Genomic DNA, 102937 nt, shown 5'->3' with positions numbered 1-102937 from the left:
AAACGCAAAACCGATTTAGCCGCGAATTGCTAGGGTGAGGCGCTTCGCGCTTGCACAGCCGAGGGCGGCTGTGCCACACAAGTATCGCGGGGCTCAGTACCCCTCCGGCCCACTTTCCATCGCCAGATTTTCAAACCTTGTTGACCGCTTGATGAAGGCCAGCCGCACGGTCCCGGTTGGGCCGTTGCGTTGTTTGGCGACGATCAGTTCGGCTTTACCTTCGAGGTCGGGATCGTCAGGCTTGTAGACTTCTTCGCGGAAGATGAAAGCCACCACGTCAGCATCCTGCTCGATGGCGCCCGATTCGCGCAAGTCGCTCATCACCGGCCGCTTGTTGGGCCGCTGCTCCAGGCTGCGGTTGAGCTGCGACAACGCGATCAAGGGGCAGTTCAGCTCTTTGGCCAGGCCCTTGAGCGAACGGCTGATCTCCGAGATTTCGGTGGCGCGGTTCTCGCTGCCGCTGCCGCCCGACATGAGCTGGATGTAGTCGATGATGATCAGACCCAGCTGACCGCATTCGCGATGCAGGCGCCGCGCGCGGCTGCGCACCTCCATGGCGGTGAGCGCCGGCGTCTCGTCGATGAAGACCAGCGCATCCTGCATCTTGGACACCGCATGCGTTACGCGCGGCCAGTCTTCGTTGGTGAGCTTGCCCGTACGCATGCGGTGCTGATCGAGCATGCCGACCGAACCCAGCATGCGCATGGCCAGTTGCACGGCGCCCATTTCCATGGAGAACACGGCGACAGGCAGGCCCTGCTCGATCGCGACGTGCTCGCCGATGTTCATCGAGAACGATGTCTTGCCCATGGAGGGGCGGCCCGCCACGATGACCAAGTCGCCCGGCTGCAGCCCCGAGGTCATCTTGTCCAGATCGGAAAAGCCTGTGGGCACGCCGGTAACGTCGGAATCGCCCTCGCGATGGTAGAGCTCGTCGATGCGCTCGACGACTTGCGACAGCAGCGGCTGGATCTGCTGGAAACCCGCCAGGCCGCGCTGCCCCTCTTGCGAGATCTGCAGGACTTTGGCCTCGGCTTCGTCGAGCAGTTGCTTGGCTTCCTTGCCCTGCGGGTTGAGCGCGTTGGCCGATATCTCGTCGGCGATCGACACCAGGCGGCGCAGCGTAGCGCGCTCGCTGACGATCTCGGCGTAGCGGCGGATGTTGGCCGCCGAGGGCGTGTTGTGCGCCAGGGCGTTGATGTAGGCCAGGCCGCCGACTTCTTCGGCCTTGCCAGCGCTGGTCAGCGACTCGTGCACCGTGATCACGTCGGCCGGCCGCGAGAGCTCGATCAGGCGAGCGATGTGATGCCAGATCAGCCGATGATCGTGGCGGTAAAAATCTTCTTCGCGCAGCGTGTCGCTGACGCGCTCCCAGGCGGCATTGTCCAGCAGCAGGCCGCCCAGAACGGACTGCTCCGCCTCGATGGAGTGCGGCGGAACGCGCAGGTATTCGAGCTGGGGATCGGCTGGGGTATTCATGCGGCAATAGTACCTTGATGCGGCAAAAGCAAACCGGCCGGGCATTGCTACCCGGCCGGTTTGTGCATGTCTGGCTTGCACCGGGCTTGCGCCCGGCACGCGCAGTCTTTAGGCCATGTCGCCTTCGACCAGGACCGACACGTCGACCAACACGTCGGCGTGCAGGGCGACCTGGACCGGGTACTCGCCGACGGCCTTGAGCTGGCCGTTGGGCATGCGAACCTGGGCCTTGAGCACACCGGCGAAACCAGCCTTGACCAGGCCTTCGGCAACGTCGGCATTGGTGACCGAGCCAAACAGACGGCCGTCGACACCGGCCTTTTGCACGACCTTGAGCTGGTAGCCGGACAGGCGCTCGCCCAGAGTTTGGGCAGCGGACAGCTTCTCGGCCTGAGCCTTTTCCAATTCGGCGCGGCGGGCTTCGAATTCCTTCATGGCGGCGTCCGTCGCACGGCGGGCCATTTTCTGGGGAATCAGGAAATTGCGGGCATAACCGTCGCGCACGCGCACGACTTCGCCCAGATTGCCCAGGTTGACGACTTTTTCGAGCAGGATGACTTGCATGTTCAGTTCCCCCGATTAGTTGTGGTTATCGGTGTAGGGCAGCAGCGCCAGGAAACGGGCACGCTTGATGGCCGTATCGAGTTGACGCTGATAGATCGCCCGGGTGCCCGTCAGACGAGCGGGAATGATCTTGCCGTTTTCCTGGACGAAGTCGCGCAGGGTGTCCAGGTCTTTGTAGTCGATCTCTTCAACGCCGGCGGCGGTGAAGCGGCAGAACTTGCGACGCTTGAACAGCGGGTTCTGCTGAGTGAATTTACGCTTTTCTTTCTTCTTTCCAAAAGCCATGATGTGCCTCTTGAATTTGATCTGTCTGTGTTGAGTCGAGCTCGCGATTTTCGTCGGAACCGGGCGGCGATCAAGCCATTACCGGATCCATGCCGCCGCTGCCGCCTGTGCGCCCCGCTCGCTGCATGTGCAGCTTGAGCTTCGCCGAACCTTTGCGCGTGGGGGCCAGAAAGCCCTCTATGCATAGTTCGGCACCCAGCGGGGTGTCGGCCAACAGCATCGCCAAATCGCCCAGCGCCACCGCGTCCACCGTAAAAGCAAGCTTGCGGGCTTGCCCGGCCTCGATGACTTCCGATTCGTGTTCCAGCAGCATTTCGATCGCCGGGATTCCGGCGGGGGTGTATCGCAGGGGTTCGCGTTCGAGAACGCGCGCTACCAGCTCAACCTTGTTCATGCTGCGGACCGACTCGGGGACTATCCGGTTTGTCGGTGTTCGTTCGATATCGCTTCGCTATCCTGTTTACGCTTGTTCCGTAGCCTGAGCGACGGCTTCCGAAGCTGCCTTGCGGGCCTCTTCGCGCTCGACCGACTTCATCATGATCGAGGGCGCGGTGACGGCCTTCTTGGTCTTGATGACCAGGTGGCGCAGGACGGCGTCGTTGTAGCGGAACGAGTGCTCGAGCTCATCCAGCGTGGCTTGGCCGCACTCGATGTTCAGGCAGACGTAGTGGGCCTTGACCAGTTTCTGGATCGGGTAGGCCAGCTGACGGCGGCCCCAGTCTTCGAAGCGGTGAACCGAACCGCCTTGACCGGTAACCAGGGATTGATAGCGCTCGACCATGGCGGGCACTTGCTCGCTTTGGTCGGGGTGCACGATGAACACCACTTCGTAGTGGCGCAGGGTTTGCGTCATGAGGTGACTCCTATGGATGTCTTGCAGACCCGACCTCAAGCGAACCCGGTTTTACCCTGGTTCTAGGCCTGCAAGGGGCAGCCCGCCGCCCGAATCTGAACGACCGATTCGGATAGTCGAGCAAGAAAGCCTTCGATTGTTGCCTGATTTAGGTAAATTTGCAAGTCAAATCAGGTTCTTACGGCTTGAGGCGCAGAAATGCGGTCAGTAAACCCCGGCCATTTTGCGCATGGTGTGGTTATACGCCCGCAGCACGGCTGCCTGCTCGTCTATCGCCCGCTGCACGTCGTAACTGGCGCCGACGGGCCGCGTATGGGCCACCGGCACCCGGTCGATGATGCCCATGCGTGTGCGCGGCTGGCCCAGAAGCGCAGGCCAGAGGTGGTCCAGTCCGTAGCCCGACTCCGTATCCCGCATGGATCCGACGCAGATTTTCAGTGCGCGGCGGCTGAAAACGGGACACATGATCTCGACGAATGGCTCGTAGCGCACGTCGCTGTCGGGGCGCTGGATCGTGATCGCATGGTTGGGGTAGCTTCCCTTGACCCGCAGCACCGACGGCTGCGCCAGATCCATCCCGAATTTGCGGAACAGGTAGAACATGAGGTTGATCCCCTGCCCGCTGGCCAGAAGATCGTCGTCGGGTAGCCAGATGGCCTCGTAATCCCAGAGTGGGCTGCCTTCGTGCAAAAGGTCATAGAGCAGCCGGAATTTTCTGGTCTTGGGAAGATGAGCAAGGTATTCGCACGGCATGTCGGTGGTCGGCGCCTCGGCGCCGTACCAACCCAGGCACAGATCCCAATTGCGGGTTTCATTGGTGACGCTCTTGAGCCAGTCCGGGTGCAGCGACCCTGCACCCGCAGGCACGATCACCAGATTGGGGCGGCGCGTGCCCGGCGCAGGCTGCTTGATGAAAGCGGCACGGCGCGGCTGCTCGGCGGGCGTGGCATGAAGCGGATGCGGGGGATGCCCGGTTGCGCGCAGGAAGTAAAACGCGCGGACGCCGCCGATCGTGCCCTGACCCGCAAAGCTGATGATGCGACCGGTGTCGTCCCTGCGCACGAGCGTGAAAACGACCGCGGGAATGCCGCTGCCGTCCGCGGCCATCAGACAGAGCCGCCCGTTGACGATTTGCCACAGGTCGATTTCGGTGACACCCGGGTTGCCGAGCAGCCCATGCGGCGCCAGCACCATAAAAGGCGACAGCTGCCGCCCGTTGATGTCGAAGATCCGCCAGAAACTGCCTTCGAGCTGAGCGGCGGACAGGTCTGGGGCATCGGTGAAACTGGCCAGGATGGCATTGAGCTCCGCCTGATCGGCATTCGTGTTGGTATTTTCCATTCTCGCTATTTGCCTCCTCGTTGATTGCCGACGGCGCTTGTTTCAGATGAACTGCGCCACATAGGCGGGGATGTCGAAGGCGGCGTCGGCCGGGCCCAGCGGCTCACCGAAAGCCGGATCCATCCGCAGCCAGGCACGGGGGGCGCTGGCGCTGGCGGCAGGAAGGTCGCGCGTCAGACCACGAGTGGCTTGGAGCGGCAACATTTCCAGCAGGTCGTCGGACACGGCAGGATCGACGATGACCGGTTCGGCGCTGTATTCGGACGCCTCGCTCGCCGCTTGCGCCGCGCCGGCGAGCCCCGCGATCATGGCCAGCGTAAGGCCTGCCGTGGCTCGTGCATCGAGCGGCCCGTGAGCCGCCATGCGATGGTAGAGCACATAGGCCGCCGCCCAGTGCTTGCCCAGGATGAGCAGACGCAGCGCCACCGCCTGCCGGATCCGCATGAATTGCCTGATCGAGCCTGCCACCGCGTCGCGGTCGGCGACGGGAAACGCACCGCCCTGCTCCGCACGCCCGGCCAGCGACGCTATATATTCCAGCCCGCCCAGGTAGCTGTCCCATTGGAACATGCATTCGGTATTGCCCTGCTGCGCGCGCGGATCGTCGGACGCAGCCGTCACGCGCGCGAACGGGGCCGGCATGAAGAGGACGTCGCCCTTGTCGAGCGCTCGGGCCGTGTAGAGAAAGGCCCAGAAAATGAAGGGCGTGGCGCTGGATATCGACTGCTGCAGTACGTCGCGGCGAACGATCATGAACTCGGGGAAAACGTGCTTATCCAGGATGAAGCGCAGCAGGGCCGGATGATCGCCGCGCGCAATGCGCAAGGCGTCGTCCAGCGCGTAGAACGGCTTGATGTCTGCCCCGCCGGACCGCTCGTCAACCAGCATCCAAGGCGCCTGCAGCATGCCCAGCTGCGGATCGGCTTGCAGGATGCGCAGGTAATCGGCAACCTGTTCGGGGACCAGCATATCGTCGTCGCCCAGGAACAGCGCATAGCGTCCACGCGCGCGGCGCATGGCATAAGCGTAGTTGCTCATGAAGCCGGAATTCTTCAGGCGGCGGTAAGTGCGCAGCTCCGGCTCGCGCGCCAGGCCGGCCAGATAGGCAGCCGTACCGTCCGTTGAGCCGTCGTCCACCACCACCAACTCGAACGCCAGACCCAGACGCCGGAATTCCCGCAGATGAAAGCCGATATTGCGTTCGAGCAGCGCGGCCCGGTTGTAGGTGGGAATGCAGATCGAAAGCAATGGCTGGGTCATTTCATGACATCAAAATACAAAGGCGCACCCGAAGGTGCGCCTAATTTGCTTGTCGGCTTACCGGGTGTCAACCCTCGACGACGGCATAGGCCGAATGATTGTGAATCGATTCGAAATTCTCGGCCTCGACGCGAAAGCGCCTGACGGCCTGATGCGCCTGCATGCGCGCGGCCACATCGCGAACCAGGTCTTCGACGAACTTGGGGTTGTCGTAGGCGCGTTCGGTGACGAACTTTTCGTCGGGGCGCTTGAGCAGCCCCCAGAGCTCGCAGGAACCCTGGCTTTCGATTTCGCGGATGATCTCGTCCATGGAATCGAGGCCGTCGAGCACCGCCGAGACGGTGACGTGCGAGCGCTGGTTGTGGGCGCCGTACTCGGATATGGCCTTGGAACACGGACACAGGCTGGTGACGGGCACCTGGACCACGAGCTCGAATTCGACGCCGGCCGGGTTGGCGCGGGCGATCCATTGAACTTCGTAGTCCATCAGGCTTTGCACGCCGGAAATCGGAGCGGACTTGTTGATGAAGTACGGGAAAGCAGCCGTGATGTCGCCGCGCTCGGCATGCAGCAGAGGCAGCATTTCCTCGGCCATGTCGGCGAACAGTGCCGGCGTCATGGCGACAGAGCGGTACTTTTCCAGCAAGGCCACGAAGCGGGACATGTGAGTGCCCTTCTCTTCGGCGGGCAGCGCCACAGTGAGGGTCCAGGTAGCCACAGTGGGCTGGGCGGAACCGTCTCCCGCCTGTACCAGCATGGGGTGGCGCACGCCACGGATGCCCACGCGCTGGATAGGGATGTGCCGGGTGTCGGTCGCGCTTTGCACGTCCGGCATGACGATGGCGCGGTCGATGGGAATATTCATGTCGATAGCAAAGGACGGATGCTGAGGCTGGCCGCCCGGATCAATCTCGGAAAGGGCATATTATCCTTTAATCCGAGTAATTTGTTCGGGAAAACCCTCTTGCCCTGTGGGACGCATTGTTCCGTTGCAATCACAAAAGACCGGCAAAGCGAGCACGGACGGAAGCTTCGATGCCGACGGCGTCCAGACCCAATTCCGCCAGCAGCGCCGCCTGGTCGCCATGGTCGACGAAGAGGTCGGGAAGACCCAGTTGCAGGAGCGGCTTGGCGATGCCGGCCTCATTCAGCGTCTCGGCCACCGCGCTGCCGGCACCGCCCATCGTGGCGGCTTCTTCCAGCGTGACCAGGGCATCGTGACGGGCTGCCAGATCGAGAACGAGCTCGCGGTCGATGGGTTTGACAAAACGCATATCGGCCACCGTGGCGCCGAGATTTTCAGCGGCGATCAAGGCTGCCGGCACCAGCGTGCCGAAGCCCAGGATGGCGATGCGCGCACCTTCGCGGCGCACTATGCCGCGACCCAGCGGCACGCTTTCGAGCCCGGCGGCCACCGGCGTGCCCGCGCCCGCGCCACGCGGATAACGCACCGAGGCGGGCCCGGGGTGGCGATAGCACGTTGAGAGCAGCAGGCGCGCTTCGTTCTCGTCGGAGGGGGTGGCGACCACCATATTAGGAATGCAGCGCAGGAAGGCGATATCGTAGTTGCCGGCGTGCGTGGCGCCGTCTGCGCCCACCAGGCCCGCGCGGTCCAGCGCAAAGGTTACGTCCAGGTTCTGTAGGGCCACGTCGTGGATGAGCTGGTCGTAGCCGCGCTGCAGGAAGGTCGAGTAGATGGCAACTACCGGCTTCTGCCCTTCGCAGGCCAGGCCGGCAGCGAACGTGACGGCGTGCTGCTCGGCGATGCCCACGTCGAAATAGCGCTTGGGAAAGCGCTGCTCGAACTCGACCAGGCCGCTGCCTTCCCGCATGGCGGGCGTGATGCCGACCAAGCGCGCGTCGGCCTCGCCCATGTCGCACAGCCAATGGCCGAAGACCTGGGTGAACGTCTGTTTGGCCGGCGCCTTGGATTTTTGGATGCCCACGCTGGGATCGAATTTGCCGGGGCCGTGATAGAGCACGGGATCGGCTTCGGCCAGCTTGTAGCCCTGCCCTTTTTTTGTCACCACATGCAGGAACTGCAGTCCCTGCAGCTCTTTGAGGTTCTGCAAGGTGGGAACGAGCGCGTCCAGGTCGTGGCCGTCGATGGGCCCCACGTAATTGAAGCCGAATTCTTCGAACAGCGTGGCGGGCGTGACCATGCCCTTGGCATGCTCCTCGAAACGGCGCGCCAGTTCGAGCACCGGCGGCACGTGCGACAGAACGGCCTTGCCCACATTGCGCGCAGCCGCGTAGAACCGGCCCGACATAAGCCGCGCCAGGTAGCGGTTGAGCGCGCCCACCGGCGGCGAGATCGACATGTCGTTGTCGTTGAGGATGACCAGCAGGTTGACATCGGGCGTGACGCCGGCATTGTTCATGGCCTCGAAGACCATGCCGGCCGTCATGGCGCCGTCACCGATCACGGCGATGTGCTGGCGCTGCACGCCGGCATTGCGCGAGGCCACGGCCATGCCCAGGGCGGCCGAGATCGACGTCGAGGAATGCGCCGTGCCGAAGGCGTCGTACTCGGATTCGCTGCGCTTGGGAAAACCCGAGATGCCGCCCTGCTGGCGCAGGCCGGCCATGGCCGCGCGGCGGCCGGTGAGAATCTTGTGGGGATACGACTGATGGCCCACGTCCCACACGATGCGGTCGTGCGGCGTGTCGAACACATAGTGCAAGGCCAATGTGAGTTCGACGGTGCCCAGGTTGGATGACAGGTGGCCCCCCGTGCGCGATACCGACTCCAGCACAAATGCGCGCAGCTCGGCGGCCACGCGGCGCAGGTCGCGGCGATCCAGACGGCGCAGATCGGCGGGTTCGTTGATGCGATCCAGGAATTCGGTGCTCATGCTGCGCTCAGCGATCTCTGAAAACAATGAAATCGGCCAACTGCGCCAGACGCTCGGCTCCCTCGCCCAGCGGCACGATGGCCTCGTGTGCCGCCTCGCCCAATTGACGGGCGTAGGTGCGGGCCTCGTCGAGGCCCAGCAGCGACACGTAAGTAGGTTTATTGTCGGCGGCGTCCTTGCCCGGCGTCTTGCCCAGGCTGGCCGAGTCGGCGGTCACGTCGAGAATGTCGTCGACCACCTGGAAGGCCAGGCCGATGGCCCTCGCATAGGCGTCCAGCGCCTGGCGCGTGCCGGAGCTGGCGCCCGCCACGATACCGCCCAGCGTGACGCTGGCCGCGAGCATGGCGCCGGTCTTCATGCTGTGCATGGTCTGCAGCTCGTCGCGCGTGAGGCTGCGCCCGACGCTATCGAGGTCTATGGCCTGGCCGCCCGCCATGCCCAGGCTGCCTGCGGCGTGAGCCAGGATGGTGACGGCTTGCGCCGCCAGCGCCGGCGACGTGGGCATGCCGGCCAGCAACTCGAAGGCCAACGGCTGCATGGCGTCGCCCGCCAGCATGGCGGTGGCTTCGTCGAATTGCACGTGCACCGTGGGCCGGCCGCGGCGCAGCGTATCGTCGTCCATGCATGGCAGGTCGTCATGCACCAGCGAATAGGCGTGGATCAGTTCGACGGCGGCGGCAGCGCGGTCCAGCGACGCCTCGGTGGCCGGCGTGCCGGTGCACGAGGCCTGACCGGCTGCGTACACCAGCGCCGCGCGCACCCGTTTGCCGCCGCCCAGCACCGCATAGCGCATGGCTTCATGCAGGCGCTGCGGAGCCTGGCCGGCGGTGGGCAGCAGTGCTTCGAGCACGCGCTCGATGTGCGCGGCTCGGTCGCGCAGCCAGTCCGGAAACGACGAGCCGGCCTTGGATGCTATCAACACGGTCATTCCTTATTCGTCTGCCAGGGCCGACGGATCGAGCGGCCGCAGCAGGTCGCCCTCGAGCACTTTGACCTGCTGTTCGGCCTGGGCGAGCTTCTCCTGGCAGATGCGCGTGAGCTCGACGCCACGGCGATAGGCTGCGAGCGACTGCTCGAGCGGCATGGAGCCGCCTTCCATGGCGGCCACCAGGGCTTCGAGTTCGGCCAGGGCCGTTTCGAAATCCTGCGGCAGGGGGCCGGGCTGCGCGGCTGCGTCGGCATGCTTCGAGGCCAAGCGGGTCTCCAATCGAATGAGAGGCGGGGAAACCATGAATTGTAAGGGAAAGCGGGAAAGCCCCCACGCCGCGCGCATCGAGATCGCCGGCACAGAAGCGGGAGCCGCTTGTCCGATTAAATCGGCACAATTTCAAGATCTTGAGGTAAAATTGCGCCCCTTACCGCCAGCAGCGCGTGCGCCGTGTCCCGCTCTGGCTTTTTTGGTCTTTAGCGGAGCAAACTCTCATGACCGACATTGGTCGGATGGCACACGTAGTGCCGGCTCACAGCGCGCTCTCCGTCGACGCCTATTTCGACGAAGCGCTTTTCGCTCGCGAGCAAGAACGCATTTTCAAGCAGTCTTCCCTGTATGTCGGCCACGAAAAGCTCGTGCCCGAGATCGGCGACTGGCGTGCCCTCATTCAGGAAAACAACGGCCGGGCTCTGGTGCGCAATGCGCACGGCGCGGGCGGCGTGGAACTGATTTCCAATGTATGCCGCCACCGCCAGGCGATCATGCTGGGCGGCGCCGCGGGCAACGTGGCGGGCAACGTCAACACGCACGGCAGCCTTTCCGGCACGGGCGGCAATATCGTCTGCCCGCTGCACCGCTGGACGTACAACAAACGCGGCGAGCTCCTGGGCGCGCCGCAGTTCGACACCACGCCCTGCCTGAATCTGGAGCGCTTTCGCCTGCGAGACTGCCACGGGCTGCTGTTCGAGGGTCCGCGCGATCCGGCCGTCGACATGGCGCCGCTTTTCGCCCGGCCCGAGTTCGATTTCGGCGACTACGTGCTGGACCACGTGGAAGTGCACCAGTGCCACTACAACTGGAAGACGTTCATCGAGGTCTACCTCGAGGACTACCACGTCGGTCCGTTCCATCCGGGCCTGGGGCGCTTCGTCACGTGCGACGACCTGAGCTGGGAGTTCGGCGACTGGTTCAGCGCGCAGCGCGTGGGCGTGCACAAGGCGCTGGAGCAGCCCGGCTCCGAGGTCTATCGCATCTGGCACGACAAAGTGCTGGAGTTCCGCAACGGCCAGGCGCCGGATTTCGGCGCGGTATGGGTGACGTATTTTCCCACGCACATGATCGAGCTGTATCCGCACGTGCTGGTACTGTCGACGCTCTACCCCAAGAGCCCGCAGGAAACGGTCAATGTGGTGGAGTTTTATTACCCCGAAGAGATCGTCGCTTTCGAGCGCGAGTTCGTCAAGGCACAGCGCGCGGCCTATATGGAAACGGCGGTCGAAGACGACGAGATCGCCGAGCGCATGGACGCCGGGCGCAAGGCGTTGATGGAACGCGGCGTCAGCGAGTCGGGGCCCTATCAGTCGCCCATGGAAGACGGGATGCAGCACTTCCATGAGTGGTATCGGGGAATGATGGATACCCCCGGGGCTTGATTGCGTTCTCGAGCTGCGGCATTTTTTATGGTGCTGCGGTTTGAGTTCTTTGGACGCCGAGGCTGCCCTGCGCAATTCCGATGCTCGCCGCTTTCGCGGCTGCGGTTGGCCGCCCCGCGCTTCGGATTGCTCCGGGGTTCTCGGCTCGCTGCAGCCTAATGCGACGTTTTAACGGCCACCCATCGGATGGCCGTTTTGCTTTTAGCCTTTGGCGACGGGGCGCGCAGGATCGGCGCACCATTCGCTCCAGGAGCCTGGGTACAGGCGCGAGCCTGCCAGGCCGGCGATTTCCATGGCCAGCAGGTTGTGGCTGGCGGTGATGCCGGAGCCGCATTGATGCACGACTTCTTGCGGCGCACGGCCGCCGAGCACGGCTTCGAATTCGGCGCGCAACTGCGCGGGCGATTTGAAGCGGCCGTCTGCCTCGAGGTTTTGCGTGTTGGGACGATTGAGCGCGCCGGGGATATGGCCTGCCACCGGGTCCATGGGCTCGACTTCGCCGCGGTAGCGATTGGCGGCGCGGGCGTCGAGCACGACGAAGTCTTGCCTCTCGATATTGGCAAGTACAGCGGCCGCGTCGACGCTGCCCGCCAGCGACGCACGGGGCCTGGCCTTGGGCAGCGGTGCCAGGGACTGCGCCTGCCCGGCGCGAACGGCCTGGCCGGCGGCCGTCCAGGCGGGCCAGCCGCCGTCGAGGACGGCGACGTTTTCGTGGCCGATCCAGCGCAGCATCCACCACAAGTGGGCGGCGTATTGGCCGCCGCTGGCGTCGTAGGCCACGACCAGGGTGTCGGGCGTGACGCCGTGGGCGGCCATCAGGCCGGCCAGGTGCTCGGGTGCAGGCAGCGGATGCCGGCCGTTCGTGCCGGTGCGCGCGGCGGAGAGTTCGGTCTCGTGATCGAGAAAGCGCGCGCCGGGAATATGGCCTTCGCCGTAGGCGCGCCGGCCTGCTGCGTGATCCAGCAGATCGTGGCGCAGATCGAAGACCCGCAGCCGGCCGTGATCGACCTGGCCGGCGGCCAGGCGAGCGGCCAGATCAGAAACGAGGATCAGCGTGGTCGTCATGAATTGGTTCTCCCTTTATAGGCCGCGCCAGGCGCGGCATGTCTCGTGTAGTCGTCGTGGCAGCGTGATGCCAGATCGGGGCCCAGGGGTCGACTTAGGCCGGGGCGGCCCGACGCGCCGTGCTCCAGGCCGAGACCAGGCCGGCCAGGATGATCAGACCGCTGCCGGTCCAGGCGAGCGCGTCGGGCGCGTCGCCCCAGAACAGAACGCCCAGCGCCCTCGCGAAGATGATGGTGGAATATTGCAGGGCGGCGGTCAACAGCGGCGCGCCCTTGCCGAAGGCGCGGGTCTGCGCCAACTGCATCAGCAGACCGATCGTTCCCACAAGCAGCAGATTGACATAGGCTACCCAGTCGGGCCGCCCCCAGCCTTCGAGCGTGAGGCCGACGATGCTGCTCAGACATACCGCGATCGAAAAGAACAGCACCGTACGCCACTCCGGCTCGCCCATGCGGCCCAGTTCGCGCAGCTGCAGCATGGCCATGGCCGTCGCCATACCGGCCACCAGACCCAGCAAGGCAGCTTCCCATTGATCGGGCGTAATGCTGGGTCGCAGCACCACCATCACGCCCAGAAAGCCCAGGGCCACGGCGGCGATGCGCACCGGATCGCGCCGCGCGCCGCCCCAGCCGAGCATCCAGCAGGCGATGAAGAGCGGCGAGGTGTAGGTCAGGCTTGCGGACGTGGCCAGCGGGAGTTGCGAGACGCAGTAAAAGCCCAGCCACATCGAGCACAGACCGGCCACATTGCGCCATACATGAAGGCGCCAGTTCGGCGTGATGACGGGCTGACGCCTGACCCGCGCCCAGAACAGCAGCAAGAGAACCGACGGCAGGCCACGCAACACGATGATCGAGGCCAGGGACGCCCCGTGCTCGGAGGCCAGCTTCACGCACGCGCTCATGACCGCGGACAGGACGGAAGCCAGCAACATCCAGAGAGCCTGCATGGGAGCGACGGGTAGAAACGTATTGAAGAATTTGCAAACTATACCTTTTGATTAAAGTTCAGTTTTTAGTAAGAATGCAATGTCTCCAATGATCTGCGCTTAAATAGAACAGCGCACAGAGTCCAAGCCATGAAACGCATCTTTCTTTTTATCGTCACCAACCTCGCCGTGGTGCTGGTGCTGTCCATCACGTTGCGCATCCTGGGCGTCGACCGGTTTCTCACGGCACAAGGCCTGAATCTGCCCATGCTGCTGGCCTTCTCGGCCGTGGTCGGCTTCGCCGGCGCGCTGATTTCGCTCTTCATGAGCAAGCCCATGGCAAAATGGAGCACCGGCGCGCAGGTCATCGACCCCAATGCTCCGCGCAGCCAGGCCGAAGCCTGGCTGGTCGGCACCGTGCATCAGCTGGCCGACCGCGCCGGCATCGGCCGGCCCGAGGTCGCCATCTACGCAGGCGCACCCAACGCCTTCGCCACGGGCGCCTTCAAGAACGAAGCGCTGGTGGCCGTATCCACGGGCCTGCTCGAAAGCATGAACGAGGAGGAAGTCACCGCCGTGCTGGGTCACGAGATCGCGCACGTGGCCAACGGCGACATGGTCACGCTCGCCCTGATCCAGGGCGTGGTCAATACCTTCGTGGTGTTCCTGGCCCGCGTGGTGGGTTATGTGGTCGACCGCGCCGTGCTGCGCAACGATCGCGACGAAAACGGCGGCGGCACCGGCATCGGCTATTTCGTCACCGTCATGGTCTGCGAGATCGTGTTCGGCCTGGCGGCTTCGGTCATCGTGGCCTGGTTCTCGCGCCAGCGCGAATTCCGCGCCGACGCCGGCTCGGCGCAACTGCTCGGCTCGAGCCAACCCATGATTCGCGCCCTGTCGCGCCTGGGCGGACTGCAGGCGGGCGAACTGCCCAAATCTTTCGAGTCGTCCGGCATCGCCGGCTCGAATGGCCTGATCGCCCTCTTCGCTTCGCATCCGCCCATCGAGACGCGCATCGCCGCGCTTCAGAAGATGGTTGCCTGATGATAATCTTGCCCGATACCGCAGGATGCGCGCGCATGCCGGATGCGCCGCGCCTGCCCCCATGCCTTCATTACAAGAATCGGGCACATGAAACGGGCACACAAGATTGCGGCATTGGCCATCGTCGTCTCGGCAGCATTGGCGCTGTTGATCATCCAGGCCCTATGGCGGCCCTTCGTATTCCATCACGAACCTGAAAAACCCCAGGTCTACGACGTCCATATCGACATCAACCGGCCCGATGCGGTCATCGACAGCTCGGCCCTGTCGCGCCTGCCGCGGGACATCATCCGGGTGCCCCTGCTGCACACCCTGCTGACCGAAGACTTCGTCGACTACTACCAAACGCATCCCACGCGGCTATCGGCCGAGGGCGCCTTGCGCCGCTTCGCCTTCGAGCACGACTTGGACTGGCGCGACAGCATCGTCAAGCAAATATTCGACGAGCCCGCGCGCGTGCTGCTGTGGCGCTCGCCCGACGGGCGGCTCGGCCGCTGGATGATTTCGATGCGGCGCAACGGTATCGCCAAGCTGGCGCAGGCCATCGGCAACGTAGCCGCGTCGGACTCGCAGCTCTCGCGCATTGCCACGCTGCACGACGACACGCCCGTCTATGCCCTTCGGCTGGCCACCGGCCATACGCTCATCTATGCCGCCAAGGACGACCGGCTGGTCATCATGTCCGAGCCCGGCATGCTGCTGGACAACGCCAACGAGCCGATTCGCGAGCGCGTCAAGGCCGTGACGCGCATGCTGGACGACGGCGCCGACGATGCCCTGCGCAGCTACGGACTGGAGCATGTGCCGCTCGCGACCAACGGCCACCGGCTGGTGGTCTCGGTCAACTATCTTTCTTTCGGCTACCAGGCCTTCTTCATGGGCATCGATGCCTTGCGCTTCGATTTCGCGCCGTCGGCCAATGGCGGCGAGAGCACCTGGAGCACCTCCGCCCTGGTAGTGCCCGAGCATCTGCCGCAAGGCTGGAACAGCGCCGATCTATGGCATGCCCTGCCCGCCAATCCCGCGGCCTGCGCCAGCCTGCCGGTCGACTGGAACGGCGCCGCACCACTGCTGGATAGGCTGGGCGATGCGGGCAAAAAGGTCGCGCCTGTCTTGACCACGGCCCTGGCCGGCCCGGTCGCAGTCTGCTGGTATGCCAAGTCGTCGCTGGTATCGCCGGTGTTCGTGGCCCAGCTCTCGACCGATGCGCAGCACGACCCCAAGCAACAGGAAGCCATCCGGCATGCCTTGGGCGAAGTGCTCTTTCCCCAGATCATCGGCGCTTACGAAGCCAAGGCCGACAGCGACGAAAACTACAGCCGCCTGCCGGTGCAGGCCAGCATCGACGAGGCGGCCGGCGTCGCGTCCTGGATGCGGCCGGTGAGCGCCTTGTCGGGTACGGCCGTCAGTGCCGCCGCGCCTTTTGCCAAGCTGCTTTCCGCGCCGCGCTACTTTCCGGTCACGCTGGCGCTGACGCCGCGCTACGCGATCTTCTCTCCCGATGCGCAATTGGTGGACGACACCCTGGCCGTGCTCGACAAGCGCTATCCCGCGCTGGCCGACACCATCGCCCCGGTCCGGCTGGCGAGCACCATGGTCGTGATCGCGCCGTCGGCCGCGGCGGCCATGGCCGAGCGCGAGGTCACGCTGGCCCTGCCCGCCGACCAGGAACCCATCTTCCGCAACGCCGCGCGCGCTTATCTCTTTCCCAAACTGCATGCCGTGGCCCAGTACCCCACGATTTCGCTGAGCCGCCGCGACGCGCCCCTGCCGTCCAAAGCCGGATGGGTGAGCGTGGACTGGCATAACGAAAGCGGAAGGTGATCATGCGCCGGCGTTTTCTTTCGGCTTGCGCGGCGACCGGCCTGACGACAGGTCTGGCGGGCCTCACGGCGGCGGGGTTGGCAAGCTACGCCGGCCCGGCGCGCGCGCTGCAGGCGCCGCTGCCGACCAACGACGGGGAGCGTCTCTCACCCCGGCAATCCACCTTGTTTCGCGCCTGGTTCACGATCATCGTCGACCAGCAGATTCGGCGCGGGCCGACGCCGCGCTGGACGCAGCGCGACTGCGCGGGGCTGGTGCGATTCGCCGCCGACAACGCCTTGCGCCGGCACAGCGCCGACTGGCTCCGTGCCAACGGCCTGAACGGCCCGACCGACGCCGGCCGCCTGCCGCCGGAGATCGAGCTCGATGCGCGGCAGCGCTCGCTGGCCCAGCGCTGGATGCGCACCGACGGCACGCGCGGCCCCTACGCGTCGGCCATCTCCCTGATCCAGGACAACAGCCGCTTCGTCTCGCGTGACGTCAATCAGGCGCTGCCCGTGGACCTGCTGTTCTACGACCAGGGCGACGACCAACACCTGATGATCTGGCTCGACCGCTATATCGCCTATCACACCGGCACCACCACGCCGACCGACAACGGCCTGCGCGCCGTCTCGGTTGCCGAATTGATGCAATGGCAGGACTCCCGCTGGCGGCCGATCAACGGCAACCCCAATTTCATCGGTCTATTCCGTCTCGAATTCCTCGCGCCATGATGATGAAAACCCTAAAAGACGTCGCTGCACTGCGCGTCTTGCGCATCGCAGCCCTGCTGTTTTCCCTCTGCGCCGCGATCGCGCCCGCACACGGCCAGGACGCGGCCTCGGACAGCGGCGATCAGGATCAGGCGCCCAACCCGACGCTGTTCGAGCCCGACCCGAGCAGCTTCGACAGTACGGTCGTCACCGGCCAGCCCTTTTTTCTGCTGACCGACTCGAGCTTCGGCAGCAATCAGATGGCTCAAGTGCGTCTGGAAGCGCCCGGCGATTCGCGCGACATGCTGTCGGGCTACGGCGGCGCCGACATCGTGGTCTACAAGGTGCCGCACCCGCTGGCCTTTCTGAAGACGCAAAAAAACCTGCACCGCATCGACATCAAGCCCGTCTACCGCGGCGAAGGGCTGTCCAATACCTTCGCTTATCTGTGGAGCCGCTGGATGATGAGCGCGCGGCGGGCCTGGGAGCGCGTATTCTCGTATGAGACGCGCCGCCAGGTCACCAAGGCCAAGCCCGAATTCAAGATGCCCGAGGACGGATATCCGCCGCCGCGCTATGAGCAAACGTCGCGTTTCGCGCGCCTGCCGGGTTATCCCGTCGTCGCGCGCTTTCGCTATCCCATCTGGGATGCCAAGACCATCAAGCCGCCCAAGGGTGTCAAGCTCGAAGGCAGCACCAGCTTCATCGGCCCGCAGGACGGCAAGGTGATGATTCCGGTGGGCAAGCTGCCGCCCGGCCTGTATCTGGTCGAAGCCATCATCGGCGATCACAGTGCGCACACGCTCCTGTTCGTTTCCGACACCGTCGCGGTGATCAAGTCCGCGTCGAACAGCCTCCTGGCTTGGGCGGCGCGGCGCGACAACGGCAGGCCCGTGGCCGGCGCCGAGATCGACTGGACCGACGGCATGGGCGTGCTCCAGAGCGGCAAGACCGGCGCCGACGGCACGCTGGAGCTCACTCACGTCGCGCCCGAGCGCAGCTACGTGCTCGGCCGCGACCCCGAAGGCGGCGTCTTCATCTCGGAGAATTTCTACTACGACAGCGAGATCTACAACACCAAAATCTACGCCGCCACCGACCGGCCGCTTTATCGGCCCGGCGACACGGTGCACGTCAAATTCATCGGCCGCGCCTTCCAGAGCGCCACGCAGTCCACGCCCGCCGCGCCGGCCACGATCAAGCTCGACGTGCTGGATCCCAACGGCTCGCCCATTGCCTCGCAATCGGTGGCATTCACGTCCGCCAGCGGCGGCGACACCCGCTTCACGCTGCCCTCCGAAGCGACAGGCGGCGGCTATACCCTGCGCTTCGACTATCTGGGCGACACCTACGGCGCAGCGTTCCGCGTGGCCCGTTACGTCAAGCCGCATTTCGACGTGAACCTGATGATGGACAAGCCCGAGTACGCCACCGGCCAAGCGCTCAAGGGTCGGATCTCGCTGCGCTATCCGGACGGCAAGCCGGTGAAGAACGGCAAGGTCTCCATCACCCTGCGCGCGCAGAAGGTCACCATGGTCGAAGGCGAGCTGCGCTACGCGGGGCTGTTTCCCATCAAGCTCGACCAGCAGGAGCTGCGCACCGACGACCAAGGCGACGTCGCGCTCGACCTGCCCGCGGCCAAAGAGCCGAGCCGCTATGCATTGACCGTGTTCGCGCAGGACGGCGCTTCGTACCGCGTGCGCGTGACGCGCGAAATCCTCATCGCCCGCGGCGCGACGTCCTACCGCCTGGCCGCGGACAAGTCCTTTTCGGCGCCGGATGAAGACGTGCCTTTCACGCTCACGGCCAATATCAACGGCGCGAACGCGTCGGGCAATCCGCCGGCCACCTGGGAATGGATACGCCTGGAGTCGCAGACCAAGTCCAGCGGCAAGCTGCCCGCCGTGCAAAACGGCAAAACGGCCTTCGACGTGAAGTTCAGCGAGTCCGGTTCGTACATGCTGTCGGTCAAGGACAAAGCCGGCAATCTGCTGGCTGCGGCCAGCCACTGGGTGTCGGGCGCAGGCTTGAAGACCCTGCCCGGCAGCGTCGAGATCGAGCTCGACAAGCCGCGTTATCGCATCGGCGATACCGCCGAAGCCTTGATCACCTTTCCCTATCCGGTGGACGACGCGCTGCTCACGCTGGAACGCGACAAAGTCGAGGCGCGCTCGCTCCTGTCGCACGCCGCCGACTGGCTCTCTCTGCAGCGCATTGCTCCTACGCAGTGGAAAGCGCGCATCAAGGTGGACGAGAAGTTCGCGCCCAACATGACCTTCTCCGTGCTCTATGTGCACGACGGGGTCTATGCCTTCCAGAACGCCGGCATCGTGGTCGAGAAGCCTGCTATCGACATCGCCGTAAAGAGCGACAAGCCCGTCTATGCGCCGGGCGACACCGTCACGCTGGATTTGAGCGACACGTTCAAAGGCCGGCCCCTGCCCGCTCACTTGACCGTGAGCGTGGTGGACGAGATGGTGTACCTGCTGCAGCCCGAGATCGCGCCCGATCTTCCCGAGTTCTTCTATCACGTGCGCCGCAACAACGTGCGCACCACGGCCAGCCTGTCGTTCGTCAGCTACGACCTGGCGACTTCGGCCCTGCGCGGCGCGCCGGGCGGTCCGCAGCGCGGCCAGTACAACGAGCGCGGCGTGAAGGTGCTGGAGCGGCCGCGCCGCGACGACATCGACACGGCCGCCTGGCAGCCCGATCTGGTCACCGACGCCAACGGCCATGCGGTGATGAAATTCCGCATGCCCGACGCCCTGGCGCGGTGGCGCATCACCGTGCGCGCCGTGTCGGACGGCGGCGAGGTGGGACAGCGCACGGCCTACATCCGTTCGGACAAAGCCCTATACCTGAAGTGGTCGGCGCCGGTGGACTTTCGCAGCGGCGACCGACCTGCCGTCGACCTGATTGCCTTCAACCAGGGCAATACCGACGCCAAGGCGCAATGGATCGCCAAGGGTGCGGGCCTGAATGTCGACCAGGCCGTCACGCTCAGGCCGGGGGCCAACTATCTGCGCCTGCCTCGCTCCGCGCTGCAGGCCGGCACGGTCGACTCGGCGCTGTTCATCGGCGGCAAGGAAGTGGATCGCCTGCAGACGCCGATCCGGCTTGCGCCCACGACCTGGCCGCAGGCGCATCAGTTGCAGGTGCCGCTGAACGCGGCGTCGAATCCGCTGAGTTTTGCGCAGACCGATGCGTACGACGTGCGCCTGCGCTTCGTGGCCAGCGACGCCAGCCAGTTTGCGCGCGTGGCCGACGATCTGATCGCCTACCCCTACGGCTGCACAGAACAGACGTCCAGCCGCCTGATTCCGCTTGCGCTGGCGCACGATGCGCTGCTCAAAACCGATCCCGCCGCGTCGGCCTCGCCGGTGGTCGGCAGTCTCGACTCGCGGCTGCGCGACGAGCGGCAGCGGCTCGCGCTGCTGGCGGGCTTTAACGGGACCTTCGGCTGGTGGGGCGATGGCGGCGCCAAGGGCGACGCCTTCCTCACGGCTTATGCCTATTACGCCGACAAGCTCGCGGCCGACAGTCTGGGGGTCTCGCTGCCCGCCTCCAACTGGCAGCGCGCGCTGGACATCTATCGCGATGCGAGCGCGGGCGACCCCTTGCTGCAGCGGGTGCTGACCCTGTGGCTGCTGCAGCAGATGGGCCTGCCCGTGGCCACGCAGCTCACCGGCGTGGCCGAGCAACTTGCGCAGGCCGAACACCCGGCGGGGCCGCCGGCTTCCGGCAAGGCAAGCGAGGCAGCCATTGCCCAGCAGACCGATGCCTTCACCAGCGGCGACAGCCTGATCTTCTCCGCGCCCGATTCCGCACTGGGCCGCGATGCCGCGGTCGTGCTGGCCGCCTACACGGCCCGCACGACCAACGCGGTGCTGCCCACCGGCTTCAAGGACTTGGCCGCCCGCGCCGGCGCCGTATTGGTCGCCAGCAAATTGCCGCTGGCGCAGAGCCTGGCGCTGATGGCTGGCGGTCCCGCGGCGACGGGGCTCAACGCCGGCGAGATCCTGGCGCAGAGCGGCGCGGCGCAGGCCACCATCGACCGCTCGCTCACCCTGCTATGGCTGCGCAACGCGATGAAGCCGCAAGCCGCGGCGCCGCTGCCGCTGCCCACCTCGGCGGGCGGCACGTGGGCCATGACGCTGTCGCCCTCTGGCGCGCCCGACTGGCGCTGGCAGGGCAAAGCTGCACCGCAAACCATCGACCTTGGCAGCCCGCAGCCGAACGCCACGGCCTGGGTTTCGTATCGCAGCGCGATGCCCACGGCCAGCGCCCTGCCGGTCAAGATCGAGCGCGAGCTGTTCCGCCTGGATCCCATCGCACCCAAAACCGATGAAGACAAGCAGGCCACGCGCGGCACCTTCGCCGCGCATCGGGTGGCGCCGGGCGAGGCGCTGGACAGCAATGCGCTCTACGTCGACCAGGTAACGCTGACGCCACAGCGCGACACCGCGCTGCACTACGGGCTGCTCGACGTTCCGCTGCCCCCGGGCGGTTCGGTCGAAGCGACGAGCTGGGGCGTCGGCATCGCCGGCCTGCCCGGCGCGGACAAACCGGACCCGCAGCCCTTCCAACGCGCGGCGAGCTACGAAATGGGCGATCTGAGCTATCACCAGCCCGTGCCGCTGCTGGTCAAGCCCACGATTCTGCGCCAGCTCGTGCGATTCGCGCTGCCCGGCACTTTCCAGTTGCCCCCCGCGCGCTACTTCCGGATGTATCGGCCGCAGGACCAAGCCTACGAAGGCGGCCGCAGCGATCATCTGTCGACGCTGACGATCCAATAAGACGGGACAGGCGATGCGCAAATCATGGACCGCGCGGGAAATGCTGATCGCCTTGGCGATCGCTTGCGCCACGTCCGCAGCCGGCGCAACTCCCCCCACACGATATGCCTGGCTGCGCGACGGCAGCGCATATCTGTGGACGGTCGACGCGCCGCAGGCCGATGCGAGCACGGCTTTGCCGAGCACGCTGCAAACGCCTCTGGGCAGCGTCTGGAAGCTTTTCGTCTATGCCTATCTGGTCGACCGCCATATCGCCGCGCCCGACTACGACTGCGGCGGCGGCAACAAGGAAGAGGTCTACTGTTGCACCGCCGGCGGCAGCATCGACCGCGACCACGCCCTGATCCAGTCCTGCGGCCTGTTCTTCGATCCCGCGCGCTTGCGGCTCGATACGGCGGGCTGGCGCGAGTATTGGCGGGCGCGCAAGGCGCCGGCCTGGTTGGCCGATCTGCGCGGACTGCAACCCGAGCGACGCGTATCGGTCGCCAGCCTGCTTCAGGCCCTGGCCAGCATCCCCGCGCGCACGCGCGACGCGACCGCGGACACGCTGGTTTCGGTGATCACCAGCGGACACGGCCAGGGCGCGGTGACCTACTACGGCGGCCTGCTGCGCGTGAAGACCTGGACCATGCCGACCGCCGCAGGCGGCTACCAGGGCGGCGCGGCCGGTTGGCTTGCCGACGGCACGCCGGTGTGGCTGGGCGGCCCCGGCGGCAGCCGCAACGTGCTCATCAATGCCGCGCCGCGCCTGGCGCCGAGAATTGCGCGTGCGCGCGTTCCCGACGACGAGGCCTGCGTCGCGGTGAATTTCTTCGCGCGCTATGCGATACGCAAGGTGCTGGGGCCGGGAATAGGCGACGACGGAGAGGTCCTCTCGATGCGGCTGCGCGGAAACTACACGGTAGTCTTCGAAAACGGCAATCGCCTGGCGATAAACAGCCGTGGCGAAATGCGGATAACTCCCGACAAAGACGGCCGACCGCAGATCGTCGGGCGCTTCGGCCTGAACGACTATGTGGCGCGCGTCGTGCAGCGCGAGGGCGACACTGTTCAGCCCGAAGCGGCCCGTGCGCTGGCCGTCGTGGCCCGCAGCTATCTGGTGCAGCAGGCGGGCCGCGAACGCGGCTGCTACCTCATCGACGACAGCAGCCGCACGCAGCGCGTACTGCCCCGCAATCCTGGCGCCGCCGCGCGCGCCGCAGCCGATTTCACCGACAGCCTGGTTCTGGCAGGCGCGCCCGTGCAATTCCATCGCGACCAGGCAGCGCCCAACCAGATGAGCTGGCTCGCCGCCAAACAGGCGGCGCGTGGCGGAGCCGCCTTCGACGCCATTCTTGCGGCTACCTGGCCCAAGGCGACGCTCACCTCGTTCATGAGCTCGCTGGCGGGCGATTGCCTATCGGTGGCAGGCGCGGACGACTGGCTGCGCCGCGAAGCGCCGATCTGGGCGCGGCAACTGGCCGGCCGAGCGGGCTACGAAACGCCGCCGCTGCCCGCCGTTTGCGAGGCGAGCTCCGGCCGGCCCTATGCGGACGCAGGCCGCAATCGCGTCTACATCTATCGCCTCGATACGGAAGAAGACCGCATCGCGCTCACACATGAATACCTGCACCTGGCTTTCGAACACCACCCGCGCGGCGTGGACGAAGCTTTCATCGAACACACCGCGCGCCAGCTGATGCGCGGCGGGAACTGAACCATAGGCCTTCGCCATGAAAACCTTTGCCATGATCCTGTGCCTGGCGGCGGCATGTGCCGCGGCCCGCGCCGAAACCGTCACGTTCGACGCGCCGCTGAACGGCTGGCGCAACAGCGCGGGCGACTCGGCACGCTACACGCAGGCAGTGCACTACCCCGCATCGGTGGTCAACACGCCGCAGGACCAGTCGCGCCTGGCCATGATTGCCGGCAGCATCAAGGCCAACCCGAAAAAAAAGCCGGCCGTCTCGGTCGGCACGTTGGTCGTCAACGGCATCGCCATGCCGCAGCGCATTGAAGAAGACGGCCGTTTCTCGCGCCCCTATGCCTTCGATTCAGGCAGCAACGGCGTCGAGCTGATCACGCCGGACGGCACGCACAAGCGCGTCCAGTTCTACGACGCCTATGCGGGCAAGACCAAACCGCGCCTGCGTGTAGTGCTGGGCTGGGACACCGACAACACCGACCTGGACCTGCACATCATCTCGCCCGACGGTAAGCACACTTTCTACGGCGATCGCGTGTCGGCCAACGGCGGCGCGCTGGACGTCGACGTGACCACGGGATTCGGCCCCGAGATCTACTCGAACCCGACGCCCGAAGCAGGAACCTATCTGATCTACGTGAATTATTTCGCCGACAACGGCAACACCGATAAATTCCTGACCGTCGCGCAAATCAACATCATCACCAACGAAGGCACGCCGAATGAAAAAATCGAGACATTCACCGTGCCTATGCGCAGGCCGGGAGAAACCGTGCTGGTCAAGCGCTTCGTGATGGGGAATTGAATCAAAGACCCGTCTTGCCGGCCGTCAGCATCAGGCGCACGCCCAGCGCAGCGATGACGCCGGCCGAAAGGCGGTCGATCCAGGCCTTGGCCCGAAGGTAGACGCCGCGAGGGCGCTGGCTGGAGAAGCATAGGGCCACCACGGTATACCACCCGGCTTCTACCGCGAACACGACGACAGGCAAGGCTACATAGCACCAGGTTGCCGGATGCGGCGGCAACAGCGACACGAAGACGCTGCCGTAGACGATGGCCGTTTTGGGGTTGCTGAGCTGCGTGGCCAGACCGACCCAGAAGGCCGGCTTCGTACCGGCCTTTTGCGCCGGGCCGACCGAATCGAAAGCCAGCGGCCTGCGTGCGCCACGCCATATCTTCGAGGCCAGATAGAGCAGGTAGAGACCGCCGCCGATCTTCAAGGCAGCATAGAGCCAGGAAACCATGGCCAAAACAGTGTAGAGCCCCGCCAGAGCCAACCCGCTGAACACCACGCCGCCCACGCCCATGCCCAGAGCCGTTGCCATGCCGTCGTGTCGCGAGACCCCGACGGAGGTGCGGGCGCCCAGCACGAAACTGGGACCCGGGCTCATGGCGCCCAGGCACAGGGCGCCGGTAATGCTCAAGACTGCGATCAGGGTGCTCATCGGTTTTTTCCTGTTTGCACAGACTGTCCGGATTTGATTTCGCCCTGCCGCGTCATCGCGTCGCCTCGCCACGCATCTGCGCGGCCAGTTGTGCATAGCGGCCGGCCTCGCCTTTTCTACCCATGCCCTCATACAGCACTGCCAGATTATGCGCGGCAAGAAAACTGCCGCGCCCGACGACGCTGCCTTCCAGATCGGGGCACTCGCCAATGGCCAGGCAGCGCAGCCAAGCCTGCTCAACCATGGGCAGGGATTCCGCGCAAGCCGTCTGCGGATGCGCGATGGCCCGGTCCAGAAACAGATTGCCCACCGTGAAGAAAAAGTCGGGCGAATGGCGCCAGCGCTCCATCATGTCTCCAGCCAGGACCACCGCATCGTCCAGACGACCCGATTTACCCAGACTGTAGAGCAGTCGCACGTGCAGATCGTGCGCGTAGTGGGCATCCGCGGGACAGGCCGCGCCGGCCTCGAGGTAATAGTCGCAGGCCTGCGCCAGTTCCTCGAATACCTCGCAGTCCTTGCCCAACTGATAAAGGAGGTAGGGATTGCCGGGCTGCGCCTGAAGCTCCTGCAGCAGCAGGGAACGGTTGCGCCCGCGCTTGGCCTGCATGGCTTCGGGCTGATAGCCCGAGTGCCCCACGACCAGGGGCAGACGCTGTCTTGCCAGATCGGACACGACCTGCTCATGCACGCGCCCTTGATAGCGCACTCCGCGCGGGATGAGACGGGTAAGCCAGGAGCCGGCCTGCTGCACGCGGCCGCCCTGCGTAAAGTCACTTCTGACAAGAACTGCGCCAAGCTTGGGTTCGCAAGCCTGTACCGCCTGCGCCAACGACTCGCCTCCGCTTTCCAGCCACTCGTCGGCGTCGAGAAAGAGGCTCCATTGAGCGTCGGCCAATTCGAGCGCGCGGTTGCGAGCCCAGGCGAAATCGTCGCGCCACGCGTCCTGGTGCACTTGGGCGCCGCACGACCGCGCGATCTGCACGGTGTCGTCGACGGAACCGGTGTCGAGCACCACCATGCGGCGGACGTAGGGACGCGCGCTCTGGAGGCAGCGGGCGATGCCTCGCGCCTCGTTCCTGGCGATGACCAGCAGCGCCAGGTCCACGGGAGCCGTCATCGCCTGCCTCGCTTCAATCCAGCGTGAGCACCGTGGCGCCCGTCGTCTTGCGCGCCGCCAGAGCGGTCTGCGCCTCGCCGGCGCGCGCCAAGGGGTAGCGCTGTGAAATCGCGATCTTGATCTTCTTCTTCGAGACCAGATCGAACAGTTCGTCAGAGGCGGCCTTGAGCTTTTCAGGCGTGTTGATGTGCGTACCCAGCGTGGGGCGCGTCACGTACAGGCTGCCCTTTTGACTGAGAATGCCCAGGTTGACGCCGGTGACGGGGCCCGAGGCATTGCCGAAGCTCACCATCAGGCCACGCGGCTCGATGCAGTCCAGCGAGGCTTCCCAGGTGTCCTTGCCCACGCTGTCGTAAACCACCGGCACTTTCTTGCCACCCGTCAGATCCATTACGCGTTCGACAATGTTCTCGCGCGAGTAGTCGATGATCTTCCAGGCGCCATGCTTCAAGGCCAGCTCGGCCTTTTCAGGGCTGGACACCGTGCCGATAAGCTTGACGCCCAGAGCCTTGGCCCATTGACAGGCGATCAGGCCCACGCCGCCGGCAGCCGCGTGAAACAGGATGGTCTCTCCGCCCTGCAGGCGGTAGGTCTGGCGAAACAGGTATTGCACCGTCAGGCCCTTGAGCATCATGGCGGCCGCTTCGTCGAAGGCGATATTCTTGGGCAGCTTGACCAGCACGGCGGCCGGCACGTTGCGCACCTCGGCATAGGCGCCCAGCGGGCTCTGCGCATAGGCCACGCGGTCGCCCACCTTGAGATGCTTGACGCCGGAACCCACCGCCTCGACCACGCCGGCGCCCTCGTTGCCCAGACCGTGCGGCAGCGGATGCGGATACAGGCCGGTGCGGTAGTAGATATCGATGAAGTTCAGGCCCACGGCATGCTGCCGGACGGTGACCTCGTTGGCCGCCGGCGGCGCCAGCTCGACGTCGACGAGCTTGAGCACTTCGGGGCCGCCGTGCTGTTCGATCTGGATTGCCTTGACTGTGCGGGCCATGCGGGTCTCCTTCGCCATGTCGGCGCTGCGATTCGTGCGATGATTTTAGCTTTGGCGCGCCGACCGCGGCGCACCGGCACATTTTCCCTTTTTCGGCATGTCCCGCCCCAATTCCCCTACTGCCCTCCCGCCCATCTCACATGGCCGCGCGCTTTTCTATGTGCACATCGTCGCCCTGTTCTTCGGCATCGTCGGGGTAATCGGCCACCTGATCACGGCCGGCGCGCCGGCCATCACGCTGGGGCGCGCGCTGTGCGCGGTCCTGACCCTGATCTGCGTCGGCCGGCTGCAGCGCCGCCCCATCCTCGGCGTGCTCACGCCCGCGCAGATTTTCGTGCTGATCGTCACGGGGTGCCTGCTTGCCGCCCATTGGGTCACGTTCTTCCAGGGCGTCAAAACGGGGGGTATCGCCGTGGCCACGCTGGGTTTCGCCAGCTTCCCGGCCTTTACCATCCTGCTCGAAGCCGTGCTGCTGCGCGAGCACACCCGCAAGGCGGAGTGGCTGACGGTGGCGCTGGTGACGCTGGGCCTGATCCTGGTGACACCCGCCTTCAATCTTGCCGACCAGGGCACCATCGGCCTGGGCTGGGGCGTGCTCTCGGGTCTGTGTTTCGCCTTGCTGGCGCTGAGCAACCGCCGCGGCACCGTGAGTATGGATCCCATCCAGGTCGCCTGCTGGCAGAACGTGGTGGTCACCCTGGTCATGCTGCCGGCCGCCGCCGGCCAACTGATGGGCACCTCGGCGTGGGACTGGTTCTGGCTGGCCATGCTGGGCGTGTTCTGCACCGGCCTGGCGCACTTTCTCTTCATTTCCAGCCTGGCGGGAATCAAGGCCAGCACAGCCGGCACCGTCATCGCGCTCGAACCGGTCTACGGCATCGCTTTTGCCTGGGCCCTGTTCGGCCAGGAACCCACGCCGCGCATGCTGATCGGCGGCGCCATCGTCATCGCCGCCATCGTCTGGTCGGGACTGCGGCGCTCCCAGGTCGGGTTGCCCCCCGGCCCAAAAAAAAGCAAGACAAAGCAAATAGTGCCTTGACAGTATTTGCATAGTCAATTAAATTGGCATTCATCATGAATGCCTCAAGTCCCTCCAACGACGATACCCGCCCGTATTACCGCGGCGGCAAAAGCTGTATCGTTCAAGATAACGTCGGGTTCCTGGTCAAACTGGTGAACCTGTCGATGAACCGCGCGCTCGACCAGGAAATGGCCGCGCTCGACCTGACCGCCATGCAGTGGCGGCCCATGATCACCGTATACAGGGGTGTGGCCGACACGCCCGCCGAACTGGCCCGCCTGGCCGGCGTCGACACCAGCGCCATGACCCGCACGCTGGACCGTCTTGAAGCCAAAGGCCTGGTGCGCCGCACCCGCAGCCATGAAGACCGCCGCATCATCAAGATCGAATTGACCGACACCGGCAAGGAAATGGGCCGGCAGATTCCGCCCTGCGTGGACAGAGTGCTCAACCAGCACTTGCGCGGGTTCTCCGCCGACGAAGTGGCGCAGCTGCGCCATATGTTGCATCGCATGCTGGCCAACGGCTCCTTCGACCTGCCCATCGGCACGGGGCAGTCCGAATAAGCCCGGTCTGATCAGCCTTCCCGCATGAACCTCAGCGCCGGTTGCTGTGAAAATTTGTCGCAAAAATAACTGTCTAGTCAAATATAAATAGCCATATAAATCGCCTTTGAAGCAGAGCTAGCATGAAACGCCTACTCCTTACCGCCCTCGCCCTGACCCTGAGCGGCTGCGCCCTGATGGAGCCTTCCGCTCCGCCGGCGGCCCAGCTCGACGGCACCAAACTGGGCCTGGCCGATCAATCGACGGCCTGGCCCGACTCGCAGTGGTGGCGCCGCTACGGCGATCCGCAGCTGGATCAACTGGTCGGCGAAGCCCTGACCGGCAGCCCCACGATGACCGCCGCCCAGGCCCGCCTGGCTCAGGCCAACGCCTCGGTCGGCCGCGCCCGCGCGCCGCTCATGCCGCGTCTGGATGCCAACTACACGCTCGATCGCACGCACTTCCCCAATGGCTATATCTATCCGCCCCCGTACGGCGGCAATGATTTCAGCGACAACCGCCTGACGCTGAATTTCAGCTACGAGCTCGACTTCTGGGGCAAGAACCGCAACCTGCTCAAGGCCGCCGTCTCTCAGCGCGACGCCGCGGCAGCCGACGCCCAGGCCGCACGCAACTTGCTGGCCCACGCCGTGGTCCAAAGCTATCTGAACCTGCAGAATGCGCTGGCCCAGCGCGATGTGCTCGAGCAGATCGCCAAGCAGCGCGAAGAGCTCTATAAACTGACGCTGAGCCGCCAGAAAGCCGGCCTGGATACGCAAGTCGAGGTAAAGCAGTCCGAATCCGCGTTCGCCTCGGTCAAGGTAGACCTGACCCAGGAAGACACCACCATCGCCCAGCTGCGCAATCAGATCGCCGCGCTGGTGGGCGACGGCCCGCAACGCGGCAAGACCATCACGCAGGCGAAACTCACCGCGCCGGCCGGCGTGCTGCCCAAGTCGGTGCCGCTGGCCCTGCTGGGGCGCCGCCCCGACGTGGTCGCCGCGCGCTGGCGCGCCGAGGCCGCTCGCAGCCAGATCAAAGTCGCCAAGGCCGCCTTCTATCCCGACGTGAACCTGGTGGCCTTCGCCGGTTATCAGGCTCTGGGGCCGCTGAGCACGATGTTCAGCGAGGGCAAGACCTACGGCTTCGGCCCGGCCATCACGCTGCCCATCTTTCATGGCGGCGAATTGAACGCGCAACTTGCCGGCCGCCGCGCCGAGGCCGATTCGGCCGTGGCCGACTACAACAACACGGTGCTCGACGCCGTGCGCCAGACGGCCGACGCCATCGACGCCCTGCGCCTGATCCAGCAGGAAAAGCAGGAAGAGCACCAGGCTCGCTCTGCCATCGACGACGCCTACCAGCTCGCGGTGCAGCGCTACAAATCGGGTCTGGGCAATTATCTCTCCGTGCTCACCGCGCAGAATAGCGTGCTGGCCGAAGACCGCCGCGACACCGACCTGCGCATCCGCGCCTATCAGCTCGACGCCGACCTGGCCTACGCGCTGGGAGGCGGCTATCTGGATCCGAGCCAGGCCAAGCCGGCCCAGGCCGACAGCCAGGCCAGCGACCAGACCGGCAAGACTTCCGACTGAATACCACTCCACTACAAGACGCCATCATGAGTGCTACGCCAACTCCCCTGCCCAATCCCAAACGCACCCGCCTGCTGGTCTCGGCGGCCGTCGTGTTCGTCCTGCTCGGCATCGTCTACGCCGGGTGGTGGTTCCTGTACGGTTCGCATTTCGAAGACACCGACGACGCTTACGTCCACGGCAATCTGGTGCAGATCACGCCGCAGATCGCCGGCACCGTGGTCGCCATCGACACCGACGACACCCGCGAGGTCAAAGCGGGCCAGCCCCTGGTCCGCATCGACCCGTCCGATGCCGATGTGGCGCTCGCCAAGGCCGAAGCCCAGCTCGCGCAGACCGTGCGCCAGGTGCGCACGCGCTACGTGCAGAACGACGCCCTGAACGCGCAGATCGAAATGCGCAAAGCCGAGATCGTCCGCGCTCAGGCAGATCTGGCTCGCGCCCAGAGCGATTTCAAGCGCCGTCAAGCCCTGTCCGGTTCGGGCGGCGTGAGCGGCGAAGAACTGCTGCACGCCGACGTGGCCGTCAAGACGGCGGCCTCGAATCTGGCGCAGGCCAAGGCCGCATTGGCGGCCGCGCAGGCCCAGCTGGAAACCAATCTGGCCCTGACCCACGGCACCACCATCGAGCAACATCCCGATGTGCGCGCCGCCGCCGCCGCCGTGCGTGCCGCCTGGCTGGACAAGTCGCGTACCGTGCTGCCCGCGCCTGTCGATGGCTTGGTCGCGCGACGCAGCGTGCAGGTCGGCCAGCGCGTGGCCCCCGGCTCGGTGCTGATGAACGTGGTGCCGTTGAACCAGGTCTGGGTCGAGGCCAACTTCAAGGAAGGCCAGCTGCGCAAGATGAAAATCGGCCAGCCCGCCACGCTCAAGTCCGATCTGTACGGCGGTTCGGTGACCTACCACGGCATCGTAATCGGCGTGGACGCCGGCACGGGCAGCGCCTTTGCCCTGTTGCCTGCGCAGAACGCCACCGGCAACTGGATCAAGGTCGTGCAGCGCGTCCCCGTGCGCGTGGCCATCGACCCGCAAGAGCTGAAGCAGCATCCGCTGCGCGTGGGTCTGTCGATGGATGTCGAGGTCGACACCGCCGCCAGCGGCGACGCGGCCAAGGCGGCCAAGAGCCAAATCGCGCTGAGCACGCCCGTCTTCGACGAATCGCACGCCAAGGCCGACGCGCTGATCGCCAGCATCATCAAGGCCAACCTGCAATAAGGTCCGCACAGCCATGAGCGACACTCAAGACCGCACCCCGGCCGCGCCAGCCGCAAAGCCGGCCGGGACGCCGCCGGCACCCAAGGTTTATCCGCCGCTGGAAGGCGGCAAGCGCATCCTGGGGGCGGTCGCGCTCTCGACCGCGGTGTTCATGAACGTGCTCGACACGTCGATCGCCAATGTGTCGATCCCGACGATTTCGGGCAACCTGGGCGTGAGCACCAGCCAGGGCACCTGGGTCATCACGTCTTTTGCGGTGGCCAATGCCATCACCGTGCCGCTGACCGGCTGGCTCACCCAGCGTTTCGGTCAGGTACGGCTGTTCCTGCTCTCCACGCTGCTCTTCGTGCTGGCGTCGTGGCTGTGCGGCTTCTCGCCCACATTCGGGGCGCTGGTGGCTTTCCGCGTGCTCCAGGGCGCCGTGGCCGGCCCCATGATCCCGCTGTCGCAAACGCTGATGCTGGGCAGCTTCCCCAAGGAAAAATCCGGCATGGCGCTGGCCATCTGGGCCATGACCACGCTGGTCGCGCCCGTGGCCGGGCCGCTCCTGGGGGGATGGATCTCCGACAACTACACCTGGCCCTGGATCTTCTACATCAACGTGCCGGTGGGCCTGATCGCCGCCTGGATCAGCTGGAGCATCTACAAGGACCGGGAATCCGTCACGCACAAGCTGCCCATCGACAAGATAGGCCTGGCCTTGCTGGTGGTCTGGGTGGGGTCGTTGCAGATCATGCTGGACAAAGGCAAGGAACTGGGCTGGTTCGGGAGCACGACCATCGTCGTCCTGGCCGTGCTTGTCGTCATCGCCTTCGTGTTCTTCATCATCTGGGAACTCACCGACAATCATCCGGTCGTGGATCTGCGATTGTTCAAGATCCGCAACTTCACGGTCGGCGCGGCTACCCTGGCCGTCGCCTACGGCGTGTTTTTCGGAACGGTCGTCCTGCTGCCGCTGTGGCTGCAGACCTATATGGGCTATACCGCCACCTACGCCGGCGTGGTGACCGCGCCCGTGGGCATCCTGGCCATCATTCTCACGCCCGTGGTCGGCAAATTGCTGACCCGCTTCGATCCGCGCGCCATCGTCACAGTGTCGTTTATAATATTCGCCACGGTTTCGTGGATGCGGGCGGGTTTCAATACCGAAACCAATGTGGCCACGCTGGTGATTCCCACCATCATCCAGGGCGCGGCCATGGCCGGCTTCTTCGTGCCGCTGACGTCGATCACGTTGTCGCAGATCGAGCCGTGGCGCATCCCTGCCGCCGCGGGCCTGTCGAACTTCGCGCGGCTGCTGGCCGGGGGCTTCGGCACCTCGATCATCACCACGCTCTGGGACAACCGGGCCACGATGCATCATGCCCAACTTACCGAGATCGCCAAGCCGGGACAGCAGGCCTTCGATCACGCCATGGGTGTGCTGCAGCATGACGGATTCAGCCAGGGGCAGTCGCTGGGGCTGCTCAACAACCTCATCAACGTACAGGCCTTCACCATGTCGGCGGTCGACCTGTTCTTCGGCTCGGCAGTGATCTTCCTGCTGCTTACGGGAATGGTCTGGTTTTCCAAGAACCGCAAGCAAAGCCAGGGCAGCGGCGGCGCGGCCGAAGCGGCGGCCGGCGCGCACTGATCGAAACCCGGCGCGCCGAAGCGGTCAATAGCCGCGTTCGCGCGCCACGACTCCCGAGATCGTCTCGCCGCGCATGAAGGCGAGAATCTTGGCGCCGATCTGCTCGACCGTCTCGCGCCTGAGGGTGATGGCGGCCACGTGAGGGGTGATCTTGATGCGCGGGTGCGTCCAGAACGGATGACCCGCCGGCAAGGGTTCGACGCGGAACACGTCCAACATGGCGCCGGCCATATGGCCGCCGTCGATCAGGCCCGGCAGATCTTCTTCGACCAGGTGGGCGCCGCGGCCCAGGTTGATCAGATGCGATTCGGGCAACAGCTGCGACAAGGTCGCGCGGCACAAGATGCCCTCGGTGTCCGGCGTCAGCGGCAGCAGATTGACCAACACTCGCGTACGAGCCAGGAAGTCCGGCAGCGATTCGAGCCCGGCGAAGGTCTGCACGCCCTCCAGCCTGCGGCCGCTGCGCGACCAGCCGGCCACCGGGTAGCTCAAGCCAGCCATCGCCTGGGCCACGCTGGTGCCCAGCACGCCCAAGCCCATTATGCCTATCGGCCATTGACGACGGTCGATCTCGGCCAGAGGCTGCCATCGCCCGGCCTTTTGCAAGGCTTCATATTCGTCGAAATGCCGGCTTGCGCGCACCACGTAATGTGCCACGTATTCGGCCATTTGCGCGGCCATGCCCGCGTCTTCCAGACGCACGATGACCACGTCGTCGGGCAGGTTCGGCAGCTTCAGCAGCGAGTCCACCCCCGCGCCCAGGTTGAACGCCACGCGCAGATCGCGCTCGCGCTCGAACAGGGCGGCGGGCGGATGCCACACCACCGCAATATCGGCGCCGCACGCGGGACCGTCGTCAAGCCACGGAAAGACCTGCGCCTGCGGCAGCGCCGCAGCCAGCATATCGCACCAGGTAGATTGCTCGCTCGCTGAAGTGGACGCGCAGATGATCTTCAAGCTGACACTCCTCTGACCCCGGAAAATCGGCGGCTGGTGCTCCGATGATATACCCGTGCAGGAACAAGTCCAGTGCAACTGCCTAAGCGGCGTCCCGGCAGGCTAAAATAGCCGTTTTGCCGAATCAGAATCATCTAAGAGAAAACCATGGCCGGACACAGTAAATGGGCCAATATCCAGCACCGCAAGGGCCGCCAGGACGCCAAGCGGGGCAAGCTCTGGACCAAGATCATCCGTGAAATCACCGTGGCCGCCCGCGCCGGCGGCCCCGATCCCGACAGCAACCCCCGCCTGCGCATGGCCTGGGACAAGGCGACCGACGCCAATATGCCCAAGGACAACGTCCAGCGCGCCATCGCCCGCGGGGCGGGCGGCGCCGACGGCGACAACTACGAAGAAGCCCGTTACGAAGGCTACGGCGTGGGCGGCGCGGCCGTCATCGTCGACTGCACCACCGACAACCGCACGCGCACTGCGGCCGAAGTGCGTCATGCTTTCACCAAGAACGGCGGCAACCTGGGCACACCCGGCTCGGTCGAGTTCATGTTCAAGCACTGCGGCCAATTCCTCTTCGCGCCCGGCAGCTCTGAGGAAAAGATCATGGAAGCCGCGCTCGAGGCCGGCGCCGAAGACGTCGTCTCCGACGACGAAGGCGGCATCGAGGTCATCTGCGCGCCGGCCGACTATCCCACCGTGCGCCAGGCCCTGGCCGCGGCGGGTCTGAAGGCCGAAGTCGACGGCATCGTCATGAAGGCGCTCAACGAGACCGAGCTCACCGGAGACGACGCCGTCAAAATGCAAAAGCTGCTCGACGCCCTGGAAGACCTGGACGACGTGCAAGAGGTCTACACCAACGTCGTATTCGACGAGGCGCAATGAAAGTATTGGTTATCGGCTCGGGCGGCCGTGAACACGCCCTGGCTTGGCGCCTGTCCCAGTCTTCGCGCGTGCAGTGCGTCTATGTGGCCCCCGGCAACGGCGGCACCGCGCTCGACACGCAGCTCAAGACCGTCCCCTACGCCACGCCCGAAGAACTGGCCGAATTCGCCCGGCGCGAAGACATCGGCATCACCGTGGTCGGCCCCGAGGCGCCCCTGGCGGCCGGCGTGGTCGATCTCTTTCGCGAGCGCGGCCTGAAGATCTTCGGCCCCACCAAGGCGGCGGCCCAGCTGGAGAGCTCGAAGGACTACGCCAAGGCCTTCATGATGCGCCACAAGATTCCCACGGCGCGCTACCAGACCTTCACCGACCCGGTGCACGCCCACGCCTACATCGACCAGGAAGGCGCCCCCATCGTCGTCAAGGCAGACGGCCTGGCGGCCGGCAAGGGCGTGGTCGTAGCCATGACGCCGGAAGAGGCCCATGATGCGGTCGACGCCATGTTGGGCGGCAATTCGCCGGGCGACGGTGCGCTCGGCGCGGGCGGGGTCTCCAACCAGTCTCGCGTGGTCATCGAAGAATTCCTCACAGGCGAAGAAGCCAGCTTCATCGTCATGAGCGACGGCCGCAATGTGCTGACCATGGCCACCAGCCAGGACCACAAGCGTCTGCAGGACAACGATGTGGGCCCCAATACCGGCGGCATGGGTGCCTACTCGCCGGCACCCATCGTCACGCCGGCGCTGCACAACCGCATTCTGAAGGAAGTCATCCTGCCCACCATCAACGGCATGGCGGCAGACGGCATTGTCTACACCGGTTTCCTGTATGCGGGTTTGATGATAGGCCCGGGCGAAGACGCCACGCGCCCGCTCAAGACGCTGGAATTCAACTGCCGCATGGGCGATCCCGAAACCCAGCCCATCATGATGCGCGTCAAGAGCGATTTGTTCGACGCCATCGAGCACGCCGTGGAAGGCACGCTCGACCAGGCCGATATCGTGTGGGATCGCCGCACCGCGCTGGGCGTGGTCATGGCCGCGCACAATTATCCGGGCACGCCGCGCTCGGGCGACGTCATCAGCGGCCTGCCCGCCGCGGCCGAAGACTGCATGGTCTTTCATGCCGGCACCACGCTGGAGAACGGCACGCTAAAAACGTCCGGCGGACGCGTACTCTGCGTGACAGCCCTGGGCGACTCGGTGCGCATGGCGCAGGACCGCGCCTACAAGGCCGTGTCGGCCATCCAGTTCGACGGCGCCCAATACCGCAGCGACATCGGCTGGCGCGCGCTCAAGCCTTCGCAACAGCGCAAATGAGCACCCTGCCCGGCTCGCTGGATGCCGCTCCCGTGCGCGACTACCTGCTGAATCTACAGGCCCGCATCGTCACCGCGCTGGAGCAGGCCGGCGGCGACCCCTTCCGCGCCGACGACTGGCAGCGCCCCGAAGGGGGCGGCGGCATGTCGCGTCTGATCGAAGGCGGCCAGCTGCTCGAACGCGGCGCGGTGCTGTTCTCGCACGTCAGCGGCGCGCATTTGCCGGCTTCGGCCAGCGCGCACCGGCCCGAGCTGTCCGGCCGATCCTGGGAAGCCATGGGCGTGTCCATGGTTCTGCACCCGCGCAACCCCTATGTGCCCACCACACATATGAACGTGCGCCTGTTCCGCGCGCTGGCTCGGCCCGGCCACGACGAGAGCGACGTCTTCTGGTTCGGCGGCGGGCTCGATCTCACGCCCTATTACGCATTCGAAGACGACGCCCGCCACTTCCACGGCGTCTGCCGCGATGCGCTCGCCCCGTTCGGCGCCGATTACTATCCGCGCTACAAGCGCTGGTGCGACGACTACTTCTTCCTCAAGCACCGCGGCGAAGCGCGCGGCATAGGCGGAGTGTTCTACGACGACCTCTGCGAACCGGGCTTCGACGCCTCGTTCGCCCTGACCCGCGCGGTGGGCGACTGCTTTCTGAACGCCTATCTGCCCATTGTCGAGCGCCGATGTAAAACGCCCTATGGCGAGCGTGAGCGCGCCTTCCAGGCCTACCGGCGCGGCCGCTACGTAGAATTCAACCTGGTCTACGACCGCGGCACGCTCTTCGGCCTGCAGTCGGGCGGACGCACTGAATCCATCCTGCTCTCCATGCCGCCCACGGCCGACTGGCGCTACGACTACCAACCCGAGCCGGACACGCCCGAAGCCCGGCTGCAAAACTTCCTCGTCCCGCGAGACTGGATATAAATCGAGCATGGCTAAGCGCATCGGCCTCCTGGGCGGCAGCTTCGACCCTGTGCACGAAGCTCACACAGGCCTGGCCCTGACGGCCCTGCAGACCCTCGCGCTCGACGAAGTCCAGCTCATCCCGGCCGCCGCTCCGTGGCAACGCGGCAATCTGAAGGCCGCTCCCGAGCATCGTCTGCGCATGCTCCAAATCGTCGCCGCCAAGCATCCGGGCCTCACGACCAACGCCATCGAGATCGAACGCGGCGGCGCCACGTATACGGTGGATACCCTGCGCGCCCTGCCCGCCGGCCCGCATTACATCTGGCTGTTGGGCGCCGATCAACTGACCAATTTCTGCACCTGGCGCGCATGGCAGGAAATCGCCGAACGCGTCGCCCTGGCGGTGGCCGTGCGGCCCGGCACGCCGCTGCGTGCGCCCGACGATCTGGCCGCCTGGCTTGCCGCCCATGGCCGCGCACTGGAACAGCTCCCTTTCCAGCCCATGGACATTTCCGCCTCCGACATCCGCGCGCGTCTGGCCGTGGGCGCCACGACCCTGGGCCTGCTCGACCCAGATGTGGCGGCCTACATCGCCGCGCATCACCTCTACACCTAGACCCGACCGAACCATGGACATACAAAAACTACAACGCGCCGTCATCGACGCCCTTGAAGACGTCAAGGCGCAAGACATCAAAGTCTTCAACACCACGCACCTGACCAGCCTGTTCGACCGCGTCATTCTGGCCAGCGCCACGTCCAACCGCCAGACTCGCGCGCTGGCTGCCAGCGTCGCCGACCGCGGCCGCGCGCTCAAGCTCACCGGCATCACGATCGAAGGCGAGGACACCGGCGAATGGGTCGTCGTCGACCTGGGCGACATCGTCGTCCACGTCATGCAGCCCGCCATCCGCCAGTACTACAACCTGGAAGAGATCTGGGGCGACAAGCCGGTGCACGTGAAGCTGCTGCCCGAGTCGTCGCGGCCTGCGATGGGTGGGATGATAGAGCGCGGGGACGACCTGAGTCTTTAAGACGCCGAGGCGGCCAACCGCAGCCCACCGGGCGATCATCGGAACTCCCGCAGTCCTGTCGACGGCGTTTTAAGACCTCAACAAGCACCTGGAGTCAGAGGAACCCAACCCGATGAAGCTCATCATCCTCGCGGTAGGCACCCGCATGCCCGATTGGGTCCAGACCGCTTGGGACGACTACGCCAAGCGCCTGCCCGCCGACTGCGCCCTCGAACTGCGCGAAATCAAACCCGAGCCTCGCACCTCCGGCAAGACCTCCGCCCAGATGATGGCCGCCGAAGCCAGGCGCATCGAAGCCGCCCTGCCCGCCAACGCGCTGCGGTTGGCGCTCGACGAGCGCGGCCGCGACCTCACCACCATGGCGCTCTCCAAACAGCTGGAACAATGGCGCTCCGATGGCCGCGACGTCGCCTTTCTCGTGGGCGGCCCCGACGGCCTGGACGCTGCGTTGAAAACCTCCTGCGACGGCATGCTGCGGCTGTCCTCGCTCACCCTGCCGCACCCCATGGTGCGCGTACTGCTGGCCGAACAGCTCTATCGCGCGTGGGCCATCATGACCCATCACCCATACCATCGCGCATGAGCAACGCCCCCCGCCTCTATCTGGCCTCGGCCAGCCCGCGCCGCCGCGAACTGCTGCTGCAGATCGGCCTTGCGCACGAAGTCCTGCTCGCGCCGGCACCGCCCGGCGACGACGAGCCGCAGCTGCTCGGAGAAAGTCCCGCCGACTACGTGCTGCGAACCGCCCGCGAGAAAGCCGAGCGCGGCTGGGCCTGGATGCTGAGCCGCGGGATGACCGTCCTGCCCGTGCTCGCGGCCGACACCACCGTGATTCTCGACGGCGCCGTGTTGGGCAAGCCCACCGATCGGGCGGACGCGCTGCGCATTTTGCAATGCCTTTCGGGCACCACGCACGAAGTCCGCACCGCCGTCGCGCTGGCCGCGCACGGACACCGGTACGACGCGGTGTCCGTCACGCAGGTCACCATGCGCGCGACGACGGCCTCGGAGCGCGAGCGCTACTGCGACAGCGGCGAACCCTATGGCAAGGCGGGCGCCTACGGCATTCAGGGTTTGGCCAGCGTGTTCATCGAACGCATCAACGGCAGTTACAGCGGCGTGATGGGACTGCCTTTGTACGAAACGGCGGGCTTGCTTGCCCAGGGCGGCATCGCGCTGCCCTGAGAGACGGCGCGGGTGCCGGCGTAGCCGATTTGTAATAAGCTCAGTGCTATGGAGCAATTCCGGCCCACCTCGCACGCCTCGACGGCGCCGGCGCAGTCCAGCCTGCCCCCGTCCGTCACCGCGCCTAGCTGGCGCCAATCGCTTCTGGGCAAAACGGTTCTGTTTCTGCTGGGCGCCGTTCTGCTGGCCTACGGCATCGGCGCCGGCATCGGCTTTATCGTTGTAGAGCGCATTTCGCGCGACCAGTGGGTGGATCTGGCCACCATCGACACCCAGATCTCCACCGCCGCCATACGCAGCGTCTATACCTTCGTTACGGTGCAGAATGATCGCGATGGACGCGTCACCCGCATCGTTTCCGACACGCCGCTGGGCGACGAAGCGTCCATTCTGCAGACCGGATTCAGCCCGATCGACGTCCTGGCGCTGGCATCCGCACAAACCTTGAACAACGTCTGGCTGCTGCACTATCAGCCTGGCAAGGCGCCGGGCTACACCCTGGTCAGCGCCGACGACGGATCGGGCGCGCAAAATAGGCTGGCGTCCGGCGCACGGCAAGCCTCATTGACGCTGCGAGAACTGGCGCAACCCTACACCGGCTTCGTCCGCATCGACGGCCATGAATACTTCGTCAACGCCATCCCCATCGTCACGCGCATGGGCAAGCCGACGGGCGCGCTCATCTCCAGCATCGGCACTCGCGAGCAACTCTACCGCACACGCAACACCCTCATCCATAATGCCCTGCTGGTGCTCGTGGCCGTGCTGCTGGCAGCCACCCTGATCATCATCTGGGTCCTGCGCCGCCTGTTCGGCCCCGTTCCTGCGCTGATTCGTTCGCTCATCGGCATGGCGCAGGGCGACACCCAAACCGTCGCGCCCCACCAGGACAGGCGCGACGAAATCGGCCAGCTTGCCAACGCCATCGAAACCCTGCGCAAAGCCGCCGTCGAACGCGAGCAGCTTCTCTCTCTCAGGGAAACCGCCATACGGCTGGACCATATGGCGCATCACGACCCGCTGACCGGCCTGCCCAATCGGGCCTACCTCGATCGCGTCCTGACGCGCATGATCGAAGGCTTGCCGTCGGGCGTGCGCTTCAACGTCATGCTGTTCGATCTGGATCATTTCAAGCCGGTCAACGACAGCTACGGCCATGCCACGGGCGACGCCCTGCTCGTGGCGGTGGGCGACCGCCTGAACCTGCTGCTCGGTCCCGACGACCTGGCCGTGCGTCTGGGCGGCGACGAATTCGTCGTGGTTCAGCGTGCAGTGCGCGACGCACGGCTGGAGGCCGCCAGGCTGGCCGAACGCATACTCGAAGCCTTGCTGCGGCCTTTTCTTATCGACGGCCTCGCATTGAACATCGGCACGAGCATAGGCATCGCGCTTGCGCCCGAGGACGGCGACAATGCCCACGATCTGCTCAGGCACGCCGATGCGGCGCTTTACGCGGCCAAGAACGCCGGGCGCGGCCGCTATCTTTTCCATGAATCCCGCACACCCGGACAGACGTGGCTCGGCGCGCCCACGCATTGAGACCATGCCGAATCTTTCCATGACCACAGCGCATAGCCTGCCCTCCCGGACTTCCGTAAATCCGACCCCGCGCCGGTCCGTCTGGCGGCGCTGGCTGGGCCTGGCCTGCGCCGGCATGCTGCTCGGCGCGCCGCTCGCGCCGGCGCAGGCCGCCGACACGCTGGCCAGAATCGCCGGTACGCACCGCATTGTCATCGGCTACCGCCACAGCGGGCCGCCGTTTTCGTTCACCGACAACGGCCAGGTCGTAGGCTATGCCATCGACATCTGCCAGATTGTCGTCAAAGACTTAGCCAGGCAGCTCAATCTGAATCGCATCGACATCGTTTACAAGCCGGTAGACACCGCATCCCGCTTCATCCAGGTCAACAACGGCAGCATCGACATGGAGTGCGCCACGACCACCAACACCGCCGCGCGCCGCAAGCAGGCCGAGTTCTCGTACCCCTATTTCTTCACCACGACCAACTTCGTCGCCAAGAAGAGTGCGGGGCTGAACACCATCGCCGATCTGGCCGGACACACCGTCGCGGCCACCTCGGGCACCAGCGACCTGGATCAGCTCAACAGCGTCAATAAAAAGCGCGATCTGCACATTCTCGTGGTGCTGCGCCGCACGCACGGCGAGGCCTTCCGCCTGGTCCAGACCGGACAGGCCTCGGCCTTCGTGATGGATCACAGCATCCTGGCAGGCCTGGTCGGCAGCTCCAGCGACCCGGGCGATTACGTCATCTCGCAAGACGCGTTCAGCGAGCCCGAGCCTTACGGCATCGTCATGCCGGCCGGCGACCTCGCCTTCAAGAACGCAGTCAATCGGGCTTTGAGCGCCCTGTATGCCAGCGGCGAAATCGACCGCATCTACAAGAAGTGGTTCGTGGAGCCCGTCGCGCCGAATGGCTACAGCCTCAACCTTCCCATGTCGCCCACACTGCGCGACTGGATCACCAAACCGCGCGAATACCGGAATTGACCGGGGCCATACACACCATGCGTTTGTTCACGTTCGCGACATACCGGCATCTGGGCCTGGTCCTGGCGGCAGCGCTGCTGGCGACCGGTACGTCGCTGGCCCAGCCCGTCGCCTCCACGCTCGATCGCATACGCCAGACGGGAGTGCTGCGCATCGGCTACGACGGGCACGAGCCGCCCTTCGACTATATCGACCCGGACGGCAAGGTCGTGGGTTATTCGATCGAGTTATGCAATAGGGTGGCCGACGCCTTGCGCATTCAGCTCTCCCTGCCCAAGCTCGATATCCAGTATGAACAGGTTTCCTATCACGACCGCATTCAAGACATCGCCAGCGGCGCGATCGACATCGAGTGCGGCACCAGCACGATCACCCCGCAACGCCTCGCCAGCGTGGCTTTCGCTCCCAGCCATTTCATCACCGCCTCGCGCTATGCGTCGCTCGCATCGGACTCGCTGCGCTCGATCGAGGACCTGCACGGCAAGAGCGTGGCGGTCGTAAGGGGCACGAACAATGTCAGCGACATCGCCCGGCTCAATCGCCAGCGCCGGCTCAATCTGTCCATCCTCGTCGTCGCCAGCAGTCAGGTGGCCTTCGACATGCTCGCGCAAGGCAAGGTAAGCGCCTTTCCCATGGACGACGTGCTGCTGCGCACGATGATCTACGCCTCGGGGCAGCCCGACCGATACGCGATCTCACGCGACTCGCTGGCGCCGCCCCTGCATTACGGATTCATGATGCGCCGAGACGATCCGCAGTTTGCCCATGCCGTGGATGCGGCCCTGCGCCGAATCTATGCCGGCCCGGATATGCAGGCCATCTACGACCGATGGTTCAACGCTCCGCTGCCGGGTCTGGGCGTCGACCTGCACTTGCCCATGAGCCCGATCATGCGCAATATGTTCTCCCGGGCCGAGTCGGGGACGCAATAACTGCAAAAAAGCGCAAAGAATCGGCGGCGCCGCGGCGCGGTAACAATTCTTGCGCGATTGGGCAGCTATGATGGCTGCATAGTATTCTCACTGAAGAGGAGCCCGCATGGATATTTCACCCGGCGCCATGGCCAATCTGGCCTTGAGCATGCAGTCGGCCAACACCAATGCCTCCGTGGATACGCTCATGTTGCGCAAGAGCCTGAACATCGCATCCAGCGAAGTCAGCGCTCTCATGCAATCGGCGCCCAAGTTGGCGACCTCGGGCACCCTGGGTACGCAAATCAATACCTACGCCTGATCACACGGCCTGCTGATTGCAAAAAAGCGATGCCCCCGGCATCGCTTTTTTTATTTCCCCTCGCCTATTCGGACGATGTCGAGAACATGCTCTTGCGCAGGCGCTCGCGATGGAACTCTTCGTCGAACAATTCCAGCGAGGGTTTGACCAGGTCGCTGCGCGCGACCAGCCCCACCAGCCGGCGCGCCTGCGCGTCCTGCACCACCGGCAAACGCTCCACGCCGTGCACCGCCATACGCGTGGCGACGATGCGGCAGGTTTCTTCGGGCAATGCCACGAGCGGGACGTTGGCGCCGAACAGATCGGCAATCGTCGCCACCCCGCCGGACTGGCCCGCCAGCAGCGCCTCCCGGTCGAGCATGCCGACCAGCGCGCCGTCATGCACCACGGGAAAGGCGCGATGGTTCTGCGTCGGCCCGAAATAATCCTGCAGGACCTGGCTCAGTGACTGCGTCGCTTCGATGGTGCGTACCTGGCGCGTCATGACCTCCTGCACCGAATAGCGTTCGAGCGGGTCGACCGTGTATTCGCGGTAAATATGGAAGCCGCGGCGCGCGATCTTCTCGGTCAGGATGGAGCGCGGCATCGTCAGCACGACAAAACCGTACGATACGATCGACGCCAGCATGACCGGCAGGAAGGCGTTGGCGCTGTGGGTGAGCCCGAAGGCGAAGGTGATCGCCGTGAGCGGCGCGCCCAGCACGCCGGACAGCGTGGCCGCCATGCAGACCAGCGGCCACAGCGCCGCGTCGCCGCCCGGCAGAACGGGACCGAGCACCGCGCCCAGACCCGCGCCCATCATCAGGAGCGGGGCCAGCACCCCGCCCGATGTGCCCGAGCCTAGCGCCACGACCCAGATCACGGCTTTGACGATCAGGATCGCCAGCACCACGCCGATGGCCAGATGGTTGTGCAGCAGATCGCCGATGACGTCATAGCCCACGCCCAGCGCGCGAGGCTGGAAATAGCCGCCCAGCCCCACCGCGAGGCCGCCGATGGCCGGCCACCACATCCAATGCACGCGCAGGTGCGCGAACAGGTCCTCGACTTTGTACAGCGCCATCGACAGCGAACGCGCCAGTACGCCGCACAACAGACCCGCCAGAATGCACGAAATCAGTGCGGGCAAGGTTACCGGCCCGGTCTGCACCGGGAACAGCGGGCCGGTGCCCATGAATGTGCCGCGCAGAAAAGCGGCCACCGCGCAAGCCACCGCGACGGGCAGCATGCTGCGCGGCCGCCACTCGAACAGCAGCAGCTCGACGGCCAGCAGCAGGGCCGCCACCGGCGTGCCGAAGACGGCCGTCATGCCGGCCGCGGCGCCCGCCACCAGCAGCGTCTTGCGCTCGGCGGACGTCAGCTTGACGAACTGAGCCAGGAGCGAACCGATGGCGCCGCCCGTCATGATGATGGGGCCTTCCGCGCCGAACGGCCCGCCGCTGCCGATCGCGATGCCCGAGGACAGCGGCTTGAGCACCGCCACCTTGGACGACACCCGGCTCTTGGAGAAGAGGATGGCTTCGATGGCCTCGGGGATGCCGTGGCCGCGGATCTTGTCCGAGCCGAAGCGCGCCATCAGGCCGACGATCAGCCCGCCGATGGCCGGAACGACGATCACCTTCCAGCCCAGCGTGTTTTCGGCCGGCGAACGGTTGACCAGCGAAAAGGTGTGAAAGAAGAAAACATTAGTGAAGAAATAAATCAGGTCCAGCAGCAGCGCGGCGGCTATCGTGGCCAGTATGGCGATGACGCAGGCCATTCCGATGATCCGGAACAGGGTTGCGTCGGTAGCGAAGTCGCGCCGATGTTTTAGGGTGCTCATGAATATCACTTGGCTTGAGGAATCTTGAAAGCGCGACCGAAGGCGGACAGCTCGTTCTGGTGCTGCGCGGCCAGGCTCGCAACCAACTGGTCGCCTTGCCGCGTGAGATGCACCTCCACCTGGCGCGCATCGGCGCTGCTCGGGCGGCGCACGACCAGGCCGGCCTCTTCGCAGCGCGTGATCAAGGCCACGGTACCGTGCGGGGCGGCCTGCAATCGTTCCGCCAGCTCGCCCACCGTGGCCCATTCGCGGCCTGGATAGCCTTTGATGTGCAGCATCAGCAAGTATTGCAGCGGCGTAATGCCCTGCGCATGTGCCAAGTCTTCGGAGACACGCAGGAAACGGCGCAGGTGATAGCGAAATTCGGACAGCGTCTCGAAGTCTTGCTTGTCCAGTTCCGAAGGCGCCGGCTCATCTTTGGACGGGGATTCTCTACGCAGCATTTATATATCATAACATGATATATTTTCGATAAACGGTGCCAATTCAGGCCAAACCGATTACACGCCGGACGGCTGCGCCTAGACGCCTACCATCCCGGCGCCCCCCCGTAACGACCCTGATTCTATTGGCGGCGGCGGGACCGTAACATCGAAGCCCCACCTTCTATGGAATCGGCCCCATGAAACGCCTTGCCCTCGCCGCCTGCGCCAGCGTTCTGGCGCTCTCTCAATCGCCGGCCATGGCGCAGTCCGCGCCCGCGCCCGCGCCCGCCGCCGCCCCGGCCGCCATGCCTGCGTCCACGCTGGACAAGGTCATGCAAAGCCACACGCTGCGCGTTTGCACGCCGGGCGACTACAAGCCCTTCAGTTTTATGTCCTCCCCTGGCCAGTTCGAAGGCCTGGACGTGGACCTGATGGGGTCGCTGGCCGCCGCGATGGGCGCCAAGCCTCAGTTCGTCAAGACCACCTGGGCCAATCTGCTGCCCGACTTCGCCGCCGGAAAGTGCGACGTCGCGGCGGGCGGCATCTCGATTTCGCTGCCGCGCCAGCAGCACGTGTATTTCAGCACGGGCTACATGGTCAACGGCAAGACACCCATCACGCTGTGCAAGAACGCAAAGAAATACCAGACCATCGCGCAGATCAACAAGCCCTCGGTGCGCGTCATCTACAACCCGGGCGGCAGTAACGAGACCTTTGCGAAGACCAAACTGCCCAACGCCAAGCTCATCGAGAACAAGGACAACCTCACGATCTTCGACGAGATCCTCAAAGGCCATGCCGACGTGTTCGTGACCGAAGGCGCGGAAGCCATCGTGCAAAGCAAGCTGCACCCGGGCCTGTGCGCCGTGAACCCTGGCAAACCGCTGCAATACGGCGAGATGGGCTATATGCTGCCCAGCGGAGACGAGGTGTTCAAGCGCTTCGTCGATCAATGGCTGCATCTGGCCAAGGCCAGCGGCGAATATGCGCAGATCAGCGCCAAGTGGCTGGGCAAATAGACCGGGACGCACGCAGAGCGCGGCCGCGCGTGGGATGATGCAGGCTCAGAGTTCCACGCGCGCGCCCAGCTCGATGACACGGTTCGAGTTCAGCTTGAAATAGGCGGCGACATTGCCGATGTTGTGCGCCATGGCGCCGTAAAGGCGCTCGCGCCACACCGCCATGCCCTTGCCGCCCGTGGCCACCACGGTGGCATGGCTGAGAAAATACGACACCTGGGCAGGATCGACGTTCAGGCCCATTTCGGCGCAGTCGAACAAGGCTTGAGGCAAGTTGGTCGCATCCTTGAACCCGTAGGCCACGACGATGCGATAGCAATTGTGGCCCAGCACCGTGATCGCCACGCGCTCCTCCACCGGCACGTAAGGCACATCCAGACTGGCAACGTGCACGAACAGGACGCGCTCGTGCAGCACGTGGTTATGCTCCAGGTTGTTGACCAGCGCGTGCGGCACGCCGTCGGGGTCGATGTTCAGGAACACAGCTGTGCCGGGAACGCGGATCGTCTTTTTTTCGAGCAGGCAATCCAGGTACTGCTCCAGCGGCATCGTGCCGGCATGGCTGCGGGCTTCCTGCACCATGAGCTGACGGCCGCGGTGCCAGGTGCACATCACCGTGAACATGATCATGCCCAGAAGCAGCGGGAACCAGCCGCCTTCGATGAACTTGAGCAGATTGGCCGAAAAGAACAACGCGTCGATCACGAGGAAGAAACAGGTGGACAGGACGCACACCAGCCAGTTGTAGCCCCAGGCATAGCGCACCACGTAAAACGTCAGGAAGGTGGTGATCATCATCGTGCCGGTCACCGCGATGCCATAGGCTGAACCCAGCGCGGTCGACGAGCCGAAGCCAAGCACCGCGCCGATCACCGCGATCAGCAGCAGCCAGTTGATCGCAGGCACGTAGATCTGGCCGATCTCGCGCTCGGACGTATAAACGATGCCCATGCGCGGCATGAAGCCCAGCTGCATGGCCTGCTTGGTCATCGAGAACGCACCGCTGATCACCGCCTGCGATGCGATGACGGTCGCCACGGTGGCCAACACGACCATCGGAAACAGCGCCACGTCGGGGAACAGATGAAAGAAGGGATTGCTCACGGCCTTGGGATCGACCAGCAGCAAGGCGCCCTGCCCCAGATAATTGAGCGCCAGCGCCGGAAGCGCCAGCAGGAACCACGATAGACGAATGGGCTGCGCGCCGAAGTGGCCCATATCGGCATACAGCGCTTCTGCGCCGGTCAGCGCAAGCACCACCGAGCCGAGCGATACGAACGCGAGCCAGCCGTTGCGCCACAGAAATTCCAGCCCCATGAAGGGATTGAAGGCGAGCAGAATGCCCGGCGAGCGGCCGATGTTCATGATGCCCGATACGGCAACCACCGCGAACCACAGCACCATGACGGGGCCAAACACCGCGCCAATGCCGGCCGTACCGCGCCGCTGCACGAGAAAGAGGGCGATCAGCACGGCGAGCGCGATCGGCACCACGAAAGGCTTGAGGCTCGGCGCCGCCACCTCCAGGCCTTCGACTGCGCCCAGCACCGAGATGGCGGGGGTGATGACGCCGTCGCCATAGAACAGCGCCGCGCCGAAAACGCCGAGCAGCAACAGACCGTTGCGCAGCCGAGGCTGGTCCATCACCGAGCTGGACGCCAACGCCAGCAGGGCCATGATGCCGCCCTCGCCGTGGTTGTGGGCCCGCATGATCAACGTTACGTATTTGAGCGACACCACGACCATCAGCGACCAGACGATCAGCGACACGATGCCCAGCACGTTGGCACGGTCGGCGGCCAACCCGTGGCTGGGATCGAACACCGTACTCATCGTATACAGCGGGCTGGTGCCGATGTCGCCGAACACGATGCCGATGGCGGCCAGCGCGAGTTTGCTCACGGAGCCATGGCAGACGGGGCGTTCGCCTCCGATTCGGGCTTGCTGGCTTTGCGGGGATTTCATAAGCGTCCCTTTCTTTGAATAGCACCGGCCTTACGGGGCACAGCGTACCTAAAAAAAAGGGTCGCCAGGTAATTATTTCGACTTGCGATGAATGTCGTGAGTAACGAAACCCAGGCCGTTCGCAGGCGGCTCCAGGCCGTTCCTGACCGCCAGCGTCCTGCGGATGTCGGCCAGGCCGGCGGCCCAGTGTTCTCGCATCGTCGACAAGCCGAACTGGTAATCCTTGTAGTGGTTTTCGTAGGCCTTTTCCTGATAGATCAGGTGCTGAACGTTGTATTTCTTGGCGCACGCCATCTGCTGGGCTTCGACGCACCAGGAGTCGGACTTGCGCCGCGCCGGCGGGACCTGCTCGAGCAGCTTGTGCAGCATGTTGCGATAGCGCTGCTCGCGCTGCATCATGTCGGTGATCTGGCGCGTGCGGCTGGAATACTGGACATCTTTCTGACGTTCGGCGACCTCGGCCATCGAATGCGGCAGCGGCCCGCGCGCGCTCCATAGGTCTACCTGGAAGGCCAGCGTATCGCGGCGCGGCTGAGCGTCCAGCACTTCCTGCAGCGGCGTATTCGACACCAGGCCGCCGTCCCAGTAATACTCGCCGTCGATCTCGACCGGAGCAAACGCGGGCGGCAGCGCGCCCGACGCCATGAAATGCTCGGGCCGGAGCGCCATGCGCGCATTGTCGAAATAGATCAGATTGCCGGTGCCCACGTTGACCGCGCCGACCGAGACCCTGATGTCGCCCGAATTGATGCGGTCGAAGTCGCAGAGTTCGAGCAGCGTGTCGCGCAGCAGCGAGGTGTCGTACCAGCTGACCTTGTCCGGATGATTCTCGACGCCGGGCAAAGGCGGCGGAAAGCGCGGCACGAAAAACCCTTCCTGCCCTTGCAGCACGGCGCTTGCGGCCTGCGTCGCGGTAAAAAATGCGCGAAACTGATCGATGCTGTTGTCGAACAGCGCCATCTCGAACAGCGCCGGCAGCGCAGGAAAGACCGCCGGCTGGCAGATCCGCTCCCAGAACGCACGCAGCCGCTCGACGCGATGCCTGGGCGCATTGCCGGCGATCAGCGCGGTGTTGAGCGCGCCGATCGAGATGCCGGCGATCCAGTCCGGAGGCAGACCCGCTTCGTGCAATCCTTCGAACACGCCCGCCTGATACGAGCCCAGTGCGCCGCCGCCCTGCAGCACCAGCGCGACGACTTCATAAGGCAGCGCAGCGCGGTCGACGGTTGACGTGCCGGTCTTGGGGCGCGCCGCCGTCATTGCATATACCAGCCGTGGCTGACGACGAAGGACTGCCCGGTCAGCGCCGCGCTCGGGAACGCGGCCAGGAACACGGCCGTCTGCGCGATATCCTGCACCGTGGTGAAGACGCCGTCGACCGTATCGCCCAGCATTACTTTCTTGATCACGTCTTCTTCGCTGATGCCCAGTTCCTTGGCTTGCTCCGGGATCTGCTTGTCGACCAGCGGCGTACGCACGAAACCCGGACAAATGACATGCGAGCGCACATTGTGTTTGGCACCCTCCTTGGCCAGCACCCGAGCCAGGCCGAGCAGCGCGTGCTTGGCCGCCACATAGGCGGATTTCAGCGGCGAGGCCTCGTGCGAATGCACCGAGCCCATGTAGATCACCACGCCGCCGCGATCGCCCTTGTACATGTGCTTGAGTGCGGCCTTGGTGGTAAGGAAGGCGCCGTCGACATGGATGGCCTGCATCTTCTTCCAATCGGAGAACGCGAAGTTTTCGATCGGGTTGATGATTTGAATGCCGGCGTTCGATACCAGGATGTCGACCGAGCCGAACGCCGCGGCGACCGCATCGATGCCGGCATTGACCGCGTCTTCGCTGGTCACGTCCATCGCGATGCCCATAGCCTTGCCCCCAGCCTGCTTGATCTGGTCCGCGACGGCGTTGGCCCCGTCGAGATTCAGGTCGGCGATCGCGACCGCCGCGCCCGCCTTGGCGAACTCGAGCGCGATTTCCTTGCCGATGCCGCTTGCGGCGCCCGTGACGATCGCGGTTTTGCCAGTCAGATTGGCCATGGTCGAATCTCCTTCGCTAGTGAAAAATAAAACGGCTTATCCAGCCAGATAATCGTGAACCACCTCGCCCAGCCCGAGCGTCAGGTCGGCGACCAGATGGCGGGCCTCGACGACTTCCAGCACCGGCAGATCGGCCACGGGCGCGAGCGCATGCGGCGCAAGCTGCAGCGATGCGGGGCCTGACCAGGCGCCTTTCATCACGATGTCTTTCATATAGTAGCGAACCAGCTCGCAGATGCGCGGCGAGCCGTCGACGTGAGGAATGATCTTGAGCAGGAAATTCGGCCCCGACAGACGCTTCTGCTGCGCGGCGAGATCGAGTTCGCGGTGCTTGTAACCCATGGTGCCGGTCGCCACGCGCACCTCGCCGTAGTTCAGGGTGCCCAACAGATGATCGGTATCGACGTGCAATGTCGGCGAAGCAAGCTTCTTCGGAAACCCCCACAACTCGCGGCCGCCCGCGATAGGCGGGTGATCGTCGAGGTACATCGCCAGCGTGTAGCCTCCCGCCTGCCCGTTGAACTCGACCGGAATCACCTGGCCGGATTCGGTGTAGTCGCCAAAGCCGGTCGAATCGGCCATGCGGATGAATTCGTAATGAACCAGCGGATCCGTGATCGTCAACGGTTCGGGCACGACCTGGCGCAGGCGATCCGGATCGGTCCGATACGTGATGATCATGAATTCGCGACCGACGAAGCGGTAGGGCCCCATGGGAAACGCGGGGCTGGTGAGAGGCATCGCAAACGCCCGAGCCAGCACATCACTTTGCTTCATGCGAGACCCTCCTTGATTCGTGTTGTGGACCAAGCCTCTATCCTAATGCCGTAATTGCAAGCCCGCGCCCATATTGCAATTCCTTGAAACGATATGACTGTTCATCATGTACGACATGATTGTGCGACGTCATATATCTCCGCATGCATGAAGGCATCACGAAACTGTCGTTGGGTTTGATAGCCGGCTCACCTAAAGTTCGAGCCTATGCACAACTTCGCTTTCATCATTGCGGGCTTCGGCGTAGGCCTGACCGTCGGCCTCACCGGTGTAGGCGGCGGATCACTCATGACGCCCGTGCTCGTTTTCTTTTTCGGCATGAAGCCGTATCTGGCCGTGGGCACGGACCTGCTCTTCGCGGCCCTCACCAAATTGAGCGGCACGGTGAGCCTGGCGCGCCGGCGCATGATTCCCTGGCGCGTGGTGGCGCAGCTCTGCGCCGGCAGCATCCCGGCGGCGCTGGCCTCTCTGTGGTTTCTGGACCGCCTGGGGGCCGATAGCGCGGCCGCGCAGCGCATCATGACCACGGCATTGGGCGGCGCCTTGCTGCTCACGGCCGCGGCCACACTCTACAGAGCAATCGCGTTTTCCAGGCATGCTTCGCCGCGCGGGCCCGAACCCGCGACGGCCCGGCAAGCCGCATCGGTCACGCGTGCGCGCCACGGCAGTCTGCCCGTGCTGCTGGGCGCCGTCATCGGCGTGCTGGTCACCTTCACTTCCGTCGGCGCGGGCGCGATCGGCGTGACAGTGCTGATGATGATTTTTCCGGCACTGCCGCTGCCGCGCATCGTCGCGGCAGACATCGCTTACGCCGTGCCGCTCACGCTCGTCGCCGGCCTGGGACACGCCACGCTGGGCACGGTGAACTGGCCGCTCCTGGGCCTGCTCCTGACGGGCTCGCTGCCCGGCATCTGGCTGGGCACGCGCCTGGTCGCGCGCACCCACGAGCGCGCCCTGCGCGCCGGGCTGTCGGTGCTGCTCGTGCTGGCGGGCGCCAAACTCATTTCCATCTAGACACATCCATGAACACGCAAAGCCCGATCTCGCAACGCAACGCGCCTGCCAAGGCCCCGGATCTGTACGCGCGCGCCAGCGACAACCATGCCGAAAAACTGGCCGCGACCAAGGTGCTGCTGCGCCACGCGGCTGAGCACGCGCGCGCGCGCGGCCAGGTCGTGCAAGCCTCCAGTCTGGGCGCGGAAGACGTGGTCATCACCCACCTCATCGACGCGCTCGCGCTGGAGATCCCCGTCTTCGTGCTGGAGACCGGCGCGCTGCACCACGAGACGCTGGCGCTGCTCGAACGCACGCAGGCCCGCGCCACGGCGTGCGCGCCCGTTCACGTCTATCGCCCTTCTGTGGAGTCCGTGGTGCATTTCATCCGCGACCATGGCCAGGACGCCATGTACCGCGGCATCGAACTGCGCAAGGCCTGCTGCGATATCCGCAAGATGGAGCCGCTCGCGCGCGCGCTGGCGGGCAAGAGCGGCTGGATCACCGGCCTGCGCCGCGAGCAGTCCAGCGCCCGCGCCGACGTGCCTGCCATCGACGCCGGCGAAGTCCAGACCAAGGGCCTGACCAAGTTCAATCCGCTGGCCGACTGGACCTGGGGCGATGTATGGCACTACATCGCCGAAGAGAACGTGGACTACAACCCGCTGCACGACCAGTTCTATCCCAGCATCGGCTGCGCGCCCTGTACGCGCGCCATCAGCGTGGGCGAGGACTTTCGCGCGGGGCGCTGGTGGTGGGAGAGCGAATCCGCCAAAGAGTGCGGCCTGCACGTGCGCCCCGCCGGGCCGCCCCAAGGGGCTGACGGCTCCGTTGGGCGGCAGCGAACGGCGTGAGCGTGAGGGCCCTCATCTCAAGAAATAACAGGAACCGAAATATGAACGCCCGCGTAGAAATCCCCGTACTGAACCGACTGAGCAATCGCCATCTGGATGCCCTGGAAGAAGAAACCATCTTCATCCTGCGCGAAGTGGCCGCCGCCTTCGAGCGGCCCGCCCTGCTGTTCTCGGGCGGCAAGGATTCGCTGGTCATGCTCAAGTGCGCCGAAAAAGCCTTCGGCGCCGGCCGCATTCCTTATCCGCTGCTCATGATCGACACCGGGCACAACTTTCCCGAGGTCACCGCGTTCCGCGACTTGCGCGCCAGGGAGCTGGGCGCCCGTCTCATTGTGCGCAGCCTGGAAGATTCGATCGCGCGCGGCGCCGTACGCCTGGCTCACCCCGATGAGCCGCGCAATGCTCACCAGTCGGTGACGCTGCTCGAGGCCATCGATGAATTCCGTTTCGACGCCCTGATCGGCGGCGCGCGCCGCGACGAGGAAAAAGCGCGCGCCAAAGAACGCATCTTCAGCCATCGCGACAGCTTCGGCCAATGGCAGCCCAGGGCGCAGCGGCCCGAGCTCTGGACGCTTTTCAACACGCGCATCGCACCCGGCGAACACTTCCGCGTCTTCCCCATCAGCAACTGGACGGAACTGGACGTGTGGCAATACATCGAGCGCGAGAACATCGGCCTGCCCTCGCTCTATTACACCCATGCGCGCCAGGTCGTCGAACGCAAGGGCCTGCTCGTGCCCGTGACCGAACTCACCCCGCCGCGCGAAGGCGAGACCGTCGTCACGCGCGACGTGCGCTTTCGCACCGTGGGCGACATCACCTGCACCTGCCCCGTGCCCAGCCTGGCCGCCACGGCGGGCGACATCGTCATCGAGACGCTGGCGGCCGAAGTCAGCGAACGCGGCGCCACGCGCATGGACGACAAGACCAGCGACGCCTCGATGGAAAAACGCAAGAAAGACGGTTACTTCTGATGAACACGACGAATTCGAACCTTGCCGGCGCCGATCCCGCGCCGGCCGCAACCCACCCCGGCACGGCCCGCTCCGATCATGAATCGGCCCTGAGCTTCATCACCTGCGGCAGCGTGGACGACGGCAAGAGCACGCTTATCGGACGCCTGCTCGTGGACAGCCGCGCCGTTCTGCAGGACCACCTGGCCGGCGTGCAGCGCGCTGGCGAGACCGATCTGGCGCTCCTGACCGACGGTCTTTCCGCCGAGCGCGAGCAAGGCATCACCATCGATGTAGCCTATCGCTACTTCGCCACCGAGACGCGCAAATTCATCATCGGCGACGCGCCGGGCCACGAGCAGTACACGCGCAATATGGTCACCGCCGCGTCGCAAGCCGACGCCGCCGTGGTACTGGTGGACGCCACCAAGCTCGACTGGCGCGACCCTGCCCTCGCCCTGCTGCCGCAGACGCGCCGCCACAGTCTGCTGGCGCATCTGCTGCGCGTGCATACGCTGGTGTTCGCCGTCAACAAGCTGGACGCGGTCGAAGATCCCGCCCTGGCTTTCGACCACATCCGCTCCCGTATCGGCGCCTTCGCGCACGAGGCGGGCATCCACGCCCAGGCCATCGTTCCCGTCTCGGCCCTGAAAGGCTGGAACGTGGTGGACGCCCGGCCGGGGTGGTGCGGCTACGAGGGTCTGAGCCTGCTGCAGATCCTGGAGCGGCTGCCCAACACCCCGCCCGACGCCGACTTGCCGCCAGCCCTGCCCGTGCAGTGGGTGGAAAAGCCGTATGCCGCGACCGACGCCGGCCAGGGCCGTCGCGTCTTCTGGGGTCGCCTGGCCGCGGGCCGCTTTGCGCCCGGCGCGGCGGTGCAGGTATTCCCCAGCGGGCAGATCGCCACCGTGACCCAGGTGCTGGACCATGCCCGCCGCCCCGCCGCCGTGCCCACGGGCCAGAGCGCGGGCATTGTCCTGGATCGCGAAGTGGACGTCGCTCGCGGCGACTGGCTGGTGGCCGCCCCGCTCAAGGGCGCGGCGGCCGAAGACGACTTCGATACCGCCACCGCGCAATCCGCCTGGCCCGGCCTGCGCGAACTGCGCGCCACCGTCGCCTGGATGGACGACGAACCCCTGGTGGCCGGCCGCGTGTACTGGGCCCTGCACGGTCATCGCTGGGTCAAGGCCAAGGTGCGTCGCGTGGTGCATCACCTGAACATCCACACGCTGGCCGAGGAAGACGATGCGACCGAATTGGCGCCCAACGCCATCGGCCGCGTGGAGCTGCTGCTGCAGGAACCCCTGCCCGCCGCGCCGTTCGCGCGCTCGCGGGTGCTGGGCTCGCTCATTCTCGTCGACACGGCCAGCAACAAGACCGCGGGAGCTGTTCTGGTCGACGCGTAGCCCGACGCGAGACGCCCGGTTCAACAGAATGTAATCCCAATTGGTTTAACTTCTGATCTGCCCCCCAGAATACAATCCCTCCCCATAAATGGGGACATATTTATTCTGGAGCCGCTACACCGAATGGGAGATTCCTCTTGAAGAACAAATCGCTTTGCGCCATTGCCGCGCCCCTGATCGCCGGCCTGGCGCTGTCCATGAACGTCACCGCCGTGTCGGCTGCCGAGAAGACGTCCATCGTCGTCGGCGCCGACACGACCTTCCCGCCCTTCGAAACCGAGGTGAACGGCAAGGTGACGGGCTTCGACATCGACATGATCCGCGCCATCGCCAAGGCCGAAGGCCTGACGGTCACCATCAAGACCCTGCCCTTCAGCGGCCTGATCCCCAGCCTGCAGGCCGGCTCGATCGACGCCGCGGTCGCCGGGATCACGATCAAGACCAGCCGCATGCAAAGCGTCGACTTCAGCGACGCCTACTACAAGTCGGGCCTGTCGGTTCTGGTCAAGGACGACTCCAAGATCACCGGCTTCGGCGATCTGAAAGGTCACGTGGTCGCCACCAAGAAGGCCACCTCGTCGGTCGACTACATGACCTCCCACGGCATCGACCCGCAGTACATCAAACAGTTCCAGGATATCGACAGCGCCTACCAGGCCCTTGAAACCAACGGCGCCGACGCGGTGATCTTCGACAATCCGGTCAACGTCAACTTCAAGACGCAGCACCCGAACGTCAAGACCGTCGGCGCTCTGCTGACCGGCGAGTACTACGGCATCGCCGTGAGCAAAAAGGCGTCCGGCCTGGATGCCAAGATGAACGACGGCCTGGCCAAGATCAAGAAGAGCGGCGAGTATCACCAGCTGTTCGTCAAGTATTTCGGCGGGGACATGAGCGGCGCGGTCGACGGCGTGGAAAAGCCGGCCGACGTGGCGGTGAAAGACTGAGCCTTCACGCGCTCAGTTTGGGTAAAAGCGAAACGCGCGGTGCGGGGCACGCATTGCGCGTTTTCTCTTTGCTCGATGTCCGCGCAAGCTGCGGCATCATCAAGATCATTACAGAAAGACCATAAGGCAAAACTTATGCACGTAATCTGGCAAAACCTGCCGGTCATCCTCGACGGCCTGCGCCTGACGATCCAGTATGCGATCGTGGCCATCGTCCTCATGGTGATCATCGGCCTGATCGCGGCGCTGATGCGCCTGTCGCGTTTCAGCGTCCTGCGGTGGATCTCCTCGGCCTACGTCGAGATCTTTCGCTCCACCCCGCTGCTGGTGCAGCTTTTCTTCATCGTGCTCGGCCTGCCGGCCATTCTGCCGGTCAATGACTGGTTCGGCCAGTTGATGTACCCGATTCTGGCGGCGGCGTTCACGCTCAGCCTGAACGAAGGCGCCTACGTGACCGAGATCGTGCGCGCCGGCATCCTGGGCGTGGACCGCGGGCAGAAAGAAGCCGCGGCGAGCATCGGCATGAACGGCATCCAGACGATGATCCACATCGTGCTGCCGCAGGCGTTCAAGCGCATGATTCCGCCGCTGGTGAATCAGGCGGCCCAGACCGTCAAGGACACCTCGCTGCTGGCCCCCGTGGGCATCATCGAGCTGGTCTACAAAGGCGAAATCGTGATCGCGGCCACCTTCGAATCGTTCAAGATCTGGGGCCTGATCGCCATTCTGTACTTCATCATCATTTTCTCCGTGTCCAAGTGCGCGTCTTATCTGGAGAGGAGGCTGCAAGTTGATAAGCGTTAAAAATCTCCATAAGTCCTATGGCGAGACCGAGATTCTCAAGGGCATCGACAACCACGTCGACGCGCGCGAGGTCGTCGTCGTCATCGGCCCGTCCGGCAGCGGCAAGAGCACTTTTCTGCGTTGCCTGAACGGCCTGGAAGAAGTCACCAGCGGCGAGATCGAAATCGCCGGCATGAAGCTGACCGATCCCAAGACCAACATCCACAAGCTGCGCCAGCACGTGGGCATGGTGTTCCAGCAGTTCAATCTGTTCAAGCACCTGACGATCCTGGAGAACATCACGATCGGCCCGCGCAAGGTCAAGAAGATGTCGGTTGAAGACGCCAACAAGATCGCGCGCGGGTTGCTGGCCAAAGTGGGCCTGTCGAACAAAGAAAGCAGCTTTCCCGACCAGCTCTCCGGCGGGCAGCAGCAGCGCGTGGCGATCGCCCGCGCGCTGGCGATGCAGCCCGACGTGATGTTGTTCGACGAGCCGACTTCCGCGCTCGACCCCGAAATGGTCGGCGAGGTGCTGCAGGTGATGAAAGACCTGGCGCACGAGGGCATGACCATGGTGGTGGTTACCCACGAAATGGGCTTTGCACGCGAAGTCGGGCATCGCGTCATTTTCATGGACGGCGGCTACATCGTCGAGGAAGGCAAGCCGCAGGACATCTTCTCGAACCCGCAGGCCGAGCGCACCAAGAACTTCCTGGCCAAGGTGCTGTAGTTTTGAATACGGGCCGGGGCGTCAGGCGCCCCGCCCGGTTACCGTCCAGGGTCGGCCCGCAGGATCGCTGCCTCGCGGCAAGTCCTGCCGCCCGCGGACACTCCCTCAGCCAAACAATTTGTTCGCCGTCCCGGCGATCAGCTCGCCTTGGTGGCGGGCGCCGGCAAGCTCGATGGCGCTGGGCTGGCGCTGCCCCTGTCCGCCGGCGATCGTCGTCGCGCCGTACGGGGCGCCGCCCACGATTTCGTCCAGCGTCATCTGCCCTTGATGGCTGTATGGCAGGCCGACGATGATCATGCCGAAGTGCAGCAGATTGGTGATGACCGAGAACAGCGTCGTCTCCTGTCCGCCGTGCTGGGTCGCGGTCGAGGTGAAAGCGCCGCCGACTTTGCCGTTCAGGGCGCCGCGCATCCACAGGCCGCCGGCCTGGTCGAGAAACGCGGCCATCTGCGACGACATGCGCCCGAAACGGGTCGGCGTGCCCACGACGATGGCGTCGTAGTCGCCGAGCTCGGCGACCGCCGCCACCGGCGCCTTCTGGTCGAGCTTGAAATGCGAAGCCTTGGCCACCTCCTCGGGTACCGTTTCCGGCACTCGCTTGACGTCGGCCGTGCCCCCCGCGGAGCGAGCGCCTTCGGCGATCGCGTTGGCGAGCGTCTCGATGTGCCCGTAGGAGGAGTAGTACAGAACGAGAACCTTGGACATTTGAATGACTCCTTGTGGAGAAACCCGGCGATGCCGGCGAGGTTTGGTGGAAAAAGCGCTCACACGGTCTCCACCACGACCAATTCAGAGTCTTCGGCAGCGGCGAACCGGCCGCCGCTATGTCCTTCGCCGACGCGGCGTGCGCATTAGCTCTGGACAGCAGCCACCGCGCTGGCCACCACGCCGACGTTGTTCTTGTTCAGGCCCGCCACGCACATGCGCCCTGAACGCAGGACATAGACACCGTATTGCGCGCGCAGGCGGTCCACCTGCTCGGCGCTCAGGCCGGTGTAGGTGAACATGCCGCGCTGGCTTAAATAGCGCTCGAGGGCCGGCCCGTGCACATGGCCTTGCAAGCCTTTGTGTATCGCATGGCGCATGGCGAGAATGCGCTCGCGCATCGCGCCGAGCTCGGACTCCCACAGCGAGCGCAGCGCCGGGGTATTGAGCACACGCGCCACGACGCTGGCGCCGTGGGTCGGCGGATTGCTGTAATTGGCGCGCACCGTGCAAGTTAGCTGGCCCAGGACGCGCTGGGCTTCGTCCTTGTCGGCGCACACCACGCTCAGGCCGCCGCAGCGCTCGCCGTACAGCGAGAAATTCTTGGAGAAGGAGTTCGCGACCAGGCAGGTGATGCCGGCGTCGGCCAGCAGGCGCGGCGCATAGGCGTCCTCGTCAAGCCCGTCGCCGAAACCCTGGTAGGCCATGTCGACGAAGGCGATCAGGTTGCGCTCGCGCAGCACCGGGACGAGAGCTTGCCACTGCTCGTGATTCAAGTCGACGCCGGTGGGGTTGTGGCAGCACGCGTGCAGCAGGACGATGCTGCGCGCGGGCAGGCCCTCGATGGCGGCCAGCATTTCGTCGAAGCGAAGTCCGCCTGTGTTGCTGTCGTAGTAGGGATAGGTGTTCACCTTGAAACCCGAACCTTCGAACAGCACGCGGTGGTTTTCCCACGAAGGGTCGCTGATCCAGACCTGCGAATCCGGGAAGTAGCGCTTGAGAAAATCGCTGCCCACCTTGAGGGCGCCCGAACCGCCCAGCGTCTGCAGGGTGGCGATGCGCCCTGCCTTCTGGGCCTCGCAGCTGCTGCCGAAAACCAGCGACTGGACCGCGCTGCGGTAGTCGGCAAGGCCCGACATGGGCAGGTAGGGACGCGCGCCGGGCCCGGCCAGCACTTGCTGCACCGCCTGCTGCACGGCCTCCATCACCGGCAGCTTGCCGTTGTCGTCGAAGTAGATGCCGATACTCAGGTTGACCTTGCCCGACCGCGGATCGCGCTGGAAGTCTTCGTTCAGGCTGAGGATGGGGTCGCCCGGGTAGGCAGTGACTTTTTCGAACATGATGGGTCTCGAGTCAGGTTTATCGACAATATGGCTAAAGCCGTTCTTGCCTTGATCATACCGTCGATGCGCGTCGGCCCGGAACCCGCCTACACAGCGTAGCGCGCCTGATCCAGATCGGCGATCAGCGTCGGCCCTGAAGGATGCCAGCCCAAGCGGGTTTGCGTCCAAGCGCTGGAGGCCGGTAGGTCCAGGCTCACGAACGCGGCCATCCAGCCAAAATGCGCCGCGGCCTGCTCCGGGACGATGGAGACGACCGGCAGCTTCAGGCCTCGGCCCAGCGCCTGCGCGATCTCGCGGCTGCTTATTCCTTCTTCTCCCACCGCATGAAAACGCGCGCCCCGCTCGCCCGCTTCCACCGCGAGCCGATAGAGGCGCACGACATCGGCAAGATGGCCTGCGGGCCAGAGATTGGCGCCCTCGCCCACATAGGCGACGACGCCGGTCTTGCGGGCGATATCGATCAGCGGCGAGATGAGGCCTTGCCGCCAGGGATTATGGACCTGCGGCAGGCGCACCACCGATACGTTGATACCCGCCTCCAGCAAGGCGTTGCCGGCCTGTTCGGATGCAATGCGCGGATTGGGATGGCTGGCGTCGAAGACATCTTCGGTTGCGAGCGCGCCATGCCCACCGCCGCCCATGCCGGTTACGGAAGTCATGATCAGCGGCCGGTCCGACCCGGCGAGCGCCGACCCCAGCGCGCCGATGGCGCGCCTGTCTTTATCGCAGTTCTCGACGAAGCGGGAGAAATCATGATCGAAGGCCGCATGGATGACCGCGTCCGCCTGTTCAGCGCCGCTGCGCAGACTGTCCAGGTCTTCCAGCGTCCCAAAATGTGCCTGGGCGCCCGCGGCGGTAAGCGCCTGCGCTCCGGCTTGCGAGCGGGTCATGCCGATAACCTGGTGACCGGCCCCCAGGAGTTCGGGAACCAGGGCCGAACCGATGAAACCGGTCGCGCCGGTGAGAAAGATACGCATGGTGAAGACTCCTTGATGGTCGGGCCCACACTATCCGCGCTACTCTTATCCCGTTAAAGTAGTGATCACATCATAGTAAAAAAACTAACAGGATCGTCCCATGCCCGTTGCCGCCGCCAGTTCGCTGGGGGACTTTCTCAGAAGCCGCCGGGAACGCCTGGATCCGGCCAGCTTCGGCCTTTCCGGGCGCAGGCGCACGCCCGGATTGCGCCGGGAAGAAGTCGCACAGCGCGCCAGCATCAGTCCGACCTGGTACACCTGGCTCGAGCAGGGGCGCGGCGGCGCCCCCTCGGCCGTCGTGCTGGAGCGCATCTCCCAGGCCCTGATGCTGACCGACGCGGAGCGCGAGCACCTTTTCATGCTGGGCCTGGGACATCCGCCCGAAGTGCGCTACAGGGCGGTCCAAGGCGTCAATCCCCGGCTGCAGCGCCTGCTCGATTCGCTCGATGCCAGCCCCGCCATCATCAAGACGGCGACCTGGGACGTGGTTGCATGGAATCGCGCAGCGGCCGTGGTGCTGACCGACTATGCCGCGCTGCCGGCGGACCAGCGCAATATTCTGCGCTTCCTGTTCCGCAACCCCGGCGTACGGGCCAGACAGCACGACTGGGAAAACATCGCCCGCTATGTCGTGAGTGCCTTCCGGGCCGATGTGGCCCGCGCCGGGGTCAGCTCCGAGGTCGGCGACCTGGTCGACGAACTGCGCGGCGCCAGCGCCGAGTTCGACGCCCTGTGGCGCGACAACGAGGTGCTGGGCCACGCCGAATCAGGCAGCACCAAGCGCCTGCGGCATCCCGAACTGGGATCGATCGAACTGGAATACTCGGCCTTTTCCGTCGACGGCAGGCCGGACCTGGGGATGATCGTCTACACCCCGCTGGACGAGGCTGTCGCCCGGCGTATCAGGCAGCTCGCTCAGTGCACCGCGCCGGCGCCCAGCCAGCCGTCCAGCGCCCGACCGTCGCGCAGCAGCTCGGCGCTGTCGCCCGAATAGACGGCGCGGCCGCGCTCCAGCACCAGCGCCTGACGCGTGATCGGCAGAATCTGGCGCGCATGCTGCTCGACCAGGATGACGGCCATGCGCCCCTGTTTGACCATGCGGTCGATGATGCCCAGCAGCTCCTGAGCGATCTTGGGCGCAAGGCCTTCGAGCGGTTCGTCCAGCAGCAGGAGCTTCGGGTTCAGCATCAGGGCGCGGCCCATGGCCAGCATCTGCTGTTCGCCGCCCGAGAGCTGGTTGCCCAGGTTCATGCGCCGTTCGCGCAGACGCGGAAACATCGCGTAGACCCGCTCCAGCGTCCAGTCGCCAGGCCGCGCGACCACGGTCAGGTTTTCTTCCACGGTAAGCGAACGGAAGATGTCGCGCTCCTGCGGCACCCAACCCAGGCCGGCCCGGGCGCGGCGATGGCTGGGCACCTGGGCGATATCGGCGCCCTCGTAGAGGATGCGGCCGCGCCGCAGCCGCGCCGCGCCCATCAAGGTCGCCAGCAAGGTGGTCTTGCCCATGCCGTTGCGGCCCAGCAAGGCCAGGCTGTCTCCGGAGGCCAGCGACAGGCAGATGTCTTCGAGTATGACGGCATCGCCGTAGCCCGCCCATACGTTTTCCAGGCGCAGCAGCTCAGACATGGGCGTCTCCCAGATAGACTTCCTTGACGCGCGGGTGATCCGCGATCGCCTCGGGCGTGCCCTCGACCAGCAAGGCGCCGGACACCAGCACCGAAATGCGCTCGGCAAAACGGAAGACCAGATTCATGTCGTGCTCGATCAGCAGAATCGTGACGTCGCGCGGCAGTTGGGCGATGGTCTCGAACAGTTCCTGGCTCTCGCCGGTGGGTACGCCGGCCGCCGGCTCGTCCAGCAGCAGCACCTTGGGCCGCAAGGCCAGCGCCAGGGCGATCTCGATCAGGCGCTGGCGGCCGTAGGCCAGGCTGCGCGTGCTGGCGTACGCATCGGGCAGCAGCCTGAGCTGCGCGAGGATGGCGGCGGCCTCGTCGAGCACTTCGCCGTGCGAGGCCATCGGCTTCCACCAATGCGTGCCCAGGCCCGAGCGCTCGCTCACGGCCATGGCCACCGACTCGAGCACCGTCATGTCCATGAACAACTGATTGATCTGAAACGTACGCACCAGCCCGCGGCGGCAGCGTTCGTGCTGAGGCATGCCGGTGACGTCCTGCCCGAGCAGATCGACTCGGCCGGCGCTCGGCTCCAGCAGGCCCGTCAGCAGGTTGATGAGCGTCGTCTTGCCCGCGCCATTGGGGCCGATCAGCGCATGACGCGCGCCCTGTTCGATGCTCAGGCTTACCCGGTTGGTGGCGACGAAACCGCCGAAGTTTCGCACCAGATCGTGAGTTTGCAGCGCGACGCTCATGCGGGGTTCTCCGTGCGCGCTCGCGCTCGGGCACGCTGGCGGTTCGACTCGATCCATTGCATCGCGGTGCCCAGGATGCCGCCGCGCGCGAACAGAACGACCAGCACCAGAATCAGGCCCAGCCAGAACTGCCAGTACTGCGGGTTCATGTCGGAGAGAAGATAGTTCATGACGACATAGACGATGGCGCCGACGAGGCCGCCGTACAAATGCCCTGCCCCGCCCAGAATCAGGATCAGCAGCAGATCGGCCGAGCGCTGGAAGCCCAGCGTATCGAGCGAGACGAACTGATTGGTCTGGGCCAGCAGCGCGCCGGCCACGCCGGCGTAGGCGGCGCCGATGGTGTAGATCTTCACCAGCCGGCCGTGCACCGGCACGCCCAGTGCCGCCATGCGCAACGCGTTCATGCGGATGCCGCGCAGGCTCAGGCCGAAGGGGGAATGCACCAGGCGTCGGGCCAGCCAGAACATGACGAACAGCACCGCGAGCGAATACAGATAACCGACACGGCCGAACATGTCGAAGTCGAACAGACCCAGGACCGGCTTGACGTCGACGCCCGGCATGCCGTCCACGCCGCCCGTGATGCTGGTGAACTTATTGGCCAGCTCGTAGAGCATGAGCGCCACGCCCAGCGTGACCATCAGGCGCGACAGGTCGGTGCCGCGCAGAAGCAGAAAGCTGCTCAGAAAACCCAGGAGGCCGGCGCAGGCGGCCGCCAGCGCCAGGCCGAGCAGCGGATCGCCCAGACCGTGCGTGCCCAGCAGGCCCACGGTGTAGGCGCCCACGCCGAAGAACGCGGCATGGCCCAGCGAAATGATGCCGGCGTAGCCGAAGATCAGGTCCAGCGACAGCGCGAACAGGCCCGTGATGGCGATCTGGCTGAGCAGCAGATAGTTTCCCGGAAAGGCGAAATAGGCGATCGCCGGCAGGCACCAGAACAGGTATTCCAGGGGCTTCCAGCGCGAGCGCAGGCGAAAGCGGTCCGGCGCGGCGGAAGCGGTCAAGGTAGGTGTCGTCATTTGTGAGCGCGTCCGAACAGGCCATGAGGGCGAAAGATCAAGGTCGCCACCATGACCGCATAGATGATGAAGGCGCCGATCTGCGGCACATAGTATTTGCCGACCACGTCCGCCACGCCCAGGAGAACGCCGGCATAGAGCGAACCGAGAATGTTGCCGTTGCCGCCGACGGACACGACGATCAGGAAGTACACAAGGTACTTCACCGGAAACTCGGGATCGAGCCCCAGCATCTGCACGCCCAGCGCCCCGCCCAGGCCGGCCAGCGCGGATCCCAAGGCGAAGGTCAGACTGAAGACGCGGTTGACGTCGATGCCCATGCCGCGCGCAATGCGCTGATTGTCCACCGACGCGCGCAGACGCGCGCCGAACGACGTCTTGATCACCGACCACTGCAGCGATGCGGCCACGAGCAGGCCGACCACGACCAGGAACAGGCGATATACGCCGATGTCCAGGCCCGGCAGGTGGATCTGCCCGGAAAGATACGCCGGCAGATGCAGCGGCTGCTGCTGCGAGCCGAAGAAATAATGCGCGGCGGCCACGGCCATAAAAACCAGGCCGATGGAGAACAGCACCTGATCCAGGTCCGACGCCGCATACAGGCGCCGGTAGAGCGTGCGCTCGAGAATCACGCCGGCAACGGCGGGCACGATCATTGCCACCGGCAGCGTCGCCAGGAACGGTACGCCGTACCGGTTGAGCAATATCGTGCAGGCATACCCGCCCAGCATGGCGAAGGCGCCATGGGCCAGGTTGACGAAATTCATCAGACCCAGCGTCACGGAAAGACCGACGCTGATGAGGAACAACAGCATGCCCAGGGCGATGCCATCGAAAAAAATAGTCATGATTCATCCAGGTGCGATGAGTTCGGGCATGGCGCGGACAGACGAGCCCGCACCATGCCCGGCGATCCGGGCAGCGGGGATCACTGCGCCTGCTTGACCGGATCCTTCACTGCCTTGATCGTGTCGAACTCGACGTTCTGCAGCACGCCGTTCACGCGCTGGACTTTGCGGATATAGACGTTCTGGATGATGTCGCGAGTCTGCGGATCGATTTCCACGGGGCCGCGCGGGCTCATCCACTTCATGCCCTTGACCGCCGCGATGAACGCCGGCGCGCTCGCATCGCCCTTGGTTTTTGCCAGGGCCTTGTAGATCAGGTCCATGCCGTCGTATCCGGCCACGGCCACGAAGTTCGGGCGATCGTGCGGGAAAGCCTTGGCATACGCGGCCGTGAAGGCCTTGTTCTCGGGCGAGTCGTGCACGGCCGAATAGTGGAAGGAAGTGATCATGCCGATCGCCGCGTCGCCCATCGCATCGAGCACGTCCTCGTCGGTCACGTCGCCGGTGGCCAGGGCCTTGATGCCGGCCGCTTCCAGGCCCAGCTCTTTATAGCCCTTGGCCAGCGCCACGCCCTGCTCGCCGTTGGGCACGAAGAAGAACACGGCATCGGGCTTGGCGTCTTTCACGCGCTGCAGGAAAGGCGCGTAGTCGGGGGTGCTGACCGGCGTGCGGATCTCGCCCACGACCTGGCCGCCCAGGCTGGTGAAGGTCTTCTTGAACTGGTCGCCCGCATCGTGCCCCGGACCGTAGTCGGACACCAGGGTGTAGACCTTGCGGATGCCGTTGGCATAGGCCCACTGCGCCATCGGTGCCGTGTCCTGCGGCGTGGTCATCGACACGCGGGTGATGTAGGGAGATTTCTCGGTGATCGAGGCCGTCGCGGCATTGAGCACCACCATCGGCACCTTGGCCTCGGTGGCCAGCGGGGCGACCGCAAAGGCGTTCGGCGTCAACGTGTAACCCGCCAGGATATCGACCTTGTCCTTGATCAGAAGTTCCTGCGATTGGCGCTTGGAGACGGCCGGCGCGATGCCGGTGTCGTCCTTGTAGATGATTTCCACATGGCGTCCGGCGACCGTGTCGCCGTGCGCCGCGAGAAACAGATCGATGCCGTGCTTGATCTGCTTGCCGTGCGCGGCGAACGGGCCGGAGATCGGCACCACGACGCCGATCTTGAGGTCTTTGGCCTGCGCCGAACCGGCCGCAGCCGCCGTGCCCAACGCCACGGCCAGCGTTCCCAGCGTTTTTATAAGTTTCATGTCTCGCTCCTGATGGATGGGTACTGCAAATAAATAAGGCGCCCGGTCTTTCAACCGCGCAATTGTCGCTCCAGCTCGTGCAGCACCTGGTAGCACGGCAGCACCTGCGCCACGCTGGAATTGGGCTCGCGCCCTTCGCGGATGGCCGCGAAGAATTCGCGGTCCTGCAGCTCGATGCCGTTCATCGAGACCGCCACGCGGCTCACGTCGATCGCTTCGTCCTTGCCGGTGACCAGATCGTCGTAGCGGGCGATGTACGTGGCGGTGTCGCCGATGTAGCGGAAGAACGTACCCAGCGGGCCGTCGTTGTTGAAGCTCAGCGACAGCGTGCAGATCGCGCCGTTGGCCGCCTGGAGCTGGATCGACATGTCCATGGCGATGCCCAGCTCCGGATGGATAGGCCCTTGCAGCGCGTTCGCCTTCACGACCGGACTGCCGCACTGGTAGGCGAACAGGTCCACCGTGTGGGCGGCGTGATGCCAGAGCAAATGGTCGGTCCAGCTGCGCGGTTCGCCCAACGCGTTCATGTTCGTGCGGCGAAAGAAATAGGTCTGCACGTCCATCTGCTGGATGTGGAATTCGCCGCTTGCGATGCGCTGGTGCACATACTGATGGCTGGGATTGAAGCGGCGCGTGTGGCCGCACATGGCCACCTTGCCCGATTCGCGCGCCAGGGCGACCAGCGCCCGGGCGTCGGCCAGCGTATCGGCCATGGGAATCTCGACCTGCACGTGCTTGCCGGCCCGCAGGCAGGCCATGGCCTGGGACGCATGCATCTGGGTCGGCGTGCACAGGATCACGGCGTCGACCTCGGGAAGCGCCAGCGCCTCGGCCAGCTCCGTCGTCGCATGGCCGATGCCGTATTTCTGCGCTACCGCGCGGGTCTTGTCCAGATCGCGGCTCACCAGCGATACGACCTCGACGCCGTCGATGCGGGCGATGCCGTCCAGATGCTTGATACCGAAAGCGCCGGCGCCCGCCAGGGCGACCTTCAACGTTTGCTGCGACATTATTGTTCCTCCAGAATCAGATGCCCGACCGCCGTGTTCGAGGCCGGCACATGGTAGAAGCGGTGCACGACGCGCGGCGCGGGGCCGCCCGCCGCGTCGGCCATGGCGCCGCGCGCGATGAGCCACATGACCAGCTCGATGCCCTCGGAGCCCGCTTCGCGCACGTAGTCGATATGCGGCACCGCGGCCTGCCCTTGCGGGTCGGCGATCAGACGATCGAGAAAGGCGTTGTCGAATTCACGGTTGATCAGGCCGGCGCGCGGCCCCTGGAGCTGATGGCTCATGCCGCCGGTGCCCCAGATATGGACGTTCAGCGGTTCGTCGTAGCTTTCGATCGCGCGGCGGATCGCGCGGCCCAGTTCGAAGCAGCGCCGACCCGAAGGCACCGGGTACTGCACCACATTGACCGCAAAGGGAATGACGGGGCACGGCCAGGCCTGCGGCTGGCCGCACATCAGCGACAGGGGCACCGTCAGGCCATGGTCCACGTCCATCTTGTTGACGATGGTGAGGTCGAAATCCTGTTGGATGACGGACTGGGCGATGTGCGAGGCCAGCTCGGGGTGACCGATGACCGTGGGCACGGGACGCGCGCCCCAGCCCTCGTCGGCGGGCTGGAACTGGGCCGCGCAGCCGATCGCGAAGGTCGGGATCATCTCCAGGCTGAAGGCCGTGGCGTGATCGTTGTAGACCAGAAAGACGACGTCGGGACGCTGGTCACGCATCCATTGCTTGGACGGTTCATAGCCCTTGAACAAGGGCGCCCAATACTCGGTATCGGACTTGCCCAGGTCCAGGGCGGCGCCGATGGCCGGCACGTGCGAGGTATAGACGCTGGCGGTGATGCGGGCGTGCTGCGTATTCATGGCTTGGGTTCTCCGATTTTGCGGTTCCCTTCGATGGAACGGCCGCCGGCCAGCATCATCGCGGCGTAGTCTTCCTGCGACATGCCGGTCATGCTGGCCGCCATGTACTGGAAAGAACGCCCGTCGGTGGCGCCCAGCTTGGCAAGGAAATAGATGTTGCCGCCCAGCTTGATGCAGCGATTCAGGTCGCGCGCCAGCACAGCCTGCTTTTGCTCTTCGGTCATGGGCCATTCATCGAGATAGGCGCGCTCGTCGGCGCGAAAGCGCTCGCGGTTCTCCGACTTCATCAGCGACATGCAGAACTGGTTCAGGTGATAGCCCTTGCGGGACTGATCGGCGTCGAAGACCGTCGTGCCGGGAATGTCGGTATAGGGTTTGTTCAAAGACATGGCTCAACTCCAGTACAAGCGGTTCGGGTTGTCCACCAGCAGCTTGCGCTGCAGCTCGACGGTCGTGGCGATGGACGGGATATAGTCCACCAGCAGGCCGTCGTCGGGCATGTGGTCTTTGAGATTGGGGTGCGGCCAGTCGGTGCCCCAGAGCACGCGATCGGGGAAGGTCTCGACCAGGCGCCGCGCGAAAGGCACCACATCGCGGTAGGCGTGCTGCTCGCCGCCCAGCGCCGCGGGGCCGGACCGGCTCAGGCGCTCGGGGCAGCTCACCTTGCTCCAGATGTTCGGATGGTCGCGCATCATGCCCACGAAGCGCTCGAACTGCGGCCCGTCCACCGGCAGGGTCACGTCGGGCCGGCCCATGTGGTCGACCACCACGGTAGTCGGCAGCGTCGTGAAAAAATCGTATAGCTCGGGCAGGTCCTGCGCCTCGAAATAGACCACCACATGCCAGCCCAGCGGTGCGATGCGCGCGGCGATGTCGGTCAGCACTTCGCGCGGCGTGAAGTCCGCCAACCGCTTGACAAAGTTGAAGCGCGTGCCGCGCACACCGGCCTCGTGCATCGCGTGCAGCTCTGCGTCGGTGACGTCTTGCGACACCGTGGCCACGCCGCGCGCGCGGCCGCCGCAAGCCAGCAGCGCGTCGATCAGGGCGCGATTATCGGTGCCGTGACAAGTGGCCTGCACGATTACGTTCTTGTCGAATCCCAGGTGGTCGCGCAACGCGAACAGGGCTTCCTTGGGCGCGTCGCACGGGGTGTATTTGCGCTGCGGCGCATAGGGAAACACCGCGCCCGGACCGAACACGTGGCAATGCGCGTCTACCGCGCCTGGCGGCAGACGAAAGCGCGGGCGGCTCGGGCCGTCGTAGTAATCGAGCCAGCCCGGGGTCTTCATGAAAGTTTCTGCGGTCGTCATGCGCGGCTCTCAGTCGATGTACTTGAGGCCGGCCTTCTCCAGGCCCGGTCGCATGTTGTAGAAATCCAGGCCGAGCACACCCGAGGCGAACAGCTCGCGCTTGTCGGATTCGTTGTCCTCGCGCGCTTGCGCCTGGGCAGCCACCTGCGCCGCGACGGCGCAAGGCACGATCACCACGCCGTCGGTGTCGGCCAGCACCACGTCGCCCGGCATCACCGCCGCTCCGGCGCACACCACCGGCACGTTGACCGAACCCAGCGTACCTTTCACCGTGCCCTTGGCGCTGATGGCCCGGCTGAATACGGGAAACGCCATGGATTCGAGCGTGTCGACGTCGCGCACGCCGCCGTCGATGATCAGGCCGCGCGCGCCGCGCGCCTTGAACGATGTGGCCAGCAAGTCGCCGAAGAATCCGTCGGTGCTGTCGGTGGTGCAGGCGGCGACCACCACGTCGCCGGGTCGGATCTGTTCGGCCGCCACGTGCAGCATCCAGTTGTCGCCCGGCTGCAGCAGCACCGTCACGGCCGTGCCGCACAGTCGCGCGCCGCGCCAGACCGGACGCATATAGGGCTTCATCAGGCCCACGCGTCCCATGGCTTCGTGCACGGTCGCCACGCCGAAGCGCGACAGGTGTTCGACCACGGCCGGATCGGCGCGCTCGATGGTGCGGCGAACGACGCCGAGCTGATTCAAGGGAACAGTCATTTTCGTATTCCTTCGCGGCCTTTCACAGGCCCTTGGCTTTAAGGGCGGCATCCAGGCGCGGGTAGACGCGGCGCGCGTTGCCTTCGTAGATCTGGAAACGGTCTGCGTCGCTCAACTCGGCCGTGGCTTCGATATAGCGCTTGGTGTCGTCGAAATGATGGCCGGTTTCCGGATCGATGCCGCGTACCGCCCCGATCATCTCAGATGCGAACAGGACGTTCTTGACCGGGATCACACGCGTGAGCAGGTCGATGCCGGGCTGGTGATAGACGCAGGTGTCGAAAAACACGTTGTTGAGCAGGTGTTCGTCGAGCAAGGGCTTTTTCAGCGCCTGCGCCAGGCCGCGGAAGCGTCCCCAGTGATAAGGCGCCGCGCCGCCGCCGTGCGGGATCACAAAGCGCAGGGTCGGGAAATCCTTGAACAGATCCGACTCCAGGCATTGCATGAAAGCCGTCGTGTCAGCGTTCAGGTAATGCGCGCCCGTCGTGTGAAAGCACGCATTGCAGCTGGTGGACACATGGATCATGGCCGGGATGTCGTACTCGACCATTTTTTCGTAGATGGGATACCAGGAGCGGTCCGACAACGGCGGCGACGTCCAGTGCCCGCCGGAGGGATCCGGGTTCAGGTTGATGCCGACCGCGCCGTATTGCCGGACGCATTTCTCCAGCTCGGGAATGCAGGTGGCCGGATCCACGCCCGGCGATTGCGGCAGCATGGCCGCCATCGCGAACGAATCGGGAAACAGCTGCGCCACGCGATGGCACAGCTCGTTGCAGATCGCCGCCCAGGTGCTGGAGACGTCGAAATCGCCGATGTGATGCGCCATGAAACTGGCGCGCGGCGAAAAAATGGTGAGATCGGAGCCACGCTCGCGCATCAGGCGCAGCTGATTGGTCTCGATGCTCTCGCGCAGTTCGTCGTCGCCGATGCGCAGATCCGAAACGCGCGGCTTGGCCGCGGGATTCTTGATGCCGGCGACCTGCCTGTCGCGCCAGTCGGCCAGCGCCTGCGGCGCGGTCGTGTAATGCCCATGGCAATCGATAATCAGGGGCTTTCTGCTCATGTCGAATGATTCCTGTGTAGTCAAAAGGCCGCCGCGGGCACCATGGCGTCGCCGCGCATGATGTGCCGCGCGGTACGCAGCAAAGCCGCCCTGGCGACTTTCTGGGGATCTTGCGGATCGAGCTCCAGCTCGACCGTGAATTCGCCGCTGGGGTGTTCGATCGACACCGACTTGCTCGAACCCTCGGGCAAACGCGCCACGCCTTCGGTCACCGAGCCTTCAAGCACGCAGGCCGTACCCACCGTGACCGCGGCCAGCACGCCGATGGCCTCGTGGCACACGTGCGGAATGAAGCTGCGGGTGCTGATCGCCCCGCCTGCCTGCGGCGCGGAAATCAAGGTCATCTTGGGGTAGTTGCGCCCCGACACATCGCCCAGGCCCATGAGCTGCCCGGTATGCAGCCGCAGGGCCTCGATGCGGGCCTTGAGCGCCCGGTCGGCGTTCAATTGGGCGGGCGTTTCCTGGCCCGTGCATCCCAGATCCTGCGCGCGCAGCAGCACCAGCGGCATGCCGTTGTCGATGCAGGTCACGTCGATGTCGAAGGCCGTGAAATCCGCGCCCGCAGGCGGTTCGACATGCACGGTATCGCGCACGCGGCCGGTGGGCAGCAAGCCCGAGCACACCGAGCCCGCGGTATCCAGAAAGTTGATCGTGATGGGCGCGCAGTGTCCGGGGACGCCGTCGATATGGGCATCGCCCTCGTAAGACACCGCCCGTCCGCCCTCGGGCGTCTCGGGCGTCAAGACGGTGATGTCGCACAGCATGCCGGTGTTGCGCGTGAGAACGCGGGCCGTGGTGGTATCGCCCTGGGCCGGGATCAGGCCGCGTTCCAGCGCGAAAGGCACGACGGCGGCGAGCATGTTGCCGCAGTTGGGCGTCGTGTCGACCTTGTCGCTCTCGGGCTGCAGCTGGGCGAAGAGAAACTCCAGATCGACACCCGGCGTGGTGCCCGGACGCACGATGCCGACTTTGCTGGTCAGCGGATGGGCGCCGCCCAGCCCGTCGATCTGGCGCTTGTCGGGCGAACCCATGACGGCCAGCAGCACGCGGTCGCGTGCCGCCACGTCGGCCGGCAGATCGGATTCGAGGAAAAAAGGCCCGCGCGAGGTACCGCCCCGCATGAACAGGACCGGAATAGGCTTTTGCATCTTGCCACCCATGACCACGAGAATGACGAAATTATGAGCGCGGGCAACGCCGCGAATAAGAGCCTGAGCCCACTATCAGTTATGCTTAAACGATATAACTCATGGCATCCCATGCCGATTTTGGGTAAACCCTGACGTGGATCTCAAACAGCTCGAATACTTCCTGCGCGTGGCCGAACTGGGCAGCTTCACCCAGGCCTCGCATGCCCTGAACATCGCCCAGCCGGCTCTCAGCCGCCAGATCCGCATGCTGGAAGTGGAGCTGCGCCAGAACCTGCTCAACCGCAACGGGCGCGGCGTCACCACGACCGAGGCCGGCAAACTGCTGCTCGAGCATTGCCGCGGCATCCTGCACCAGGTCGATCGCGCCAAGGAAGACATGGGCCGGGTGCAGGGCGCATTGGCCGGCCGCGTCGCGCTGGGCATTGCGCCCAGCGCATCCAAGATGATGACCGTGCAGCTCACGCGTCAGTTCCGCAAGCAGTTGCCCAACGCGACGCTGTCGATCAGCGAAGGCTTGTCGCTGGTCATGCAGTAGTGGCTGCTGGCGGGGCGCCTGGACATCGCCCTGCTCTACAACCCGTCGCCCTCGCCCGGCCTGGACCTGAGCCCCCTGACCGACGAACTGCTGTACCTGGTCGGCCCGCGCGGGCCGCATCCGTCTGACCAGCCGATGCCGCTACGCACGCTGGCCAATATTCCGCTGGTGATTCCCAACCGGCCCAACACCATACGCATGCTGCTCGAATCGCAGATGGCCCTGATCGGCTCCAAGCCGAACATCCGCCTGGAGATCGACGGCGTGCCCGCCATCCTCGACCTGGTGGCCGACGGCGCGGGCTATGCCGTGCTGACCGAGCACGCCATATTGACCTCGGCCCAACCGGATCTTTATCACATCCGCAGGATCGTCCAGCCCGAGCTGCGCAGCCGCCTGTACCTGGCGACGGCGTCGGGCCGCATCACGACCCTGACGCAGAAAGCCATGCTCGAGATGATTCGGGCGATCGCGCGCCAGGTGTATCCCGCGTCGATGATCCTGATGGATCAGGGCCTGTAAGGCCCGGCGAGCCCGCGCGCATCAGACCACCGCTTCGTAAGGCAGGCCGACATAGTTTTCGGCAATGGTGGTCAGCCCGGCCTGCGTGCTGGTGTAGTAGTCCTGCTCGGCCCTCTGGATGCGCCGGCCGAACGCGTCGTCGTCGAACGTGTGCAGCAGCGAAGTCATCCACCAGGAAAAGCGCTCGGCCTTCCAGATGCGGCGCAGGCATATCTCCGAATAGCGTTCCAGCAGATAGGCCCGCCCGTCGAGCAACGCCCCGCGCAGCGCGTGATACAGCGTATAGACGTCGCTGGACGCCAGGTTCAGGCCTTTGGCGCCGGTGGGCGGCACGATGTGCGCGGCGTCTCCCACCAAAAACAGATTGCCGAATTTCATCGGCTCGGCCACGTAGCTGCGCAGCGGCGCGACGCTCTTTTCGATCGAAGGACCGGTCACCAGCTTGCCGGCAATGTCGTCGGGCAGCCGCGCGGCCAGTTCCGTCCAGAAGCGGTCGTCGGACCAGTCTTCCGCGCGCTCGGTCAAACTGCATTGCAGGTAGTAGCGACTGCGCGTGTGCGAGCGCATGCTGCACAATGCAAAGCCGCGCGGGTTGTTGACGTAGACGAGTTCGTCGTCGATGGGCGGCGTGTCGGAGAGCAGGCCCAACCAGCCGAAGGGATAGACGCGCTCGAAGTGACGGATGCTGTCCTGGGGCACGGATTTGCGCGACACCCCGTGAAAGCCGTCGCAGCCCGCGATGTAGTCGCATTCCAGCGTCATGCGCTGACCCTGGTGCGTGAACGTCACGCGAGGTTTGCCGTCGAGGAAACCTTGCGGCTGCACGTCGGCGGCTTCGTAATAGATCGGGGCGCCGCTGGCCTTGCGCGCGGCCATCAGGTCGCGCGTCACTTCGGTCTGACCGTAGACCAGCACCGATTTTCCGGTCAGCGCCTTCATGTCCACGCGCGTGCGACGCCCCTGGAAAGCCAGTGTGAAGCCGTCGTGCTCCAGGCCTTGTTCATCCATGTGGGCGGACACCCCGGCCTCGCGCATGAGGTTGACCAAACCGTGTTCCAGAACCCCGGCGCGGATGCGCCCGAGCACGTATTCCGGCGTCTGGCGCTCCAGGATCACATTGTCGATCCCGCAGCGATGCAGCAGTTGGCCGAGCAGCAGCCCCGAGGGGCCCGCGCCGATGATGGCGACTTGTGTCTTCATGGTTCTCCTCCGTTCCGGTCATCGCGCTCTCTCGGCGCCCAAACTCCGGATATGGCGCAGATGGTGCGCCCGGCGGAACGGCTTTTGAATGAACTTTTGCAGATTAAACTTGCCAATATGAAATATATTGATCGTGCTCCGATATTCAAGCTTTACGGCGGCCAGGATGAGTGGCCTGGACCGGAGCGGGTGCATTGCGAGACCATTGCCGCCCGCAGCCGTTTGCACAATTGGCATATCCGGCCGCATCGTCATTCGGGGCTCTACCAGATTCTCCACCTGCGTCAGGGCCGTGCCGTGGTGTGCCTGGACGAGGCTCGGCACAACGTGCGCGGACCGACGATCGTCGAAATACCCCAGGCCTTCGTGCACGGGTTCGAGTTCGACGAAAACTGTTCCGGCCATGTGGTGACGATCGCCTACCCGCTGCTCGCGCGCCTGGTCCGCCTCCTCGGACCTGCGGCCGCACCACCCTCGCAGCCCGCCATCCATGTCCTGGACCGCCGCGCGGCCGCAGGCCTGCGCGACGCCTTCGCGCATCTGAACGCCCAATATCTTTCACGCGAGGCTTTTCGCGACGCGCGCATCGAAGCCTGGCTCACGCTGATCTACGCGCGGCTGCGCGGCGACCACCCCGGCCTGGGCGCCGGCGCGACACGCCCCCGCGGCCTGGATCATCGCAACCACTTCGGCGATCTGCTCGAAACCTCGTATGCCGAACATCACGACGTGGCCTGGTATGCCGGACAAATGGGCATCACCACGGCGCATTTGAACGTCGTCACACGGGCCTACGCGGGCAAGTCCCCGCTGCAGCTCATCCACGAACGGCTGGCGCTGGAGGCCAGCCGCAGCCTGGTCTACACCTCGATGACCATCGGCGAAATATCGGATGTCCTGGGATTCTCCGAGCCGGCCCACTTCACGCGCTTTTTTCGCAAGGCAGCGGGCAGATCGCCGCGGGAATTTCGCCAGCAGGCCTGGAGCGCGGGGAGCATCGGCGCCAAAAGCGAGGCGGTCAAAACGTGATCGTGCGCGTCATCAGCGTGGCGCCGACCGGGCACAGGCTCTGCGCTTGCCGGGTAGCCAGGATGGCCTGCGGCGCCTGTTCCCTGGCGACCGCTTTGAAACCCACGCGCTCGAAGAACGGCGCAGCCGTTTCCGTGAGCAACCAGGCCTGGCGGGCACCCCGATCGTAGGCGCGGCGTAGCAGCAAGGCCAGCAGATTGCGGCCTGCGCCTTGGCCTCTGTCGGCCGGCGACACGACGATGGATCGCAGCAGCACATCTTGTCCGTAGCGCTCGAAACCGCCGTAACCGATCAGACGGCCGGCAAGTGCGCCGTATTCGTAGAAGGTTCGGCCGTCTTGGGCAAGGTCGTCCGCAGGCAAACCGGCACCGAGCAATGCCGCGGCGAGACCGGGATCGTCGCCGGCGATGCGCTTGTCGCGCAGGAAGGGGGTCCCCTCTTCCTTGTTCACGTCGGCAATAAAGCCAGGCTCCAGCAAGTCGAGCACCAACTCGGAAGGACGGCACAATCTCGCGCCGCGTCCGGTGACGACGAAAGGCCGGTTGATCAGGATGGGATGCCGCAGCATGTGTTCGATGAGCTGCGAATCGCCGAGCGCCGGATCGTCCAGGCCCAAGTCTTTGTAGGGCGTGCCCTTGATTCGCATTGCGCCGCGCACGGTCAGTCCGGCATCGGCGATGAGGGCTGCGAGCGTCTGGCGGTCGGGCGGCGCCGCGAGGTATTCGATGACGGTGGGTTCGGCGCCCGCCGCGCGCAGCAGCGCGAGCGCGTTGCGCGACGTGCCGCAGTCGGGGTTGTGATAGATGGTGGCGTTCATGGGAAAGACTTTCAAACGGAAGTTGCGGTGTCGCAGGCGTACCAGCCGCGAGTGCGGTTGACCGCTCGCACCACGAGCAGCATCACGGGCACCTCGATCAGCACGCCCACTACCGTGGCCAACGCTGCGCCGGACTGGAAGCCGAACAGGCTGATGGCGGCGGCCACCGCCAGTTCGAAAAAATTGCTCGCGCCGATCAAGGCCGACGGACAGGCGATATCGTGCCGTTCGCCCAGGCGCCGATTGAGCCAATAGGCCAGCGCCGAATTGAACAGCACCTGGATGAGGATGGGCACGGCCAGCATGGCGATGACCAGGGGTTGCGCGATGATGGCCTGCCCCTGAAAGGCAAATAGCAGCACCAACGTCAGCAAAAGTGCGGCGATAGACAGCGGGCCGATGCGCGCCAGCGCCGCATCGAAGGCGGCTTGTCCGCGGCGCAGCAGCAATCGGCGCCAGACCTGGGCGAGAAGAACCGGGATGACGATGTAGAGCGCCACCGAGGTCAGCAGCGTGGCCCACGGTACGGTGATGGATGACAGGCCCAGCAGCAAACCCACAATGGGCGCGAACGCGAACACCATGATCGTGTCGTTCAAGGCGACCTGGGACAACGTGAAAAGCGGGTCGCCGCCCGTGAGCCGGCTCCACACGAACACCATGGCCGTGCACGGCGCGGCGGCCAGCAGGATCAGCCCCGCGACATAGCTGTCGAGCTGCTCGGCGGGCAGCCATGGCGCGAACACTTGCCGAATGAACAGCCAGCCCAGGAACGCCATCGAGAACGGCTTGACGGCCCAGTTCACGAACAGCGTGACGCCGATGCCGCGCCAGTGCCGGCGCACCTGGCCCAGCGCGCCGAAATCCACCTTGACCAGCATGGGGATGATCATCAGCCAGATGAGCAGGCCCACCGGCAGGTTGACCTGCGCGATCTCCAAGTGGCCGATGAGCCGAAAGGCGCCAGGCGCGGCCTGGCCCAGAACAATGCCGGCGACGATGCACAGCAAGACCCAGATCGATAAATAACGCTCGAAGACACTCATGATCTTTACCTGTCGGGTTCAGCAGGTTAGGCAGGGGCTTAGGCCGGCGTTGACCTCGCAGACGCCGCCCTGGCAGCAGTGCTCGGTCAAATAGCCCAGGAGGCCGTTCATACGCGGGAAGTCGGCGCGGTAGACCAGATTGCGGCCCTGCTGCTCGACCGTCACCAGGCCGGCATGGGCCAGTTGCTTGAGATGAAAAGACAAGGCGCTGCGAGCCGCGCCGAGGTTCTCGGCCAGCACGCTCGGCACGAGCCCGTCGGGGCCTGCGACGACCAGGGCGCGAAAAATGCGCAGACGCTGGGTATGCGCCAAGGCGGTCAGCGCGGAGACGGCTTGATCTTCAGTCATGGCTTTTAATTTAATAATTCAATTATTGTTGAATCGTAGAGTAAATACCCAACTCCTGCAAGGCATCGCGCCGATGCCGGGGCGCCCTTGCCTACCGCGCGGGATACCGAGTCAGCATCCCCGGCAAACGCACGGGCAACTGCTGGGCGAGCAGCCAGTCCAGCGCCAGAGGCCAGAGCGACGCCTGGAAGCGCTTGTGGAAGAACGCGAAATGACCTATCTCGGCCTGATCGACCGCGCTCGGCGACAGGCGCAGATGATGCCGCTCGCTGCCGGCGTAATAGCGCAGCAGTCTGTCTATGGCCGGCACGGTGCCGAAAGGATCGTCGTCGATGCCCAGTGCGAGCATGGGCGCGCGCACCTGAGCGAAGCGATCCGGCGCGTCGCCCGCACCGGGCAGGCACGCCTCGAAACGCGGCCCCATCCCCGCCCAATTCAGGGCCACGCCCTTGGGAGTGTCTTCCATCCAGCCCAGACGCTTGGCCGGCACGTAGCCGCAGAACCGGGCGATCAGCGGCATCGCGATATGCCAGCGCAGGACCATGCCCAGGCGCGTACCGCGAGCATAGTCGCGCCAATAGGCGAACTGCGCCCCCATGGTGAAGATCCGCTCGATGCGGTGCGCCGACGGCGCCAGGCCGATCACGAAGCCGCCGATCGAATGGCCGACCACATATATCGGCTGGCCGGGGAAATGCGCCGCGGCATAGCGCAGCGCGCCTTCGAAATCGTTGGCGCCCCAATCCGACCAAGACGCGTCGAACGCGCGCAGCGAACCTGGCCGGGATTCGCCGATGCCGCGATAGTCGTACGTCAGCACGTCGCAGCCTCGCGCGTGCAGCGCGTCGGCAAACCGTTCGTAATAACGGCAGCGCACCGACGTGGCGCAGTTGATAATGACGATGGGGCGCGGCAAAGCCGCGGGATCGGCGCTGCGCCATGCAAACCCGCGCAGCGCGTAGCCGTCGAGGGCCGGGAAAGAAATTGACTCGGGCATTGCGGATCACGAAGCATCGATGTCGATTGATCCGCAGAATACAGGATCGCCCGCCGCAAGGCGCCTGCGTGGCCCGCGTCGGCGTCTGCGCTCTAACTCAGCCGCATCCAATCGGCCGCGTCGAGCGCGTAGGACGCAAACAGAAAATCCCGAATGGCGGCGATGCGATCTTCGCGCCATTCGAGCAGGACGAAGTGCGCGGGCTTGTCCATAGTGCTCGTGCTGTCGAACACCAGCATTGCCGGCCGCCTCTCGATCGCGCCCACAGCGAAGTTCCACTTCGTCTCTTGCGCATAGCGCGTGAAATAGAGGCTTATTTCCTGGCGGCCCGCGAGCTTGAGGCGGTTCACCAGCTCGAGTCTCACGTCCTCGGCGAGCAAGCCGCGGATCGCATCGAAGTCGCCGTTCTGAAAAAAGCGGACATAGGCCGCCATTTTTTCCCGATCGCCGTCGTGCATCAGCGGCAGCCGCGTCGCATCACTGCGACGGGAAAGCTGCCGCAACGCCGCACGGCCACGCTGCAGCGCCGATTTGGCGGCAGCTGGGGTGCAATCGGCAATAGCGGCAATTTCGTCGACCGTATGGCCCAATACATCCTTGAGTATTACCGCGCAGCGCTGCAGCTCGGGCAGCTGCAAAAAAGTCTGAAAGCCCACCATGACGGCTTCGCCGTCCGGCAGCGTTGCCTGATCCAGGGCGTCGGTCAGCGGCACGATACTGCTGCGCGAGCGCTGCCGCAGAAAATCCAGACAGGTGTTGTGCGCGATGCGCAACAGCCATCCGCCCAGATTCTCCACCACCGCGCCCTGCTCGCGCGCCTGCAATGCCTTGACCAGCGCATCCTGCAGTGCGTCCTCCCCGTCCACGGACGAACCCGTCATGCGCGCGCAGTAGCGGTGCAGCCGCGGCCGCAGCGCTTTAAGACTCTCTTCGAACTCGTCCGTCTGCATCGATTCTCCTATCGGGCTTCGCTCCATACCGCCGGGCCCATCATCGAATCCAGGCTCGCCAGCTCAGCGATCCGAGGAAAGTAGGCTTTCATGCGCGGGTCGCCGCGCATGGCCTCGATGTCGGCCGGGGTCTCCCACTCGGAGTAAATGACGACGCTGGCGCCGTCCTGGGCCGCGATCAATCGGGTCGCTCTCCAGCCGTGCAGCGCGCGGATCACCGTTTCGGTGTTTTGCTTTAACAGCGCGATCAATGCCGCCTGTTTGGCCGGCTCGGTTTTGAACACGCTGACCAGAATAGTCGATTGGGTTGTCATCGGTGTCTCTCCTTGATGTAGACACCGCCTAGACGACCCGGCACCGGCGAACGGATCGCAGGAGGAATGATTTTTTAATTTTTTAACAATTGCGCTTTTTTGCGGGGCGATAGCTCGCCAGCATCGCCCCTGCGACGATCAGCGCGACAGAAAATCCCAGAACGACGCTGGCCTGTGCCTGGCCGGCCATCACCAAAAGCAGAATGGACATCAACGGCGCGAAGTAGGACAACGCACCGAGGAGCGGCACATTGCCGCGCTTGGTCGCGTGGTCCCAGGCCAGAAAGGCCAGGCCCGTGGGCCCGACGCCCAGGAACAGGATCGCCAGCCATTGCGCGGCATCGGGCGCGACGCCGCGCTCGAACAGCCTATGCGCCGCGCCCCCCGCCAGCGCGACCGCCCCGCATACGCCGATCAGCATTTCGCTAGGCACCTGTGCGTAGCGGCGATTGGCGACCGAATACCCCGACCAGATCACCGCGCAGCCGAGCGCGGCCAGATAGCCCGCCATATGAACCGGCTGTGCCGGCTCGTCCTGGCGGGCCATGAAGATGAGAGCGGCTCCCGCAAAACCGAGCGCGGCGCCGGCCAGATGCCGGGGCTGCAGGCGGTCGCCGCCCGGAGCCAAGGCCGAGAACAGTACGATCAGCAAGGGCCAGAGATAGGCGATGAGACTGGCGCGCGCGGGCGGAACCGCTGCACGCGCGAAGAAATAAAAGGCGTGATAGAGAAAAATTGCAGTGAACGCCAGAAGCCAGGCGCCTGGCGGCTGCCTGAGCTTGGCGAGCGCGCGTCGCCCCTGCATGGCCAGCACGAGCATCCCGCTGACGAACGCCACGCCGAAACAGAGCGCCAGCAACTCGAACGGCGGAATTCCCGCCGCCGCTACCGTCGACAGCGCGAGCGCGGACCATAGCCCGATTGCGATCAGCCCGATGACGGTCGCCCTGCCTGTACCGTTGCCCACTGTCTGCTCCCTGCAGTTCGAAAAAGCCGAGAAGAACACAGGCACAGCGTCGCGGTCTTGTCGAATCCTGCCGGGGTTTAGGCTTTTTCTTGCGATTTGCCGAGCAGACAGCGTCGCACCCGGGCGGGTGTCATATCGCGTTCGCGCCGCATGGCGCGGGTCAGCGCGCTTTGATCGGCATGGCCGCTTTGCAGGGCGATATCGACGATGGACAACGTCGGATCGGCGAGCAGCCGCTCGGCCGCATCCAGACGCAGGGCCGCGAGCCGGGCATGCGGCGTGGTGTCGCGCCGCTCGAGAAAAGCCTCGTGCAGGCGGCGCGGGTTGACTCCTGCTGCCCGCGCGATGTCGGCGACGCGGATCGGATCGGCCAATCTGCGCTGCATGAACGAGGTGGCTCGCAGCACAACCGACTCGGCGTCGTCGGTGAGGCGGCCAGTGCCATGGCGGGCGCCTGCGGCCAGACTGCCCAGGAGCAGGGTCGACCAGGCTTGCTGATACGCCGGCGCGCGCAGCGCCCGGGACCCGAGCGCGTTCATGTACTCGAGCAGACCATGCACGCCCGGATCGACGATGAAGAAACTCGGCAAGTCGGCCTGATCCAGACTCTGTGCCCGCAAACCCGTCGGCACATCGAGCACGACGAAGGCATTGGCCTGCACGGCATGAAACGCGTGCCGGCTACCGGCCGGCACGAACGCGCCGATGCTTCCGCCGACCCGCCCGGCTTGGCTCCCCACTTCGATCTCGAGCGCGCCTTGGCACGGCATGACGACCTGGTGATAGTCGTGGCTATGCTGTTCGATCTCGCCGGAGTAATGCCTTATTTCGATGCGGGTGCCGTTCATTTTGTTTCCCGGTTTTACGCCGAGCGGAAATATCCGCGCAGGCCTGAAGCGGTCGTACCGCGAATGATGCCAGAGCCTGCGCGCCACGGGGCCGCACAAGCCTTGAGATCGGCGCCTTTCATCGCCCAATCCGGTGCGGTACATTGATGCGCCTATGCATAGTGAATCCGTCCTTGCCGATAGAACGACCCAGTACCGAAGCATTGCGCTGATACTGCTTTCCATGTTTTCTTTTGCGGTCGTCGATGCGCTCGGCAAGAGCGTGTCGCTACGCTATCCGGCCAATGAAGTCACATTCTTTCGCATGCTGTTCGGCATCGCGCCCGCGCTTGCGGTGTGCCTGCGCGGGCGTCCGGTAGGCGCCCGGCTTCGCATGCTGGACATTCGAGGACAGACGATCCGCGCCCTGACCCTGCTCGGCGCCTCGGCTTTTTTCTTCGCCGGCCTGCCCTACCTGCCCTTGAGCGAAGCCGTGGCGATCGTGTATTCGGAAGCCCTTTTCGTCATCGTTCTCGCTCCGGTTCTGCTCGGAGAAAGGCTGTTTCTGCGCAACGCGATGTCGGCGCTGCTCGGCTTCGTCGGCGTTCTGCTCGTCATACGACCGCAGGGCGCCTTGTCGAACTGGATCGGGCCGGCATTTCTGATGGCGAGCGCCCTATTCGGCGCGCTCTCGATGATACAAATACGACGCATCAGAACCAGCGACGACACCGGCATAACCGTGTTGTTTTTCACGACGGTGGGAACCGCGGTGACGGGGGCCTCCCTGCTCTTCGCCTGGCGTACCCCCACCTTCGAAGACTTGGCGATCATGGCATTGCTCGCCGTTTTCGCGACGATAGGCCAGCTTCTTTTTACCGTTGCGGTGCGGCGGGCTAGCGCTGCGTCTCTGGCGCCCTACACGTACACCAGCATCATATGGGCGACGCTCTTGGGCTACTTTATCTGGGGCGAAACACTCAAATTCGTTCCGATGGTCGGGATCGTACTGATCGTTGGCAGCGCCATCGCGTCGGCAATACGCGAAGAGCCCCCCGAAGGCCCCGCAGTCTAGGGCCGCCCGCAGCGTTTTTTCTTTACATGCCGGATGTGTCTTGCACCCGGCGCCGCCGCAATAGCCGGCAACAGGAGTCCGATATGAAAGTCGCAGTAATGGGTGCAGGCGCGGTGGGTTGCTACTATGGCGCCATGCTGGCGCGCGCAGGACACAATGTGGTGCTGATCGGCCGCGCCCAGCACGTCGAGGCGATCGAGCGCGACGGCCTGCGCCTCGAAACGCGGCTGCTGGACGAACGCATCGGCCGGCCGCGCCTGACGGCCAGCGTCGATGTGGCCGCCGTCGCCGGCGCGCAGCTCGTGCTGTTCTGCGTCAAATCGCCCGATACCGAAAACGCGGGCGCGTCCATCGGCCCGCACCTGGCCGCCGATGCGCTCGTGCTCACGCTGCAGAACGGCGTGGACAATGCCGAACGCCTGCGCGGCGTCATCGCGCAGGAAGTCGCGGCCGCGGTGGTGTACGTCGCCACCGAGATGGCTGGGCCGGGCCATGTGCGCCATCACGGCCGAGGCGAGCTGGTCATCGAGCCTTCTTCGCAAAGCGAGGCCGCGGCCCGGTTGCTCGCCGCAGCAGGCGTGCCGACGGAGGTGTCGGCCAACGTGCGGGGCGCGCTCTGGGCCAAGCTGATCATCAACTGCGCCTACAACGCGCTATCGGCCATTGCGCAACTGCCCTACGGCCGCCTTGTGGCGGGCGCCGGCGTGCGCGATTCCATGCGCGACGTGGTGGCCGAATGCATCGCGGTCGCCCAGGCTGAAGGCGTGACCTTGCCGCCGGACATCGAACAGGCCGTGCGCCGCATCGCCGACTCCATGCCGGGCCAATACTCCTCCACCGCGCAGGACATGGCGCGCGGCAAGCGCAGCGAAATCGATCATCTCAATGGTCTCGTCGTGGTGCGCGGAGAGGCGCTCGGCGTGGCCACTCCGGTTAACCGACTGTTGCACACGCTTGTAAAACTCATCGAAAATAAGACAAATAGCGCCATCTGAGTTTATTTTTCGCAACAAAGCTCAGATAATTCAGCCTCTTTTCTTATTATCAAAAATTAGTAATAATTTGTAGACGCCCCGAGGCACTCGCGCACTTACAGATCGATCGGCATGCCGCCCTCGACCCAAAGCGTGGCGCGTCCCGCGGACGGCGCAGCGCCGATCGCAGCATTCGACGCGGCGGGCGCCAACAAAGCCGCGACCCGGGTTCGGCCAACGCACCGAGGCCGGCCCGAACGCGCAAAGCGCGCCCCGGCCGAGCCGACGTCGCTTTCATGCAGGATGAGGCAACCCTGTTCCCGTAAGGCGTCTGCCAGGAAAGGAGACCGTCCGTGAAGTGCCCCCCAGCGTCACCTGTGGAAGCGGAAAGACTCGCAGCATTTTCCGAATACGAGTTGAGCAGCGGCTCGTCCCTTCCGAGTCTGGATCCCGTCGTTCGAATCGCGGCGCGCATGTTCGACATGCCGATCGCCGCGGTCAACATGATAGGCAACGACCACGTCTTCTTCGTGGCGGAAACGGGCTTGGACGGCGCCAGTGTCGACATGGGCCGGAACGTATCGTTCTGCGCGCACGCGATCCTGCAGGACGAGGTGATGGTCGTGCCCGACGCGACGCTCGACGCGCGCTTTAACGACAATCCACTCGTCACCGGATCGACCCATGTGCGCTTATATGCCGGCGTCACGATCCTGTCTGCGCAAGGCTATCCGCTCGGGGCCTTGTGCGTGATAGACACCGAGCCCAACCCCGACTTCTCGGATGACGACGCGCAACGCCTGCGCGAGCTCGCGAGAATGGCCACAGACAGGCTGGAATTGCGCCGCATCGAGCTGTCCTCCGAGCGCATTCCCCCACCCGCCGGCGACCCCGAATGGCGTTCGCCCACGGCCATGATCCGCTTCGACTCGCGCGGCGTCATTCTCGACTGGAACGAAAGCGCCGCCGCCCTGTACGGGTACGAGGTGGCCGAAGGGCCTGGCCTGCCGATGGAGGAGCTCACGCCCGAACGCGGCCGCAAAGCGCAGCGCGAGTTGATCGCGCGGGCCGTCGCGACAGGTTCCATCGAAGGCCTGCGTGTGCCGCCGGAAGTGCGCGGCGTGCGGCGCGACGGTACCGAATTTCTGCTGGGTTTTTCGCTGTTTTGCTGGCGCGAAGAAGGCAGGCTGATCTTCAACGCGCATTTTCAGGACTTGTCCGCGCTGCGTCACGAAAAAGACTTGCTGCGCCGGATGGCCAATACGGACGTGCTCACCGGCGCCGCCAACCGAACTCATTTTTACCGGCATACGCAAGCCGCGCTGACCGGCGCACACCCCGCCGCCGTGATCATGATCGATCTGGACGGTTTCAAGGACATCAACGATACGCTGGGGCATGCCGCGGGCGACATCGTCTTGGGCGAAGTCGCCCTGCGCCTGAAGGCGCTCGTCCGACCGGAAGATACGGTGGCACGCGTGGGCGCGGACGAGTTCGCGCTGCTTCTGCCCGGCGTGACGGATGCCGAGGCGGCGCGGCGCGTTGCGCAAGCCGCGGCGCGAGCCGTCTCTCAGCCGGTCGTCGCCGACGGCCTGGATGTGATGCATGTCACTGCATGCTGCGGCGTCGCTCTCGCGCCGCAGCACGCCCAGGAAGCGGTGGAACTGATCGGCGACGCGGATATGGCGCTCGTCAAGGCCAAGCAGTCGGGCCGCGGCCAGATCTTCATGTTCACGATAGCCCTGCGCATGGAAGTGGTCACGCGCAGGTTGTACAGCATGGAGTTGCAGCGCGCCGTCAACGACGGCGAGTTTGTCCTGTTCTACCAGCCGCAGCTCGATCTCGGCACGAACACGCTTATCGGCGCGGAGGCGCTGATCCGCTGGCGGCATCCGCGGCGCGGCCTGCTGTCGCCGGCGACTTTTCTTCCCTCGCTCGAATGCGGCCCCCTCGCCCAGACGGTAGGCGGGTGGATACTCGAAGAAGCTTGCGCGCAAGCGGCGCTCTGGCGGCGCAGCGGTGCGCCGGAATTCCAGATGGGCGTCAATCTCTTCGGCGCGCAATTTCGCGTCGGCCAAATCGACCAGGCCATCCAGGCCGTGCTCAGCCGGCACGGTCTGCCGCCTCAGGCCCTGGAACTCGAAGTGACCGAGAATATCGTGCTGGACGACGATGTGGTGCTGGACTCGCTGCAGCGCCTGCGCGACATCGGACTGGGCATTGCCTTCGACGACTTCGGCACCGGCTACGCGTCGCTCAGCCTGCTCAAGCGCTATCCGCTGACCCGCATAAAGATCGACCGCTCGTTCGTCATGGGCATGGTGCAGTCGGACCGGGATGCTTCCGTCGTGCGCGCGATCATCGACATGGCGCGCAGCTTCGACCTGCAGACCATAGCCGAAGGCGTCGAAACCGCGGAACAGCTCGACAAGCTGCGCCGGCTCGGTTGCAGCCAGGGACAGGGTTATCTGTTCGGCAAGCCCATGCCGGCCTGGGAGTTCAGCCAGGCGTTCGGCCTGGACGCCTCTTGGCTCAGGCAAAAACGCGCGTAAATCCTGAGCCTGCGGTCGTCATGACGAGGCTGGACCGTCGTTTCCGGCGTATACCAGCGAGTCGTGCAGATTGCGCATCTCCATGCCCAGGAATTCGGGCACGGGAGGAAGCGGCGCGGGGCGGGAGCCCCGGCGCACGGCATCGGACAGCGCAGTCAGGGCCCGGCCTATCTCTCCTGCCCCCTCCGCCCCGAACAGCGAATGGGCCATCTCGGCAGCCCGCGCGCCCGACTCTTCCAGCGACCAGCAGGTGGACAGCGCCCGGTAAGCCAGACGCTGCGCCGCCATGACTGCGGGCCATGACCGAACCGCCGCGTCGCGTTGCCACCGTTTGGCGCCGGCGCCGAAATCATAGGCATCGAGCAGGACGATCGTACGATGTTGAAGATCGCGGCGCGCTTGCCGGGCCGCAGGCGCGGTCACGTCCGCCGCGGCAGCGTATTCAAGCACTCGCTCGAGCGCGGCGAGGGTATCGGCGAGTGCTTGCGGAATGCGCAATGCCACGGAGCGCGGCGTGGTCGACGCCAGAATCGCCAGCCCGGTCGCGCAGCCGATGACCGTATCGACGCCGCGCACCCACAACACATGCCCGATGTGGGGCATCGGATGCCCGCCCGACGCGATGGTCAGCGCCGCGGCCGTGATGAACACGACAGCCAAGGCGTAGTTGCGCACCACGGTCATCTCGATGACGAACTGCAGCAGCATCAGCGTCGCGGCCAACCACAGCCCGCTGGGGTGAGCGGTCAGGATCGCGCCGGCCAGGACCAGGCCGACGAGGGTGCCGCTCATTCTTTCGATGCCGCGCTGCAGGCTGCGTGACCAGTCCAGCCCCTGATGCAGAATCAGGACCGACGCCGCCATCGTCCAATAGGCGCGCTCCAATCCCAGCGCGGCGCCTATCGCGCCGGCAATTGCCGTGGCGGCACCGACGCGAACGGCGGCCAACAAGGCAGGCGACCACGGCCTGAGGCTTTCGCGCAGCAACTCCGACACACGATGGTGGCCCAGCGGAATGTGCGCGGGCTCGGTGCGTTCCGCCCGACTCGAGGCGTCCATCGCCTCAGCCGCGATGGCCCGCGCCTTGTCGGCGGCGGCAGCCAGCGACGCGCTGCCGGAGAGGGACGCGTTCATGACGCTTGCGAAGAGCAAGTGCAATTCGCGGTTGAGCGAGCGCAAATGGCTCAGGGGGCCGTCGGGCCGAGGCTGGGCGGGCTGGCGCGTCACGAGCGTCGCCCAGGCGTGATGCATGGCCAGCGCGGCCGCATGGCGGGCGCCATCTTCGCCGGGCGTGCCGACTTCCTGCACGAAGCGCGCGACGGCCTGCGCCGCGGCCACGATTGCCATTCGTTCCGGCCCGCGAGGCCAGGCCAGCGCCGTCGACATATGCGCCAGCCATGCGAAGGCGCCGCCGGCCAGCACCAGCAGGCCGACCTGCGCCGTGGAGAAATGTCCGATGGGCATGCCTGTCCCGGCAGCGCAAGCCAGCGCGAACATATAGGCCCCGGGCGGCCCGACACGCAACGCATTGCACAGAAAGGTCGCAACCATGGCGATCAGGAGCACGGTGGGCACCGCCAGCAAAGGCGTCCCGGCTGCCCAGACGCCGAGCATGACCGACACGGCGAAAGAAAGCGCGATCACGGCAAGATGGATCGCGCGGTTCAGATATGGGCGATCGCCGCCGTAGAGCGCGGTGAACGCGCCGATCGTGGCCATGAGCCCGGCGGTCGTGTCGCCGGCGGCCCAGCCGGCCAGAACCGGCACGCCCATGCAGAGACCGGCGCGCACAGCGAAAGGCCAGCGCCGGCCGGCCGGGCGCAATGTGAGCAGCGCCGACAGGCGAAAAGAAGGCGCAGGCGGGGTCGATGGAAGCGGAGGCATGGACGATGGGTCGTGCGGTTCGCCTTTGTCGAAAAGGCGAGATTTGGCGGATGAGCCGATTTTAACGGGCCGCGCGCATCAGCCGGCGTCGTCGAAATTCGGTTCCGGGCCGATGCGCAACCCGGCGCGCGATCGCGGCCGACCGCCCACGCTCATTTCGGCGAACGGACCGCGCGCACCTTGCCGCTGCTGCCGCCGCCGCAGAAAAAACGGCCGGCGCCGTCGGACTCCAGACCGGATACGCCCATGCCCGCGGGCATATCGAGGGTTTCCAAGACTTCGCCCGTCGAAGCGTCGATGCGCCGCACGTCGCTTTCCTCGCCTTCCCATGTGCCGTGCCAGAGCTTGCCGTCGACCCAGGTGACGCCGGTAACGATGCGCCTGGACTCGATCGTGCGCAGGATCGCTCCGGTTTCCGGATCGATCTGATAGATCTTGCGGCCCAGATGCTGGCCGACCCAGAGTGTGCCCTCGGCCCAGGCCAACCCAGAGTCTCCCCCCTGGCCGGGCGACGCAATGGTGGAGACCACACGACCGGTCGCCAGGTCGATCTTCTGGATGCGGTCTGCGGCGATCTGAAAAAGGTGCTTGCCGTCGAAGGCGGTGCCTGCACTCCCGGCGACATCGATCGTGCGCGCGATCTCACCGGTTTGCGGATCGAGGGCGTTGAGCCTGTCTCCGGAGGCGAACCAGACATACCGACCGTCGAAGGTGACGCCGTGGACGGCGTCTGCGCCGGGGAAAGGACCGTATTCGCGAATGATTTCGGCTTGGGCGTGTTTCATATCGTCATCGGGTCGGTAAGGAGGTTTCAGTCTAGCCGCCCGGCATGGGACCGGGGAGTAACAAGGCTGTCGGGAATCCCGGCACGCAGGAAAGCGTCCAGCGCCTGGCCCGACCGCCGCCGAAAGGCTGCGCCTTGCCGGCGGCGGCAAGCTGCTCGAGCGCACGCTGCACAGTGCGGGGACTTGCGCCCAATGCGATCGCCAGGCCCGAGCTCGACCAGGCCTCGCCGTCGGCCAGCAAGGCGAGCACGGCCGCATGCGGCTCGTCGACGAGCGGCGCCAGCACGACCACCGTGTCCGCATGGCAGGGAGCCAGCGCAAAGCCGCGCCGGGTCGCGTTGATTTGCGCCAGGCCATGAAGCGCCGCGCGCAGTCGCCCCATCTCGACCCGCAGCCGGGCACGGTGCGACTCGTCGATGCGCTTCGCGCGGAATGCGCGCGCCAGCAGCGTCTCTCTCGATACGTCGCCGGGCCAGGCTTCGCCGAGCAGGCGGGCCAGGGCGAACAGGATCGGGCGCGTCGCGAGCGGAACCGACGCCTGGCGGCCGCGCACGGCATTGCGGCAGGCATCGACGACAAGCACCTCGGCGGCCAGCAGCGCTTGGGCCTGGTCGAGAAGCACAAGGCGCTCTTGCCCGCCTGTGATCGCGCGCGCCGCGGGCGTATGCAGAACGCGGACTGCGCTGTCGACTTCGATCGTCAGAGCGGGAATGTCGGCCTGCCGCGCGGCACGGCCTGCCCGGGAGAAGGCGGCACTCGCCCGCTTCGTATCGAGGCGCCGTATGGCGACCCCTGCGACCGTCAGCTCATAAGCGGCCCGCGACGCGGGCGGGAGCGGTGCAGGATCGAACTCGGCAAGCAATTGTTCGGCCTGATCCAGCCGGCCGATCAGCAGCAGGCGGCGAGCGGCAAGATTGCGCGCATGGGCGGCATTCACGACATCGCCATGGGTCGCCAGCGTCGCCCATGCCGCATCGAGCGCATGGCTGGGCCAGTTCAGATCGCGCGAGACCAGCGCGATTTCGGCTTGGGCGACGACGCACCGCGCACGGGACAGCTCATCCTTGCGGCCGAAGGCCTGCGCTGCGCGCTTGAGCAGCGTCTTGGCCCGTTCGAAATCGCCGAGCTGGGCCATCGCGATGCCGCGCAGCGCCAGTGCGGACGGGTCGTCGCGCAAAGCGACACGCTTGAGCGCGCCCAGGATGTCGCCACCGGCCAGAGCCGCCGCTGCGGCCTGAATCAGCGAGTCCACGCCAATCCCGCCATATTTGTCACTCTCACCGTTTCGATCTCCGACGCGAAGATACCTCCACCGGCCGATGACGGTCGACGAAGCAGAGAAATTTGTCAATAGCTCAACACAGGAATCGATATCATGAAAGCAACCCTAGACCATCAGACCGCCGCCCCTCTCGCAAGCGCCGAAGGCCACCGCATCGTCTCGCGGGACGAGTGGATCGTCGAACGCAAATCGCTGCTGAGGCGCGAAAAGGAACTCACGCGCCTGAACGACCAGATCGCCGCCGAGCGCCGCGCCCTGCCCTGGACCCGCGTCGACAAAACCTATGTGTTCGACACCCCCGAGGGCAAGCGTACGCTCGCCGACCTGTTCAACGGACGCCGCCAACTTATCGTCCAGCATTTCATGTTCGCCCCGGGCTGGGAGCAAGGGTGCCCGAGCTGCTCTTTCATGGCCGATCACAGCGACGGCATGACGATCCACCTGGAGCACCGCGATGCCACGCTGATGGCCGTCTCGCGCGCGCCCATCGCCGACATCGAGCGCTTCCGCCTGCGCATGGGCTGGCAGTTCAAGTGGGCCTCGTCGTATGGCACCGACTTCAACTACGACTTCAACGTCAGCTTCACTCCCGCAGAAGTCGCCAGGGGCGGCCTGAACTACAACTACGGCAATTGGCCCTATTCGCAGGAAGAATGGCCCGGCATCAGCGTCTTCTTCAAGAACGACGCACAAGAGGTATTTCACACCTATTCGCGTTACGGCCGCGGCCTGGAAGTGATGATGGGCGCCTACCACCTGCTCGACCTTACGCCCAAAGGCCGCGACGAAAGGAAGGTCGAATACAAAATGGAGTGGGTACGCCATCACGACCGCTACGAAGCGGCGCCGGCTGCACAGCCCTACGCGACGGGCTCGGTCGACACGCTGTTCAGCACCTTGAAGCACGAATGCTGCCACTGATGCCGCGCCACGGAGCCGTCGAATGAACGGGATTCGATCCGAAGAATGCGCCGGCGAAAGACGCCGTTCGGGAGGCTGGCGCGCCATCGCCCGCGGCGCGGCGGATGGATTGCATCTTGCCGCCGCACCGACTTTCGCGCTCATGGCCTTGCTGACGGCCGTGCACGACGGCGGCATGCAGCAGATGCGCTGTATGAGCGTGGGCGATATCTCGTCCTGGAACAGCATGAGCCTGATGTATCTGCTGATGAGCGCAGGTCATGCGGCACCCTGGATAAGGCTGGCCGCAGGGCGCCGATAAGCCGCGGCCGCCTGTGCCTTGCGGGACTCAGCGCGCGTCGGCGGCAATGCGCGCGGCGCCGACAATTGCGCCGTCCGGCGATTGGACGAGTACCGCCGCGCGTTCCCCGGCTGGCGCCGCAAACTGCAGCGTCAGCGCGGCGCCGGTCCAGTCGCCGACAGTTTGTATCGAACGCACGACATTCGACTCCCGTAGTGTGTGCCCCGAATTTTCACCCCGCTGGACGACCGTGGTGCGCTGCGGGTCATAGCCGATTAGCAGGATTTTCCCGCTGCCGGACCCTGCTCCGATCCGGATCGACAGCGTGTGCGCGTGCCTTGCGCCCTCGACGTCGACGCTTCGATCGTCGCTGCGCCGCGCGGCCACGATCGCCGCGTTCACTGCACCGATATTCGAACCGACCAACCCTGCGCGGCCGTCGATCACCATTTCGGGGGTGTAGATGCCATTACCCAGGCGGGCGGCATAGCTCGCCTGCCGCCGTGTCGCGGACTCGAAAGAATAGGGATCCGTCCAGCCCAGGCTGTTCCAGTACGTCACATGAAACGCGAGCGGCAGTACGTCCCGGCGATGACGGGCAAGCTCGGACAGGTACGCCTCCGCGGGCGGGCACGACGAGCATCCCTGCGACGTAAAGAGCTCGACCACCACGGGCCTGGCCAATGCCGTGGCGTGGCCGACCAGAAGAAGAACGAAAACGGCGGCAAGGCGTACGAACATGGCCGATCTCCTGATGCGCGGCGAAAAGGGGTTCTTCTTTTAGTTCGCAGCCGACCGAACAGCGGTTACATCGCAGCGGAATTTTTTACGTGCATGCATGCCCGATTATGCGGCAACAAAAAAATCCGCCGCCTGTAACCCGCGCCCTGCACAGTCCGAACTAGTTCATGTATCCGCAACGGATACCTTCACTTTCACCATCAGGAGAACATCATGTCCGCAAAAATCAACGTTAGTTCCGCCCTCCTCGCCGGCGCCGTCGCCAGCCTGCTCGCCTCGGCCGTGCATGCGGCGCCGCTGACGAAAGCGGAAGTGAGCGCTGCGATGGCGGCGCATAAAGAGAAGTGCTACGGCGTCGCGCTGAAAGGGCAGAACGATTGCGCCGCAGGCCCCGGAACAACCTGCCAAGGCACCTCGGCGGTCGATTTCCAGGGCAATTCGTGGAAGTTCGTGCAAGGCGGCACCTGCACGAGCATCGTCGTGCCCGGCGGCGGCCATGGCTCGCTCACCCCGATCAAATCCTGATCGCGGCAGCGCACGAACGGGACGGCCATGACTACCTTCATCCGATCGGCGGCAACCCATGCATGCGCCCGTCCCGAAAGCCCATCGTCCGAGGCGGCCGGGCTCGCCGGCACCAGTTTCAAGCACGAGCATCTTGCAGCCATTCTCGACGACGAACTTCATGACGGCTTTTTCGAAGTGCATGCCGAGAACTACATGGGCGCGGGCGGCGCGCCGCACCGCGCGCTGAACGCCATCCGCGAACGCCATCCGATTTCTCTGCATGGCGTGTGCATGTCGATAGGCGGGCCGGACAGGCTCGACGCCGATCACCTTGCACGCTTTCGCATGCTTGTCGCGCGCTACGAACCCGCGCTCGTCTCCGAGCATCTCGCCTGGTCCTCGCATGGCGGCGCCTTTTTCAACGATCTGCTGCCATTGCCCTACACCGGCGCGACCTTGGACAAAGTCTGTGACCATATCGACCAGGTTCAGGAGGCCATCGGCCGTCCGCTGCTGCTCGAGAATCCGGCCACCTACGTGACGTTCTCGTCCTCGACGCTGAGTGAGGCCGGATTCATCCGCGCCGTCGCGCAGCGCACAGGATGCGGCTTGCTGCTGGACATCAACAATGTGTTCGTCTCGTCAGTCAATCACGGTTTTTCGGCGCAGGCGTATCTGGCGGACTTTCCGCTCGAATACGTAGGCGAGATCCATCTGGCGGGTCATAGCACGCAGCAAGACGACAACGATGCGCCGTTGCTCATCGACAGCCATGACCGGGCCGTCGCCGATGCCGTATGGGCGCTATACCGCGACGTGATCGCCCGCGCCAGCCCCGTGCCGACGCTCATCGAGTGGGACAGCCAGTTGCCGGCCTGGCCCGCGCTGCGCGCGCAGGCACAGATCGCCCGACGTCTATTGCTCGCCCACGTCGCCGCACCTACTCAGAATTTTCAGGCAGCCCATACGGAGCGCATCGGCCATGAAGCCCGAATTTGATGCGACTCGCTATGCGGCCGCCTTCGCGCCGGGTCTGACGAATCCCGATCTGGCGCCCCCCGAGGACGTGACGGCCGCGCAGGACAGAGGAATCGCCGCACGCTACAACGTCTATCGCAACAATGTCACGGTCAGCCTCATCGACGCCCTGGCTGCGATCTATCCGGCCGTGCAGCGCATCACAGGTGTCGACTTCTTTCGCGCGATGGCCCGCTTTCATGTGCGGGCGACGCCGCCCGTCTCGCCGCTTCTGTTCGAGTACGGCCGCGACTTTCCCGCGTTCATCGAATGCTACGACTATGCCCGCGACATGCCCTGGCTCGCAGACACGGCGCGCATCGAACGCGCGTGGCTCGATGCCTATCATGCCGCCGACGCCGCGCCGTTGACGGCAGACGCATTCTCGAACATCGATCCCGGCGCCCTTGCCCAGGTGCGCTTTACCGCGCATCCCGCCGCGGGCATCGTGCGCTCGCGCTATCCGGCCGTCGCCATCTTCGCCATGAACCGGACCGACGGTCCGGTCACGCCACTGCTCGCGAGCGACGCCGAAGACGCCCTCGTCACACGGCCCGACACCGAGGTGACCGTCTCGCGCCTGCCCCCGGGCGGCGCCGCATTCCTCGGCGCGCTGATCGCAGGCGCGCCGCTCGGCACCGCCGCCGAAACGGCTTTCGAAGAATGCGGCGCCTTCGATCTGCCGGTCAATCTTGCCGCAATGATTTCGGCCGGCGTTTTTTCCGCCATTCAACTTCAAAGGTAATCGACATGTCGACCCGACAAGACTCCGCGCTGTCATATCCAGACCGTATCGCCAGCGCAATCGTGCACGCACGGCGCGGCATCGAACGCCTCGCCCAGCCGTCGTTCGTCCAACTGGCGCTGCGCCTCGCGCTGGCCGTGCCGTTCTGGAAATCCGGCATTCTCAAATGGCAGGGCTTTCTGCACCTGAACGACACGGCCATCTATCTCTTCTCCGACGAGTTCAAGCTCCATCTGCCCGGCGGCCCGTATCCGTTTCCGGCGCCGGCCGTGTTCGCGTTCCTGTCTGCGTGCGGCGAGGTCTCGTTTCCGGTGCTGCTGGTGCTCGGTCTGGGTACGCGTTTCGCCGCTGCAGGCCTGCTGTTGATGACCTGCATCATCGAGCTGACGATACCCGACGGTTGGCCGATCCACATCACCTGGGCCGCCATGGCGCTGGGTATCGCGGCGTGGGGCCCAGGCCGGCTTTCGATCGACCATTTGCTGGGGGACCGCACGTACCGTTCGTAAAGCGCACGCAGCGGTTCGGCCATCGCGCGGCATTGCCTGCGCCGGTGAAACTCGCGCAAAGCAAGACATCGCGAATGGTAACAAGCCATCTCTCGATGGTGCCGTGCGCAGCCGCATTGCTAGCGAATGCAATCCCCCTCTCGACATATTTCAGCACGCGGGCATGGCGCGCTGTCGAGGGAGTATTTTTTAGTCTTTCGGATATATCAGGAGAGCGACATGCCCGGTAGGACTGACATAGCTGAATCACTCAATATGCGGTCTATGCGCCCCATCGCGGCGACTGTCTTGCGGACCTTGACGGCCGCTTCCGTCCTTCTGCCGCTGCTTGCAGGCTGCGCCACCTACAAAGTGCATGAAGCGCGAGAAGTGCAGGAGGGCAAGCTCGTCGGCGCCAATATCATCGATCTGATGCAGTCGGTCGGCATCCCGGACAAAACCATGAAAATAGTGGACACCGGCGGTCCCGACGACCGCATGATCGTGCAATGGAATTTCTCGAATGCGGATGCTGCGATCGACTTCACCCTGATTCTCCTGCAGCTCAAGGTAGGCGGCGCAGGCAAATGCAGCATGACGGCCACCGTGGACCGCTGGGGCGGCAAGGTGCTCGAGGTGAACTTCCCGCAGGCGCATACCGACAGCATCGGTTCGGACTACGACGCCTGCGAGCCGCTGGTCGAAGAAGCGCTCACGCATATGCCGCACACGCCGATAGATCCGAAGTACGACGCCTTCGCGCTGGCCGGCAAGGGCAAGTGAAGATATTTCCAGCCGGCTCTCGCGAATCGTGCGGCCGGACTTCTCCACATCGATGGCGTCGGATCCGGGTGCCGGTCAGTCCGCCCCACGTGCGATGATGTCGCAGCCTATCTCCACGCCATTAGCCAAGGACCCTGCCATGCCGCCCAGCACAGATCAGCGTCGCCACAGCCCCGCCGCCGAGCGCAACGGCCCGTACATCCTGACCGCATTGCAACGCGTGCTGCCGGCCCGCGGAGTATTGCTGGAGATCGCCAGCGGCACCGGCCAGCATGCCGCGTTTTGCGCGGCCGGACTTCCTGGCTGGCAATGGCAGCCCAGCGACTGCGACGCGAGCGCATTGACCGCCATCTCCGCCTGGTGCGCCGGAAACGATCGCGTTCTGCCGCCCATCGAACTGGACGTGACGGCCCCCGACTGGTTCGACGCCGCACGGCAGTTCGACGCCATCTACTGCGCCAATATGATCCACATCTCGCCCTGGGCCTGCACGCTGGCGCTGCTGCGCGGGGCCGCGCGCCACCTGGCGCCGCAGGGGGTGCTGATCACCTATGGCCCGTATCGGGTGGACGGCGTGGAAACCTCGCCCAGCAATCTCGCCTTTGATGCCGACCTGCGCGCGCGCAATCCCGCATGGGGCCTGCGCCGCCTGTCCGACATCGCCGCGCAAGCCGCAGCGGCAGGCCTGCGGCTGCGCGAGACACTCTCTATGCCGGCCAACAATCTGCTGCTGGTCTGGGAGCGCGGCTGACCCGGTCGGGCAGGCAATGGGTCACCGGCCTGGTCAGGCCGATGGCTTCGGAAGGCTGCTGCATTTCTGCAGTGTTCGGGATGCTGCCGACCCGGCGATTGCGCCCGGACGCTCGTCAAGGCAGAACGAGATCGGCGTCGGCGATGGATCTTTCGAACAGGGGCTTCGACAGCAAGTACCCCTGGATGAGCTCCACGCCGGCGTCCTGCAGGCAAAGCAGTTCATCGCGCGTTTCCACGCCTTCGGCCACGACCTTGATTCCGAGCTCGGCGCAGATGCCGACCACGGCGGCAACGATGACCCGGTTGGTCTTGCGCTTGTCGACATCGCGTATCAGGCCCATGTCGAGCTTGATGATGTCGGGCTGAAAATCGGCCAGCAGGTTCAAGCCGGCGTAGCCGGCGCCAAAATCGTCGATGGCCGTGCTGAAGCCGATTCGTTGGTATTCACGAAATACGTCAGCCAGCCATTTTCCGTCGTCGATGCGTTCGCCTTCCACCGTTTCGAAAATTATTTTATCGATGGGAAAGCCATATGTCTCGGCAGCCCGCAGGGTCGTGCTGATACAGACTTCCGGCCGGTAAATGGCATTGGGCAGGAAGTTGATGGAGAGCCTGCTTTGCAAACCCACACCGGACGCGGTCTTTATCGCGCGCACCCGACAGGCCTGGTCGAATTGATAGCGATTGGCGGGCGTCACGCGTTCGAGCACCGACAGCGCGGATTCTCCGCCAGGGCCTCGTATCAGCGCTTCGTGGGCAAACACCTGGCGGGCCCGGATATCGACGATGGGCTGAAAGGCGTAGCTGAAATCGAAGCCCAGCTCCGCGCCGTCGCGGCACACGGCACAGTGTTCTTCGCTCTGAAGATGTTGAGCATGATTTCGCAGATTGATTTGCTTCATTTCATCCGTTCGTTTTTTTGCACAATGCGATTTTTGTGCGTGTTTCTCCTCTTTTTATCATGGATAAAACGTCAGGCGAATCCGTGAAACGATGGAGCGGGAAAAACTCGCGAGCGGGCGTTGACCCTGGCCCATCGGCGCGACATCGCCGGACGAGATCGTGTTCGCGGCCGCTCCGGACGGCCCTTCGGCGCGCACGACGTCAAGGAACAACGTTCAGCGTCGGCCCAGCAAGGCCTGCACGGCCAGGCTCGCGGCCTCGACAGCCCCCGCGACATATCCCGGAAACTGCGGCGACCACTCGCTGGCAATGCCGGTCAGGCGGCCGCGCCAGGGTCCGTCGGCAGCGCCGGTGTGAGGCGCTGCCGCATGCGTGTCCTGGGCAAGCTGATCCGCCGCCGTCGCAGTGTAGGGATCCTGCGCCCAATCCTTGAGAAATTCCGCCGTGGGCGCGGCGGCGCGCGAGCCGTACATTCGCGCAAACTGCGCGCGGCACAGCGAGCGCAGCGCCTCGCCGGTCATGCGTCGGCGCGCCGCGGCCGGCATGCCCAGAAATCCGAATAGCGCCGCGCTGCCTCCCGGCATGCTGGCGTCGTGGATCTCCCCCATCGGTCCGCAGGCGCTGCGGCCCTCGCCGGACAGGCCCTGCTCACGCCAGAACGCGGTGTCGTAGAGCGCGATGTACTTGGCATGCGGCGCCATCCAGGTCGCCGCCTGCCGCCACGACTGGGCCAGCGCCGGGGGCATGTCCGGCGTGAACGCGATGGCATGTTCCGCCAGGCGGGGCGGAACCGCCAGCAAGACTTGATCGGCGTGCCAGGTGGTCGCGCGCCCGGCGGCGTCTTCGCTGTGCAACACAATATGGGAGGACGCGAGGGCGACCCGGCGCACGGCCTGGCCGGTCACGATGCGCGCCGGATCCAGCGCACGGCGCAGCCCGTCGATCAGCGCGCCCATGCCTCCCATCAGTCGGAACGAGGCCGGCGAGCTGGCATAGCCGCGCATGCGCACAGGTGGCCGACCCGGCGCGGGTTCCACCACCATGTCTCCCGTCTCGTATTGCTCGAAAGGCCGCAGGCCCAGGTGCGTGACCAGCTCATGCAGCGCCGGTTGGTGATCGGGCCAGAACCACGTCGGCCCCAGATCGAAACGATCATCCGACGGCGTGGGTCCGCTCCATGGCGGCTCGGCGCACAGGATGCGTCCGCCGAGCGTGCTGCGCGCTTCGATCAGGAGATAGTCGCGCAGCCCATGGCGCTCGAGCAGCCAGGCGGCATGAAGCCCGCTCAATCCACCGCCCACGATCGCGATGCGGGCGCTGCGTATCGGTTCGTTCATAGGCGTGCATTGCCCAGATGCCCGGTCTTGAGGTAGACCGTGGCGCCCTGCGGGCCGCCCGCGACGTCCGCCGTCTCGCCGGGCGGCAGGCGCAACCACGATCCGCGACCATAGGACTGCCCGCAAGAGATCACCTCGCCTTCCAGCACCAGCACCTCGGCGCCGTCTACCGGTTGCGCAAGCAGCAATGCCTGGGGCGGCACGCGCTGCAGGCAGACCTGTTCGTAGTCGGCCGAAAACAGCGGGCAGACCTCGCGACCGTTCTCGTTGCGCCAGGCCGCAGGATCACGGGTATCGATGCGCACACGGCGCCGCTCCTGCGGCGGCATCTGGCAGAGTTTGACGAAAATGACGGCGCCCTCGGCGCTGGCCGGCTGATGGCTGGAGCCGGGGGGATTGCGCAGGTACCAGCCTTCGGAATAATGCGCCCGGCCTTCGGAGAATACCCCCGACAGCACGAGAACCTCTTCACCGCCCGGGTGGTCGTGAGCCGGGAAATACGACTCGGGTGCATAACGCACGATGCTGGTCGCCCGGGCCTGCTCCTGGCCCACGCGGTCGAGCATCACGCGCTCCACCCCGGGTTGGGGCGAGGCGACCCATCGATAGCGGTCCTGCGCCATGACGGCGCGGCGCGAAAAATCCGCATGGATCAGCATTGCGGCGTCCGCCGTGCGATGACGATAGTCATGATCGATTACTTTACCAGGGGCCTTACGGCCGTAAAGCCGCCGTCCACCGCGAGCACTTGCCCGGTGATGCGCGCGGCGCCTTCCGACAGCAGCCATGCCATGGCGTCGGCCACTTGGCCGGCGCTCTGCAGACCGCCCAGCGGATACTGCCTTGCGGCCCCTTCGCGCATCGCCTCCATACGCAGCATGCCCGCCGTCATGGGCGTCTCGGTCATGCCGGGCGCCACCGCGTTGATGCGCAAACCCAGGGGCGCATAGGTGGCAGCGGCGCTACGGACCAAGGCCTCCACGCCGCCCTTGGCGGCAGCAATGGCCTCGTGGTTGGCCACGCCGATACGGGCGACTACGCTGGAAACCAGAACGGCGGCGCCAGGCCTGCCGGCCGTGCGCAGGGCATCGATCCAGGCGTGCAGCACGAAGAGCGCGCTGTCCAGGTTCGCACGCAGCACGTCGCGGATTTGCGCCGCGCTACTGCGATGCAGAGGCGCGATCAGCGTGTTGCCCACGCAATGCGCCAGCAGCGCGGGCGCCTCGCCGAGCTGCTCCTGGCACTGCGCCATGGCGGCCAGGGCGCCCTCTTGCGTCGTAGTGTCGGCAACAATGTGCGCATCGGCCGGCACGGCAGCCAGGGTCTGGGCATCGCGCCCGACCGCTGCGACGCGGTGACCTTGTGCGCGCAGGCGCGCCACCAGTTCGCGGCCGATGCCGCCGCGCGCGCCGGTTACCAGCGCCGGAGCAGGACGGGATGGAGGAAGGGTCGTCATGGGCAGTACTCGGTTGGACAGTGGGAAGGCGCCGCGGGCGGAATGGCGTCAGCGCGTTCGGGCGATTCTTTTACGCCAGGCGGGCCTGACCAGGAGAAAAAGGCGATAGACGGCCTCGAGCAGCCACACCACGGGACGAGCACTCAGCAGACGCCCCAGGAAAGCCAGGCGCGGCAGCGATTGCCACAGCGTGGCGAAGGCCATGGCGCCGCTGACCAGGCGGCCGTCGGGCAGCCGCAGATACAACCTCGACATGGCGGCATCGCGGCTCAAGCCGGGCCCCAGATCGGCCGCGTCGCAGCGGGACACATCGACCCAGCACACGTCCTGCGCGCCGGGCTGCCTGCGGTACATGGCCACCTCGCGGGAGCACACCGGACAGCCGCCGTCGTAGTAAAGCGTAGGCTTGGTCGTAAGCGTCATGATCATCTTGGCCTTGTCAATTTCGATTCATTTTAAACTCATAAATGAGAAAACCCAAAAAATATCACTTAAATTGAATTCATATTAAACTCACCGCCATGACCTCTCGCCCATCCCCCCCCCTGCCCGCGCCAGCGCCGACTGACGCGACGGATCCGGTTTTTCGCAGCGGCGCGGTGGCCCGACTGGCGCGCATGCCGGTCGCTACCTTGCGCGTCTGGGAACAACGCTATCGCGCGGTGCACCCTGCCACGGCGCCGTCGGGGCACCGCCTGTATTCTCCGGCCGACGTGCAGCGCGTGATGCTGCTCAGGCAACTGACCGAGCAGGGTCATGCCATCGGGTCGATTGCGGCGCTGGATTTCGCGCAGCTGCAGGAAATCGCCCGCATGCCGGCGGCCCGCACGGACGGCGCCCGGGGGGCGACCGCTCGCGCTGCCGGAGCGCCCAACTGGTTGGTTGTCGGAACGGCCCTGGCGACGCGCCTGCAGCGCGCCGGTGTCCTGCGGCATCTGGCTTACCCCGCGCCGAGGGTGACTGTGTTCGACTCGCTGGCCGAGGCATCGGCCGCCGCGTCCGACGATGCGGCCGATCTGCTGCTATGGCAAGCACCGGTCCTGCGGCCCGGCAAGCTGGCCGAACTGCAGCAGACCAGGCAAGCCTGGCATGCCCGCCATACCGCCGTGATGTACCGCTTTGCCCAGGCCTCGACCATCAAGACCCTGGCCGACGCAGGATCGAGCATGCTGCGCGAGCCGGCCGACGACGACATGCTCGGCGCATGGCTGGGTTCGATCGATCGCGGCCTGCCGTCCGTTCACGCCGATGCCGTGCCTGCCCAGGCCGGGCTCTTACCCGATCCGGCATCGGCTCCCGCACCCCGGCGCTTCGACGATGCCATGCTGACGGCAATCGCCGGACTGTCGTCGACGCTCGCCTGCGAATGCCCGCGGCATATCGCCGAGCTGCTGATGCAGCTGACCAGCTTCGAGGCCTACAGCGCAAGCTGCATCCATCGCGATGACCCTGACGCGCAGTTGCACGCGTATCTGCAGCAGGTGGCGGGCACGGCGCGTTCTCTGTTCGAGTCCGCGCTCGAACGCGTGGCGCACCACGACGGCCTGGCGCTGCGCTGAAACGAGGTTTTCCGTGCGCGATCCCAACCGTGAATTTCCGTCGGCTGTCGCCTGGCTGGGCTACGGCGGCCTTTTGCCCTTTGTCGGCACGGCGCTGCTGACTCGTCTCGAACCGCAAAGCGCAGACTTGTGGATGCGCGCCTTGATCGGCTACGGCGCGGTGATTCTCAGTTTTGTCGGAGCGCTGCACTGGGGGTTCGCCATGATGGCCTGCGGGCTGGACGCGGATCGGCGCGGCCGCGCCTACGGCTGGAGCGTCGTCCCCGCCCTGCTCGCATGGCCCGCCCTGCTGCTGCCTGCCCGACACGCCGCGCTGCTGCTGGTGCTGGGCTTCCTGCTGCATCTCATGCAGGACCGCCGGCTGGCGCGCCATGCGACGCTGCCGGGCTGGTACCTGCCGCTGCGCTGGCGCCTGACTGTCGTAGCCAGCCTCAGCCTGCTGGCCGGGGCCTGGGCGAGCATCGTCTAGGCGCGATCGCCTCAGGCGCCGCCCGGCGCCGAACTCCGCGGCAATCTGCAACACCGCGCGCAACGTGATGAAGAACTGCAAACAGTTTGAGAAAAATCAAACTCCCCGGTTCTGTTCCCGACTATGTTGGCTCAAGACATCACTGCGCCATGCGCACTCCGGTTGACTCCCGACGCGGGAGCATGGCGCAAGGAGAATCGACAATGTCGAACAAGCGCGGGACAGCGGGGAAAGCAGTAACGTCACGGCACCGGGACATGGCACGGCAAGCGCCGGGGACCGCATGGCCGAGGCGGCATAACAAAAGTCTTCTGTTGCTGGTGGCCGCGGCGATGGTGTGGTCGGTTCCGGCGCTCGGTCAAGAGCTGGTGCCGCAATCGCCCACCTCCGATCAGCCGTCGTCCTCCGCGCAAGTGCCCAGCCTGCCGTCGCAGGAGCCGGTCGACAACGCCGTACCCGGCAAGGCGCCGGACCGCATTCCGACGCCGGCCAGCCCGGTGAGCGCAGCCGGCACGCCCTTCTCGCTTGGCTCGTTCCTGCTCTACCCGGAACTCGATACGACGTGGATGTACGACAGCAACGTCTTCTTTTCGCCCGACGGCTCGCGGCTGAGCGATCACGCCTGGATTTTTTCTCCGAGTATGTGGGCAATGTCGAACTGGACCAAGCACGAGCTGG

103 protein-coding genes and 1 pseudogene are annotated in these 102937 nt (G+C 65.2%); 48 read left to right on the top strand and 56 right to left on the bottom strand.

What is annotated here, in order from left to right; all coding sequences use genetic code 11:
* Window positions 1–93 precede the first annotated feature (93 nt).
* The 11 genes from ACTHJ1_RS18785 to ACTHJ1_RS18735 form a co-directional block, all read right to left on the bottom strand.
* Entirely contained in the window at window positions 94–1479 is a 1386-nt protein-coding gene (locus ACTHJ1_RS18785; protein ID WP_440195848.1) for a replicative DNA helicase, read from the bottom strand.
* A 108-nt stretch (window positions 1480–1587) separates the two neighbouring features.
* Window positions 1588–2043, bottom strand: a complete 456-nt coding sequence (gene rplI, locus ACTHJ1_RS18780; RefSeq protein WP_440195845.1) for a 50S ribosomal protein L9 — start codon at window positions 2041–2043, stop codon at window positions 1588–1590.
* 15 nt (window positions 2044–2058) lie between these two features.
* Window positions 2059–2331 carry a 30S ribosomal protein S18 gene (gene rpsR / locus ACTHJ1_RS18775; protein ID WP_440195856.1) on the bottom strand — a complete coding sequence of 91 codons (273 nt, stop codon included), beginning with the start codon at window positions 2329–2331 and terminating at the stop codon, window positions 2059–2061.
* Between the two features lie 67 nt (window positions 2332–2398).
* Window positions 2399–2722 carry a primosomal replication protein N gene (gene priB / locus ACTHJ1_RS18770; RefSeq protein ID WP_440195842.1) on the bottom strand — a complete coding sequence of 108 codons (324 nt, stop codon included), beginning with the start codon at window positions 2720–2722 and terminating at the stop codon, window positions 2399–2401.
* 66 nt (window positions 2723–2788) lie between these two features.
* Complete coding sequence (gene rpsF / locus ACTHJ1_RS18765) at window positions 2789–3169, bottom strand: 30S ribosomal protein S6 (protein WP_440195854.1); 381 nt, start codon at window positions 3167–3169, stop codon at window positions 2789–2791.
* A 216-nt stretch (window positions 3170–3385) separates the two neighbouring features.
* Window positions 3386–4522, bottom strand: a complete 1137-nt coding sequence (locus ACTHJ1_RS18760; RefSeq protein ID WP_440195839.1) for a DUF707 domain-containing protein — start codon at window positions 4520–4522, stop codon at window positions 3386–3388.
* Between the two features lie 42 nt (window positions 4523–4564).
* Complete coding sequence (locus ACTHJ1_RS18755; protein ID WP_440195836.1) at window positions 4565–5782, bottom strand: glycosyltransferase family 2 protein; 1218 nt, start codon at window positions 5780–5782, stop codon at window positions 4565–4567.
* A gap of 67 nt (window positions 5783–5849) precedes the next feature.
* On the bottom strand, window positions 5850–6647 hold the full coding sequence (gene folE2 / locus ACTHJ1_RS18750) for a GTP cyclohydrolase FolE2 (protein ID WP_440195833.1): 798 nt from the start codon (window positions 6645–6647) through the stop codon (window positions 5850–5852).
* Window positions 6648–6777: 130 nt separating this feature from the next.
* Window positions 6778–8637, bottom strand: coding sequence for a 1-deoxy-D-xylulose-5-phosphate synthase (gene dxs / locus ACTHJ1_RS18745; protein ID WP_440195830.1), 1860 nt, complete (start codon window positions 8635–8637; stop codon window positions 6778–6780).
* A 7-nt stretch (window positions 8638–8644) separates the two neighbouring features.
* Window positions 8645–9565 (bottom strand): polyprenyl synthetase family protein, encoded by a 921-nt coding sequence (locus tag ACTHJ1_RS18740; protein ID WP_440195827.1) that lies wholly within the window; start codon window positions 9563–9565, stop codon window positions 8645–8647.
* A 3-nt stretch (window positions 9566–9568) separates the two neighbouring features.
* Window positions 9569–9868, bottom strand: a complete 300-nt coding sequence (locus ACTHJ1_RS18735; RefSeq protein ID WP_440195824.1) for an exodeoxyribonuclease VII small subunit — start codon at window positions 9866–9868, stop codon at window positions 9569–9571.
* A 191-nt stretch (window positions 9869–10059) separates the two neighbouring features.
* On the opposite strand from ACTHJ1_RS18735, the gene ACTHJ1_RS18730 reads away from it, so the two are divergent.
* Window positions 10060–11220 carry an aromatic ring-hydroxylating oxygenase subunit alpha gene (locus ACTHJ1_RS18730; protein WP_440195821.1) on the top strand — a complete coding sequence of 387 codons (1161 nt, stop codon included), beginning with the start codon at window positions 10060–10062 and terminating at the stop codon, window positions 11218–11220.
* 201 nt (window positions 11221–11421) lie between these two features.
* On the opposite strand, the gene ACTHJ1_RS18725 is transcribed toward ACTHJ1_RS18730, so the two are convergent.
* Both ACTHJ1_RS18725 and ACTHJ1_RS18720 read right to left on the bottom strand, forming a co-directional pair.
* Entirely contained in the window at window positions 11422–12285 is an 864-nt protein-coding gene (locus tag ACTHJ1_RS18725) for a sulfurtransferase (protein WP_440195818.1), read from the bottom strand.
* A 94-nt stretch (window positions 12286–12379) separates the two neighbouring features.
* Window positions 12380–13234 carry a DMT family transporter gene (locus tag ACTHJ1_RS18720; protein WP_440195815.1) on the bottom strand — a complete coding sequence of 285 codons (855 nt, stop codon included), beginning with the start codon at window positions 13232–13234 and terminating at the stop codon, window positions 12380–12382.
* A 129-nt stretch (window positions 13235–13363) separates the two neighbouring features.
* Between ACTHJ1_RS18720 and htpX the strand changes: the two genes are divergently transcribed.
* The 6 genes from htpX (at window position 13364) to ACTHJ1_RS18690 (ending at window position 24061) form a co-directional block, all read left to right on the top strand.
* Window positions 13364–14257 (top strand): protease HtpX, encoded by an 894-nt coding sequence (gene htpX / locus ACTHJ1_RS18715; protein ID WP_440195812.1) that lies wholly within the window; start codon window positions 13364–13366, stop codon window positions 14255–14257.
* 87 nt (window positions 14258–14344) lie between these two features.
* Window positions 14345–16081 carry a DUF2138 family protein gene (locus ACTHJ1_RS18710; RefSeq protein WP_440195809.1) on the top strand — a complete coding sequence of 579 codons (1737 nt, stop codon included), beginning with the start codon at window positions 14345–14347 and terminating at the stop codon, window positions 16079–16081.
* 2 nt (window positions 16082–16083) lie between these two features.
* Window positions 16084–16797 carry a DUF1175 domain-containing protein gene (locus ACTHJ1_RS18705; protein WP_440195806.1) on the top strand — a complete coding sequence of 238 codons (714 nt, stop codon included), beginning with the start codon at window positions 16084–16086 and terminating at the stop codon, window positions 16795–16797.
* Complete coding sequence (locus ACTHJ1_RS18700) at window positions 16794–21572, top strand: alpha-2-macroglobulin family protein (RefSeq protein WP_440195803.1); 4779 nt, start codon at window positions 16794–16796, stop codon at window positions 21570–21572. The genes ACTHJ1_RS18705 and ACTHJ1_RS18700 overlap by 4 nt, the downstream gene beginning before the upstream one ends.
* 13 nt (window positions 21573–21585) lie before the next feature.
* Window positions 21586–23268, top strand: a complete 1683-nt coding sequence (locus ACTHJ1_RS18695; protein WP_440195800.1) for a DUF2300 domain-containing protein — start codon at window positions 21586–21588, stop codon at window positions 23266–23268.
* Window positions 23269–23284: 16 nt separating this feature from the next.
* Complete coding sequence (locus ACTHJ1_RS18690; RefSeq protein WP_440195797.1) at window positions 23285–24061, top strand: YfaP family protein; 777 nt, start codon at window positions 23285–23287, stop codon at window positions 24059–24061.
* A gap of 1 nt (window position 24062) precedes the next feature.
* On the opposite strand, the gene ACTHJ1_RS18685 is transcribed toward ACTHJ1_RS18690, so the two are convergent.
* Genes ACTHJ1_RS18685 through ACTHJ1_RS18675 form a run of 3 tightly spaced genes read right to left on the bottom strand, consistent with a single transcriptional unit; the run spans window position 24063 to window position 26821 of the window.
* Window positions 24063–24701: a LysE family translocator gene (locus ACTHJ1_RS18685; RefSeq protein WP_440195794.1), complete on the bottom strand. Its 639-nt coding sequence runs from the start codon at window positions 24699–24701 to the stop codon at window positions 24063–24065.
* A gap of 52 nt (window positions 24702–24753) precedes the next feature.
* Entirely contained in the window at window positions 24754–25821 is a 1068-nt protein-coding gene (locus ACTHJ1_RS18680; RefSeq protein ID WP_440195791.1) for a glycosyltransferase family 2 protein, read from the bottom strand.
* Window positions 25822–25834: 13 nt separating this feature from the next.
* A complete protein-coding gene (locus ACTHJ1_RS18675) occupies window positions 25835–26821 on the bottom strand; it encodes a quinone oxidoreductase family protein (RefSeq protein WP_440195788.1) in 987 nt (328 codons plus the stop codon).
* Window positions 26822–26918: 97 nt separating this feature from the next.
* Between ACTHJ1_RS18675 and ACTHJ1_RS18670 the strand changes: the two genes are divergently transcribed.
* From ACTHJ1_RS18670 to ACTHJ1_RS18650, 5 genes are all read left to right on the top strand, one after another.
* On the top strand, window positions 26919–27860 hold the full coding sequence (locus tag ACTHJ1_RS18670) for a DMT family transporter (RefSeq protein ID WP_440195785.1): 942 nt from the start codon (window positions 26919–26921) through the stop codon (window positions 27858–27860).
* Between the two features lie 35 nt (window positions 27861–27895).
* Window positions 27896–28408, top strand: coding sequence for a MarR family winged helix-turn-helix transcriptional regulator (locus ACTHJ1_RS18665; RefSeq protein ID WP_440195782.1), 513 nt, complete (start codon window positions 27896–27898; stop codon window positions 28406–28408).
* Between the two features lie 122 nt (window positions 28409–28530).
* Window positions 28531–29982: an efflux transporter outer membrane subunit gene (locus ACTHJ1_RS18660; RefSeq protein ID WP_440195779.1), complete on the top strand. Its 1452-nt coding sequence runs from the start codon at window positions 28531–28533 to the stop codon at window positions 29980–29982.
* 26 nt (window positions 29983–30008) lie between these two features.
* Entirely contained in the window at window positions 30009–31196 is a 1188-nt protein-coding gene (locus ACTHJ1_RS18655; protein WP_440195776.1) for an HlyD family secretion protein, read from the top strand.
* 13 nt (window positions 31197–31209) lie between these two features.
* Window positions 31210–32829, top strand: coding sequence for a DHA2 family efflux MFS transporter permease subunit (locus ACTHJ1_RS18650; protein WP_440195773.1), 1620 nt, complete (start codon window positions 31210–31212; stop codon window positions 32827–32829).
* A 24-nt stretch (window positions 32830–32853) separates the two neighbouring features.
* Here the strand turns inward: ACTHJ1_RS18650 and ACTHJ1_RS18645 are convergent, their stop codons facing one another.
* Window positions 32854–33786 (bottom strand): 2-hydroxyacid dehydrogenase, encoded by a 933-nt coding sequence (locus ACTHJ1_RS18645; protein WP_440195770.1) that lies wholly within the window; start codon window positions 33784–33786, stop codon window positions 32854–32856.
* A gap of 147 nt (window positions 33787–33933) precedes the next feature.
* On the opposite strand from ACTHJ1_RS18645, the gene ACTHJ1_RS18640 reads away from it, so the two are divergent.
* The 11 genes from ACTHJ1_RS18640 (at window position 33934) to ACTHJ1_RS18590 (ending at window position 42847) form a co-directional block, all read left to right on the top strand.
* On the top strand, window positions 33934–34665 hold the full coding sequence (locus ACTHJ1_RS18640; protein ID WP_440195767.1) for a YebC/PmpR family DNA-binding transcriptional regulator: 732 nt from the start codon (window positions 33934–33936) through the stop codon (window positions 34663–34665).
* Window positions 34662–35984, top strand: coding sequence for a phosphoribosylamine--glycine ligase (purD, locus tag ACTHJ1_RS18635; RefSeq protein WP_440195764.1), 1323 nt, complete (start codon window positions 34662–34664; stop codon window positions 35982–35984). The genes ACTHJ1_RS18640 and purD overlap by 4 nt, the downstream gene beginning before the upstream one ends.
* On the top strand, window positions 35981–36904 hold the full coding sequence (hemF, locus tag ACTHJ1_RS18630) for an oxygen-dependent coproporphyrinogen oxidase (RefSeq protein WP_440195761.1): 924 nt from the start codon (window positions 35981–35983) through the stop codon (window positions 36902–36904). The genes purD and hemF overlap by 4 nt, the downstream gene beginning before the upstream one ends.
* A gap of 7 nt (window positions 36905–36911) precedes the next feature.
* A complete protein-coding gene (gene nadD, locus ACTHJ1_RS18625; RefSeq protein WP_440195758.1) occupies window positions 36912–37502 on the top strand; it encodes a nicotinate (nicotinamide) nucleotide adenylyltransferase in 591 nt (196 codons plus the stop codon).
* 13 nt (window positions 37503–37515) lie between these two features.
* Complete coding sequence (gene rsfS / locus ACTHJ1_RS18620; RefSeq protein ID WP_440195755.1) at window positions 37516–37920, top strand: ribosome silencing factor; 405 nt, start codon at window positions 37516–37518, stop codon at window positions 37918–37920.
* Window positions 37921–38032: 112 nt separating this feature from the next.
* Window positions 38033–38503: a 23S rRNA (pseudouridine(1915)-N(3))-methyltransferase RlmH gene (rlmH, locus tag ACTHJ1_RS18615; RefSeq protein WP_440195752.1), complete on the top strand. Its 471-nt coding sequence runs from the start codon at window positions 38033–38035 to the stop codon at window positions 38501–38503.
* Window positions 38500–39105, top strand: a complete 606-nt coding sequence (locus ACTHJ1_RS18610; RefSeq protein WP_440195749.1) for a Maf family protein — start codon at window positions 38500–38502, stop codon at window positions 39103–39105. Before rlmH ends, ACTHJ1_RS18610 begins: the two co-directional genes overlap by 4 nt.
* Before the next feature lie 48 nt (window positions 39106–39153).
* Window positions 39154–40644 (top strand): diguanylate cyclase domain-containing protein, encoded by a 1491-nt coding sequence (locus tag ACTHJ1_RS18605; RefSeq protein WP_440195746.1) that lies wholly within the window; start codon window positions 39154–39156, stop codon window positions 40642–40644.
* A gap of 19 nt (window positions 40645–40663) precedes the next feature.
* Complete coding sequence (locus ACTHJ1_RS18600) at window positions 40664–41614, top strand: amino acid ABC transporter substrate-binding protein (protein ID WP_440195743.1); 951 nt, start codon at window positions 40664–40666, stop codon at window positions 41612–41614.
* Window positions 41611–42546 carry an amino acid ABC transporter substrate-binding protein gene (locus tag ACTHJ1_RS18595; protein ID WP_440195740.1) on the top strand — a complete coding sequence of 312 codons (936 nt, stop codon included), beginning with the start codon at window positions 41611–41613 and terminating at the stop codon, window positions 42544–42546. The genes ACTHJ1_RS18600 and ACTHJ1_RS18595 overlap by 4 nt, the downstream gene beginning before the upstream one ends.
* Window positions 42547–42652: 106 nt before the next feature.
* Window positions 42653–42847, top strand: a complete 195-nt coding sequence (locus ACTHJ1_RS18590; protein ID WP_440195737.1) for a putative motility protein — start codon at window positions 42653–42655, stop codon at window positions 42845–42847.
* Between the two features lie 64 nt (window positions 42848–42911).
* Here the strand turns inward: ACTHJ1_RS18590 and ACTHJ1_RS18585 are convergent, their stop codons facing one another.
* Both ACTHJ1_RS18585 and ACTHJ1_RS18580 read right to left on the bottom strand, forming a co-directional pair.
* Window positions 42912–44669, bottom strand: a complete 1758-nt coding sequence (locus ACTHJ1_RS18585) for a chloride channel protein (RefSeq protein ID WP_440195734.1) — start codon at window positions 44667–44669, stop codon at window positions 42912–42914.
* 5 nt (window positions 44670–44674) lie between these two features.
* Entirely contained in the window at window positions 44675–45112 is a 438-nt protein-coding gene (locus ACTHJ1_RS18580) for a MarR family winged helix-turn-helix transcriptional regulator (RefSeq protein ID WP_440195731.1), read from the bottom strand.
* 179 nt (window positions 45113–45291) lie between these two features.
* Here ACTHJ1_RS18580 and ACTHJ1_RS18575 point away from each other — a divergent pair, with 179 nt between their 5' ends.
* On the top strand, window positions 45292–46113 hold the full coding sequence (locus tag ACTHJ1_RS18575; RefSeq protein ID WP_440195728.1) for a transporter substrate-binding domain-containing protein: 822 nt from the start codon (window positions 45292–45294) through the stop codon (window positions 46111–46113).
* 45 nt (window positions 46114–46158) lie between these two features.
* Here ACTHJ1_RS18575 and ACTHJ1_RS18570 read toward each other — a convergent pair whose 3' ends face one another.
* The 4 genes from ACTHJ1_RS18570 to ACTHJ1_RS18555 form a co-directional block, all read right to left on the bottom strand.
* The gene (locus ACTHJ1_RS18570) at window positions 46159–48078 is read right to left on the bottom strand and encodes a potassium transporter Kup (protein ID WP_440195725.1); all 1920 of its coding nucleotides are present in this window, start codon (window positions 48076–48078) and stop codon (window positions 46159–46161) included.
* A 72-nt stretch (window positions 48079–48150) separates the two neighbouring features.
* The gene (locus ACTHJ1_RS18565; protein ID WP_440195722.1) at window positions 48151–49338 is read right to left on the bottom strand and encodes a DUF3734 domain-containing protein; all 1188 of its coding nucleotides are present in this window, start codon (window positions 49336–49338) and stop codon (window positions 48151–48153) included.
* Window positions 49335–50120: a 3-hydroxybutyrate dehydrogenase gene (locus ACTHJ1_RS18560; protein ID WP_440195719.1), complete on the bottom strand. Its 786-nt coding sequence runs from the start codon at window positions 50118–50120 to the stop codon at window positions 49335–49337. The genes ACTHJ1_RS18565 and ACTHJ1_RS18560 overlap by 4 nt, the downstream gene beginning before the upstream one ends.
* Before the next feature lie 36 nt (window positions 50121–50156).
* Complete coding sequence (locus ACTHJ1_RS18555; protein WP_440195716.1) at window positions 50157–50897, bottom strand: acetoacetate decarboxylase; 741 nt, start codon at window positions 50895–50897, stop codon at window positions 50157–50159.
* A gap of 207 nt (window positions 50898–51104) precedes the next feature.
* On the opposite strand from ACTHJ1_RS18555, the gene ACTHJ1_RS18550 reads away from it, so the two are divergent.
* The 7 genes from ACTHJ1_RS18550 (at window position 51105) to ACTHJ1_RS18520 (ending at window position 57563) form a co-directional block, all read left to right on the top strand.
* Entirely contained in the window at window positions 51105–51911 is an 807-nt protein-coding gene (locus ACTHJ1_RS18550; protein ID WP_440195713.1) for a sulfite exporter TauE/SafE family protein, read from the top strand.
* 8 nt (window positions 51912–51919) lie between these two features.
* Window positions 51920–52744 (top strand): phosphoadenylyl-sulfate reductase, encoded by an 825-nt coding sequence (locus ACTHJ1_RS18545; protein WP_440195710.1) that lies wholly within the window; start codon window positions 51920–51922, stop codon window positions 52742–52744.
* A 41-nt stretch (window positions 52745–52785) separates the two neighbouring features.
* Window positions 52786–53718, top strand: coding sequence for a sulfate adenylyltransferase subunit CysD (gene cysD / locus ACTHJ1_RS18540; protein WP_440195707.1), 933 nt, complete (start codon window positions 52786–52788; stop codon window positions 53716–53718).
* Window positions 53718–55103, top strand: a complete 1386-nt coding sequence (locus ACTHJ1_RS18535; RefSeq protein ID WP_440195704.1) for a sulfate adenylyltransferase subunit 1 — start codon at window positions 53718–53720, stop codon at window positions 55101–55103. Before cysD ends, ACTHJ1_RS18535 begins: the two co-directional genes overlap by 1 nt.
* A 137-nt stretch (window positions 55104–55240) precedes the next feature.
* Window positions 55241–56050 carry a transporter substrate-binding domain-containing protein gene (locus tag ACTHJ1_RS18530; protein ID WP_440195701.1) on the top strand — a complete coding sequence of 270 codons (810 nt, stop codon included), beginning with the start codon at window positions 55241–55243 and terminating at the stop codon, window positions 56048–56050.
* Between the two features lie 135 nt (window positions 56051–56185).
* Window positions 56186–56854 (top strand): amino acid ABC transporter permease, encoded by a 669-nt coding sequence (locus ACTHJ1_RS18525; RefSeq protein ID WP_440195698.1) that lies wholly within the window; start codon window positions 56186–56188, stop codon window positions 56852–56854.
* Window positions 56841–57563, top strand: a complete 723-nt coding sequence (locus tag ACTHJ1_RS18520) for an amino acid ABC transporter ATP-binding protein (RefSeq protein WP_440195695.1) — start codon at window positions 56841–56843, stop codon at window positions 57561–57563. Before ACTHJ1_RS18525 ends, ACTHJ1_RS18520 begins: the two co-directional genes overlap by 14 nt.
* A 105-nt stretch (window positions 57564–57668) precedes the next feature.
* Here ACTHJ1_RS18520 and wrbA read toward each other — a convergent pair whose 3' ends face one another.
* The 3 genes from wrbA to ACTHJ1_RS18505 all read right to left on the bottom strand — a co-directional run bounded on the left by wrbA (window position 57669) and on the right by ACTHJ1_RS18505 (window position 60588).
* Window positions 57669–58268 carry an NAD(P)H:quinone oxidoreductase gene (gene wrbA, locus ACTHJ1_RS18515; RefSeq protein WP_440195693.1) on the bottom strand — a complete coding sequence of 200 codons (600 nt, stop codon included), beginning with the start codon at window positions 58266–58268 and terminating at the stop codon, window positions 57669–57671.
* A 146-nt stretch (window positions 58269–58414) separates the two neighbouring features.
* Window positions 58415–59608, bottom strand: a complete 1194-nt coding sequence (locus ACTHJ1_RS18510) for an amino acid aminotransferase (protein ID WP_440195690.1) — start codon at window positions 59606–59608, stop codon at window positions 58415–58417.
* A gap of 89 nt (window positions 59609–59697) precedes the next feature.
* Window positions 59698–60588 carry an SDR family oxidoreductase gene (locus tag ACTHJ1_RS18505; RefSeq protein WP_440195687.1) on the bottom strand — a complete coding sequence of 297 codons (891 nt, stop codon included), beginning with the start codon at window positions 60586–60588 and terminating at the stop codon, window positions 59698–59700.
* 100 nt (window positions 60589–60688) lie between these two features.
* Here ACTHJ1_RS18505 and ACTHJ1_RS18500 point away from each other — a divergent pair, with 100 nt between their 5' ends.
* Window positions 60689–61582 carry a helix-turn-helix transcriptional regulator gene (locus tag ACTHJ1_RS18500; protein ID WP_440195684.1) on the top strand — a complete coding sequence of 298 codons (894 nt, stop codon included), beginning with the start codon at window positions 60689–60691 and terminating at the stop codon, window positions 61580–61582.
* Here ACTHJ1_RS18500 and ACTHJ1_RS18495 read toward each other — a convergent pair.
* From ACTHJ1_RS18495 to ACTHJ1_RS18440, 12 genes are all read right to left on the bottom strand, one after another.
* The gene (locus ACTHJ1_RS18495; RefSeq protein WP_440195681.1) at window positions 61504–62214 is read right to left on the bottom strand and encodes an ABC transporter ATP-binding protein; all 711 of its coding nucleotides are present in this window, start codon (window positions 62212–62214) and stop codon (window positions 61504–61506) included. The genes ACTHJ1_RS18500 and ACTHJ1_RS18495 overlap by 79 nt on opposite strands.
* Complete coding sequence (locus ACTHJ1_RS18490; protein ID WP_440195678.1) at window positions 62207–62956, bottom strand: ABC transporter ATP-binding protein; 750 nt, start codon at window positions 62954–62956, stop codon at window positions 62207–62209. The genes ACTHJ1_RS18495 and ACTHJ1_RS18490 overlap by 8 nt, the downstream gene beginning before the upstream one ends.
* Window positions 62953–63978, bottom strand: coding sequence for a branched-chain amino acid ABC transporter permease (locus ACTHJ1_RS18485; RefSeq protein WP_440195675.1), 1026 nt, complete (start codon window positions 63976–63978; stop codon window positions 62953–62955). The genes ACTHJ1_RS18490 and ACTHJ1_RS18485 overlap by 4 nt, the downstream gene beginning before the upstream one ends.
* Window positions 63975–64829: a branched-chain amino acid ABC transporter permease gene (locus tag ACTHJ1_RS18480; RefSeq protein ID WP_440195672.1), complete on the bottom strand. Its 855-nt coding sequence runs from the start codon at window positions 64827–64829 to the stop codon at window positions 63975–63977. Before ACTHJ1_RS18480 ends, ACTHJ1_RS18485 begins: the two co-directional genes overlap by 4 nt.
* Before the next feature lie 80 nt (window positions 64830–64909).
* Entirely contained in the window at window positions 64910–66088 is a 1179-nt protein-coding gene (locus tag ACTHJ1_RS18475; RefSeq protein WP_440195669.1) for an ABC transporter substrate-binding protein, read from the bottom strand.
* A gap of 50 nt (window positions 66089–66138) precedes the next feature.
* Entirely contained in the window at window positions 66139–67098 is a 960-nt protein-coding gene (locus tag ACTHJ1_RS18470; protein WP_440195666.1) for a Gfo/Idh/MocA family oxidoreductase, read from the bottom strand.
* Entirely contained in the window at window positions 67098–67964 is an 867-nt protein-coding gene (locus ACTHJ1_RS18465) for a class III extradiol dioxygenase subunit beta (RefSeq protein WP_440195663.1), read from the bottom strand. Before ACTHJ1_RS18465 ends, ACTHJ1_RS18470 begins: the two co-directional genes overlap by 1 nt.
* Window positions 67961–68353 carry a protocatechuate 4,5-dioxygenase subunit alpha gene (ligA, locus tag ACTHJ1_RS18460; RefSeq protein ID WP_440195660.1) on the bottom strand — a complete coding sequence of 131 codons (393 nt, stop codon included), beginning with the start codon at window positions 68351–68353 and terminating at the stop codon, window positions 67961–67963. The genes ACTHJ1_RS18465 and ligA overlap by 4 nt, the downstream gene beginning before the upstream one ends.
* A 3-nt stretch (window positions 68354–68356) precedes the next feature.
* Entirely contained in the window at window positions 68357–69274 is a 918-nt protein-coding gene (locus tag ACTHJ1_RS18455; protein WP_440195657.1) for an amidohydrolase family protein, read from the bottom strand.
* Window positions 69275–69283: 9 nt separating this feature from the next.
* Window positions 69284–69979: a 4-carboxy-4-hydroxy-2-oxoadipate aldolase/oxaloacetate decarboxylase gene (gene ligK, locus ACTHJ1_RS18450; protein ID WP_440195654.1), complete on the bottom strand. Its 696-nt coding sequence runs from the start codon at window positions 69977–69979 to the stop codon at window positions 69284–69286.
* Between the two features lie 22 nt (window positions 69980–70001).
* Window positions 70002–71030 carry an amidohydrolase family protein gene (locus ACTHJ1_RS18445; protein ID WP_440195851.1) on the bottom strand — a complete coding sequence of 343 codons (1029 nt, stop codon included), beginning with the start codon at window positions 71028–71030 and terminating at the stop codon, window positions 70002–70004.
* A gap of 35 nt (window positions 71031–71065) precedes the next feature.
* Window positions 71066–72193, bottom strand: a complete 1128-nt coding sequence (locus ACTHJ1_RS18440) for a 4-oxalomesaconate tautomerase (RefSeq protein WP_440195651.1) — start codon at window positions 72191–72193, stop codon at window positions 71066–71068.
* 136 nt (window positions 72194–72329) lie between these two features.
* Between ACTHJ1_RS18440 and ACTHJ1_RS18435 the strand changes: the two are divergent.
* A pseudogene (locus ACTHJ1_RS18435) lies at window positions 72330–73253 on the top strand (LysR substrate-binding domain-containing protein).
* 21 nt (window positions 73254–73274) lie between these two features.
* Here ACTHJ1_RS18435 and pobA read toward each other — a convergent pair.
* Complete coding sequence (pobA, locus tag ACTHJ1_RS18430; protein ID WP_440195648.1) at window positions 73275–74453, bottom strand: 4-hydroxybenzoate 3-monooxygenase; 1179 nt, start codon at window positions 74451–74453, stop codon at window positions 73275–73277.
* Window positions 74454–74570: 117 nt separating this feature from the next.
* Between pobA and ACTHJ1_RS18425 the strand changes: the two genes are divergently transcribed.
* Window positions 74571–75482, top strand: coding sequence for a helix-turn-helix domain-containing protein (locus tag ACTHJ1_RS18425; protein ID WP_440195645.1), 912 nt, complete (start codon window positions 74571–74573; stop codon window positions 75480–75482).
* Here ACTHJ1_RS18425 and arsN2 read toward each other — a convergent pair.
* The 8 genes from arsN2 to ACTHJ1_RS18385 form a co-directional block, all read right to left on the bottom strand.
* Window positions 75472–76299 carry an arsenic resistance N-acetyltransferase ArsN2 gene (arsN2, locus tag ACTHJ1_RS18420; protein WP_440195642.1) on the bottom strand — a complete coding sequence of 276 codons (828 nt, stop codon included), beginning with the start codon at window positions 76297–76299 and terminating at the stop codon, window positions 75472–75474. The two genes, ACTHJ1_RS18425 and arsN2, sit on opposite strands and share 11 nt — an antisense overlap.
* 11 nt (window positions 76300–76310) lie before the next feature.
* Complete coding sequence (gene arsB / locus ACTHJ1_RS18415; protein WP_440195639.1) at window positions 76311–77345, bottom strand: ACR3 family arsenite efflux transporter; 1035 nt, start codon at window positions 77343–77345, stop codon at window positions 76311–76313.
* An 18-nt stretch (window positions 77346–77363) separates the two neighbouring features.
* The gene (locus ACTHJ1_RS18410) at window positions 77364–77693 is read right to left on the bottom strand and encodes an ArsR/SmtB family transcription factor (RefSeq protein WP_440195636.1); all 330 of its coding nucleotides are present in this window, start codon (window positions 77691–77693) and stop codon (window positions 77364–77366) included.
* Between the two features lie 91 nt (window positions 77694–77784).
* Window positions 77785–78690, bottom strand: coding sequence for an alpha/beta hydrolase family protein (locus ACTHJ1_RS18405; RefSeq protein WP_440195633.1), 906 nt, complete (start codon window positions 78688–78690; stop codon window positions 77785–77787).
* A 92-nt stretch (window positions 78691–78782) separates the two neighbouring features.
* Window positions 78783–79640, bottom strand: a complete 858-nt coding sequence (locus ACTHJ1_RS18400; RefSeq protein WP_440195631.1) for a sigma-70 family RNA polymerase sigma factor — start codon at window positions 79638–79640, stop codon at window positions 78783–78785.
* Window positions 79641–79648: 8 nt separating this feature from the next.
* The gene (locus ACTHJ1_RS18395) at window positions 79649–79954 is read right to left on the bottom strand and encodes a putative quinol monooxygenase (RefSeq protein WP_440195628.1); all 306 of its coding nucleotides are present in this window, start codon (window positions 79952–79954) and stop codon (window positions 79649–79651) included.
* 82 nt (window positions 79955–80036) lie between these two features.
* Window positions 80037–80921 carry an aromatic amino acid exporter YddG gene (gene yddG, locus ACTHJ1_RS18390; protein WP_440195625.1) on the bottom strand — a complete coding sequence of 295 codons (885 nt, stop codon included), beginning with the start codon at window positions 80919–80921 and terminating at the stop codon, window positions 80037–80039.
* 77 nt (window positions 80922–80998) lie between these two features.
* Window positions 80999–81769: a helix-turn-helix domain-containing protein gene (locus tag ACTHJ1_RS18385; protein WP_440195622.1), complete on the bottom strand. Its 771-nt coding sequence runs from the start codon at window positions 81767–81769 to the stop codon at window positions 80999–81001.
* 154 nt (window positions 81770–81923) lie between these two features.
* Here ACTHJ1_RS18385 and ACTHJ1_RS18380 point away from each other — a divergent pair, with 154 nt between their 5' ends.
* From ACTHJ1_RS18380 to ACTHJ1_RS18370, 3 genes are all read left to right on the top strand, one after another.
* A complete protein-coding gene (locus ACTHJ1_RS18380) occupies window positions 81924–82823 on the top strand; it encodes a DMT family transporter (RefSeq protein WP_440195619.1) in 900 nt (299 codons plus the stop codon).
* 83 nt (window positions 82824–82906) lie between these two features.
* Window positions 82907–83818, top strand: coding sequence for a ketopantoate reductase family protein (locus tag ACTHJ1_RS18375; protein WP_440195616.1), 912 nt, complete (start codon window positions 82907–82909; stop codon window positions 83816–83818).
* Window positions 83819–84150: 332 nt separating this feature from the next.
* Window positions 84151–86349 (top strand): putative bifunctional diguanylate cyclase/phosphodiesterase, encoded by a 2199-nt coding sequence (locus ACTHJ1_RS18370; RefSeq protein WP_440195613.1) that lies wholly within the window; start codon window positions 84151–84153, stop codon window positions 86347–86349.
* An 18-nt stretch (window positions 86350–86367) separates the two neighbouring features.
* Here ACTHJ1_RS18370 and ACTHJ1_RS18365 read toward each other — a convergent pair whose 3' ends face one another.
* The 3 genes from ACTHJ1_RS18365 to ACTHJ1_RS18355 form a co-directional block, all read right to left on the bottom strand.
* On the bottom strand, window positions 86368–88233 hold the full coding sequence (locus ACTHJ1_RS18365; RefSeq protein WP_440195610.1) for an FUSC family protein: 1866 nt from the start codon (window positions 88231–88233) through the stop codon (window positions 86368–86370).
* Between the two features lie 152 nt (window positions 88234–88385).
* Window positions 88386–89018 (bottom strand): Vgb family protein, encoded by a 633-nt coding sequence (locus ACTHJ1_RS18360; protein WP_440195607.1) that lies wholly within the window; start codon window positions 89016–89018, stop codon window positions 88386–88388.
* A gap of 31 nt (window positions 89019–89049) precedes the next feature.
* Window positions 89050–90270 carry a helix-turn-helix domain-containing protein gene (locus ACTHJ1_RS18355; RefSeq protein ID WP_440195604.1) on the bottom strand — a complete coding sequence of 407 codons (1221 nt, stop codon included), beginning with the start codon at window positions 90268–90270 and terminating at the stop codon, window positions 89050–89052.
* Window positions 90271–90393: 123 nt separating this feature from the next.
* On the opposite strand from ACTHJ1_RS18355, the gene ACTHJ1_RS18350 reads away from it, so the two are divergent.
* Both ACTHJ1_RS18350 and ACTHJ1_RS18345 read left to right on the top strand, forming a co-directional pair.
* Window positions 90394–91221 (top strand): DUF899 domain-containing protein, encoded by an 828-nt coding sequence (locus tag ACTHJ1_RS18350; RefSeq protein ID WP_440195601.1) that lies wholly within the window; start codon window positions 90394–90396, stop codon window positions 91219–91221.
* A 22-nt stretch (window positions 91222–91243) separates the two neighbouring features.
* Window positions 91244–91522 carry a hypothetical protein gene (locus ACTHJ1_RS18345; RefSeq protein ID WP_440195598.1) on the top strand — a complete coding sequence of 93 codons (279 nt, stop codon included), beginning with the start codon at window positions 91244–91246 and terminating at the stop codon, window positions 91520–91522.
* Between the two features lie 27 nt (window positions 91523–91549).
* Here ACTHJ1_RS18345 and ACTHJ1_RS18340 read toward each other — a convergent pair whose 3' ends face one another.
* Entirely contained in the window at window positions 91550–92242 is a 693-nt protein-coding gene (locus ACTHJ1_RS18340; protein ID WP_440195595.1) for a DUF1223 domain-containing protein, read from the bottom strand.
* Between the two features lie 213 nt (window positions 92243–92455).
* Here ACTHJ1_RS18340 and ACTHJ1_RS18335 point away from each other — a divergent pair, with 213 nt between their 5' ends.
* From ACTHJ1_RS18335 to ACTHJ1_RS18310, 6 genes are all read left to right on the top strand, one after another.
* On the top strand, window positions 92456–92767 hold the full coding sequence (locus ACTHJ1_RS18335) for a BufA1 family periplasmic bufferin-type metallophore (RefSeq protein WP_440195592.1): 312 nt from the start codon (window positions 92456–92458) through the stop codon (window positions 92765–92767).
* Between the two features lie 27 nt (window positions 92768–92794).
* A complete protein-coding gene (gene bufB, locus ACTHJ1_RS18330) occupies window positions 92795–93748 on the top strand; it encodes an MNIO family bufferin maturase (protein WP_440195589.1) in 954 nt (317 codons plus the stop codon).
* Window positions 93732–94511: an HvfC/BufC family peptide modification chaperone gene (locus ACTHJ1_RS18325; RefSeq protein WP_440195586.1), complete on the top strand. Its 780-nt coding sequence runs from the start codon at window positions 93732–93734 to the stop codon at window positions 94509–94511. The genes bufB and ACTHJ1_RS18325 overlap by 17 nt, the downstream gene beginning before the upstream one ends.
* 5 nt (window positions 94512–94516) lie before the next feature.
* Window positions 94517–95020 carry a DoxX family protein gene (locus ACTHJ1_RS18320; RefSeq protein ID WP_440195583.1) on the top strand — a complete coding sequence of 168 codons (504 nt, stop codon included), beginning with the start codon at window positions 94517–94519 and terminating at the stop codon, window positions 95018–95020.
* 297 nt (window positions 95021–95317) lie between these two features.
* Window positions 95318–95782, top strand: coding sequence for a hypothetical protein (locus ACTHJ1_RS18315; protein ID WP_440195580.1), 465 nt, complete (start codon window positions 95318–95320; stop codon window positions 95780–95782).
* 139 nt (window positions 95783–95921) lie between these two features.
* Window positions 95922–96533, top strand: a complete 612-nt coding sequence (locus ACTHJ1_RS18310) for a DUF938 domain-containing protein (RefSeq protein ID WP_440195577.1) — start codon at window positions 95922–95924, stop codon at window positions 96531–96533.
* Between the two features lie 115 nt (window positions 96534–96648).
* Here ACTHJ1_RS18310 and ACTHJ1_RS18305 read toward each other — a convergent pair whose 3' ends face one another.
* The 5 genes from ACTHJ1_RS18305 to ACTHJ1_RS18285 form a co-directional block, all read right to left on the bottom strand.
* A complete protein-coding gene (locus ACTHJ1_RS18305) occupies window positions 96649–97437 on the bottom strand; it encodes an EAL domain-containing protein (RefSeq protein WP_440195574.1) in 789 nt (262 codons plus the stop codon).
* Window positions 97438–97653: 216 nt separating this feature from the next.
* Window positions 97654–98775: a flavin monoamine oxidase family protein gene (locus ACTHJ1_RS18300; protein ID WP_440195571.1), complete on the bottom strand. Its 1122-nt coding sequence runs from the start codon at window positions 98773–98775 to the stop codon at window positions 97654–97656.
* Window positions 98772–99434 (bottom strand): cupin domain-containing protein, encoded by a 663-nt coding sequence (locus ACTHJ1_RS18295; protein ID WP_440195568.1) that lies wholly within the window; start codon window positions 99432–99434, stop codon window positions 98772–98774. The genes ACTHJ1_RS18300 and ACTHJ1_RS18295 overlap by 4 nt, the downstream gene beginning before the upstream one ends.
* 38 nt (window positions 99435–99472) lie before the next feature.
* Window positions 99473–100231: an SDR family NAD(P)-dependent oxidoreductase gene (locus ACTHJ1_RS18290; RefSeq protein ID WP_440195565.1), complete on the bottom strand. Its 759-nt coding sequence runs from the start codon at window positions 100229–100231 to the stop codon at window positions 99473–99475.
* A 48-nt stretch (window positions 100232–100279) separates the two neighbouring features.
* Complete coding sequence (locus ACTHJ1_RS18285; protein WP_440195562.1) at window positions 100280–100654, bottom strand: thiol-disulfide oxidoreductase DCC family protein; 375 nt, start codon at window positions 100652–100654, stop codon at window positions 100280–100282.
* 98 nt (window positions 100655–100752) lie between these two features.
* Here ACTHJ1_RS18285 and ACTHJ1_RS18280 point away from each other — a divergent pair, with 98 nt between their 5' ends.
* The 3 genes from ACTHJ1_RS18280 to ACTHJ1_RS18270 all read left to right on the top strand — a co-directional run.
* A complete protein-coding gene (locus ACTHJ1_RS18280) occupies window positions 100753–101790 on the top strand; it encodes a MerR family transcriptional regulator (protein ID WP_440195559.1) in 1038 nt (345 codons plus the stop codon).
* Window positions 101791–101803: 13 nt separating this feature from the next.
* Entirely contained in the window at window positions 101804–102259 is a 456-nt protein-coding gene (locus ACTHJ1_RS18275) for a DUF3429 domain-containing protein (RefSeq protein WP_440195556.1), read from the top strand.
* Window positions 102260–102591: 332 nt separating this feature from the next.
* The coding region (locus tag ACTHJ1_RS18270) for an outer membrane beta-barrel protein (protein ID WP_440195553.1) at window positions 102592–102937 on the top strand (346 nt) is incomplete at its 3' end.

It is taken from the genome of Bordetella sp. (genome assembly GCF_051960075.1).
GTDB lineage: Bacteria > Pseudomonadota > Gammaproteobacteria > Burkholderiales > Burkholderiaceae_B > Bordetella.
This window is presented reverse-complemented; position numbering and strand designations above follow the sequence as displayed.

Excerpts from the sequence above, each read along its gene's own strand:
- ACTHJ1_RS18785 (WP_440195848.1), bottom strand. The coding sequence starts at position 1,479 with ATGAATACCCCAGCCGATCCCCAGCTCGAATACCTGCGCGTTCCGCCG.
- rplI (WP_440195845.1), bottom strand. The coding sequence starts at position 2,043 with ATGCAAGTCATCCTGCTCGAAAAAGTCGTCAACCTGGGCAATCTGGGC.
- priB (WP_440195842.1), bottom strand. The coding sequence starts at position 2,722 with ATGAACAAGGTTGAGCTGGTAGCGCGCGTTCTCGAACGCGAACCCCTG.
- ACTHJ1_RS18760 (WP_440195839.1), bottom strand. The coding sequence starts at position 4,522 with ATGGAAAATACCAACACGAATGCCGATCAGGCGGAGCTCAATGCCATC.
- ACTHJ1_RS18755 (WP_440195836.1), bottom strand. The coding sequence starts at position 5,782 with ATGACCCAGCCATTGCTTTCGATCTGCATTCCCACCTACAACCGGGCC.
- folE2 (WP_440195833.1), bottom strand. The coding sequence starts at position 6,647 with ATGAATATTCCCATCGACCGCGCCATCGTCATGCCGGACGTGCAAAGC.
- dxs (WP_440195830.1), bottom strand. The coding sequence starts at position 8,637 with ATGAGCACCGAATTCCTGGATCGCATCAACGAACCCGCCGATCTGCGC.
- ACTHJ1_RS18740 (WP_440195827.1), bottom strand. The coding sequence starts at position 9,565 with ATGACCGTGTTGATAGCATCCAAGGCCGGCTCGTCGTTTCCGGACTGG.
- ACTHJ1_RS18735 (WP_440195824.1), bottom strand. The coding sequence starts at position 9,868 with ATGGTTTCCCCGCCTCTCATTCGATTGGAGACCCGCTTGGCCTCGAAG.
- ACTHJ1_RS18730 (WP_440195821.1), top strand. The coding sequence starts at position 10,060 with ATGACCGACATTGGTCGGATGGCACACGTAGTGCCGGCTCACAGCGCG.
- ACTHJ1_RS18725 (WP_440195818.1), bottom strand. The coding sequence starts at position 12,285 with ATGACGACCACGCTGATCCTCGTTTCTGATCTGGCCGCTCGCCTGGCC.
- ACTHJ1_RS18720 (WP_440195815.1), bottom strand. The coding sequence starts at position 13,234 with ATGCAGGCTCTCTGGATGTTGCTGGCTTCCGTCCTGTCCGCGGTCATG.
- htpX (WP_440195812.1), top strand. The coding sequence starts at position 13,364 with ATGAAACGCATCTTTCTTTTTATCGTCACCAACCTCGCCGTGGTGCTG.
- ACTHJ1_RS18710 (WP_440195809.1), top strand. The coding sequence starts at position 14,345 with ATGAAACGGGCACACAAGATTGCGGCATTGGCCATCGTCGTCTCGGCA.
- ACTHJ1_RS18705 (WP_440195806.1), top strand. The coding sequence starts at position 16,084 with ATGCGCCGGCGTTTTCTTTCGGCTTGCGCGGCGACCGGCCTGACGACA.
- ACTHJ1_RS18700 (WP_440195803.1), top strand. The coding sequence starts at position 16,794 with ATGATGATGAAAACCCTAAAAGACGTCGCTGCACTGCGCGTCTTGCGC.
- ACTHJ1_RS18695 (WP_440195800.1), top strand. The coding sequence starts at position 21,586 with ATGCGCAAATCATGGACCGCGCGGGAAATGCTGATCGCCTTGGCGATC.
- ACTHJ1_RS18690 (WP_440195797.1), top strand. The coding sequence starts at position 23,285 with ATGAAAACCTTTGCCATGATCCTGTGCCTGGCGGCGGCATGTGCCGCG.
- ACTHJ1_RS18685 (WP_440195794.1), bottom strand. The coding sequence starts at position 24,701 with ATGAGCACCCTGATCGCAGTCTTGAGCATTACCGGCGCCCTGTGCCTG.
- ACTHJ1_RS18680 (WP_440195791.1), bottom strand. The coding sequence starts at position 25,821 with ATGACGGCTCCCGTGGACCTGGCGCTGCTGGTCATCGCCAGGAACGAG.
- ACTHJ1_RS18675 (WP_440195788.1), bottom strand. The coding sequence starts at position 26,821 with ATGGCCCGCACAGTCAAGGCAATCCAGATCGAACAGCACGGCGGCCCC.
- ACTHJ1_RS18670 (WP_440195785.1), top strand. The coding sequence starts at position 26,919 with ATGTCCCGCCCCAATTCCCCTACTGCCCTCCCGCCCATCTCACATGGC.
- ACTHJ1_RS18665 (WP_440195782.1), top strand. The coding sequence starts at position 27,896 with ATGAATGCCTCAAGTCCCTCCAACGACGATACCCGCCCGTATTACCGC.
- ACTHJ1_RS18660 (WP_440195779.1), top strand. The coding sequence starts at position 28,531 with ATGAAACGCCTACTCCTTACCGCCCTCGCCCTGACCCTGAGCGGCTGC.
- ACTHJ1_RS18655 (WP_440195776.1), top strand. The coding sequence starts at position 30,009 with ATGAGTGCTACGCCAACTCCCCTGCCCAATCCCAAACGCACCCGCCTG.
- ACTHJ1_RS18650 (WP_440195773.1), top strand. The coding sequence starts at position 31,210 with ATGAGCGACACTCAAGACCGCACCCCGGCCGCGCCAGCCGCAAAGCCG.
- ACTHJ1_RS18640 (WP_440195767.1), top strand. The coding sequence starts at position 33,934 with ATGGCCGGACACAGTAAATGGGCCAATATCCAGCACCGCAAGGGCCGC.
- purD (WP_440195764.1), top strand. The coding sequence starts at position 34,662 with ATGAAAGTATTGGTTATCGGCTCGGGCGGCCGTGAACACGCCCTGGCT.
- hemF (WP_440195761.1), top strand. The coding sequence starts at position 35,981 with ATGAGCACCCTGCCCGGCTCGCTGGATGCCGCTCCCGTGCGCGACTAC.
- nadD (WP_440195758.1), top strand. The coding sequence starts at position 36,912 with ATGGCTAAGCGCATCGGCCTCCTGGGCGGCAGCTTCGACCCTGTGCAC.
- rsfS (WP_440195755.1), top strand. The coding sequence starts at position 37,516 with ATGGACATACAAAAACTACAACGCGCCGTCATCGACGCCCTTGAAGAC.
- rlmH (WP_440195752.1), top strand. The coding sequence starts at position 38,033 with ATGAAGCTCATCATCCTCGCGGTAGGCACCCGCATGCCCGATTGGGTC.
- ACTHJ1_RS18610 (WP_440195749.1), top strand. The coding sequence starts at position 38,500 with ATGAGCAACGCCCCCCGCCTCTATCTGGCCTCGGCCAGCCCGCGCCGC.
- ACTHJ1_RS18605 (WP_440195746.1), top strand. The coding sequence starts at position 39,154 with ATGGAGCAATTCCGGCCCACCTCGCACGCCTCGACGGCGCCGGCGCAG.
- ACTHJ1_RS18600 (WP_440195743.1), top strand. The coding sequence starts at position 40,664 with ATGACCACAGCGCATAGCCTGCCCTCCCGGACTTCCGTAAATCCGACC.
- ACTHJ1_RS18590 (WP_440195737.1), top strand. The coding sequence starts at position 42,653 with ATGGATATTTCACCCGGCGCCATGGCCAATCTGGCCTTGAGCATGCAG.
- ACTHJ1_RS18585 (WP_440195734.1), bottom strand. The coding sequence starts at position 44,669 with ATGAGCACCCTAAAACATCGGCGCGACTTCGCTACCGACGCAACCCTG.
- ACTHJ1_RS18580 (WP_440195731.1), bottom strand. The coding sequence starts at position 45,112 with ATGCTGCGTAGAGAATCCCCGTCCAAAGATGAGCCGGCGCCTTCGGAA.
- ACTHJ1_RS18575 (WP_440195728.1), top strand. The coding sequence starts at position 45,292 with ATGAAACGCCTTGCCCTCGCCGCCTGCGCCAGCGTTCTGGCGCTCTCT.
- ACTHJ1_RS18570 (WP_440195725.1), bottom strand. The coding sequence starts at position 48,078 with ATGAAATCCCCGCAAAGCCAGCAAGCCCGAATCGGAGGCGAACGCCCC.
- ACTHJ1_RS18565 (WP_440195722.1), bottom strand. The coding sequence starts at position 49,338 with ATGACGGCGGCGCGCCCCAAGACCGGCACGTCAACCGTCGACCGCGCT.
- ACTHJ1_RS18560 (WP_440195719.1), bottom strand. The coding sequence starts at position 50,120 with ATGGCCAATCTGACTGGCAAAACCGCGATCGTCACGGGCGCCGCAAGC.
- ACTHJ1_RS18555 (WP_440195716.1), bottom strand. The coding sequence starts at position 50,897 with ATGAAGCAAAGTGATGTGCTGGCTCGGGCGTTTGCGATGCCTCTCACC.
- ACTHJ1_RS18550 (WP_440195713.1), top strand. The coding sequence starts at position 51,105 with ATGCACAACTTCGCTTTCATCATTGCGGGCTTCGGCGTAGGCCTGACC.
- ACTHJ1_RS18545 (WP_440195710.1), top strand. The coding sequence starts at position 51,920 with ATGAACACGCAAAGCCCGATCTCGCAACGCAACGCGCCTGCCAAGGCC.
- cysD (WP_440195707.1), top strand. The coding sequence starts at position 52,786 with ATGAACGCCCGCGTAGAAATCCCCGTACTGAACCGACTGAGCAATCGC.
- ACTHJ1_RS18535 (WP_440195704.1), top strand. The coding sequence starts at position 53,718 with ATGAACACGACGAATTCGAACCTTGCCGGCGCCGATCCCGCGCCGGCC.
- ACTHJ1_RS18525 (WP_440195698.1), top strand. The coding sequence starts at position 56,186 with ATGCACGTAATCTGGCAAAACCTGCCGGTCATCCTCGACGGCCTGCGC.
- wrbA (WP_440195693.1), bottom strand. The coding sequence starts at position 58,268 with ATGTCCAAGGTTCTCGTTCTGTACTACTCCTCCTACGGGCACATCGAG.
- ACTHJ1_RS18510 (WP_440195690.1), bottom strand. The coding sequence starts at position 59,608 with ATGTTCGAAAAAGTCACTGCCTACCCGGGCGACCCCATCCTCAGCCTG.
- ACTHJ1_RS18505 (WP_440195687.1), bottom strand. The coding sequence starts at position 60,588 with ATGCGTATCTTTCTCACCGGCGCGACCGGTTTCATCGGTTCGGCCCTG.
- ACTHJ1_RS18500 (WP_440195684.1), top strand. The coding sequence starts at position 60,689 with ATGCCCGTTGCCGCCGCCAGTTCGCTGGGGGACTTTCTCAGAAGCCGC.
- ACTHJ1_RS18495 (WP_440195681.1), bottom strand. The coding sequence starts at position 62,214 with ATGTCTGAGCTGCTGCGCCTGGAAAACGTATGGGCGGGCTACGGCGAT.
- ACTHJ1_RS18490 (WP_440195678.1), bottom strand. The coding sequence starts at position 62,956 with ATGAGCGTCGCGCTGCAAACTCACGATCTGGTGCGAAACTTCGGCGGT.
- ACTHJ1_RS18485 (WP_440195675.1), bottom strand. The coding sequence starts at position 63,978 with ATGACGACACCTACCTTGACCGCTTCCGCCGCGCCGGACCGCTTTCGC.
- ACTHJ1_RS18480 (WP_440195672.1), bottom strand. The coding sequence starts at position 64,829 with ATGACTATTTTTTTCGATGGCATCGCCCTGGGCATGCTGTTGTTCCTC.
- ACTHJ1_RS18475 (WP_440195669.1), bottom strand. The coding sequence starts at position 66,088 with ATGAAACTTATAAAAACGCTGGGAACGCTGGCCGTGGCGTTGGGCACG.
- ACTHJ1_RS18470 (WP_440195666.1), bottom strand. The coding sequence starts at position 67,098 with ATGTCGCAGCAAACGTTGAAGGTCGCCCTGGCGGGCGCCGGCGCTTTC.
- ACTHJ1_RS18465 (WP_440195663.1), bottom strand. The coding sequence starts at position 67,964 with ATGAATACGCAGCACGCCCGCATCACCGCCAGCGTCTATACCTCGCAC.
- ligA (WP_440195660.1), bottom strand. The coding sequence starts at position 68,353 with ATGTCTTTGAACAAACCCTATACCGACATTCCCGGCACGACGGTCTTC.
- ACTHJ1_RS18455 (WP_440195657.1), bottom strand. The coding sequence starts at position 69,274 with ATGACGACCGCAGAAACTTTCATGAAGACCCCGGGCTGGCTCGATTAC.
- ligK (WP_440195654.1), bottom strand. The coding sequence starts at position 69,979 with ATGACTGTTCCCTTGAATCAGCTCGGCGTCGTTCGCCGCACCATCGAG.
- ACTHJ1_RS18440 (WP_440195651.1), bottom strand. The coding sequence starts at position 72,193 with ATGCAAAAGCCTATTCCGGTCCTGTTCATGCGGGGCGGTACCTCGCGC.
- pobA (WP_440195648.1), bottom strand. The coding sequence starts at position 74,453 with ATGAAGACACAAGTCGCCATCATCGGCGCGGGCCCCTCGGGGCTGCTG.
- ACTHJ1_RS18425 (WP_440195645.1), top strand. The coding sequence starts at position 74,571 with ATGAAATATATTGATCGTGCTCCGATATTCAAGCTTTACGGCGGCCAG.
- arsN2 (WP_440195642.1), bottom strand. The coding sequence starts at position 76,299 with ATGAACGCCACCATCTATCACAACCCCGACTGCGGCACGTCGCGCAAC.
- arsB (WP_440195639.1), bottom strand. The coding sequence starts at position 77,345 with ATGAGTGTCTTCGAGCGTTATTTATCGATCTGGGTCTTGCTGTGCATC.
- ACTHJ1_RS18410 (WP_440195636.1), bottom strand. The coding sequence starts at position 77,693 with ATGACTGAAGATCAAGCCGTCTCCGCGCTGACCGCCTTGGCGCATACC.
- ACTHJ1_RS18405 (WP_440195633.1), bottom strand. The coding sequence starts at position 78,690 with ATGCCCGAGTCAATTTCTTTCCCGGCCCTCGACGGCTACGCGCTGCGC.
- ACTHJ1_RS18400 (WP_440195631.1), bottom strand. The coding sequence starts at position 79,640 with ATGCAGACGGACGAGTTCGAAGAGAGTCTTAAAGCGCTGCGGCCGCGG.
- ACTHJ1_RS18395 (WP_440195628.1), bottom strand. The coding sequence starts at position 79,954 with ATGACAACCCAATCGACTATTCTGGTCAGCGTGTTCAAAACCGAGCCG.
- ACTHJ1_RS18385 (WP_440195622.1), bottom strand. The coding sequence starts at position 81,769 with ATGAACGGCACCCGCATCGAAATAAGGCATTACTCCGGCGAGATCGAA.
- ACTHJ1_RS18380 (WP_440195619.1), top strand. The coding sequence starts at position 81,924 with ATGCATAGTGAATCCGTCCTTGCCGATAGAACGACCCAGTACCGAAGC.
- ACTHJ1_RS18375 (WP_440195616.1), top strand. The coding sequence starts at position 82,907 with ATGAAAGTCGCAGTAATGGGTGCAGGCGCGGTGGGTTGCTACTATGGC.
- ACTHJ1_RS18365 (WP_440195610.1), bottom strand. The coding sequence starts at position 88,233 with ATGCCTCCGCTTCCATCGACCCCGCCTGCGCCTTCTTTTCGCCTGTCG.
- ACTHJ1_RS18360 (WP_440195607.1), bottom strand. The coding sequence starts at position 89,018 with ATGAAACACGCCCAAGCCGAAATCATTCGCGAATACGGTCCTTTCCCC.
- ACTHJ1_RS18350 (WP_440195601.1), top strand. The coding sequence starts at position 90,394 with ATGAAAGCAACCCTAGACCATCAGACCGCCGCCCCTCTCGCAAGCGCC.
- ACTHJ1_RS18345 (WP_440195598.1), top strand. The coding sequence starts at position 91,244 with ATGAACGGGATTCGATCCGAAGAATGCGCCGGCGAAAGACGCCGTTCG.
- ACTHJ1_RS18340 (WP_440195595.1), bottom strand. The coding sequence starts at position 92,242 with ATGTTCGTACGCCTTGCCGCCGTTTTCGTTCTTCTTCTGGTCGGCCAC.
- ACTHJ1_RS18335 (WP_440195592.1), top strand. The coding sequence starts at position 92,456 with ATGTCCGCAAAAATCAACGTTAGTTCCGCCCTCCTCGCCGGCGCCGTC.
- bufB (WP_440195589.1), top strand. The coding sequence starts at position 92,795 with ATGACTACCTTCATCCGATCGGCGGCAACCCATGCATGCGCCCGTCCC.
- ACTHJ1_RS18325 (WP_440195586.1), top strand. The coding sequence starts at position 93,732 with ATGAAGCCCGAATTTGATGCGACTCGCTATGCGGCCGCCTTCGCGCCG.
- ACTHJ1_RS18320 (WP_440195583.1), top strand. The coding sequence starts at position 94,517 with ATGTCGACCCGACAAGACTCCGCGCTGTCATATCCAGACCGTATCGCC.
- ACTHJ1_RS18310 (WP_440195577.1), top strand. The coding sequence starts at position 95,922 with ATGCCGCCCAGCACAGATCAGCGTCGCCACAGCCCCGCCGCCGAGCGC.
- ACTHJ1_RS18305 (WP_440195574.1), bottom strand. The coding sequence starts at position 97,437 with ATGAAGCAAATCAATCTGCGAAATCATGCTCAACATCTTCAGAGCGAA.
- ACTHJ1_RS18300 (WP_440195571.1), bottom strand. The coding sequence starts at position 98,775 with ATGAACGAACCGATACGCAGCGCCCGCATCGCGATCGTGGGCGGTGGA.
- ACTHJ1_RS18295 (WP_440195568.1), bottom strand. The coding sequence starts at position 99,434 with ATGCTGATCCATGCGGATTTTTCGCGCCGCGCCGTCATGGCGCAGGAC.
- ACTHJ1_RS18290 (WP_440195565.1), bottom strand. The coding sequence starts at position 100,231 with ATGACGACCCTTCCTCCATCCCGTCCTGCTCCGGCGCTGGTAACCGGC.
- ACTHJ1_RS18285 (WP_440195562.1), bottom strand. The coding sequence starts at position 100,654 with ATGACGCTTACGACCAAGCCTACGCTTTACTACGACGGCGGCTGTCCG.
- ACTHJ1_RS18280 (WP_440195559.1), top strand. The coding sequence starts at position 100,753 with ATGACCTCTCGCCCATCCCCCCCCCTGCCCGCGCCAGCGCCGACTGAC.